We start from the raw sequence: 110,054 nt of genomic DNA on the forward strand, positions 1-110,054 counted from the left end.
CATACATCCGAACCTACCCGAGAAGACTGACAGTTGAGAGTTCTCGATCATTGTGGGCGACATCACCGCCGTGCGGGGTGGACGCCGGATCGCCCCGACGGCGATCCAGCTATCCCTGCCCTGCTCCGCAGGAGTCCGATACCTCCCCGGCCCTGAAGGCCAGGGCATCCTCGGATGAACCCGGTGAACAGCGGCAGGAGGGCGCCTCGGAACTCCCGGCCGACCGGTCCGGCGGTCTTCCCGATGTTGGTGCGGGCGGCGAAGACGGCCTGCATGCCGGTGCCGCTCTCGCGGACGTCGACCAACTGGCGGCTGCGACCTCCGCCCCGGCGCGCTCACCTGGGACTTCGAAACCGTCAGTCGTCACGGTGCGTCTCCGTCCCAGTCGAAGTGGCGGGGGTCGCCGGGGCGTGGGGCGTACATCGCCCGGCCGTCGGCACCGAACTGCCCCAGCTCGGTGGGGAGGGCAGCGCCGGTGCCGATCTCGGCCTCCGTCCAGCCGGTTATGTCGAGCAGGAGCCCGTCCAGCGGCCCGCCGACCAGTTCGGCGTACCGGCGTCCCGGCCGCGGGCCCGGATGGTCGTGGTCCTGACCGTAGACCCGGCCGCGCAGCAGTTGCTCATCGTTCCTGTCCATATGGCCAGCCTCGCAGCCACCACTGACATTGCCATGGGCCGGACTCGGAGGGGGAACGGCCGCCGACGCAGCTCCCCCCTTCCCCCGCCACGCCCCCGCACCTCGGCAACACAGCCCGCCGCGAAACCCACTGGCGCTCCCCCGTCCGGCAAGCATCGCCCAGAACTCGATGCGCAAAGTTAATGCGCACCAACCGTTGGTGACTCCTCCCCCTCATTGAGGGGGCTTCTCGCTAGGCCGGTGCGGCTTGGCGACGGGCCAGCCCGGCCCGTAGAACGTTCAGGGCTCCCACCGTGTCCGCGTGCGCGTGGTGGCCGCACGCCTGACAGTGGAACGTCTCCTGGGTGGGCCGGTTCTCCTTGGCGGTGTGCCCGCATGCGGGGCACCGCCGGGAGGTGTGGCGGGGTCCACCGACATCACCTCCCGTCCGGCCCTTCCGCCTTGGCGGTGAGTATCTGCAGGAACACCCCCCATCCGGAATCGGCGATCGAACGGTTGAGCCCAGCCTTCGCACCGGCCTCGTTGGACAGGAAGCTGCCCGGCTGAGGCCTGGGCGCCGGGGCCTTGCTCATGCTGCGGATCTGGAGGTCCTCGTGCGCGATGAAGTCATGCTCCCGCACGGGGCCGAGCGCGGTCTTGTGTGCGTGGTCCAGTCGCTGGCGGCGGACCTTTCGGTGCAGCCGGGCCACGTTTTCCCCGGCCTTGCGCCACCGGTTGCCGCCCCGCTTGCACCGGCTCGGCGCCTGCTGCGCGGCGTGCAACTTCGCTGCGGCCTTCGCCCCGTGCCGGGGGTTGGGCACGAAGCCGCCGCCCGAGTCGGCGAGGAAGTGGGCTATACCCACGTCGACACCGACCACGCTGCCACTCTGGGCAAGCGGATCGGGCCGGGCCTGCTCGGCAGTCAGGACGGCATACCAGCGCCGCCCTTCCCGCTTGACCGAGATCGTCTTGACCTTGCCCATGACCGGCCGGTGCCGGTGGACCCTGACGTGTCCGATGCCCTGGAGGCGGACGCGGGTGACGGGGTCGTGCGGGGTGGCATCCCACCGGCAGCCGTCGCCGTCCTTGGGGAAGTCCACCGTGTCGAACCGATGGCCCGATCTGAAACGCGGATAGCCCGGCTTCTCTCCGGCCCTGATGCGACGGAAGAACGCGGCGAACGCCTTGTCCAGGCGCCGCAAGGTCGCCTGCTGGCTGGAGAACGACCAGCGGCCCTGACGCTCCGGGTCGAACGCCCGGATCTCCTTCAGCTGCGCGGACTGCTGCCCGTACTGGATCGCCGTCCTCGAGGTGTGCCGGTAGGCGTCGCGGCGTTCCTGCAACGCCGAGTTGTAGAGCGAGCAGTGATCGCGCAGCATCCGGCGAGCGCGCCCTGCTGGCCCACGGTGGGACGCATCAGGAACTTGTTCGCACGGGTCACCCGGCCCGCCCCCCTCCAAGACCAAAGCCGGTGAGATCACGCTACCCGCCACCACCGACAACGAAGCAGACACCGGCGCTGCGCGCCTCGCGACAAGGATGCGTTCCCTCCCCGGCCGAAGCCGGGGACACCCACGCAAGACCAACGGATGGACGTCACCGGTCGGATTGCTGCACGATGACGCACAGGCAGCTGATCGGCATCACTCTGTCACTGACAGCCCCGCCGCCCCCAAGCGGACCCGTCCGGCGGGGCGGCCTCTGCAAGGGAGTGGCCCGTTGTGCTCCTCCGCCTTCCGCGCCGCTCCGGCCTCCGCCGATGTCGTGATCGTCGGTGGCGGCGTCATGGGTGCGAGCACCGCGTTCCACCTCGCCGAAGGCGGGGTGACGAACGTCGTCGTCGTGCCCGGCTTCCTGTACGCCACTCAGCGCCGGCCGGTTCCGCCGCGGCGCCGACATCCGCCCCGAAGCGCACGTGGTGTGAGCACCGATGGCTCACGTGGTGTGACCGACAATGCCTCACATGGCGCGCGCATACCGACGACTCACTCGGTGTGACCACCGACCGAAAGGCCGAACCATGTCGACGATCAGTCAGTGGCAGCTGCGGGCCGCGTTCGCGGCTCGGCTGTCGGCGATGGACGGCCGGGAGGTTCCCGCCTACACCACGCTCGTGGACGTCTCGCGCGAGGTCAACGAGGACGTCCTGCGCGCGCGGGGAGCCGACGCCGAACGCCTCGGGTCCATCGGCCGGGTGACCGCCGAGCGGCACGGAGCCATCCGTGTCGGCACGCCGCGGGAACTGCAGCAGGTCGCCCGCGTCTTCGCCGCCCTCGGCATGCACCCGGTCGGGTTCTACGACCTGCGGGAGGCCGCGGTCAGCGCCGTACCCGTCGTCTCCACCGCGTTCCGGCCGGTCGACGGCGAGGAACTGGCACGCAACCCCTTCCGGGTGTTCACCTCGATGCTCACCCCGGCCGACCCCCGTTTCTTCGACACCGACCTGCGCACACGCCTCGAAGCCTTCCTCGCCGGACGCGAACTGTTTCCCCCGGAGTTGCTCGCGCTCGCCGACCGTGCCGCCGCGGAGCGGGAACTTCCCGAGGCGGAGGCCGAACACTTCCTCCAACTGTCGGTGCGGGCCTTCGAGTTGTCCCCCAAGCCAGTCGACAAGGCATGGTACGAGACCCTGGAGCGGATCTCCGCCGTCGCCGCGGACATCGGCGGCGTACGCAGCACGCACATCAACCACCTCACCCCGCGCGTCCTGGACATCGACGAGCTGTACCGGCGCATGACCGAGCGCGGCGTCGAGATGATCGACACGATCCAGGGCCCGCCCGCCTGGAAGGGTCCCGATGTGCTGTTGCGGCAGACCTCCTTCCGGGCCATGGCCGAACCCCGCGCGATGCGCACCCCGGACGGCAGCGTCGTCAGCGGCGCCCTGCGGGTCCGCTTCGGCGAGGTCGAGGCCCGCGGCATCGCCCTGACGCGCGAGGGCCGGGTTCTGTACGACGAACTCCTCGGCCGCGTCGACGAGCAGGGGTCCTGAGGGAGAGGCCCCGGAGGGCAACGGGGAGATACGGATCCCGGGCGAGCCCGGCATCGCCTACGCCGCCCCGTTCCTCATCTCCCACTACGTCACCGCCCACGGCTACCGGCCGCCGCAGGTCTTCATCGATGCCGTCCTCGCCGTCGGCCTCGAGGCATGGGCCGCCGCACGATGGCCCGACGTGCCCTTTCCCTGGGTTCCGGCTGACGCGGAACGCATGCTGGAGTAGGGGGACAGCCGGTGGCGGGCACAATGGCGGCGTGGATACGCGCGACCAGATCATCGTCGCCCTGGACTGCGACGCCCGGGCCACCGCCGAACGCATCGTCGAACAGCTGGGCGACGAGTGCCGTTTCTACAAGGTCGGCCTGGAACTGCTCACCGCGGCCGGCCCCGACTTCGTCGAGCGCCTCGTCGCGCAGGGCAAGGAGGTCTTCCTGGACCTCAAGCTCTTCGAGATCCCCAACTCGGTCGCCGGAGCGGTCCGCGCCGCGGGCGCGCTGGGCGTCTCCATGGTGACGGTGCACAGCATGGGCGGCCTGGGCATCATGACTGCCGCTGTCGACGCCGCCCGCGCCTTCCCCGGACTGCGGATTCTCGCGCTCACCGTGGTCACCAGCATGACCGACGAGGACCTCACCGACATCGGGATCGCGGGCTCGGCCGAGGAGCAGGTGCTCAGACTGGCCCGGCTGGCGGGGAGGGCCGGCTGTCACGGTCTGATCGCCTCGCCTCAGGACGTCGCGGCCCTGCGGAACGCACTGGGGTCCGATCCCCTGATCGTCACTCCGGGAGTCACCCTGCCCGGTGACTCTCCGGCCGAGCACGCCCGCCCCGGAACGCCGCGCGCCGCCATCGCCGCCGGCGCCTCGCACGTCGTCGTGGGGCGGACGGTCACACGTGCCGCGGACCCGGCGGCAGCGTTCCGTCTCGTCCGCACCAGTCTCGTCCAGTAGGCCGACACACCGCGGGGCAGCACATTCTGCTGTGGGCCGAGGTTGTCGCACTTCGGACGGCGTGTGGGGCAGCATCGTCACATGCTGCCCGTCTTCGTTCTCCTGCACAGTCCGTCCGTCGGCCCCTCGACCTGGCACCCCGTGGCCGAACACCTGTCAGCGGCGGGACACCCGGTACGGGTGCCGTCCCTCCTGCACATCGGTGCGGGTGCTCCGCCGTTCTGGCCCCGGATCGCCGAGGCGGTCCGCGACGACCTTCGGCAGGTCCCGGCCGACCACCCCGTGACGCTCGTGGCCCACAGCAACGCGGGGTTGTTTCTTCCCACGATTCGCTCGGGTCTCGACCATCGGGTGACCGCCTCGATCTTCGTCGACGCCGCACTGCCGGCGCGCACCGGGCCCACTCCTGTCGCCTCGCCCGAGGTACTGGAGTTCCTCCGCCCGATGGCCGTGCACGGCAGGCTGCCACGCTGGACCGACTGGTGGGACGAGGCGGACGTCGCACCCATGTTCCCGGATCCGGAGATGCGACGGACGGTCGTCGAGGAGCAGCCCACCCTGCCACTCTCCTACTACGAGCAGCGCATCCCGGTCCCCGACGGCTGGGACGACCACCCCTGCGCCTACGTGCTGTTCGGCCCTCCGTACGACGACCTGGCCGCCGAGGCGCGCGCACGCGGCTGGCGTGTGGCCCACCTGCCCGGCGCGCACCTCCACCAGATCGTCGACCCTGCCGGCACGGCCCGCCACCTCGTCCGACTGGCCAGCGCGTCGTGATGCCACGTCAGTTGGGATTGTCACCGTCGGTGAGGGTCTCCCACGCCACGAAGAGGTTGTTGGTGCCGGCCGGGCGGTTCTGCTCGGTCAGCGTCTGGGTGTTGGTCATGGCGATGCCCATGCGATTGTGCAGGGCGTTGTAGCCGACCTCCGTGATGGGACCGAGCCCTCGCTTGACGGATCCGCCGCACAACCAGCTTGGGACCGCGGCGCCGAGCTCGTACTTGGACTGGAAGCCGAGCGCCTGCCGCAGCCGTTCACCGACGTCGGTGCCGTAGAGATCCTGCCCCTGGATCCGGCTGGTTTCGGCGACGTGCGAGATGGCGGAGATGCCGTATCCGGTGTGCACGAAGTCGCGGCAGGTCTCCTGGGTGAGGCCGGTCACGAAGGTGGACTGCCCCTGCCAGTAGGAGACGATCTTGTCCCGGGTGTTCAGGTTCTGGCTCGGTACGGTCTTGGGCAGGTCGCCGTCGGAGGAGAGGTAGACGTAGGCGGCGGTGCGGGTGCGGAAGCGTGCCATGGCCGAGTCGTATGAGGCCTTGTCCTCGAGGAAGACGGAGATGCCGACCGCGGCCTCCATCATCGTCAGTTCCCAGTTCCCGTTGGAATTGGAGCCGTTGACGACTTTGGGCAGGTAGACGTTGCGGAGCAGGGTGGCGAACCGGCCGGCGTCGGCCCAGGTGCCGGTGTAGGTGTACTTGATGAGCTCGGCGGCCTTGGCCCAGGAGGCTCCCGCCCAGGCGGTCTGCAGCGGCGCGTTGCTGTTGGTGTGGTCCGTGAGCGTTGCGGACCAGGCGTCCATGAGTTCGATCGCTTTTCTCGCGTACCGCTCGTCGCGGGTGACGTACCAGGCGAGCGCGTCGGTGTACGCCGCGAGGGCGTCCTCACGTTCGTCCGTGCAGCCGTAGTTGGGGTTGGAATACGGGCCACACTCGACGACGGCGCGGGGTTTGGGGGTCCGGTTGAGGCTTGCGTACGGGCTCGCCATCATCTGGTCGTACGCCGCCTTCCAGGGCTGAGCGCCGGCGAGGACCTTGCCGCGCGCGAAGTCGAGTTGGGCGCGGGAGACGGTGACACCCGGGTGGACGAAGGCGGCGGGTGCGGCCTGCGCCCGCTGGGTGCCGGGCCAGGAGAGAAGTCCGGTGGTCAGCAGGGCGGCTGCTGCGGTGAGCGTGAGAGCGGAGCATGGGGACTTGCGACGACGTGGAGCGGGTGTTCCCTGCATAGGACACGTCCTCATATGTGAATGGAATGCGCCCCCTTGAACGAAGCGCTGACCGATGACCATAGGTACGGACCAACGACCCGTCAAGCACCCGAGAGACATGGGGAGTTCATTGCGGTGCGGGTGGACCTCCGGAAGGCTGACGGACACGCCCGATGACAAGAACTTTGTGCGCATGCCCGACTACGCTATGTGTTCATGGGAGCTGGGTCGGTCCTCACCCGAGGCAGCCGCTCCGTGCCGCGGGCCGGAGCGGTGGTCGTCGTGTTGCTGGCCACGCTCCTGCATGTGCTCGGCTGCTCGCACGGTCCCACGGCAACCGACACCCTGCGCATCGCCGCCCTGGCGCAGGCGGCGCCCGTCAGCTGCGGACAGCAGCCCGGTGACAGACACCGGGAGACCACGGCCGGGCAGAGCACGCCCGCGCACGACGAGGGAGCTCACTGCTGCGCCCTGGACGAGCCGACCGTACAGCCGCCGCGCCACCCCGGTCCGGCCGGACCGCCCCTCCCTGACGTCCTGCCGTCCGAGCCTCCCGGGCCCGCGCCTGCCGTGCCACCGTCGGCACATCACCACTCCCCCACGACCCCTGCCGCGTTCTCCGCAGGACATGCGCAGTCTCTTCTTGGCGTGTGGCGGACCTGATCGGCCACCTCGCCGTGCTCGGCACCACGCGAGCCCACGGCGACCGATCGGCTCCGCCCCTCTTCCCACCCATCGGCCGGCTGCCGGACACGGCGCGGGCCGCAGGAGAAGCACGCCATGAACCACCCCACCCGTACCGCCCAGTCGATGCCTCTCGCCCATGCGTCCGCCGAGGCCAAACTTCCTCCGCACACCCCCGCCGGCCTCGTCGGCGACACCCCCGTCCTGTGGATCGGCGAACCCTTCACCGCCGCCGGTTGCGGCTTCTGGGCCAAGCTCGAGGGCCACAACCCGGGCGGCATCAAAGACCGCAGCGCCCTGTACATGGTCCATGTCGCCCGTGAGGGAGGCCGGCTGCGGCCCGGTTCCCGCATCGTCGAATCGACCTCGGGCACCCTCGGCCTCGGCCTGGCCCTGGCCGGAGCGACGTACGGCCATCCGGTCACCGTCGTCACCGACCCCGGCATCGAGCCGTTGATGACGGGCCTGCTCTCCGCGTACGGAGCGCGGGTCGATGTCGTCACCACGCCCCATCCACAAGGCGGCTGGCAGCAGGCCCGCCGACAGCGCGTCGAGGAGCTGCTCGCCGTCCATCCGGACGCATGGTGCCCGGACCAGTACAACAACCCGGACAACGTCGCCGCCTACGCCGCGCTCGCCCACGAACTCGTCGCCCAGCTCGGTCACATTCACGCCCTGGTCGTCTCCGTCGGCACCGGCGGCCACTCGGCCGGCATCGGTTCCGTGCTGCGCGGCTTCTTCCCCCGCCTGCGGATCGTCGGGGTCGACGCCACCGGGTCGACGATCTTCGGCCAGCCCGCCGGATCCCGCCTCATGCGCGGCCTGGGCTCCAGCATCCACCCCCGCAACGTCGACTACGGCCTCTTCGACGAGGTGCACTGGGTCGCCGCCCCCGAAGCCGTGTGGGCCGCCCGGCGCCTGGCCCGCGAACACTACGCCAGCGGTGGCTGGAGCGTCGGAGCCGTCGCCCTCGTCGCCCGCTGGCTGGCCCGCACCCTGCCCCCGGAGAACCGGATCGCCGCCGTCTTCCCCGACGGGCCGCAACGCTACGTGGGCACGGTCTTCGACGACACCTACTGCCGCCGCCACGATCTCCTAGGCGCCCTGCCGGCCGACGACCCCGACGAGATCGCCGACACCCGGGAGCGCACCGTCACCCGCTGGACCCGCTGCACCCACATCACCGACCCCCTCGCCGGTCCCGGACAGCACGATCTCGTGGGAGCCACCCGATGAACCAGGTGTGGCAGCAGACCCGTTCCTTCCCGCCCGCGGCGCGGCTGCTGATGGCCAACCAGTTCGGCATCAACCTCGCCTTCTACATGCTCATGCCCTACCTCGCCACCCACCTGGCCGACGGACTCGGCCTCGCCGCCTGGGCCGTCGGCCTCGTACTCGGCGTCCGCAACTTCACCCAGCAGGGCATGTTCCTCATCGGCGGCACCCTCGCCGACCGCCTCGGCTACAAGGCCCCGATCATGGCGGGCTGCCTGCTGCGCACCCTGGGTTTCGGCCTGCTCGGCTGGGTCGGCGACCTGCCCACACTCGTCGCGGCCTCCGCCGCGACGGGCTTCGCCGGCGCCCTGTTCAACCCGGCCGTCCGCGCCTACCTCGCCGCCGAGGCGGGCGAACGGCGCGTGGACGCCTTCGCCACCTTCAACGTCTACTACCAGGCGGGCATGCTGCTCGGCCCGTTGGTCGGACTCGCCCTGCTGGCCGCCGACTTCCGGCTCGTGTGCACGGTCGCCGCCGCGGTCTTCGCCGTCCTCACCCTGCTGCAATGGCGCGCGCTGCCGGCATGTCATCACCGGCAACCCAGGGGCGGCCGGCAGGACGGTGTGCTCGCGCAGTGGCGAGGCGTCGTGGCCAACCGGCCGTTCCTTCTCTTCTCCACCGCGATGATCGGCTCGTACATCCTGACCTTCCAGGTCTACCTCGCGCTGCCGCTCGCCGCGTCCGACGCTCTCGGCGCCGAGGGGACCGCGGTCACCAGCGGGCTGTTCGTCGTCTCGGCCGCGGTCGCCGTCGTGGGCCAACTGCGGCTCACCGGCTGGGCCAAGGCCCGCTGGCAGCCCGGTCAGGCGCTGGTGCGCGGGCTGACGACCATGGGGGTCGCGTTCGTACCGCTCGCCCTCAGCCCGCGCGGATCCTCGGCGGCCGTCCTCGTGTCCCTGGTCGTGGCCGTGATGCTGCTGGCGGCCGGATCCGCGATCGTCTACCCCTTCGAGATGGACACGGTCGTCGCCCTGTCCGGCAACCGCCTGGTCGCCACGCACTACGGTCTCTACAACACCGTCTCCGGACTCGGCATCACTCTGGGCAACCTCGGGACCGGGGCCCTCTGGGACTTCGCAGGGCGCCATGACACCACCTGGCTGACCTGGGCGGCTCTCACGGCGACCGGCACGGCCTGCGCCGCGGCGGTCGCGACGCTCGCCCGAACGGGACGCCTCACCACACCACAACCCCAGCCCGCCCCAGCGTGAGGCTCCCCCTCGCACCTGCACCAACCGGAGAGCGTGCCGTCCGTCCGGCGGCACGCTCTCTCGGTGTCGCCGACACCCCGGACCCGGTCCCATGGCGCGGCAGCGGCCGGAGGGCCGCCGGGAGACAATGGCCGCATGACCGACAAGAAGGCGTCGACGCTGTCACGCAAGACCTATGAAGCCGAACTGCTGCGGCTGCAGATCGAGTTGGTCAAGCTGCAGGAGTGGGTGCGAGCCGAGGGTGCCCGACTGATCGTCGTCTTCGAAGGGCGGGACGCGGCCGGCAAGGGCGGCACCATCCAGCGGGTCACCCAGTATCTCAACCCCCGTGTCGCCCGGATCGTGGCGCTGCCCAAGCCGACGGAGCGCGAGCGCACCCAGTGGTACTTCCAGCGGTACGTCGGGCACCTGCCGGCCGCCGGGGAGATCGTGCTCTTCGACCGGTCCTGGTACAACCGGGCCGGCGTCGAGCGCGTGATGGGCTTCTGCACCAGGGAGGAGTACCAGTTGTTCCTGCGCCAGTGCCCGATCTTCGAGCGGATGCTGGTCGAGGACGGGATCCTGCTGCGCAAGTACTGGTTCTCGGTGAGCGACGCGGTGCAGCAGGAGCGCTTCCACCACCGGCTGGAGGATCCGCTGCGGCGCTGGAAGCTGTCGCCGATGGACCTGGAGTCGATCACCCGCTGGGAGGCGTACTCCCGGGCGAAGGACGAGATGATGGTGCACACCGACATCGCCGAGGCGCCCTGGTACGTCGTGGAGAGCGACGACAAGCGGCGCGCCCGGCTGAACATGATGGCCCACCTGCTGTCGTCCGTCCCGTACCGCGAGGTGCCGCCACCGGTGCTGGAGCTGCCGGAGCGGCCGCCGTCCACCGGCTACGAACGGCCGCCACGTGATCTGCAGACCTACGTCCCCGACCACACCGCGCAGCTGTGACACCCCCACCGTCCGGGGAGGGCTCGACCGGGGGCCCGGGCGTTCAGCCCTCCCACGACCAGTCGGCCACCTCGGGCATGTCCATGCCGTGCTCGCGGATCCAGTCGTGGTGGCGCTGCCGGGCGTCAGCCATGCGCTGGCGCAGGGCAGCCGACCGTACCGCCAGACCGGGGACGCGGTCGATGACGTCCATGACGAGGCGGTAGCGGTCCAGGTCATTGCGCACGACCATGTCGAAGGGGGTGGTCGTGGTGCCGATCTCCTTGTAGCCGCGCACGTGCAGGTGCTTGTGGCCGGTACGCCGGTAGGCGAGGCGGTGGATCAGCCACGGGTAGCCGTGGTACGCGAAGATGACCGGCTTGTCGGTGGTGAAGAGGCCGTCGTACTCGAAGTCGGTCATACCGTGCGGATGGTCCTCGCTCGGCAGCAGGCGGGCGATGTCGACGACGTTCACCACGCGCACCGCCAGCTCGGGCAGCTCGCGGCGCAGCAACTGGGCCGCCGCCAGCACCTCCTGTGTGGGCACGTCGCCCGCGCAGCCCAGTACGACGTCGGGCTCGCGGGTGCCGTCCTCGGTGCCGGCCCAGTCCCAGATTCCGGCGCCGCGCGCGCAGTGGGCCGTCGCCTGCTCCATCGACAGCCAGTCGAAGCAGGGCTGCTTGCCGGCCACGATCACGTTGACGTAGTCGCGGCTGCGCAGCACGTGGTCGGCCATCGACAGCAGGGTGTTGGTGTCCGGCGGGAAGTAGACCCGTACCGCCTCGGGGCTCTTGTTGAGGATGTGGTCGACGAAACCTGGGTCCTGGTGGGAGAAGCCGTTGTGGTCCTGGCGCCACACGTGGGAGGTGAGCAGGTAGTTGAGGGAGGCGATGGGCGCGCGCCAGGGCAGGCGCCGGGTGGTGCGCAGCCACTTGATGTGCTGGTTGACCATGGAGTCGACGATGTGCGCGAATGCCTCGTAGCAGGAGAACAGGCCGTGCCGGCCGGTGAGGAGGTAGCCCTCCAGCCAGCCCTGGCAGGTGTGTTCGGAGAGAATCTCCATGACCCGGCCGTGCCGGTCGAGGTGTTCGTCGACGGACAGGGTCGCGGCCTGCCAGGCCTTGCCGCTGGCGCGGTAGACGGCCTGCAGCCGGTTGGAGGCCGTCTCGTCGGGGCCGACCAGGCGGAAGTCACGGCGGTCGGCGGTGGCGGCCATGACGTCCTGGAGCATGTCGCCGAGGACCCTGGTCGGTTCGTGCAGGGTGGCGCCGGGCTTGTCGACCGCCACGGCGTACTTCTCCAGCGGCGGCAGGGGCAGCTCGCGCAGCAGGAGCCCGCCGTTGGCGTGCGGGTTGGCCCCGAGCCTCCGGGATCCCTCGGGAATACAGGCGAGGACGTCCGGGCGCGGCGCGCCGTGCTCGTCGAACAGCTCCTCGGGGCGGTACGACCGCAGCCACTGCTCCAGTTGGCGCAGGTGCTCGGGGTTGTCCCGGACCGCGGCGAGCGGCACCTGGTGGGAACGCCAGGTGCCCTCGACCGGCAGCCCGTCGACCTCGGCCGGGCCGGTCCAGCCCTTCGGCGTGCGCAGCACGATCACGGGCCAGCGGGGCCGGTCCGTGGCCCCGTCCTCGCGGGCGGCCCGCTGCAGGGCGGTGATGCGGTGGACGGCGATGTCCATGGCCTCGGCCATCGCGCGGTGTACGGCCGCCGGATCGTCGCCGGTGACATGGATCGGATCGTGGCCGTAGCCCCGGAGCAGGTCGTCGAGTTCGGCCTCGGGGAGCCGGGCCAGTACTGTCGGATTGGCGATCTTGTAGCCGTTGAGGTGCAGGATCGGCAGGACGGCGCCGTCGTCGACCGGGTCGAGGAACTTGTTGGAGTGCCAGGAGGCGGCCAGCGGTCCGGTCTCCGCCTCGCCGTCGCCGATCACACAGGCGACCAGCAGGTCCGGATTGTCCAGAGCGGCGCCGTAGGCATGGGAGAGGGAGTATCCCAGCTCGCCCCCTTCGTGGATCGAGCCCGGGGTCTCCGGCGCGACATGGCTGGGCACTCCGCCGGGGAAGGAGAACTGCTTGAACAGCCGGGCCATGCCCGCCGCGTCCCGGGTGATGTCCGGATAGGTCTCGGAGTACGACCCCTCCAGCCAGGAGTTGGCCAGGACGGCGGGACCACCGTGGCCAGGTCCCCAGATGCACAGGGCGTTCAGGCCGCGGGCCTTGATGAGGCGGTTGAGGTGGGTGTGCACGAGGTTGAGGCCGGGTGACGTGCCCCAGTGACCCAGCAGCCGCGGTTTGACGTGCTCCGGGCGCAGCCGTTCGGTCAGCAGGGGGTTGGCCATGAGGTAGATCTGGCCGACGGAGAGGTAGTTCGCGGCGCGCCAGTGGGCGTCCAGCGTGGCGAGCTCCTCGTCCGTGAGCCCGGCGGGCGCCTGCTGCGTGTCGACGGGCATCGGGATTCCTTCCGGATCGGACGGCGGTCGGGGCGTGACGCATGCCCGGGCGGGCACGGCACCCACCCTGCGGCGGATCGCCGGGTACCCGACAGGGCCGGTCGGTCCACGGCCGCCGGCAAGGCGGCCCCTTCGGGCCGCCTCAGGGCTGAGGTCCACCCCGTACAGCCTGCGCCCACCGCCGGGCGCCGGCCCGATGACAAGCTCCGACCGGAGGTGCAGGACCACTCTCGGGGGACGGCGTCCACAGCGCGCACCGGTACCCGACGGCCTCGACCCCTCAGTGCAGCGGCCCTCGCAGGGGTGCGCGGGGTGCCCGGCGGGGAGCCGTCCAGGCGTTGAGTTCGATCAGCCGGACGACCCGGTAGCGGTGTGGCCTGAAGGGCTCGTAGAACTCCTCGATCTCGTCGTCCGCCAGCGGCCGGCCGAGCAGGGCCATCCCGGTCATACGGCCGAGGTGGTAATCGCCGAGCGGCAGCGCGTCGGCGTCGCCGAGAGCGCGGTGACCGACCTGGGCGGCCGTCCAGGTACCGACGCCGGGCAGCTTCGCCATCAGCTCGTAGGCCCGGGCAGGGTCACCGGCGGCCCGGTCGAGCCGTCCGGCGTGGCGGGCGGTCAGGATGACGGTGCGGGAGCGCTGCAGGTCGACGCCGGCCTGGCGCCATTCCCAGCTCGGGAGGGTCCGCCAGACCTCGGGTGAGGGCGGAACCCGCATGCCCACGGGCGCGGGACCGGGCGCCGGCTCCCCATGGGCCCGGACCAGGCGGGTGAAGGACGCGGCGGCGTCCAAGCCGATCACACGCTGTTCGATGATCGCCGGGACGATCGCTTCGAAGAGGCGCCCGGTGCACGGCACACGCAGGCCCGGCATACGCCGGCAGGCGGCGCGGAGCACCGGATGCCCGGGCCGGAACAGGTCGGGCCGGTCGCCCGCGCCCAGCTCGGTGCGGATGTGGTCGACGAGTTCGGCGGCCCCGGCTCCCCAGGCGTCGATGCGGAGATCGTCCAGGCGCTGCTGCCGGATGCGGTACGTCACCGGTCCGGAGCCTGTGAGCGCCGTACGCCACAGGGCGCCGTCGGCCTCGACGTGGTGCGTGGGGTCGTCGAATCCGCGGCGCAGACTCTCCAGGGTCAGCCGCGCGTCCAGGGCGAAACCGGGCTGCCAGTGCAGGGACCGGTCGGGGGCTGGTGCATGTGTTGCCTGCGTGCGTGAGCGGGAACCGGTCACGCAGACCATCCTGACGCCAATGGCGCGTGGGCTCGAATCGGCATCCCGGGACCGGTCACAGAGCGGCCTGGCGTGTGCTGGTGGGCAGACCGATCACTTCGAGGAGGAGGTCGTCGCCGGAGCCCCCGGCGCCGTGCGGTCGGGGGGTTCCCGCATCCGGAGGAAGCGGCCGTGCCATGTGTGATACCAGACCGTGCCGGTGGTCGCGTTGACGGAGAGCATGCCGACGACATGGCGATCACGCAGGGTGTGCAGGGTGTAGTAGCCGGGGAACCGATCGGCTTCGGCGGCGTGCAGCCCGGTGTGGTGCTCGCCCAGCCACTGGTCGGCGATCCGTACCGCCTGGCCGGGCCCGACTGCCGGTCCGGCGGGATGCGGGCATCATTCCGTAGACCGTGTTCCACATCATGGCCGGGCCGTACTCCAGGTGCACTGTGCCGCTCCCGGGGTCGATGAGGACTTCGGTGGCAGGACGGCCGTCGTGGTCGAGGAGTTCGGCGTAGTAGCCGTTGCTGAACCGCATGACCTCACCGACACGCAGGCCCCACCGCTCGGCGAAGCGCCCGGCGGCACGGTCCGCATCGGCCATGCCGCGGACGGTGCCCGCGCGGGAAACGGCGCCCGTCATCACGCCGGGGCCCGGACGCCACGGCCCGGAACCGACGCCCATGACCCACATGAGCGAGGCGACGAGCGCGGCCACCGCGGCGACCAACACCGCCAGGAAGAGCCACCGGCGCGCCAGCCCGGTCATCGGGGCCCTGGCTTGTGCGCGGCGAGGCGTTGGCGCGCCTCGGTGTAGGTGTCCGCGTCGATCTCGCCCGTGGCGAAGCGCCGGTCGAGGATCTCCTCCGGAGTCTCTCGCGGTTCCGGAGCCCGGTGGGTGCTGTCGCCGTGCGTGGTGGGGTGGTGGGCGAAGCGGATCCCCGCCCACACGGCGAGAGCGATCAGCGCGATCCACAGCAACGGCATGAAGGCCATCCACGCCCAGCCGCCGCCAGCCCAGTACATCATCGCAGCTCACCTGCCCATGAGGGTTCTGCTCCCACTGTCCCCGGGAGCGGAGAACGGCGGCAGGGGCCCTTCGGCCTCACCGGAGGACCTGTCGGGCACCTCTGTGCCCGGTCCAGGTGAGTGATGGCGCGGCTCGCGCTGCGCGGGGGGCCGAGTCGTCGTTGCTCGTGGGCTCCCGACCTCTCAAAAATACCCCCGGGGGTACTCGTGCTACCGTCGACATATACCCCGGGGGGTAATTCACCGGAAGGGAGTCCCCGTGTTCTTCGTCGACACGATCGAGGTGGCCGGGCTCGGCAACCGCAGCTATCTGGCGGGCGGCGAGCGGACGGCCGTGGTGGTCGATCCGCCCCGTGACATCGACCAGGTGATCGCCGCCGCCGCACGACGCGGGGTGCGGATATCCCACGTCGTCGAGACGCACCTCCACAACGACTACGTCACCGGCGGACTGGAGCTGGCCCGGGTCACGGGCGCCGGCTACCTCGTCCCCGCCGCGGCCCGGGTCTCCTACGAGCGCGTAGCGGTGCGCGACGGCGATCGCCACGAGATCGACGCCGGCGCCGGACTGGTGCTGCGCGCGATCGCGACGCCCGGCCACACCCCGCACCACACCTCGTACGCACTGGAGGAGAACGGCACGGCCGTCGCCGTGTTCACCGGTGGCTCACTGCTGATCGGCACCGTCGGCCGGCCCGACCTGGTCGAACCACGGCTGACGGAAGACCTCGCCCGGGCCCAGCACGCCTCCGCACACCGTCTGGCCACCGAACTGCCGGACGACGCCACCGTGCTGCCCACGCACGGCTTCGGCAGCTTCTGCTCGGCCGGCCAGGCGGGGGTCACGTCCACCACGATCGGCAAGGAGAAGGCTTCCAACACGGCCCTGACCCGGGATGTGGACGGTTTCGTCGCCGAGTTGCTCACCGGTCTGGACGACGTTCCCGCGTACTACGCCCACATGGGCCCGGCCAACGCCGCGGGGCCCGCGCCGCTCGACCTGACCCCGCCCGCCCTCGCGGATGCCGACGAGATCGCCGGCCGGCTCGCCGCCGGGGAGTGGGTGGTCGACCTGCGCAACCGGGTCGCCTTCGCCGCAGGGCATGTCGCCGGCTCGCTCAACTTCGAGGCCGAGGGACAGCTCGCCACCTACCTGGCGTGGCTGATCCCGTGGGGCAAGCCGGTGACCCTGCTCGCCGAGTCCGCCGACCAACTCGCCGCCGCCCAACGCGAGTTGGTCCGGGTCGGCGTCGACCGCCCGGCCGCCGCGGCCGCGGGAGACCCGGCGCGCTGGACACGGGAGGGCGAAGCCCTCGCCACCTTCCCGCGGGCCACGTTCGCCGACCTCGCGGAGCACCCCGGAGACGGCATCGTCGTCCTGGACGTCCGCCGGGACGCGGAGCGTGCGTCGGGCCATGTGCGGGGATCGGTCCACATCCCCGTCCACGCCCTGCACCGCCGCCTCGACGAGGTCCCCGACGGGCAGGTGTGGGTGCACTGCGCCGGCGGTATGCGCGCCGCCATCGCCGCCTCCCTGCTGGACGCCGCGGGCCGTGACGTCGTCGCGGTCGACGACCGCTTCGACTCGGCCGAGCAGGCCGGGCTCACCGCCCGCACCCCGTGACGGCGTCCGCCGCAGAGCACCGCACCGAGAAGACGAACTGGAGCGAGAACACGATGAGCCTCTTCGGACGCGGCCGGGGCGGCCCGGCGCGGGTGACCGTGCGGGAAGCCGCCGCCCGCACAGAGCATGCGCAGGCGGCAGGAACCGGCGGGGCCTCCCTGTTGCTCGACGTGCGCGAAGCCGACGAGTGGCAGGCCGGCCGCGCCCCCGGCGCCGTACACGTGCCCCTCACGGCGCTGGCCGCAGGCGCGGGGCTCCCCGCCGAGGCGCTGGAGCGGCCGCTCGTCGTGGTCTGCCGTTCGGGCCGCCGCTCTCTGCGGGCCGTCGAACTGCTGCGGGCCAGGGGCGTCGAGGCCGTCGACGTCATCGGCGGCATGCGGGAGTGGGCCGCGGCGGGACTGCCGGTCGTGGACGCGCGGGGCGGGAACGGGACCGTCGTGTGAGCGCTGTGATACTCGCGCTGATCGCCGGGGCCGTCATCGGCCTGGCGCTCGGCGCCCTGGGCGGCGGCGGCAGTGTGCTGGCCGTGCCCGCCCTGATCTATCTGCTCGGTTTCACCCCGGTCGCGGCCACCACGGCCAGTCTGGTCATCGTCACCGTCACCTCCGCCACCGCCCTGTCGGCGCACGCCCGCGACGGGCACGTCCGCTGGCGTACGGGGCTGCTGTTCGCGGCGGCCGGGATCGGCCCGGCCGTGCTGGGCGGCGCGCTCGCCGGACGCCTGCCGGCGGCCGTGCTGACCATGGCCTTCGCCGTGGTCGCGGCCGTCGCCGCGGTGCGCATGCTCAGGCCGCGCTCCGACTCGGACGGCACGGTCCACGTGCGGCCCGGCCGGGCGGCGGCCTCCGGTGCCGGACTGGGCGCGGTCACCGGCGTGCTCGGCGTGGGAGGCGGCTTCCTCGCCGTGCCCGCCCTGGTCGGCGTCCTCGGCATGCGGATGCGAGCGGCCGTGGGCACCAGCCTGCTCGTCATCACCGTCAACTCTCTTGCGGCGCTGGCGATGCGCGCCGGTACGGCCGACGCCCTGGACTGGTCCGTCATCGGGCCGTTCGCCGGGGCGGCGATCCTGGGCGCCTGGGACGGCAAGCGTCTGTCGGCGAAGCTGGCCGGGCACACCCTGCAGCGGGTCTTCGCCCTCGTCCTGCTGACGGTGGCGGGGTTCATGCTGGTCGATGCGGTGGTGGGATGACCACGCGACCGCGATCGCCCACGCCGGCGAGATCGCCTACGCCAGCGAAAGGAACAGCTTCTCCAGCCGCGCGCGCATCGCCTCGGTGTCCTCACCGTTCTTGCGGCCCGATTCGATGTCGGCCACGCACTGCTGCAGGCCGGTGGCGATGATCGCGAAGCCGGCCCGGTCGAGGGCCCGCGAGGCGGCGGCCAGCTGCGTGATGACGTCCTCGCAGTCCCGCCCCTCCTCGATCATCCGGATCACGCCGGAGATCTGGCCCTGCGCACGCCGCAGCCGGTTCAGCACGGCCCTCAGGGACGCGCCCTCAAGCTCCAGTTCCACGATCACTCCTCGAAAATACCCCTAGGGGTACTGTACGTCCCGGTTCGGGACGGCGGCGACCGTCAAGGATCACCTCTGCCATGACCACCACCCCCCTCACTCTCGACACCTACCAGGCCCGCGCCCGGCTGGACGAACTCACCGTCATCGACGTGCGCACGCCCGGCGAGTACGCCTCCGGCCACCTGCCCGGTGCCCTCAACATCCCCCTGGACCAGATCCGGCGCGCGCTGCCCGAGATACGGCGCGCCACGGGACGCGGCGACGTCCTCGTGGTCTGCGCCTCGGGAGCCCGCTCGGAGAGCGCGTGCAGGCTGCTGGCCGAGGAGGGCATCCCGACGGCCACCCTCACCGGCGGCACCAGCGCCTGGGCCGGCGCCGGACTCGACCTGCACCGGCCGGCCGCGTGCGACACCCGGGCCGGCTGGAGCATGGAGCGCCAGGTGCGCTTCACCGCGGGCACGGTCGTACTGCTGGGCCTGCTCCTCGGTCTGCTGGTGCATCCGGCCTTCCAGATCCTCTCGGCCGGCATCGCGGGCGGCCTCGTCTTCTCCGCGCTCACCGACACCTGCGGCATGGCCGTCGTGCTCGGCAAGCTGCCCCACAACCGCCCCCGCCCGGCGGACCTCGCAGCGACGCTCGCCGCGCTGCGCCGCGACTGACCGCCGACGCCCTGACGGACGAAGGCCGACTCCCTCGTCAGGAACCGCTGTTCTGCGGCCGGGCATCGGCGGGCTGCTCGGCCGCACCGACCCGCTGAAGGAGCAGGCGGGCCAGACCGCGTGCCTCGTCCGGGGTGAGCGCCGCCCAGGCTCCCGGTATGCCGCCCTGGTCCGCCCCCACATCCAGGGCTATCCGGCTGACGGGCCGGTCCGGGTGTCCGAGGAGCAGGGACCGCACCTCGATCCTGCGTCCGCACCTCGTCACCAGAAGGGTCTCCTCGGTACCGCTCTCCTCGGTCCTGGAGAGCCGGTCCTCTGCTGCCGTCCTCATCGGTGTCACACTCCTCCGCCGCTCGCTTCCGTCCCCAGCGGTCGCCACCGCTGCGGCCGTTCATACCGGGTGGGGTATGAGGAACAGCGCTTCGTGGGCGGAAGTTGTTCCCGCTCGGTCCTTGGTCGTTCAGCCCGCGCCGCCCGTACATCCGACCGTCACTGACGCAGCATCGGCCCGAAAGGCCTCAGTCAGAGCCGAAGGGCCCTCGTGAACCGCCCGGGGCGGATGCAACCGTGAAATCGGCCCCGTGTGCTGCCGCACGACCTGACGGTAGGCCCATGAAAGGCGGTGGGGACGATGTCACTCCCTCTGGTTGTGGGCGTCGACGGATCGGACTCGTGTCTGCTCGCGGTCGACTGGGCCGTGGACGAGGCCGTACGGCACGGCGTTCCCCTGCGGCTGGTCTACGGCTCCCTCTGGGAGCGTTACGAGGGCGCGCTGCCGGGGACCGGGAGCGGTCGTCCCTCCGAGCAGGTGCTCGCCGAGCACATCGTGGCCTGCGCGGCCGAACGCGCCGAGCGGCACAACCCCGAGGTGAAGGTCACCACCGACATCCTCCCGGAGGACGCCGCGACCGCCCTCGTGCGCGAGGGCGACGCCGCGTTCGCCGTCGTGACAGGCTCACGCGGGCGAGGCCGGCTCAAGGGACTGCTTCTCGGCTCGGTCGGTCTGGCCGTCGTGGCCCGGGCGCACTGCCCCGTGATCGTGGTCCGAGGTGACCGGGCGGGTCTGACCGGTACGCACGGACGGGTCCTGCTCGGCCTCGGGGACGCCGACACCGGCTCCGAGGCCCTTCGGTTCGCCTTCCGCGAGGCCGACGTCCGGGGCTGCACCCTGGACGTCGTACGTGCCTGGCGCCGCCCGGCCCACGAGGTGAGCGGTGATCGGACGGGAGCGGACCAGCCGGCCGATGCGGCGGCCTCGGCGCTGATGGATGCGTCGCTCCGTGACCTGATCGCCGAGTATCCGCAGGTCCGGACCCACCGTTCGGCGCTTGAAGGGCCGGCGAGCAAGGTCCTGGTGAACCGGTCGGCGGCCGCGGATCTCGTCGTCATCGGTGCGCGCCGCAGGACGGGCCCCTTCGGCCTCCAGCTCGGCCGGGTGGGCCACACGCTGCTGCATCACGCTCAGTGCCCGGTCGTGGTCGTGCCCCAGCAGTCGTAGCACCGGTCCAGCCGGGGAGGTCGAGCCGCCTCACCCTGCCTCAGTGGCCGTTCGCGGTGCCCCGGCTTCGGCCGGGGCAAGGACGGGGCTCTCAGCCGAACAGACTGCGCACCCTGATCGTCTCGACGTGCCGCCACGAGCCGCCGGGCAGCAGCAGCCAGTCACCCTTCGTCGACGCGGCCCGGCGTACGACGGCGGTCCGCGACGCCCTGCGCGTCGGCAGCCGGGACCCACAGCCCTGTGCCTCGGCCTGCGGCCGGGCGAGCGCCACCTTGCTCATGGCTCCTCCCGCGAAATAAAGCGCGCTAAGTCACCCGCGTTCGCCTGCATGAGCACCCTCAAACATCATCGTCCTTTTCTCAGAGGATCGCCCTCGGACGCGTTGCCCTGGCGAGATCGCGGCACCGCGTGCAGCGTGGAAACGAACGTGGCCGTTCGACGGGGTGGGAGAGCCGTAGGAGAGGTGGGACACATGGACAGGGATGCCTCCGAGCCCCGGGTGGTCGTCGGTGTCGACGGATCGCCGTCCTCGTACGACGCCCTCCGCTGGGCCGTCCGGTACGCGGGCCTCATCGGCGCCACCGTGGACGCGGTCGCGGTGTGGGAGCTGCCAGGACTCTACGGCTGGTCGGCGCCCGCCGTGGACAAGGACTTCGACGAGGACGAGACCCGGCAGCGAGTGCGGAAAGAGCTGACCGACGTGCTCGGCGCGGACGCGGCCGACTCGGTCCGCACCCATGTGGTGCACGGCAACCCCGCTGACGTGCTGCTGCGGGCCGCCGAGGGAGCCGAGGTCCTGGTCGTCGGCGGCCGGGGCAAGGGCGGGTTCGCCGCCGCCCTGCTCGGCTCGGTCAGCCATCATGTGTCACAGCACGCGAGCTGCCCGGTCGTGATCGTGCGTCCTCACAAGCAGTGACCTGCGCCGGCAGGCAGTGCCCAGGTGCCCGGGGCCTGCGTCGAGTCCCGGCCCGGCTGCTGGATGGCCGCGTGGATCTGCTGCTCCTTCGCCTCCTGCAGCACGAGCGGGAGTTCTTCGCCCGCACCCGCTGCCCGGCCCGTTCAGGGCGCATGCGAGGGCGGTCCCGGTGGTTCCCGCAGCACGCTCCAGGCGATCGGGCCCAGCAGGTCGGCCAGCCGCCGGAAGACGTCCAGCAGGAGGTCGTCGATCGTCACCACGCCCACCGGGCGGCGTCCGTCCAGCACCGGCAGGCGGCGCACGCCGATACGACGGAAGGTGCGATAGGCCGTCTGGACGTCGTCCGCGGCGTCCACCGTGACCACCTCCGCCGACATCACCGCTTCGACCGCCGTGGTCGAGGGCAGTCCGGCGCCCAGCCCGCGCACCGCTATGTCGCGGTCGGTGACGATGCCGCGCAGCGTCCCGTCCTCGACGACGAGGACGGAGCCCACGCCGGACTCGGACATCCTCCGGGTCACCTGGGTCAGGGAGACGTGCGGTGGGACGGCCACCGCGGGGGCGGTCATCACCTCGGACACCTTCACGCGGCTTCTCCCTCCGGGGTGGCGCGGCGTCGCGGCCCGGGCGCGTGGCGCGCACGGCTCGGGCAGGCGGATGCTCAGGCCCGCGTCGGCGGCACGACGAGGACGGGGCAGCGGGCGTAGTGCAGCACTCCCTGGCTGACCGAGCCCAGCAGCATCCCGGTGAAGCCCCCGTGCCCTCGCGTGCCCACCACCAGGCCCAGTGCGTGGGCGGAGGCGTCGGTGAGGGCCTGCACCGGATGCCCGACGGCCAGCTCGTGCCGCAGATCCACGTCGGGATAGCGGGCATGGCGGCCGGCCACGGTCTCCGAGAGCAGCCGCCGGCACTCCTGCTGGGCTCCGAACTCGTCGAAGACCCTCAGCAGTCCGGGCTGCCAGACATACAGTGCCCGCACCTCGGCACCGCGCAGAGAAGCCTCCTGGAACGCCAGGTCCACGGCGGCGGCCGAGTGCTCGCTGCCGTCGACGCCGACGACATAGAACGCGGGCTCCTGGGAGACGTACTCGGCCGCTTCCGGGACGATGACCACCGGGCAGTGCGACCGGGCCATCAGGGGCAGGGCCACCGAAGCGGAGCCGAACGCCTCCTGGGCCCGGCTGAGGTGCTGCGAGCCCAGCACGACGGCCGTGGCGGTGCGGCTCTCCTCGCCCAGCACCCACGCGGGGTCGCCTTCGGCGAGTACGGCGTCCACCTCGACCTCGGGATGCCGCAGCGCAATGAAGTCAACGGCCTCGGCGAGGACTTGCTTTCCCCTCCGGTGGAGCCCCTCGTTCCACGCCTCCCAGGACGGCGGAACCTCCGGCCCCCGTTCCCCCCTGGTCGGCACGCCCTCGGCGCGGACCGGTCGCAGCGGCACCCGCCGGCGCGCCGCCTCGTCGGCCGCCCAGGCCAGCGCCGTCCGCCGGGCGGGATCGGTCTCCACACCGACCACGATCGGCCGGCGTTCACTCGGCGCGGACATGATCGCCTCCAGCTGGGAAGTACAGCGTTCCTCGTCCGTCGTCGGACCAGCGCACGTCGTGGGGCGGGCTGCCGTCGGGACGGTGAACGCCGACGGCCTCGTCGACACGGGTCACGTGGCCGGCCGTGGCGCCGCGTACGACGATCTCGTCGCCGACGCGGGCCTGCATGAGTAGGCCGCTCGCACCGGGGCGTGTCGTCGGCGCGACCCGGTCGCTTCGCTGTGGCGGTGCGGGCGTGGTCATGGTCTTCGCCTCCTTGCCGCGGTGGCGCGGTCCGTGCCACCGCAGGCCCGTTCCGCGGTCTTGCCGCGGCGATCCCGTCCCATGCAAGTCGCGCACCGTGCGAGGTGCCAGGGGCCGTTGGTCCCTGTCTCGGGCAGATCGGCCTCATCGGCTGCCGGGGTCAGCCGGCGGCCCGGGCCGCCGGATCCGGCGAGCGGATCCGGGACTCGATGTCCGCGCGCACCTTCATGGTCAGCTCCTCCAGCGCCCGCGAGTGGGTCGCCCGGACCGGTTCGGGGTCGTCGATCCGGCGGGCGGACTCCGGCAGACCGGCGATGTCCTCGCGGAGGCGCTCGCGCGCGTCCTGCCAGCGGTCCGGCGCTCCCGTCCGCCGCCCGCCGCGCATCACCGTGTGCAGCAGCGGCCGCGCCGAGTCCGGCGGCTCCTCCCCTGCCAGGGCGATCACGTCCGGGTGCCCGGCGCGCCGGTGGACCTGCTTGCGGCCGGGGGCCGTGACCTTCGCCGAGGACAGCTTCATCATGGGCCGGCCGTCGTACTCCACGAGTTTGTACGCCGCGTCGAGGTAGGAGGCGTCCGCGGACACCCCGACGCGCGTGCCCACGGCGTACACGTCGATCGGGGCGCCGGCGCGCACCAGCCGGGCCACACCGTACTCGTCGAGTCCGCCGCTGGCCACGATCCGCACGTCGGTCAGCCCGGCGGCGTCCAGGACGGCCCGCGACCGGCGCGCGAGGGCGTCGAGGTCGCCGCTGTCCAGCCGGATCGCACAGCCCGGTCCGCGTCGCAGGTCGTTCAGGACCCGGGCGGCGATGCGGACGCCGGCCTCGGTGTCGTACGTGTCGACGAGGAAGGTGACGGGCCCGGGATGGCAGCGCGCGAAGGCCCGGAAGGCCTCCTCCTCGTCGGGGAACGTCTCGATGTAGGAGTGCGCCATGGTGCCCGAGGCCGGGATGCCCAGGGCCGTCGCCGCGGCGACGTTGCTCGTGCCGGCGAACCCCACCAGCGCGCCCATGCGGGCCGCCTGCAGGCCGGCCCACGGGCCGTGCGTGCGGCGCAGGGAGAAGTCCACCACCGGGCGCCCGGCCGCGGCCAGCACACAGCGTGCCGCCTTCGACGCCACCACCGTCTGATGACACACCAGGTTCAGCAGGTACGTCTCGACGAGCTGGGCCTGCGGCAGCGGTGCGGTCACCTCCAGCAACGGCTCACCGGCGAACACCGTGTGCCCCTCGGGAACGGCGCGCACCTCGCCCTCGAAGGCCAGGCCGAGAAGCGGTTCGAGGTCCCGCACCGGGCGGTGCAGGGCCGCCGCGAACTCCTCGGCGTCCTCCCGTTCGACGCGGAAACCGGCCAGGAAGTCCAGGGCCGGCTCCAGGCCGGCGGCGACCAGGAAGCCCCGGCCGGGCGGAAGATCACGGACGAACAGGCTGAAGGTGGCCGGTTCCCGCATGTCCTCCCGCAGATAGGACAGAGCCATGGTCACTTCGTAGAGGTCGGTGGTCGTGACGTCGGACATGGTGATCGCCGCCGAGTGTGGTCGTTCCCTCGTCACCAGTGTGATCTCGCCCGGAACGGGCAAATAGGACTTTGAGGACCCATGACAAGGGCTGTTCGGCCTCAACACGGGAACGCCGGGCGGGCTGCACTGGAATCAGGCGAAGACCGAGGAGGTACGGCCATGGGCACACTCACCCGCATGCAGAGGATCCCCTTCCCGGACATGCCGGACTGGTTCGAGACCATTCCGAGCAGGTTCGCGATGTCCACCGTCCGCATCGAGGACTACACGGAGAACGACCGTTACGTCATGCGTGCCGAGCTTCCGGGCATGTCTGCCGAGGACATCGACGTCGTCATCGGCGACGGGGTGCTCACGGTGAAGGCGGAGCGCGCCGAACGGGACGTGGACAAGAACCACAGCGAGATCCGGTACGGCGCGATGAGCCGCAGCGTGACGCTGCCGCCGGGCGCCGACGAGGACGACGTCACGGCCGAGTACACCGACGGCATGCTGACCGTGAGCGTGGGCCTGGGCTTCGAGAAGGCGGAGGCCAGGCACGTCGAGATCAGGCACGGCAGCTGACCCGTCCGCTCACGCACCGGCGGGCTCCGTGCGGGCACGCCGGTGCATGGCGCTGAGCGGGAATCTCACCTGCCGGGAATCTCAACTGCGTGGGTGCCGAACGGGAATCTCAGCGGTCCGGGCTTTCCCCGGAGTTGTGCGGCTCCAGGTGGGATGCGAGGACCGCCGCCTGGACCCGGCGCTGGACTCCCAGCTTCGCCAGCATCCGCGAGATGTGGTTCTTGACAGTCTTCTCCGACAGGTACAGCCGCTTGCCGATCTCTCGGTTGGTGAGACCGTCGCCGATCAGGGCGAGGATGTCCCGTTCGCGCGGCGACAGGCTCGCCAACTCGGCCGGCACCGACGGGGTCTGCGCCGGGTCGGTACGCAGGGAGCGCATCAGCCGGGCCGTGGTCGCCGGGTCGAGCATGGACTGTCCCGAGGCGACGGTACGCACGGCGGAGACGAGGTCGGAGCCCTTGATCTGCTTCAGCACATAGCCGGATGCGCCGGCCATGATGGCGTCCAGCAGGGCGTCCTCGTCGTCGAACGAGGTCAGCATCAGACACGCCAGCTCCGGCATCCGGCTGCGCAGCTCCCGGCACACCGAGATGCCGTCCCCGTCCGGAAGCCGCACGTCGAGCACGGCGACGTGCGGGTACAGCGCGGGCCCGCGGGTGAGCGCGTGCTCGGCGGTGTCCGCGTCACCGACCACGGAGATGTCCGGTTCGGCGTCGAGCAGGTCGGCCAGGCCGCGGCGTACGACCTCGTGGTCGTCCAGCAGGAACACCCGGATGGGATTCTGCTCCGTGAAGGTGTGTGTCTCGGTCATGACGACCTCTCGTTCCCCGGGGGAAGGACCGACTGCGGGCTGCCCACGAGGCCGATCATCCATCCAGCGGCGCCGTACGGACTAGGGCCGAGCGGCCCCAGTCACCCCGTGGTCGCCGTGTGCGAGGTCGAACTGCACGTCCACCACGCCTTCCACGGCCCGCACCAGGCGCGCGGCCACCGGGACCAGGGCGCTGTCGCGGATCCGGCCCGTCAGCGTGACGACCGCGTCGTGCACCTCCACCTGGATCGCCGAGGCCGGCGGCGGGAAGAGGTACGACACGATCTCGCGCCGGACCTCCTCGGCGATGTCGTCGTCGTCGCGCATGAAGACCTTGAGCAGGTCGGCGCGGCTGACGATGCCCGCCAGCAGACCGGCCGCGTCCACCACGGGCAGCCTCTTGACCCCCTCGCGCGCCATGGTGCGCGCGGCTTCGGCGAGGGTGGCGTTCGCCCGGACCGTGACGGCGGGCGACGACATGAGGTGGTCCGCGGTCAGGGCGCCCGCCTTCGCCATGTCGACCGGCTGGCGCAACTGGAGGTAGCCGGTCTGCGGGTCGTCCCGCAGTTCCTCCGTGGGCAGCAGGTCGGCCTCGGAGACCACGCCGACCACCCGGCCCTCGCCCTCGATCACGGGCAGGGCGCTGACCTGCCAGTCCTGCATCAGCTGCACGATCTCCTTGAAGGGGGCGTGGCGTCCCACGGCGGCGACCGTGTGGGTCATGACATCGCTGACGATGTGCGGGGTGCCGTACATGGTGACCTCCGTGTGGCCGTGGCGGCCGGTCCGTTTCCCAGCATGTGCCGGTGCCGGACACCCGGCCAGGGGCCACCGGTCCCCGAGGTGGGCCGTTCGGCTCCCGGCCCGCCCGGAACCATGCGGTGCTGCCGACCTCTGCGGGCAAGTCGGTCCTGCAGAGGGACCTGCGGCCTCTCACCCCGCGAGCGCGGTGGCGCCATGCTGGACAGTGGATGCGTCGTGCCGGGAGGTGGAGACGATGACTCGAACGGTCACGGTTGGTCTCGACGGGTCGCCCGAGAGCCGGGCCGCGGCCGAATGGGCGGCGCGCGAAGCAGTGTTGCGCGAGCTGCCGCTGAAGATCGTCCATGTCTGGGAGCCGGTGCCGGAGCCCGTGGCCCAGGCCCCGCTGCTCGGTGGCGAGACCCGGCAGCACTGGACCGAGGAGGTCTCCCGTGAGGCCGCCGAAGGGCTGCGGCTGCGCCATCCCGGTGCCGAGGTGATCACCGACCGGCTCACCGGGAGTCCGGTCGACGCCCTGACCGAGGCGGCGGACTCCGCCGAGCTGATGGTGCTGGGCTCGCGCGGCTTCGGCGGGATCGGGGGCTTCATGGTCGGTTCGGTCAGCCTGGCCGTCCTCGCCCACGCCGAACGTCCTGTGGTGCTGGTCCGGGCCGGAGAGCAGGCCGCCGACGAGCACAAGGCGGATCCGGCGGGCGTACCGTCCGCCGCGACCCCCTTCCGGCCCGTCGTCCTCGGCCTCGACATCGGCGCCCCCGACGAGACGCTGCTCGGGTTCGCCTTCGACGCAGCCGCCTGCCGAGGCGCGTCCCTCCGGGTCGTGCACGGCTGGAGCGAGTCACCCACCTCCTTCCACCGCTTCCACGGTGACGCCGAGCTCCACGACGATCTCGCCCGCGGGCAGGCCAAGGCCCTGACCGAGCTGCTGCGCTCCTGGCGGCAGAAGTTCCCGGACGTGGAAGTGATCGAGGCGAGCCGGTGCGGCAGCGCCGCGCAGGTTCTCGTCGACGCCTCCCGCGAGGCCTCCCTGGTCGTCGTGGGCCGGCGCGTCCGCACCAGCCCGCTCGGCGCCCACATCGGCCACGTCACGCATGCCGTACTGCACCACGTCGTGGCCCCGGTCGCCGTGGTTCCGCACGACTGATTCCCCGAGGAGCGGTGAGCACGATGGACCTTCCGATCGTCGTCGGCATCGACGGTTCCGAGCCGAGCCTGCGGGCTGTCGGCTGGGCGGCCGACGAGGCCGCCCTGCGCGGGGCCCCGCTCCGGCTGGTGTACGCCTCCCTCTGGGACCGCTACGAAGGCGCCCTGCTCGCGCAGGAACTCGACAAGCCGCTGGAGGAGGTGATGGCCCGGGATGTCGTCGCTACGGCGGAGGAGCGCGCCCGGCGCCGCCGGCCGGAGTTGAAGATCACCACCGATGTGCTGCCCGAGGACCCGGAGTACGGACTCGTACGGGAAAGCGGCACCGCCCTCGCCGTGGTGCTGGGGTGTCGTGGCCGCAGCGGTATGGCCGAGGCGCTGCTGGGTTCTGTCAGCCTCTCGGTCGCCGCGCACGCGCACTGCCCGGCGATCGTGCTGCGCGACGGCGACGACAACCAAGTCCGCACCGGGATCCGGGGGCGGATCGCGCTGGGTGTGGGCCGGAACCCGACCGGCTCGACCGGCTCGGCCGCCGTCCGGTTCGCCGTCGAGGAGGCGTCCTTGCGCGGGGCTTCCCTGGCAGCCGTACGGGCGTGGCGGCGCCCGGGGCACGCGACCACTGGTCACCGTTCCCGCGACGTCGTCCAAGGGGACGCCCAGCTCGCAGGCGAGCCGGCACAGCTGCAGGCCGTCGAGGTGCTGGAGGAGGCCCTGCGCGACGCACCGGCTGCGCTGCAGGTGGACCGCCGCACCGTCGAGGGCCACGCCCGCGACGCCCTGATCGCCGCCTCCCGCGAGGCGGATCTGCTCGTCGTCGGCGCCCGGCGCGGGCACGCTCACTTCGGCCTCCAACTCGGCCGCGTCGCCCACGGGGTGCTGCACCACGCGGCCTGCCCGGTGGCCGTCGTGCCGGAACCCGCCTGACCTTCCCGGCCCACACACCGCCGCCGGTCCCGGGCGGCACCGGGGGTCTGCGGAGCCACGTCCACGCACCGCGGGGAGCACGCCGGTCGGGTTGTGACGCCGGTCCGTGTCAGCCCTTCCTGCGGCCCCAGCTGGGCTCCACCAGGTCCCGCTCCCGGTCCCAGCGGGCCATGCGCCGCCGGTCGAGCCAGGCGCGTCCGAGGGCTCCTGCCCCGAACACCGGGGCGGCGAGCAGGGCGGCCGCTGTGCCGAAGAGGCCGGCCTCGGTCGCGCCTCCGGTGGGGTTCGTCGGCTTCGCGGGGGTGAGGCCGTCCTGGTCGTCCTGCCGGACCACCACCCGGGCGCCGGCCCTCAGATCACTGTCGACGAGCGTGGCACCGGTACGGGGAGTGCCGTCCGGTGCGGTCCAGCGCACCGTCGCCCGGACCAGGCCGTCCACCGGCCAGGCGGCCGTGGTGTCATGTGGTGCGTCGGCGAGCAGTACGGCACGGACGGGATGCCGGTGGGCATGCTGCGCCGCGAACACATCCCCGGCAGCGTGTGCGGTCAGCACCCCCGGCGACGGCCCCGCCGACCACGGCCACGATCCAGACGGCGAGGACGAGCCAGGCCTCCACGGTGTCCTCGCGTCGCCAGCGGATTGCTCCGCCGACGCCACGGCCCCGACTTCGCGTTCATCACGCCGCTCAGGCCTGGGACCCCGGCAGCGGCCGAGGGAGTCGTGTGTGCACCTCGAAGACGTCCCCCAGCCCCGTGACCCGCAGCATTCGCCGCAAGCTCGCACTCTCCGTGATCAGCCGCAGCCGGCCCTGCCGGGCCAGCGTCCGGTTGCGGGCGCGGCACAGGACTCCGAGTCCGGCGCAGTCGATGAACGTGACGGGCCGCAGGTCGAGTACCAGGTCGAGCTCGGGGCGGGTGGTGAGCGCGTCGAGCCGCAGCGACAGCGCGGGGGCGGTCAGCACATCCATCACGCCGTGCAGGGACACGACGGTTGCTCCGCCGGTCACGCGATGGGCCACATGCACTTCCTGTGCGGTGTGGCGCTCTGCCACGTAAGCCGGGTCGTTCTCGGACATGACACGAGCGAACCGGGCGTTCCAGGCGGAGCGGTAGGGTCATCCGGCCCTGACTGCGGGTCCGTACGGTGCACTGCCCGGCCACGCGAAGGCCGCGGGCCCCGATGGGCACCGTCCGGCCGCGGGCGAGGGCCGGACGGCCCAAGCGGCACCGCTGCCCCGCTGGCGAAGCTGAAGGCGCGGGCCGGTTCCGGCATCGTGCGCCCGAAACGCGTTCCCGCGGCGGACCGACGACGAGGCGACGAGGAGCTGCCATGAAGGGCTTCGTGTTCCACGGTCCGGGGCAGGCGTCCTGGCAGGACGTCCCGGACCCCGCCATCAAGGAACCCACCGACGCCATCGTGCAGGTCGGCGCCGTGACCATCTGCGGGACGGATCTGCACATCCTCAAGGGCGACGTGCCCGAGGTCCGCTCCGGCACGGTACTCGGGCACGAGGCGGTCGGCGAGATCGTCGAGGTCGGCGGCGACGTGCGCACCGTACGCCCCGGGGACCGGGTGCTGATCTCCTGCATCACCTCGTGCGGCCGGTGCCGGTTCTGCCGGGACGGCTCTTACGGCCAGTGCAGGGGCGGCGGAGGCTGGGTCCTCGGCCACCTGATCGACGGCACCCAGGCCGAGTACGTCCGTGTCCCCTACGCCGACCTGTCCGTACATCCGCTGCCCGCCACCGTGCCCAGCGAGGACGCCGTCCTGCTCGCGGACATCTTCCCGACCTCCTACGAGGTCGGTGTCCTCAACGGGCACGTGCGTCCCGGCGACACCGTCGCCATCGTCGGCGCCGGACCCATCGGACTCGCGGCCGTCGCGACGGCGCACCTGTTCGCCCCGGAACGGATCATCTCGGTCGACCTGGCTCCGGCCCGGCTGGAGGCCGCCCGGCGGCTCGGTGCCGACGCCGTCGCCGACGTCCGCGAGGAACCCGGCCAGCTGGTCGCCGATCTGACCGACGGGCTGGGCGCGGACGTGGTCATGGAGGCGGTGGGTGTCCCGGAGAGCTTCGAGCTGTGCACCCGCATGGTCCGCCCCGGCGGGCACGTGGCCAACATCGGGGTGCACGGCAAGCCCGCGACGCTGCACCTCGAAGACCTCTGGATCAAGAACGTGACCATCACGACCGGCCTGGTGGACACCTACTCCACGCCCACCCTGCTGCGGATGGCCGCCGCCGGCCGGCTGCCGACCCGGCAACTGGTCACCCACACCTTCCCGCTGGACCACATGGAGGAGGCCTACGACGTCTTCTCCCAGGCCGCCGAGACCGCTGCCCTCAAGATCGTGCTCGGCGGCGAGCAGCACGCGGAAGTGGCCGTTCCCGTGGCCTGACGGAGAAGCAGCGTGACGGCCGTGGCCGAACGGACGAACGCGGGCGCGGCGGCCGAGGCGCCGCCGGGCGATCCGGGCCGGCTCGTGCAGCAGAGGCTCACCGAGCAGGCGCACAGCGCTCCTTGGGCGGGCGGAGAGCGTGATGTGTGGGTGGGCCCCGCACAGTGACCGGGCGTCGGATCAGGGTCTGAGAGCGGCCGGGTCCCCTGCGCCGGGTGGCACCAACCACGCATTGGTTCACGCGAGTTCGCCGGTCCGGTGACCAGGCGGGCGCAGCCGGTGATCACCGCGCTCCGGCTCTCTTCTCAGCGAGGGGCACGGCGTCGCGGGGCGTTCCGGAGCGCACGGACAGCAGCAGGGGATCATCCAGCAGGCCCAGGCGGGTCGTCCCGGCAAGGTCGGCGCTCCTGCCGCCCAGCAGGTCGGTCAGGTCGCGGTCGTGGAAGCCCGACGGGACCGAGGCGTGGCCGGCGCGTGCCGGGCAATCGGTTGCCGGATCGGCTCTCCGCCCGGGCCGGGAGGGGATACCGTGTGAGAAACCCATCGGTTCGGCGCCAGGTGCTGATGGGAACTGGAGGACCTGGTGGACGGTACGGAGGAACCCCGCGTACGCCTGCCGCAGCTGAAGCTCGACGAGCTGCTGGAGGAGCTGCAGGCCCGGGTCAACGCGGTGCGGGGCACGCAGAACCGTGTGCACAGTCTGCTGGAGGCCGTTCTCTCCGTCGGCCGGGAGCTGGACGTGGAGCAGGTCCTGCACTCCATCGTGGAGGCGGCCGCGGTGCTCGTGGACGCCGAGTACGCCGCCCTCGGCGTCATCGGACCGGACGGGACCAGGTTGTCCGCCTTCCACACGGTGGGGGTCACCGAGGAGCAGATCGCCGCGATCGGCCCCTTTCCGGAGGGCCACGGCATCCTCGGCGAGCTGATCCGGCACCCGCAGCCGCTGCGGATCCCGAAGATCTCCGACCACCGCGCCTCGTACGGCTTTCCGCCGGGCCACCCGCCGATGAAAAGCTTCCTCGGTGTCCCGATCCGAGTCCGCGACCAGGTCTTCGGCAACCTCTACCTGACCGAGAAGCGCGGCGGCGTGGAGTTCGACGAGGAGGACGAGTCGGTGCTGTCCACGCTGGCCGTGGCCGCCGGCGTGGCGATCGACAACGCGCGCCTGTACGAGGACGCCCGGCTGCGCGAGCGCTGGCAGCGGGCGAACTCGGAGATCAGCCACAGCCTGATGTCCGGCACCGAACGGGCCGAGTCCCTGGGCCTGATCGCCGAGCGGGCCCGGGAGATCTCGGACTCGGCCCTGGCGGCGGTCGCCATGCCCATGGAGGGCACCAAGTCGCTCACCGTGGAGATCGCCGTCGGAGTGGACGCGGAGGCACACCGGGGACTGGTGCTGCCCATGGGCGAAAGCCTCATGGGGCTGGCCTACACCGCAACCGCCCCGGTCACCAGCGGCGACGTCGTCCACGACGCGCGGATCACCCCGGAGCCGCCCCGCTTCGAGGGGCTCGGCCCCGCCGTGGCCGTCCCGATCGGCACGGGTGAGAGCGGGGTGCGTGGCGTGGTCCTGGTGGCCCGTGAAGCCGGCAGGTCGGTCTTCCTCCAGAAGGAGACCGAGTTGCTTCAGGGGTTCGCCGCCCAGGCCGCGATCGCGATGGAGCTGGCCGACCGCAGGCAGGACGCCCAGCAGATCGCACTGCTGGAGGACCGCGACCGCATCGCCCGGGACCTGCACGACCTCGCCATCCAGCGGCTGTTCGCGACCGGGATGACCCTGCAGAGCGCGGGCCGTTTCATCGAGCATCCCGAGGCCTGCGAGCGGGTGCTGCGGGCCGTGGACGACCTCGACGAGACCATCAAGATCATCAGGTCGACGATCTTCGGGCTGCGGGCCCGCACCGGCACGGTCGCCAGCGGCCTGCGGGCGAGGGTCGTCCGCGCGACCGGCGAGGCCACCCCCGTGCTGGGCTTCGCCCCCAGCGTGCGCGTGGAAGGCCTGGTCGACACCGATGTGCCGCCCGAGATCGCCGAGCACGTCGTGGCCGTGCTGACCGAGGCCCTCACCAACATCGCCCGGCACGCCCACGCCGACCGGGCCCAGGTGGTCCTGACGACCGACGGCCGCGAGGTGCGCCTGAGGGTCTCGGACAACGGCGTGGGCATCCCCTCCGGCGGCCGGCGCAGTGGACTGCTCAACATGGCCGAACGGGCGGAGGACCTCGGCGGACGGTTCGAGGTGACCAGCCCCGAGGGAGGCGGTGCCGCACTCGACTGGCACGTCCCGCTGCCCGACGCCGAGTAGGGCGCGTCCGTCCCCGGTCCCTCGCCGCGGTGCGCACAGGGCCGACGGGCCCGGGATCGGGACCACTCGGCCCATGTCCCGAACGGATCCGCCGCCGCAGCCTGAAAGTGTCCGACGACGGCACCCACGCCTCTGGAGGACGCCATGAACGGCACTCCGGCCCTCGTGAACGACGTGATGACGCACCGGGTCGTCGCCCTGCGCGCTGGGGCGGCCTTCAAGGACATCGTGAAGGTCATGCGCGAGTGGCAGGTCAGCGCCCTGCCGGTGCTGGACGACGCCGGCCGTGTCGTCGGCGTGGTCTCCGAGGGCGATCTGCTCGCCAAGGAGGAGTACCAGGACGGTGGCATCGGCCGGTACGGACAGGTTCGGTACCCCGCCGACGTCCGTAAGGCGGACGCCGTGACCGCGGCCGAGCTGATGACCTCCCCGGCCGTCACCGTGGCACCCGACGCCACGCCGGCGCACGCCGCGCGCCTCATGGCCCGCGCCAGGGTCAAGCGGCTGCCGGTCGTCGGCCGTGACGGCAGACTCCGTGGCATCGTCAGCCGCTCCGACCTGCTGAAGGTGTTTCTGCGGGACGACGAGGACATCGCCGAGGAGGTCCGGCGCGAGGTCGTCGTACGCCTCTTCGGCCCGCGCGCGCCGACCGTCCGGGTGGAGGTGCGCGACGGTGTCGTCACGCTGGCCGGCGGGGTCCGTGAGACGGCTCTGATTCCGCTCGCGACGCGGCTCGCACGGGCCGTGGCGGGTGTGGTGGACGTGCGGTGCGCACTGGCCGGGCCGCCCCGCCGTCCGGCCCTCGACCCCGATCTCCCCGAGGCCCACAGGGCGCACACGCCCTGACGGACGGCGTCGGGCGCACCACACCGGAGGCGGTGACGATGATGCGGAGACCTCCCACGACGGCCACCCGGGTACGACTCTGGCGCTGGCGCCGCAATCCGCTCAGGCGGCGCAGCGACGTCGTCGAGGGCTGCATCGTGCTCGTCGCCTGGCTGCTCGCCCTGGTCGGCGGAGCCCTCGCGGGCATCGTGGCGGCCCAGGTCACCGACTCGGCGTTCGCGACGCGGGCGGCCCGGGTGCATGCCGTCACCGCCGTGCTCGCCGCCGACGCGACGAAGACCCCGGTCGGCGTCGGCGGATACGACGACGGCCGGGTGTGGGCCACGGTGCGCTGGACGGACCCGGACGGCTCCGTGCACACGGGACGGGCACATATCTTTCCGGGAGCCCCGGCGGGCACCCCGGTGATCGTGTGGGCGGATCGCGCCGGCCATCTGGTGTCGGCACCCGTCACCGGTACGGTGGCGACGCTGCAGGCGGCCCTGACGGGCGCCCTCGTCGCCGTACCGACCGGTGCCGCGGTCTGGACCGTGGGCTGGGTGGTCCGCTGCCGGCTCGTGCGGCGGCGCATGGCCGAATGGGACGAGGAGTGGCGGCAGATCGGGCCACGGTGGGGGAACCTGAACGGCGGGCGTGGCTGAACGCGCCCAGCTGATGCGGCCGTTGACCGACGGCCACATCTCTCACTCGTCCTCGTCACTCACTCGGCGCCTGCAGTGGTGAGCCGGCAGTCCACGCCTACGACACCCTCCACGGCGCGCGCCATGCGTGCGGCGAGCGGAATCCGCGCGCCGTCCTGGACCCGCCCGGTCAGGGTCACGACGCCTTCGGTGACCATGACGTGCACCGGTTCGACCGGGGCCGGGAAGAGCGGGTCGACGACATCGCGCCGGATCTCGCCGGCCAGGTCGTTGTCCGTCCGAAGGAACACCTTCAGCAGGTCCCCGCGGCTGACCACGCCTTCCAGGACGCCCTCTGCGTTCACGACGGGCAGCCGCTTGACATGCCGCAGCGCCATGATGCGTGCGGCCTCGGCCAGCGTGGCGTCGGCGTGCACGGTGACGGCCGGGGTGCTCATCAGCTCGTCGGCGCACACGGCCCCCGCCTTGGCGAGGTCCGGCAGCCGGCGCAGCTGGGTGAACCGGTCCGGATCGCTGTCCCGGAACGCCTCCTTGGGCAGCAGATCGGCCTCGGAGACCACGCCGATCACCCGGCCGTCGCCCTCCAGCACGGGCAGGGCACTGACCTGCCACTGCTCCATGCGCTCGACGACGTCCTTGAACAGAGCCTTGCGGCCCACGGCGACGACGGCTCGCGTCATCACGTCACTCACCCGGTGCGGGCTGCTGTCCATGGCGTTCTCCTCACCGGAGCGGGGTCAGGTCAGACCACCGCTGCCGTAGGGGGCGTAGAGGTCGAGCAACCGGACCCGGGAGGCATGCAGCCGCTGGGCGACCACGCGCCCGACCCAGACGGCGATCGCCCGGCCGAACTCGGGGTCCGCGGTGCACGTCGCCCACACGGCCCCGGCGTCGAACTCCCAGGCACGCACCGGGCTCAGGGCCTCGGCGCCCAGGTGCCACACGTACGGCGGGAAGTGCCAGGACCAGCCGACCAGTTCGCCGTACCCGAGAGTCTCTATGACGGCGGGCCGGCGGCCCGGAATGTGCAGGTCGAGGGCGATGGTGCCGGTGCGCACGATCCAGAACCGGTCGGCGCGCCGGCCCTCCTCGAACAGACGGGACCCGGCCTCGAAGGAGACCTCATGCGCCAGGCGCATCAGCCGTTCGCGGTAGACGGGCTCAAGAGCCGCACTCATGGTGGTGGTGGAGGTCATCGCCGCGACTCCCTTCGTGGCTTCTGCTCCCAGCGTGCGCGCGCCCGGCCGAGGCCGCCACGGGCCACTCGGGCCGGGCCTGGGGTCCTTCGGCCCCGAGCCGGACGCCCAGCGGGAGGCCGTCCACAGCGGGGCCACCGCCTGCGCCGCCTTCCACTGGTGCACGGCGAGCCGACGCGGCCGCCGCGCTCCGGAAAGGGACCGGATGGACCGGGCCGCTACCCGGGCCGCCCCAGCCATGCCCGGAAACCATCCGGCCCCACCGGAGGCAAGACCTCTCGGCGGGGCCGGGCTGAGCGGGTGGGCACCGGATCAGTCGTCGTGGCCCTTCGACCCCGTCGCCGTCTTCGAGTAGGCGTCGTGCCAGGCGGCTTTCGCTCCGGAGTCGCCGATCCGGTAGACGTCCACGACCGCTCCCACCGCGACGGCCAGCGAGAGCACGCCGACGACGATCCGTACCGGCAGGCCGGACCAGCGCATGCCGCCATCCTGGCCGGGCTCCGCAGGAGCGCGCCGCCCCGCCCACCACACGACCGCCGCCAGCACGAACAGGCCCAAGGCCCACGGCAGCAGTCCGTCGCCCAGCTCGGTGTGCCGGCGTACCAGGGCGTCATCGCCCACGTGCCGTTCGAGCCACTCGCCGGCCTGCGTGGTCAACGGCACGCTGGCCAGAGCGACGAAGGCGAGCACCGGGAGCAGGACGCCCAGCCGGCGGGCGGCGCGCGGCCAGAGCGCGGCCGTCACCAGGGCGAGTGCGGTGAGGGGTATCAGCACGACGACCACATGGACGAGCAGGACATGGGCGGGCAGACCGTTGATCAGAGTCATCCAGGGGCTCCTGAGGGGGGATGTGGGCGCGCGCCAGCCTGGCACAGCCACCTCTGAGTTGGCTCTCAGCCTCTTGAGCCACAGGAAGTCCGATCCCTCACGCGCGGCTCAGCCGGTGGTCGGTGATGACGGCGTTCGTGGAGCGCCGCCGCGTACACGTCCGCCGTCGTCGCTGCGGCCGTGTCCCAGCCGAAGCGACGGGCGTACCGGGCGGCGGCCGCGCCCATCCGGGCGGAGAGTGACGGGTCGTCGGCGAAGGCGCACAGCGCCCGCGCGTAGTCCACGGGATCGTGGCCGCGTACGAGAACGCCGCTCACGCCGTTTCTCACCGCCACCGGCAGACCGCCCACCTCGGCGGCGATCACCGGCGTGCCGCAGGCCTGTGCCTCGACGGCGACGAGGCCGAAGGACTCGCTGTAGGACGGCATGACCAGAACGGACGCCGCCCGGTACCAGTCGCCGAGCCGATCCTGGCCGACCGGCGGGCGGAACAGGACGACGTCGGAGATGCCGAGCCCGGCCGCGAGCTTCTGCAGTCCTTCCGGCTTGGCCAGACCGCTGCCGCTCGGCCCGCCCACCACGGGCACCCTGATCCGCTCGCGTAGCCGCGGCCGGTCCGCGAGCAGCCTGGCCACCGAGCGCAGCAGGATGTCGGGCGCCTTCAGCGGTTGTACACGGCCCGCGAAGAGAGGGATCAGGGCGTCCTGCGGGAGGCCGAGGCGGGCCCGGGCCGCGGCCCGGCCGGCCGCGATACCGGCCGTGTCGGGCCGGAACCGCTCCAGGTTGACGCCCGGGTGGACGACGGCGACCCGGCCGGTGTCGGCGTCGTAGTGGCGCACGAGCTCCTCCGCCTCCCTCTCGGTGTTCGCTATCAACCGGTCGGCCGCCCGTACGACTTGTGTCTCGCCGGTCACGCGGTGCGCGGGCTCGGGGGTGTCTCCCTCGGCGAGGGAGGCGTTCTTGACCTTGGCCATGGTGTGCATGGCGTGCACCAGCGGGACGCCCCAGCGTTCGGCGGCGAGGCGGCCGACGTGGCCGGAGAGCCAGTAGTGCGAGTGGAGCAGGTCGTAGTGACCGGGGCGGTGGTCGGCCCAGGCCTGCGTCACGCCGTGCGTGAAGGCGCAGAGTTGAGCGGGCAGGTCCTCCTTGGCCAGCCCCTCGTAGGGTCCGGCGGTGACGTGCCGTACCAGGACTCCGGGTGCCAGTTCGACGCTGGGCGGGAGTGCGGCGGAGGTGGCCCGCGTGAAGATCTCCACCTCGATGCCGATGGCGGCGAGGCGCCTGGCGAGCTCGACGATGTAGACGTTCATCCCGCCGGCGTCGCCGGTGCCCGGCTGGTGCAGCGGTGAAGTGTGCACGCTGAGCATCGCGACGCGCCGGGGGCGGCTGCGGGCGCCGGACGACCGCGGCCCGGGCAGGTCGATGCGCGGCACACTTCCTCCCTCGATGACCCGTCCCATCGCCTCACTCCCGGTTCCGTAGCTCCTGGTTGCCGAACTCGTGACGTCCCGGGGCGTCAGCCGGGTGCTCCGCGCGGATCGGACTCCGACCGCGCGAGAAGGCCTCCTTCAGCACTCGATGACGTTGACGGCGAGTCCGCCGCGGGCGGTCTCCTTGTACTTGACCTTCATGTCGGCGCCGGTCTCCTTCATGGTCTTGATGACCTTGTCGAGGGAGACGTGGTGGCGGCCGTCGCCACGCAGGGCCATCCGGGCGGCGGTCACGGCCTTGACCGCGGCCATGCCGTTGCGCTCGATGCAGGGGATCTGGACCAGGCCGCCGACCGGGTCGCAGGTCAGGCCGAGGTTGTGCTCCATGCCGATCTCGGCGGCGTTCTCCACTTGTTCCGGGCTGCCGCCCAGCACCTCGGCGAGGCCGCCCGCGGCCATCGAGCAGGCGGAGCCGACCTCGCCCTGGCAGCCGACCTCGGCGCCGGAGATGGAGGCGTTCTCCTTGAAGAGCATGCCGATGGCGCCGGCGGCGAGGAGGAAGCGGACGATGCCGTCCTCGTCGGCGCCGGGGACGAAGTTCAGGTAGTAGTGCAGGACCGCCGGGATGATGCCGGCCGCGCCGTTCGTCGGGGCGGTCACCACCCGGCCGCCGGCGGCGTTCTCCTCGTTCACCGCCATGGCGTAGAGCGTCACCCACTCCATCGCCCGGCTCGCCGGGTCGCCCTCGCTGCGCAGCGCCCGGGCCGCCGCCGCGGCCCGCCGGCGGACCTTCAGGCCGCCGGGGAGGATGCCCTCGCGGGACAGGCCGCGGCAGACGCAGCCTTCCATCACCCGCCAGATCTCCAGCAGACCCGCGCGGATCTCGTCCTCGCCGCGCCAGGCCTTCTCGTTCTCCAGCATCAGCGCGGAGATGGACAGACCCGTGTCGCGGGCGAGTCGGAGCAGTTCGTCGCCGGTGCGGAACGGATGGGCCAATTCGGTGTCGTCGGGCTTGATCCGGTCCGCCCCTACGGCGTCCTCGTCGACCACGAAACCGCCGCCGACCGAGTAGTACGTCTTCTCCAGCAGCGGCAGGCCGTCGGCGTCGTACGCGAACAGGGTCATGCCGTTGGCGTGGTACGGCAGTGCGCGCCGGCGGTGCAGGATCAGCTGGGTCGAGGCGTCGAAGTCGATCTCGTGGGCGGAGCCGATCTCGGCACCGAGGAGGCGGATACGCCCGGTGCTGCGGATCCGCTCCACGTCCAGGTCGGCCCGGGTGACGTCGACCGTGTGCGGTTCGTTGCCCTCCAGGCCGAGCAGGACGGCCTTGGGGGTGCCGTGGCCGTGGCCGGTGGCGCCGAGGGAGCCGAAGAGTTCCGTTCGTACCGCGGCGGTCTGGGCCAGTACGCCGTCCTTCTTCAGGCGGGCGGCGAACAGGGCGGCGGCGCGCATCGGGCCGACGGTGTGCGAGCTGGACGGGCCGATGCCGATGGAGAACAGGTCGAAGACGCTGATTGCCACGCCATACTCCGTGGGGTGGGCGGGGTGCGCCGGGCATGTCCCGGACGCCCCGGTGGGAGGGTTGTCGGTTACCGGCCTGGGGAGAGCGGGTGCTTCGCGGCGCGGGCGGCGGCGCGGGCCGTCAGGGCCTCGGTGTCGCGCTGCGGCGGCCGGGGCAGCCCTCGGCGAATGTGTCGCAGGGTCATCGGCACTCTCCTCGGGAGTGGGCGCAGTGGGCGGCGTACGCGTCGGCGGACAGCGCGCCGGCGATGTTCTCCACCCGCAGCCTGAACAGCCAACCGCCGCTTTAGGGCGAGGAGTTGACGACTGCGGGATCGTCGGCCAGCGCGGGGTTGACTTCCAGGACCCGGCCGGTGGTGGGGGCGTACCAAGGCACCCGCGCCGGTCGACGAGGTGACCTCCCCGCAGATCTCCCCGGCCTCGACCCAGGTGCCGACGTCGGGCAGCCGGAGGTGGACGACCTCGCCGAGGACCTCGGCGGCGAACGCCGTGATGCCGACAGTGGCGTTGCCCTCGTCCACGACGAGCCACTCGAGGTCCCAGGTGTACCTCAGGTGCCGCGGAATCCTCATGACGGTCTCCCGGTCGGGCTGGTGGGGGAGTTGACGCGCGGGGGTCATGAGGTGACGGGCACGGAGGCGGGAGCGAGGGAGCGACGGAGCCGGTTGAACAGCTTCGGCTGGTTCAGGGAGAGCACCGCGACCGGCGTGTCCTCGCGACGGTAGACGGCAGTGAAGGAACGGCTGTTCAGGTCTCCGTCGACGACCTGGGGCTCGGCGCCGGGAGCGACGTGTCCGGCGAGCTGGATGCGCACCTGGTACTGGTCGGACCAGAAGTACGGCGCGGCGACCGGGGCAGGGGCCGACACACCCGAGAGCAGCGTGCGGGCGGCGGTCCTCGCCTGCTCCGTCGCGTTGCTCCAGTGCTCGATGCGGGCGTGCCGCCCGGTGAAGGGGTTGGGGCAGCGAGCGACGTCTCCGACGGCGACCACGCCCGGGACGCTGGTGGCGCAGCCGGCGTCGCACACCACCCCGTCGTCCACGTGTACGCCGGAACCGGCGAGCCAGTCGGTGGCGGGCCGTACGCCCACCCCGACCACGACGATGTCGGCGGGCAGCACGCGCCCGTCCGTCAGCCGTACGCCGGTCACACGGCCGTTGCCGGTGAGTCCCGCCACACCGGTTCCGCACAGCAGGCCGACCCCGTGATCACTGTGGAGCGAGGAGCACACCAGCCCCATCTCGCGGCCCAGTTGGCGTTCCAGCGGCACGTTCAGAGCTTCGACGACGGTGACGTGCAGACCGAGCCGGTGGGCGGTGGAGGCCACCTCGGCGCCGATGAAGCCGGCGCCGATGACGACGACTCGGGGCAGGCCGTTCAACAGCTCGGTGCGCAGGGCCTGGGCGTCGTCCAGGGTGCGCAGGGTGTGGACGCCGGCCAGTCCGTCCGCGCCGGGGAGCGTCCGGGGAGCGGCGCCGGTGGCGACGACGACGCCTTCGGTGCGCACATGCCGCCCTCCGGCCAGAGTGAGGGTCCGGGCGGCGGGATCGAGCGCCACCGCGCGCTCGCCGAGCAGCCACTGCACGTCCAGGTCCGCGTATTCGTCCGCGTCGCCGAGCGCGAGCGCGTCGGCTTCGAGGTCGCCCTTGAGGAAGTCCTTGGACAGCGGCGGACGGTCGTAGGGGGCGTGCCGCTCCTCGCCGACGACGACGATCTCGCCGTCGTAGCCCTCTGCGCGCAGCGCGCGGACCGTGCTCAGGCCGGCCAGCGACGCGCCGACGACGGTGATGCTCCTCATGCGGGCCCCCGGGAAACGTGTCTCGAATGGCACAACGACCATCGCTATACGCAACATGCTTTCCGTCGCTTCGGACCACTGTCAAGGGGACGGGATGCGCCAGTCCCCTACGGCGATGAAAATTGCGCAATGCGCAACAGACGGGAAGCAGGCGAGGGCCCGATGTCAGAGGGCGGACTCGTCCCACTGGTCCAGCAGGGCGGCAGCCCGGCGCAGAGGCCGAGCGGCGGTGAGACAGGAACGTCGGGGAACGTGACCGTGCCGTCCGGGCTGACGAGGGCGGGTCCGGGATGACCGGCCCGGGCGAGGAAGCAGCGGCCGGAGACGGAATCGTAGACCGCGAACAGGCAGGTGGCACCGGTGATGCCGGCGCCCTCGCCCTCGGCGGTCTCGGTCTCGTCGATCTGCGCGACCAGTTCGTCCAGGTGGCTCAGGAGTCCGTCGGGAGGCAGATCGAGGGCACAGAAATTGTGGACCACGGTGCGCAGGCGGCCCATGGTCGCGGCGGCGTGCAGTCCGTAGCCGACGACATCGCCGACGACGAGCGCGACCCGGGTCCCGGGCAGGGGGATGACGTCGAACCAGTCCCCGCTCACCTTCGCCCGGGCGGGGAGGTAGCGGTAGGCCACGTCCAGGGCCGACTGCTCGGGCAGGGCACGGGGCAGCAGGCTGCGCTGCAGGGCGGCCGCCATGGTGTGCTCACGGGTGTAGCGGCGGGCGTTGTCGATCGCGACCGCCGCCCGGGCCGCCAGTTCCTCGGCGACGGCAAGATCCTCCTCGGTGAAGACATCCTGTTCCGAGCGCCAGAAGTCGGCCGCTCCCAACGCGATGCCGCGGGCCTGCAGCGGCACGCTGACCAGCGAGCGGATACCGAAGTCCAGCATGCGCCGCGCCCGCTCGGGATCCTGCGTCCGCCAGCTTCGCGTCGCACGCAGATCGCACGGTGACGTCCGTCCAGCCGCGCGGTCAGTTCACGCTCGTTGCGCATGGCGCATCTTCTCGCGCCTTTGAGGACAAGCCTCTTGACCGGTCGCCGTTCGCACCGGACGATGTTGCGTATCACTCTCATGGTTGCGTATTACGCATTAATGGAGGATGTCATGCTCCCCAGCCCGCAGCCCGGCCGCGAGTTCGTCCTCACCCTCTCGTGCCCCGACCGGGCCGGCCTCGTCCACGCCGTCACCAGCTTTCTCGTGAGCCACTCAGGCAACATCCTGGAGAGCCAGCAGTTCGACGACCGTCTGCAGGACCGCTTCTTCATGCGGGTGCACTTCGAGGTCTCGCATCCGGCCACGCCCCTGGAGCAGCTGCGCACCGACTTCGGCCCGGTCGCCGAGGCCTACCGGATCACCTGGCAGCTGCACGACGCCTCGACCCCGACCCGCACGCTGATCATGGTGTCGAAGTTCGGCCACTGCCTGAACGACCTGCTCTTCCGCCAGTCCACGGGCTCGCTCAACATCGAGATCCCGGCGATCGTCTCCAACCACCGCGACTTCGAGCCGCTGGCCCGCAACTACGGCATCCCCTTCCACCACATCCCGGTGACCCGGGAGACCAAGGCCGAGGCCGAGGCCCGGCTGCTGGAGCTCGTCGGCGAGCTCGGCATCGACCTGGTGGTGCTCGCCCGCTACATGCAGATCCTCTCCGACGACCTGTGCAAGCGGCTCGACGGCCGGGCCATCAACATCCACCACTCCTTCCTGCCGAGCTTCAAGGGCGCCCGCCCGTACGAGCAGGCGCACCAGCGCGGAGTCAAGCTCGTCGGAGCCACGGCGCACTACGTCACCCCCGACCTCGACGAGGGCCCGATCATCGAGCAGGACGTCGTCCGCGTGAATCACTCCCACGCCCCGGACCAGCTGGTCGCCATGGGCCGCGACGTCGAGGCCCGGGTCCTGTCGCGCGCCGTGCAGTGGCACAGCGAGAGCCGAGTGCTGGTCAACGGCAACTGCACGGTCGTCTTCCGCTGACACCGCCGTTGGCGCGGCCCGCGAGAACCACCGGCGACGACGGCTCCCCTGCCCGAGGAGCCGTCGTATACCCTCCCTCTGCGAGCCTCGGGGCCCAGCGGCCGACCAAGCGTATAGTTGCGCTATGAGCAACTACACCGCAGATGGCGAAACTGCAGCTCCGGCGGTGAGCGGGGTGCAGTCCGTCGACCGCGCCGTCAGCGTCCTGGAGATCCTCGCCCAGCGCGGGGAGGCGGGGGTCAGCGAGGTCGCCGCCGAGATCGACGTCCACAAGTCGACCGCGTTCCGGCTGCTCGGGGCGCTGGAGGCGCGCGGTCTGGTCGAGCAGGCGACCGAGCGCGGAAAGTACCGGCTCGGCTTCGGGATCGTGCGCCTGGCCGGCGCGGTCACGGGGCGCCTCGACATCACTCAGCAGGGCCGGGAGGTGTGCGAGCGGCTCAGCGAGGAGATCGGCGAGACCGTCAACATCGCCGTCCTGCAGGAGCACTACGCCGTCAACCTCTACCAGGTGCGCGGCCCGGGCGCCGTCGGCACCCACAACTGGGTCGGCCAGCTCACCCCGGTGCACGCCACGTCCAGCGGCAAGATCCTGCTCGCGCATCTCCCGGCGAAGGAGCGCGCCGAGGTGCTCGCGGCCTCCGGGCTGCGGAAGCTCACGCCGCGCACCCTGACCGCGAGGGCGAAGCTGGAGAAGAACCTCACCGAGGCGCGGGAACGCGGATACGCGGTGACCCTGGAGGAGCTCGAGATCGGACTGCACGCCATGGCGGCCCCGATCCGCTCGCACCACGGCGAGGTCGTCGCCGCCCTCAGCGCCTCCGGTCCCGCGTACCGCTTCACCGAGCAGCGCATGCACGAGCTGGCACCCCTGCTGCTCAAGGGCGCGCAGGAGATCAGCCACCGGATGGGGTACGTGGGCTGAGTCCCGCTCAGGTCCGATCCGCGGCACGGGCGTCACGCCGCTTGGGGCGTAGGACGCGTTCCGGCCGCACGACGACACTGCGGCCGTGCCGCGCTGGTCGGCATGCGGAGGAACTGCTGTCACGCGCCCACGTGTTGCAGGTGCAGCGGCGCCGTGGCCGCCGACTCGACGCCCCAGCGGGCCGTCACCCGTACCGCGTCGAGGGTGGAGCCCACGTCGTGCACCCGCAGGCACCAGACGCCCTGCGCGGCCGCGAGGACGGACACCGCGGTGGTCGCGGCGTCCCGCAACGACGCCGGGCGCGGTCGGCCCGTCGTCGGATCGGCCAGCACCTGCCCCAGGAACGACTTGCGCGACGCGCCCACGAGGACGGGACGGCCCAGCGCGCGCACCTCCCCCAGCCGGGCCAGCAGCTCCCAGTTGTGCCCGGCCGTCTTGGCGAAGCCCAGCCCCGGGTCGACGATCAGGCGGCCGGGCGGGACTCCCGCCTCCACCGCGGCGTCGATCCGCAGCCGCAGCTCGTCGACCACGTCGGTGACGACGTCGTCGTAGCGGGCGTTCGCCTGCATGCCGGCGGAGTGGCCGCGCCAGTGCATCAGCACGTACGGCGCGTCCGCCCGGGCCATCAGCGGCAGCATCGCCGGGTCGGCGAGCCCGCCCGAGACGTCGTTGACCATCCGGGCACCGGCGTCAAGGGCGCGGGCGGCCACCTCGGCCCGCATGGTGTCGACGCTGACGGTCGCGCCCGCCGCGGCGAGTTCCCGGACGACGGGCAGGACGCGCCGCAGCTCCTCCTCGGCCGGCGGGCGCGCCGCGCCGGGGCGGGTCGACTCGCCGCCCACGTCCACGATGTCGGCTCCCTGTTCCAGCAGGGCGAGTCCGTGCGCGACGGCAGCGTCCGGGGCGAACGACCGCCCGCCGTCGGAGAAGGAGTCCGGCGTCACGTTCACGACGCCCATGACCAGCGTCCGGCCGGGCTGCGGCAGCCCGTACGGATGAACTTCCGGCGCGCCAGGGCGGGTTGAGGTGGAGTAGGCCCCGGCGGCGGTCACGGGGACCCCGTCCTCCTCGCCGCCGGCTCGGGTGCGACGAGCCGTCCGCCGTGGCCCTGGACGCGCGGCGTGCGGGCGGCCGGCGACCCGGCGTGCGCGGCGCCGACGACCGCCAGGGTCCTCACGCGCCGCCTCCGGTGACCGCGACGCCTCCGAGCCGGGCGGCGGCGCAGGAGGGCGGGAGGTTCGGCGGGGCGTCGGAGAACTTGACGTAGATCATGCCGTCCTCGACGAGGACCTGGTGGGTGCGCACGGGGAGCCGGGCCGGCGGCGCGTCCACACCGCCGGTGCGCAGGTCGAACTTCGAAGCGTGCAGCGGGCATTCGACCTCGCACCCCTCCAGCCAGCCGTCGGCCAGCGAGGCGTCCTGGTGGGTGCAGGTGTCGTCGATCGCGTAGACCTCACCGTCCTCGGTGTGGAACACGGCGACGGGCGGGTCGTTCTCCAGCCGGAACGCCTCGCCTCGGGGCAGATCGGCGAGAGGGCACACGGGAATCATCAGGACCACCTCGGTGCGTATTACGAAACTTAACGCGCTGAGCGCAACGTCAGTCTGGGGTCGGCCCCCACCGTTGTCAAGAAGTCGCCAGGGCATTCACGGGAGTTCGCCGCCCGGCCGCCACTGGAACGGCGGTGCCGGGCCGACCGTCCGGGTCGGCCCGGCACCGCCGGGTCATCTCCGCCGCCCTGCCGGGCAGGTCATCTGTGTTCGACGGCCGCGTCCAGCAGCCAGTCCGCCAGGTAGCCGGCGAAGGAGGAGCGCACCAGGACCCAGAAACCGGCCCTGGGTTCGTCGCGGGCCACCAGGACGACCTGGGTGCGGGCCAGCGTCGCCTGGGCGCAGCGGCCGGGGCCGAAGGCACGCGGGTGCAGGTCCAGCGAGCAGCCGTGGGCCAGCAGGTCGCGCGCGCGGGGGCCGCCGACCAGGAGGGTGGTGCGCTGGGCTGAGACGTCGGTGACGGAGAGGGGTTCGTCCCCGGCCGCCGAGCGGATCCGGCTCTCCAGGTCCCGCTCGGTGCCGCGCAGGCCCACCAAGAGCCATTCGTCGGGGCCGAGCCACATCGCGGTCACGTCTCCCGCGTGCACGACGGTGTTGGGTTCCAGGGGCAGTTGGAGCCCGAGGGCCAGTCCGACGGCTTCCGCGGCCGGGCTCTTGGCGTCGAGGCGGACGTTCACCTGGGCCAGGAAGGGGAGTTCGGCCAGCCGGATCGCGCCCCGGGAGGAGCGCGTCGCGGCGGCCAGGCGGTGGACGGCGTCGCCCAGGGGGCTGCGCTGCCGTGCGGTCAGGGCGGTGTCAGCCATCGCGGCGGGCTCCCTCGGGGTCGTAGAGGACGGGGCTTGCGACGGTCACCGGGACCAGCCGGTCGCCGACGGGTGCGAAGAGACGGTCACCGATGCGGTCCCGGCCGCCCTTGATCAGGGCGAGCGCGAAGGTCCGGCCGAGTGCCGCGCTGCGGTAGCTGGAGGTGACATGACCGAGCATCGGCACCGGTGGGGCGGGCAGTTCGCGGTCGTCGACCAGGTGTGTGCCCTCCGGGAGGAAGGCGGCCGGGTCTTCGGGAAGGAGCCCGACGAGGTGCTTGCGGTCGGGGCGGACGGTGTCTGTGCGGGCGTAGGAGCGCTTGCCGATGAAGTCGGGCTTCTTCTTGGACACCGCCCAGCCCATGCCGAGGTCCTGCGGGGTGACCGTGCCGTCGGTGTCCTGGCCGACGATCGGGTAGCCCTTCTCGGCACGCAGCACGTGCATGGTCTCGGTGCCGTACGGGGTGATGCCGTACGGGGCGCCGGCCTCGTACAGCGCCTCCCAGAGGGCGAGGGCGTCCCACGGCGACACGTTGATCTCGTAGGCGAGTTCGCCGGAGAAGCTGATCCGGCACACGCGCGCGTCGATGCCGGCGACGGTCGTCTCCCGCCACGCCATGAACGGGAAGTCGTCGTTGCCGACGGCCAGTTGGGGCGCGAGCGAGCCGAGGACCTGGCGGGACTCCGGGCCGACCAGGGCCACCGTGGCCCACTGCTCGGTGACCGAGGTGCAGTGGACCCGCAGTTCGGGCCACTCGGTCTGCAGCCACTCCTCCATCCAGTCCAGGACGGCCGCCGCGTTACCGGTCGTGGTGGTGACCAGGAACCGGTCCTGGGCGAGCCGGATGACCGTGCCGTCGTCGAAGACCATGCCGTCCGGGCGGCACATCACGCCGTAGCGGATCATGCCGACCTTCAGGGTGCTCATCATGTTGGTGTAGAGCCGGTCGAGGAAGAGCGCCGCGTCCGGGCCCTGCACGTCGATCTTGCCGAGGGTCGAGGCGTCCATGAAGGCCACGCCCTCGCGGGCGGCATGGCACTCGCGCAGCACGGCGGTCTCCATGTCCTCGCCGTCCTGCGGGTAGTACCAGGGCCGCTTCCACTGGCCGACGTTCTCGAACAGCGCCCCGTGCGCCACATGCCACGCGTGCAGGGCCGTCGTACGGACCGGGTCGCTCAGCGCGCCGCGGTCGCGCCCCGCGAGAGCGGCGAAGGAGACCGGGGTGTACGGCGGCCGGAAGGTCGGCAGGCCGAGCGCCGAGATGTCCACGCCGAGGAGTTCGGCGACCACTCCGCTCGCCAGGACGCCGGCCGTCCTGCCCTGGTCGCCCCCGGTTCCGGCGGTGGTGTAGCGCTTGGTGTGCTCCACCGAGCGCAGACCCGCCCCCGTCGCCCGCGCCAGGTCGTCGACCGTGACGTCACGCTGGAGGTCGACGAACCGGGGGGCGCCGGCGTCGGTGGGGATGGTGAAGACCTGCATGGGCGGGGTGTACGGCCGTGCGGCCGCGGCCGGGAGGGCGGGCGCCTCGGCGGTGTAGCCCTCCGCCTCGACCGCACGGACGCCGGCCGCCGCGCCCTGCGCGAGGACCGTGGCCAGGTCGAAGGCGCCGTTCGCGCTGCCCGCGACCGCCACCGCCTGACGGCCGTGGTCGGGCACGAACGTGCCGAGCACGTCGTCGTGGCGGAGCTTGCCGCCGGCCTGGCTGAACAGGTGCGCCACCGGGTTCCAGCCGCCGGAGACCAGGAGCAGGTCGGCGGCGAAGTCCCGCTGCCCGGTGGTCTCCCGCTGTCCGGCGGTCTCCCCGTACGGGGCGACCGCCACGGCGGTGAGCCGGTCCGTGCCCTGAGTGCCGGTGACCGCGTGCCCGGCGAGCACCTCGATCCCGGCCGACCGGGCACGCCCGGCCCACTCCCCCGGCTCGGGCCGGGTGTCGACGATCGCGGCGATGTCCACGCCCGCCGCCGCCAGGTCGAGCGCGGCGGCGTAGGCGCTGTCGTTGGTGGTGAACACGACCGCGTGCCGGCCGGGCAGCACGCCGTACCGGTGGAGGTACGTCCGGGCCGAGGCGGCCAGCATCACGCCGGGCCGGTCGTTGTCGCCGAACGCCAGCGAACGCTCGTGGGCTCCGGTGGCGAGTACGACGTGGCGGGCGCGGATCCGCCAGACACGCTCGCGGGAGACGTTCGCCGGGGCCTGGGCGCCGAGGTGGTTGGTGCGGCGCTCGACGGCGAGGAGGTGGTTGTCGTCGTAGTGGCCGAAGACGGTGGTGCGGCGCAGGACGCGTACCTCGGGCGCCGCTTCGAGCCGCGCGCGCGTCGCCTCGACCCAGTCGAGGTGCTCGCCGGTGCCGAGCAGGCTGCCGCCGATTTCCGGCTGGTCGTCGGCGAGGATGACGCGGGCGCCGGTGCTCGCCGCCGCCGCTGCCGCCGCGAGGCCGGCCGGGCCCGCGCCGACGATCAGCAGGTCGCAGTGGGCGTGTACGGCGTCGTAGCGGGCGGGGTCCGGTTCGGTGGCGAGGCGTCCCTGGCCCGGGAGGCTGCTCGCGACCAGGCCCTCGTACAGCTCGACGGTCGTGGCGGGGAGCATCGGCTCGGGGAAGGGTGCCTCGATCTGGACGACCGCGTTGGGTTCCTCCACTCCGGCCGAGAAGATGCCTCGCGGGCGGCCGAACTTGATGCTGGTGCCGGCCTGGATGACGCCGTTGGCGAGGAGGGCGGAGGCCAGGGTGTCGCCCCGGTGTCCCTGGTACTCGTTGCCGTCGAAGGTGAAGGTGAGGGGTGTGTCGCGGTCGATTCGGCCGCCGGCGGGGGTGCGGAGTGTTTCGCCCCCGCCGCCCCTACCCGCCCCGTCCTCCAGGGGCTCCGCCCCTTCGACCCCACCAGGGGGCTCCGCCCCCTGGACCCCCGCCGGCCCTGAACGGGCCTTGTCCTCGAACTCCCCCAGAGGGGGTACCCCCGGACGGGCTGACGGTGCCGACCGTGGCTGAGATGTGACCGCAGGTCGCTCCACCGTCTCCGGACGCGACTCCCCCACCTTGTACACGGCGAGGATCTCGTTCGTCGCCGTGTCCCGCACCGCGTTGAACCACTTGCGGCAGCCCGCCGCATGGCTCCACCGCTCGGCGAACGGGCCCTTGGGGTTGTCGCGGAAGAACAGGTACCGCGCCCACTCCTCGTCGGTGAGGGCGGCGGGGTCCTCGGGGTAGGGCACGTGGGCCTGGCCACCGTAGTGGAACTCGGCCTCGTCACGGGGCCCGCACCACGGGCAGGGGATGAGCAGCATGGTTCGGCTCCCTAGTGGGCCACCGCGGCCGCGCCGTGCTCGTCGACGAGCGCGCCGGTGGTGAAACGGTCGAGCGAGAAGGGGGCGTTCAGGGCGTGCGGGGTGTCGTGGGCGATGGTGTGGGCGTAGACCCAGCCGACGCCCGGGGTGGCCTTGAAACCGCCTGTCCCCCAGCCGCAGTTGAGGTAGAGGTTGCCGACCGGGCTGAGGCCGACGATGGGCGAGGCGTCCGGGCTGACGTCGACGATGCCGCCCCAGGTCCGCAGCACATGGGCGCGGGCGAAGACCGGGAAGAGCTCCAGGGCCGCCGACATCTGCTCTTCGATGATGTGGAACGCGCCGCGCTGGGTGTAGGAGTTGTAGGCGTCGATGCCCGCGCCCATCACCAGTTCACCCTTGTGCGCCTGGCTGACGTACACGTGGACGGCGTTGGACATCACCACGGTCGGGTGCACCGGCTCCAGCAGTTCGGAGACGAGTGCCTGCAACGGGTGGCTCTGGACGGGCAGTTCGATGCCCGCCATGGCGGCGAGGACCGAGGTGTGACCGGCCGAGCACAGGGCCACCTTGCCGGCGGCGATCGGGCCGAGCGTGGTCTGTACGCCGACCACCCGGCCGCCGACCACGTCCAGTCCGGTGACCTCGCAGTTCTGGATGATGTCGATGCCGGCGGCGTCCGCGGAGCGGGCGAAGCCCCAGGCCACGTAGTCGTGCTTGGCGATGCCGGCACGCGGCTGGTAGGTGCCGCCGAGGACCGGGTAGCGCACGTCGGGTGAGGTGTTGACGATCGGGCAGACCTCTTTGACCTGCTCGGCGTCGAGCCATTCGGCGTCGACGCCGTTGAGCCGGTTGGCCTCGACCCGGCGGACGCTGTCGCGGACGTCCTGCAGGCTGTGGGCGAGGTTCAGCACACCGCGCTGGGAGAAGAGGATCGGGTAGTCGAGCTCCTCCTCCAGCCCCTCCCACAGCTTGAGTGCGTGCTCGTAGATACCCGCGCTCTCGTCCCACAGGTAGTTGGAGCGGATGATCGTGGTGTTGCGGGCCATGTTGCCGCCGGCGAGCCAGCCCTTCTCCAGGACCGCGACGTTGGTGATGCCGTGGTTCTTCGCCAGATAGTGGGCGGTGGCCAGGCCGTGGCCGCCGCCGCCCACGATCACCACGTCGTACGACCGCTTGGGCTCGGGGGTGCGCCAGAGCCGGTCCGGGTGGTCGGGCAGGTCGGCGCCGGGGGTGCGGGGGCTCATCGGGCGTCTCCGTCGTGCGAGAGGTGCGGGTAGAGCGGGTGCCTGGCGGCCAGCGCCTCGGTGCGGGCGCGCAGCGCGGCCACCTCCGGCTCGGGCTGGAGGGCCAGCGCGATCACGTCGGCGACTTCGGCGAAGTCCGCCTCGGTGAAGCCCCGGGTGGCGAGCGCCGGGGTGCCGATACGCAGGCCGGAGGTGACCATGGGCGGGCGCGGGTCGAAGGGGACGGCGTTTCGGTTGACGGTGATGCCGATCTGGTGCAGCAGGTCTTCGGCCCGCTTGCCGTCGAGTGCGGAGTCCCGCAGGTCGACGAGGACGAGGTGGACGTCCGTGCCGCCCGTCAGCACCTTCACTCCGGCCGCGGCCGCGTCGGGCCGGGTGAGGCGTTCGGCGAGGATGCGGGCGCCGGCCAGGGTGCGGGCCTGGCGTTCGGCGAACTCGGGCGACGCCGCGACCTTGAAGGAGACCGCCTTGGCCGCGATGACGTGCTCCAGCGGGCCGCCCTGCATGCCCGGGAAGACCGCCGAGTTGATCTTCTTGGCGAGGTCGGCGTCGTTGGTGAGGATCACCCCGCCGCGGGGACCGCCGAGCGTCTTGTGCGTGGTGGTGGTGACCACGTGCGCGTGCGGGACGGGGCTCGGGTGCAGCCCGGCGGCGACCAGGCCCGCGAAGTGCGCCATGTCGACCATGAGGAGGGCACCGACCTCGTCGGCGATACGGCGGAAGGCCGCGAAGTCCAGCTGCCTGGGGTACGCCGACCAGCCCGCAATGATCATCTTGGGGCGGTGCTCCTTGGCGAGCCGCTCCACCTCGTCCATGTCGACGAGGTTGTCCGCCTCGGAGACGTGGTACGGCACGGCGCCAAGCATCTTGCCGCTGTAGTTGATGCGCATGCCGTGGGTGAGGTGGCCGCCGTGCGCGAGGTCCAGGCCGAGGACGGTGTCGCCGGGCTGGAGCAGGGCGAAGAACACGGCGGTGTTCGCCTGGGCGCCCGAGTGCGGCTGGACGTTGGCGTAGCCGGCGCCGAACAGGGACTTGACGCGCTCGATCGCCAGCCGCTCGGTGACGTCGACGTGTTCGCAGCCGCCGTAGTAGCGGCGGCCGGGATAGCCCTCGGCGTACTTGTTGGTCGCGACCGAGCCCTGCGCCTCCATCACGGCGGTGGGCGCGAAGTTCTCGGAGGCGATCATCTCCAGGGTGGACTGCTGGCGGTGCAGCTCGGCGCGGAGGGCTTCGTGGACCTCGGGGTCCAGCTCCGCCAGGGGCGTGTTCAGCGCGTTCATACGGTGGTCGCGTTCCTCTCGGCGGCCTCGACGACGTTGGCGAGCAGCATGGCTCGGGTCATGGGTCCCACTCCCCCGGGCATCGGCGCGAGCCATCCGGCGACCTCGGCGGCCTCCGGGTGGACGTCGCCGACGAGCCCGTGCCCGGTGCGGGTGATGCCGACGTCCAGGACGGCCGCGCCGGGGCGCAGCATGTCCTTGGTGATCAGTCCGGGCGAGCCGGCAGCCGCGACGACGATGTCCGCCTCGCGTACGTGCCAGGCCAGGCCCTTGGTTCCGGTGTGGCACAGGGTGACGGTGGCGTTCTCGGACCTGCGGGTGAGCAGGAGTCCGATGGGCCGTCCGACCGTGATGCCCCGGCCGACGACGCACACCCGCGCTCCGGCGAGCGGGACGTCGTGGCGGCGGAGCAGTTCGACGATGCCGCGCGGGGTGCACGGCAGTGGTGCCTCTACACCGAGGACGAGCCGGCCGAGGTTGACCGGGTGCAGCCCGTCGGCGTCCTTGGCGGGGTCCATGCGCTCCAGGACGGCGTTGGCGTCCAGATGGCGCGGCAGCGGGAGCTGCACGATGTAGCCGGTGCAGGCCGGGTCGGCGTTGAGTTCGTCGATGACGTCCTCGACCTGCCGCCGGGTGGCGTCGGCGGGCAGCTCGCGGCGGAGGGAGGCGACGCCGACCTGCGCGCAGTCGCGGTGCTTGCCGGAGACGTAGGCGTGGCTGCCCGGGTCGTCGCCGACGAGTACGGTACCGAGGCCGGGCGGGCGGCCCGTCAGCGCGGTCAATTTGGCCACGCGTTCGGCGAGTTCACGACGGATGGCGGCGGCGGTCGCCCTGCCGTCAAGGAGTTGTGCGGTCACCGGCGGTTCTCCTTCCCCGCGGCTAGCCACGGAGGCGGGACATGGTCGGATCGAACAGGGGCTCCTCGGCCACCACCGCTTCCACGCGCTGGTCGAAGTAGCCGATGTGCACGGTCGTACCGGGCTGGGCCAGTTCCGCCGGGAGCCAGGCGTAGGCGATGCCCTTGCCGATGGTGTAGCCGTACGCGGCGCTGGTGACGTAGCCGACGGCACGGTCGCCGTCGTACACCGGCTCCTTGCCCATGACGACCGCCCGCGGGTCGTCGATGGTGAGGCAGCTCAGCCTGCGCCGTACGTCGGTCTTGCGCCGCTCCAACGCGGCCTTGCCGATGAAGTCGCCCTTGTCGAGCTTGACGGCGAAGCCGACGCCGGCCTCGTAGGGGTCGTGCTCGTAGGTCATGTCGGTACCGAAGGAGCGGTAACCCTTCTCCAGCCGGAGGCTGTTGAAGGCGCCCCGGCCGGCGATGATGCCGCCCAGCGGCTCGGCCGCCGCCCAGAGGGTGTCCCAGAGCTTCTGGCCCAGGTCGGCTGTGGTGTACAGCTCCCAGCCCAGTTCACCGACGTAACTCAGCCGCATCGCCGTCACCGGGACGCTGCCGATGTGGGCGCGCTTGGCGCGGAAGTACTTCAGGCCGTCGCCCGAGAAGTCCGCGTCGGTGAGCGGCTGCAGCACCTCGCGGGCCAGCGGGCCCCACAGGCCGATGCAGCAGGTGCCGGCGGTGATGTCGCGGACCTGGACCCTGCCGTCGGCGGGCAGATGGCGGGTGAACCAGTCGAGGTCCAGGTTGCCGTTGGCGCCGACCTGGAAGAGGTCGCGGGCGAGGCGGGCCACGGTGATGTCACTGCGGATGCCGCCGTCGTGGTCCAGGAGGAGCGTGTATGTGACCGAGCCGACGGACTTGGCGACCTTGCCGGTGACCAGGCCCTCCAGGAAATCGGCGGCTCCGGGGCCGCTGACCTCCAGGCGCTTGAGGGCTGTCATGTCGTACATCGCGACCCTCTCGCGGGTGACCTGGGCCTCGGCGCCGACGACGGGCGACCAGTAGCGGGCGGCCCAGTCGTTGGGGGTGGGGATCGAACGGCCCTCGACCAGTGCCGCGTTGGCCTCGTACCACTGGGGGCGCTCCCAGCCGTTCGCCTCCAGGAAGAACGCGCCGTGTTCCTGCTGGCGGACGTAGAAGGGGCTGGTGCGGATCGGGCGCGGCTTCCCGGCCGGCTGGAGGGGGTGGAGGATGTCGTAGACCTCGACGAAGTTCTGGCAGTCGCGGGCCAGGACGTACTCCGGGGAGAGCTGGTGCGGCTCGAAGCGGTTGACGTCGCACTCGTGCAGGTCGAAGGAGGAGCAGTAGCCGTCGACCAGCCACTCGGCGACGGCCCGGCCGACGCCCGCGGAGTGGGTGACCCACACGGCCTCGGCGACCCAGAAGCCCTTGACGTCCGGGGACTCGCCGAGCAGCGGGTAGCCGTCGGTGGTGAAGGAGAACAGGCCGTTGATGCCCTCCTCGACCTTGGCCTCCTTGGTCGCCGGGAGCAGGGACTGCGTCTCGGTCCAAGCGGGCTCGAAGTCCTCCTCGGTGAACTTCAGGACCGAGGGCATCTCCTCGGCCTCGGCCACGGAGAGGATGTCGTCGGCGGAGACCGGCATGGGGCGGTGGCCGTAGTAGCCGATGCCGAGGCCGTCGAAGCGGTCGCGGTAGTAGAGGTCGGCGTCCTGGTGGCGCAGGATCGGGCGGACCGCCTCCTCGGTCTGGCCGGCGAGGGCGGGGACCGGACCGGTCCAGGCGAGCTGGTGGGCGAGCGGGGTGAGCGGCAGGTTCATGCCGACCATGCGGGCGATCTTCGGGCCCCAGATACCGGCGCAGCACACGACGATGTCGGCGGGGATCTCGCCCTGGTCCGTCACCACGGCGGTGACGCGGCCCTCGTTCTGCTTGACGTCGAGGACTTCATGCCGGGCGAGGAAGCGCACGCCGCGCTCGGTGGCCCGGCGGATCTGCGCCTCGACGGCCAGGACGGCCTTGGCGAGGCCGTCGGTGGGGACCAGGAGGCCGCCGAGGACCTTGCCGCGGTCGACCAGCGGGTGCTTCTCCACGCACTCGTCCGGGGTCAGCAGGCGCGCCTCGATGCCCCAGGCGCTGATCCAGCCGTGGCGCCGCCGGAGCTCGGCGAGGCGCTCCGGGCTGGTCGCCACCTCGAGGCCGCCGACCTGGAGGAAGCAGGGCTTGCCGTCCACCTCGAGGGAGCAGAACTTCTCGACCGTGTACCGGGCCAGCTCCGTCATGGTCTTCGAGGCGTTCGTCTGGAAGACCAGGCCCGGGGCGTGCGAGCTGGAGCCCCCGGTGGCCGGGAGGGGGCCCTGGTCGACGACGGTCACCTCGGTCCAGCCGCGTGCGGAGATCTCGTCCGCCAGGGCGGCTCCCACGACGCCCGCTCCGATGATGACCACTCGGGGTCCCGCCATCGCCCAACCTCCGAACTTGAGACCGGTTCAGTTGCTTGTTGCGCAACGTGATTCAGGTTGCGCAACTCAATGTGCCTGTCGCCATGGAGGGTGTCAAGGGGTCGGTGACGTCGGAAAACGGCCCGGAACACGGCGATGCCCGGCGGGCGGTGCGCACAGGTGCACACCGCCCGCCGGGCGCCTTCAGCCGGCCTTTTCCGACGTGCTACTTCAGCCAGGCGTCGACCTTGTCGCGGTTCGCCTCGACCCACTTCTTGGCCGCCGCGTCGTCCGACATCTTGTCCACGGCGATGTACTTGGCCACGGTGTTCTGGTCGTCGTTCGTCCAGTGGAAGTTCTTCACCAGCTTGTACGCCGGGCCGCCCGACTTGGCGAACTGCGCACTGACGATCTTGTCCAGGTCGTAGACGGGATAATCGCAGGCCACCTTCGCCGCGTCGGCGTCGCAGCCCGTCGTGTACGTGGGCAGGTTGACCTTCACCAGCGGCACTTCCGACATGAACCACTGGGGTTCGTAGAAGTAGCCGATCACCCATTGCTTGTTCTTCTCGGCGGTCCGGTAGGCCTGGATGAGCGCGGTCTCGCTGCCCGCGTACACCACCTTGAAGTTCAGCTTCAGGTTCTTGACCAGGGCGGCGTCGTTGGTGACGTACGACGGGTCCCCGTCGAGCAGCTGGCCCTTGCCGCCCGACTCGGAGGTCTTGAATTTGTCGGCGTACTTGTCGAGGTTCTTCCAGTCGGTGATGTCCGGGTGGGCCTTGGCCAGCCACGGCGGCACGAACCAGCCGATGACACCCTTGTTGCCGGTCGAACCCGCCTCCACGGCGGTCTTCTGCTCGGTGATGTACTTCTTCTTCAGATCGTCGTGGCCCCAGTTCTCCAGGACGGCGTCGACCTCACCGGTCCCGAAGCCCTGCCAGGCGATCTCCTCCTTCAGGTCCTTCTTGTTGACCGTGCAGCCGAGGTCGTGCTGCGCCACGTACGCGACGACCGCCGCGTCCGCCTCGTAGCCGACCCACGGGTTGACGGCCAGGTTGAAGGCGCCGCACTTGCCGCCCGAGGACTTCGCGCCGGCGGAGGTGCTGTCGCCGACCTTCGCTCCCGAGCAGGCCGTGAGGGTGAGGCCGAGGACGGCCAGGCCGGCCGCTCCGGCTCGCCAGTGTCTTGCCATGGTGTCGTGCTCCTTATGCCCTGGTGCGTCGCGCCGCAGCCTGAGTGATCCGGTCGAACATGACTCCCAGCAGTACGATGGCGAGCCCTGCCGCCAGCCCCTTGCCGTACAGCTGTCCCTGCGAGAATCCGGCCACGACGTCGTAGCCGAGGGCGCCTGCCCCTACCAGGCCGCCCACCACAACCATCGACAGCACGTAGATCAGACCCTGGTTGGTCGCCAGGGTCAGGGCACTGCGTGCCATCGGCAGCTGGACCTTGGTGATGATCTGCCAGGTGTTGCACCCGGCGGAGGTGGCCGCCTCCACGGTGGACTCGGACACGTTCCGCACTCCGTCCGCGATGATCTTGATCGCGACGGGCGCCGCGTAGACGACGGCCGCGACGATCGCGGTGAACCGGGTGGCGCCGAAGAGGGCCAGGAACGGCACGAGATAGACGAACGGCGGCATGACCTGTGCGGCGTCCAGGCTGGGCCGCACGATCCGGTCCACCAGTTGACTGCGCCCCATCCACACACCGAAGACGACGCCGGACAGCATCACCAGCACCGTGGCCACGGCGGTCGAGGCGAGGGTCGTCATGCTGTCCGACCACAGGCCGGTGCCCACGAGCAGCCCGACGCACACGGCGGCTGTCGCCGCGGCGCGCCAGCCGCCGAGCACCGCGCCGAGCGCGACCAGGGTGATGCCGACGAGCCACCACGGGGAGTCCGTGAGCAGCGTCTGGAACGGGTTCAGCAGACCGTTGGTGATGACGTCCCGGACACCGTTGGTCAGTCCCGAGAGGTGGTCCTGCAGCCAGGTGGTCGTCGTGTCGGCCGCGCTCGCGATGTGGCTGCCGGTGCTGCCGTTGCCGGGGAACTCGGCCGCCCAGACGTAGGTGTGGGACAGATAGACCAGGACGGCGGCCGCGATCCCGCCCGCCACCAGCAGCGGACGGCGCCATTTGAGGAAGGGCCCGCCCGTGCGGCGGGCCTCGGTGCGTGCGGCCGCCGCGGTCGTGACCCGGTCGAGCACGATGGCCATGACGACGATGGCCAGACCGGCGTTGAAGGCCGTACCGACGTCGAGCGACTGCAGGGCCTGTACGACGGTCTTGCCGAGGCCGGGCGCGTCGATCAGGGCGGCGATGGTCACCATGGCCAGGGCGGCCATGATGGTCTGGTTGACCCCCATGACCACGGTCCGCTTCGACATCGGCAGCAGCACTTTCAGCAGTTGCTGCGACCGTGTGGTGCCGAGCGAGTCGGCCGCCTCGACGGTGGTCTCGGGCACGGAGCGGATGGCGTGCGCGGTGATGCGGATGGCGGGCGGTGCCGCGTAGATCACCGTGGTGATCACGGCGGAGGCCCCGCCGATGAGGAAGATCAGGGTCAGCGGGGCGAGGTAGACGAAGGTCGGCATCGTCTGCATGAAGTCCAGGAAGGGCGTCATGATCCGGTTGAACCGGTCCGAGAGACCAGCCCACACGCCGAGTGGGATGCCGATGAGCAGGGCCACGAGGACGGCCGACAGGGTCAGCGCCAGCGTGTCCATGCTCTCCTGCCACAGACCCTGCAGCCCGAAGAAGGTGAAGCCCGCGACCGCCAGCAGCGCGACCCGCCAGTTGCCCACGGCCCAGGAGACATAGCCGGTGAGCCCGACGACGCCCAGCCAGCCGATCTGCGGGACCGGGCGGGTGCCGGTGGGCTGGGAGATCAGGGACTGGACGAAGGTCACCAGATTGTCGATGGCCAGCCGGATCTCGTTGAAGAAGTACAGGAAGAGCGGGTTGGAGTTGCGGTTGGCCCCGATGCTGTCGTTGAGGTCGTTCAGCCGGCGGTGCAGACCGGTGAGGTCGGCCGCCGCGAGGGTCAGCGTCTGCCGGCCGCGCAGCACGGCGAAGAGCACCAGCCAGGCGAGCAGGATCGCCGCCACCACCATGGGGCGGCTGACCTTCTTGCGCATCGTCGCGACCGGTGCGGTCGCATCGGCGGCGACGGCCATCACGCACCGCCTTCCTGTCCGGCGACGACGGAGAGGATCTCCTCGTCGCCGACGATGCCGAGCAGCTTGCCGTTCTCGACGACCTTGACCGGCCTGTGGGCGGCCAGCACGGTACGAGTGGCCTCGCGCACCACGACGTCCGGCCCCAACTCGGGACCGTCGAGGGTGTCTTCGGGTTCGGCGGGCCGCATGATCCAGCGCAGGGTGAGGACATCCCCGCGCGGCACGTCCTTGACGAAGTCGCGTACGTAGTCGTCGGCGGGGGCGCCGACCAGTTCGTCGCCGCTGCCGCACTGGACCGTCTTGCCGTCGCGCATGATCAGGATGCGGTCGCCGAGCTTCAGGGCCTCGGAGAGGTCGTGGGTGATGAACACCATGGTCTTGCCGACCTCGTGGTGCAGACGGATGACCTCGCTCTGCATGTCACGGCGGATCAGCGGGTCGAGCGCGGAGAACGGCTCGTCGAAGAAGAGGACGTCGGGGTCGCCGGCGAGGGCGCGGGCGAGACCGACACGCTGCTGCATACCGCCGGAGAGCTGGTCGGGGTAGGAGTTCTCGTAGCCGGCCAGGCCCACCAGTTCGACGACCTCCAGGGCCTTCTTGGTGCGCTCGGCCCTGCCCATGCCGCGGATCTCCAGGCCGAACGCCACGTTGTCGACGACCCTGCGGTGCGGCAGCAGACCGAAGTGCTGGAAGACCATGGAGAACTTGCTGCGCCGCAGTTCGCGCAGCCGGCGGGCGTCGGCGCCCCGGATGTCCTCGCCCTCGAAGACGACCTCTCCGGCGGTGGGTTCGATCAGCCGGGTCAGACATCGCACCAGGGTGGACTTGCCGGAGCCGGACAGGCCCATGACGACGAAGACCTCGCCCGGCGACACCTCGAAGTCGACGTCACGTACGGCGGCGGTGCACCCGGTGCGGTCCATGAGCTCGCGGCGGGTGAGTCCGCACAACTCCTCGGAACCCGGCACCTCGTCGGCCTTCGGCCCGAACACCTTCCACAGCCGGCGCACGGAGATGACCGGGGTGCGGTCCTTGGGATCCTGGGACGTGTCGCGCGGCTGCGACACCTCGGTCTGTGCTGGGGTCATGATCGACCTCTTTCGGCGTTCAGCCGCGGAACCAGTGCTGCGGCCGGGGTTGGATGTTCTGCCAGACGTGCTTGGGCTCTCGGTACTCGTCGAGGCCGGTCGGTCCCAGCTCACGGCCCACGCCCGAGTGCCCGAAACCGCCCCATTCCGCTTGCGGCACATAGGGGTGGTAGTCGTTGATCCACACGGTGCCGTGGCGCAGCGCGCGGGCCACCCGCTGGGCCTTGCCGGCGTCCTGCGTCCAGACGGCCCCGGCGAGGCCGTACTCCGTGTCGTTGGCGATGCGGACGGCGTCGTCCTCGTCGTGGAAGCGCTCGACGGTGAGCACGGGTCCGAAGGACTCCTCGTGCACCACGCGCATGTCCTGCCGGCACTCGTCGAGGACGGTGGGCGGGTAGTAGAAGCCGCGTCCGAGCGCGGGGTCGTCGGGGCGTGCGCCGCCGCAGCGCAGTACGGCGCCCTCGGCCAGTCCCGCGGCGACGTACGCCTCGACCTTCTCGCGGTGCTGTGCGGAGATCAGCGGACCGGTCTCGGCGTCGGGGTCGAAGGGTCCGCCGAGGCGGATGAGCCGGGCCCGGCGTACGACCTCGTCGACGAAGGAGTCGTGGATCGAGTCCTCGACGATCAGGCGGGCACCGGCCGAACAGACCTGCCCGGAGTGCAGGAAGACGGCGGTGAGCGCGAAGTCGAGGGCGGTCTCGAAATCGGCGTCGGCGAAGACCACGTTCGGGTTCTTGCCGCCGAGTTCCAGCGCGACCTTCTTCACCGTCACCGCGGCGGTGGCCATGATGTGCCGCCCGGTCTGCAGACCTCCGGTGAACGACACCATGTCCACGGCCGGGTGCTCGGCGAGCGGCGCGCCCGCCTCGGCTCCGGCGCCCAGCACCAGATTGGCGGCGCCGGCCGGGAGTCCTGCCTCCTGAAGGGCCTTCATCAGCAGGACGGAGGTGGAGGGCGTCAGCTCGCTGGGCTTGAGGACGACGGTGTTGCCCGCGAGAAGAGCCGGGGCGACCTTCCAACTGGCCTGCAGCAGCGGATAGTTCCACGGTGTGATCAGTCCGCAGACTCCGACGGGCTCGTACGTGACCCGGCTCAACGCGTCGTCGCGTCCGGTGTCGACCACCCGTCCTGCGCTGGTGCCGGCGATGCCGCCGTAGTAGCGGAAGCAGGAGACGACGTCGGCGACGTCGTACTCGCTCTCGACCAGGCGCTTGCCGGTGTCGAGGGATTCGGCGCGGGCGAACTCCTTGGCGTCGCGCTCGATGATGTCGGCGGTGCGCAGCAGCAGCGCGCCGCGCTCACGTTCGGGGGTTCGGGGCCAGGGGCCCTCGTCGAAGGCGCGCCGGGCGGCGGCGATCGCCGCCTCGGTGTCGGGGCGGGTCGCCTCCGCGACCGTCGCGACCGGCGTGCCATCCGCCGGACAGCGGATCTCCCGGTGGCCGCCGGCCACCGCGCCGCGCCATTCTCCGTCCACATACAGATCTGCCACGGCCGCGCCCTTCGCATCAATTCGTTGCGCATTGTGCATTGAATTGCTTGTGGTGGAACACCCTGGCCGAATCGGCCGAGACCCGTCAAGGGGTCGGTGTATCTCGATTTGGCCGCCGCCGCGCCGCTCCCCGCGCGCGTCAGCCGCCCAGCCGGTCCAGTGCCGCACGGCGCCAGCGCTCCGTCTCGGCGATCTGGTTGAAGGTGAACAGGTGCAGGCCGGCCACCGCGGCCGCGGGCCCGGAGAACGCCTCCGCCGAGCGGCTGAGCAGCCGCTCGGGGGCGTATCCGCCGGGTGCCGCGAACCGCAGGAACCAGGAGGGGTGCCGGGTGAGAAAGCGCGTCGACTCCCCCACCCCGATCTTCGTCGCCATCGCCATCAGCTTCGCCCGCTGAACGGGCCCGGCGACGCCCACGTACACGGGCAGCGCGATGGCGCGGCGCCGGATCCTGGTGATCCAGTCGCCCAGCACGCGCGCATCGAAGCACAGGTTGCTGACGATGTACGTGGCGTGCGTCCGCTTGTCCCACATCGACTGGATGGTGATGTCGTCGTGGATGAGCGGATGGCTCTCCGGATAGCCGGTGATGCCCAGGTCGGCGAAGGGACTGCCCAGGTCGCTCAGCCCGCGCAGCACCGGCAGCGCTCCGTCGTACGGCCCGGCCGGCGGATCGGCGTCACCGGCCGGCACGAAGACGTCGTCGACACCTGTCGCGCGCAGCCGTTCGGCCACGTCCTTCAGGTGGGCGTCGTCCCGCAGCAGCCGTGCGGGCACATGCGGGACGACGCGGTAGCCGTGCGCCGCGAGCCGCTCGGTGAGGCCGAGCGTGGGCTCCAGCCCCTTGACCGGCGACGCCGTGACCGTGACCACGACGTCGCGGGGCACATGGGCGAGGACCTTCTCCTCGGTCGCCTTCGCCGGCAGCACCTCGTAGCGGACGCGGCCGAGCAGCGCGCGCAGGGCCTCGGCGCCCATGGCTCACCCGGCCTGATTCTGGGCGTCGCGGTGCCGGTAGTACGCGGCCTTGGAGGGCTCCAGCGGCTCCTTGCCGAGGATGAGGTCGGCCGCCTTCTCGGCGACCATCATCACCGGCGCGTAGATGTTGCCGTTGGTGACGTACGGCATCACCGAGGCGTCCACCACCCGCAGCCCGTCCAGCCCGTGCACCCGCATGGTCAGCGGTTCGACGACGGACATCTCGTCGGTGCCCATCTTGCAGGTGCAGGAGGGGTGCAGGGCGGTCTCGCCCTCCTTGGCGACCCAGGCGAGGATCTCCTCGTCGGTCTCGACGGAGGGTCCGGGCGAGATCTCGCCGTCGTTGTAGGGGGCGAGGGCGGGCTGGTCGAGGATCCTGCGGGCGACGCGGATCGCCTCGACCCACTCCCGGCGATCCTGCTCGGTGGAGAGGTAGTTGAAGCGCAGCGCGGGCTTGACCCGCGGATCCCTGCTCTTGATCTTCACCGATCCGATGGCGTCCGAGTACATGGGCCCGACGTGCACCTGGTACCCGTGGCCCCCGGACGGCGAGGAGCCGTCGTAGCGGACGGCGACCGGCAGGAAGTGGAACATCAGGTTGGGGTAGTCCACGTCCTCGTTGCTGCGGGCGAAGCCGCCCGCCTCGAAGTGGTTGGTGGCCGCGGGACCCTTGCGGAACAGCCACTGCAGTCCGATGAAGGGGGCGCGCCACTTCGCCATGTACGGCTGCATGGAGACGGGCTGCCTGCAGGCGTACTGGACGTACACCTCCAGGTGGTCCTGCATGTTCTCGCCGACGCCCGGCAGGTCGTGGACCACGTCGATGCCGAGGGCGGACAGTTCGGCGGCGTTGCCGACGCCGGAGAGCTGCAGCAGCTGCGGGGAGTTGATCGCACCGCCGCACAGGATGACCTCGCCGGCGCGGACCTGCTGGGGAGCGCCCTTGCCGCGCCGGTACTCGACGCCGACGGCCCGCTTGCCCTCGAAGAGCACCCGGGTGACGAGGGCACGTGTCTTCACCGTGAGGTTCGGCCGCTTCATCGCGGGCTTGAGGTAGGCCTTCGAGGCCGACAGCCGGCGCCCGCGGTGGACGTTGCGGTCGAACTTGGCGAATCCTTCCTGCCGGTAGCCGTTGACATCGTCCGTCGGCGCGTAGCCCGCCTCCTGGGTGGCCTTGAGGAAGGCGGTGAAGAGCGGGTTGGTCGCGGGGCCGCGTTCGAGGACGAGGGGGCCGTCATGGCCGCGGAACTCGTCGTCCGGGTCGGCCGCGAGACAGTTCTCCATCCGGCGGAAGTACGGCAGGCAGTGGGCGTAGTCCCAGGTCTCCATGCCGGGATCGGCCGCCCAGCGCTCGTAGTCCATGGGGTTGCCGCGCTGGAAGATCATGCCGTTGATGCTGCTGGAGCCGCCGAGCACCTTGCCGCGGGCGTGGTAGATGCGCCGGCCGCCCATGTGCGGCTCGGGCTCGGACTCGTACTTCCAGTCGTAGAAGCGGCTGCCGATGGGGTAGGTCAGCGCCGCGGGCATGTGGATGAAGACGTCCCAGGGGTAGTCGGAGCGGCCGGCCTCCAGGACGAGCACCCGGTTGCCGGGGTCGGCCGAGAGCCGGTTCGCCAGTGCGCTGCCGGCTGACCCACCGCCGACGATGACGAAGTCGTACTGCAAGGGAGCCATGGTGCCTCGTCTCGCTCGGGCCGTTGATGTGCGGGCATGCTAGTACGGGTATCGCTATACGCACCAGGTTGCGGAACGCGCAACTTGTAAGATCTTTGTTCACACCGCGTTGCTTGCATGTGTGTTGTTTACTGCGCGTATAGTTCCGCTATGAGCAACTACAGTCCGGATACCGAAACAAACGGATCACCGCCCGGCGGGGTGCAGTCCGTCGACCGCGCCATCAGCGTCCTGGAGATTCTGGCCCAGCGCGGCGAGGCGGGCGTGAGTGAGGTGGCCGCCGAGATCGATGTGCACAAGTCGACCGCGTTCCGGCTGCTCGGCGCCCTGGAGGCGCGCGGCCTCGTGGAGCAGTCGGGCGAGCGCGGAAAGTACCGGCTCGGCTTCGGCATCGTACGCCTGGCGGGCGCCATCACGGGACGCATCGACATCACCCAGCAGGGGCGTCCGGTGTGCGAGCGCCTGGCCGAGGAGATCGGCGAGACGGTCAACATCGCCGTGATGCAGGAGCGCTACGCGATCAACCTCTACCAGGTGCGCGGCCAGTCCGCCGTCACCGCCCACAACTGGGTCGGCCAGCTGACCCCGCTGCACGCCACCTCCAGCGGCAAGATCATGCTGGCCCACCTGCCCGCCAAGGAACGCGCCGCGCTGCTGACCGAGACCGGCCTGAAGAAGCTGACTCCGCACACGATCTCCGCGAAGGCGAAGCTGGAGAAGAACCTCGCCGAGGCCCGGGAGCGCGGATACGCCTGGACGCTGGAGGAGCTGGAGATCGGACTGCACGCCATGGCCGCTCCGATCCGCGACCGGGAGGGCCAGGTGATCGCGTCGATCAGCGCCTCCGGCCCCTCCTACCGGTTCACCGAGGAGCGCATGCACGAGCTGGCACCGGTGCTGGTAAAGGGCGCGGAGGAGATCAGCCACCGGATGGGGCACCTCGGCTGAGCGCACGGAGCACCACCGCCGTACGGCCCGCGTACGCCCCCCGCGCGGGCCACGGGCGCTCCTCCTGCACGGCACGTACCGCCTCCGCGTCACTCCGGCCGCAGCGTGCCGAGACGCTCGTTCACCCAGTCGTGGAAGGCACCGATGTGGTGCTCACTGGGCACCAGCACCCCGCCCTTGGCATACAGCCGTGAGCTCATCCCCGGCTGGGTGCGTTCGCAGGCGTCGAAGTCCTGGCGGTTGACCCGGTCGAAGAGCTCCACGGACCGGCTGACGTCCTTGTCGCTCTCCACGACGTGCGGGAGGTAGAGCCAGTCGCACTCGACGATCGTGCGGTCGACGGCCACCGGGTACATCCGGTGGAAGATCACGTGGTCGGGCACGAGGTTGATGAAGACCTGCGGCTTGACGGTGATCGCGTAGTACCGGCGGTCCTGCTCCTCGGACACTCCCGGAATGCGGTCCAGGCCCTCGGAGCCGTCGACGGTGAAGCCCTGGACGTCCGCGCCGAACTCGGCGCCGTGGCCGACGTAGGACTGGGCGGCGTAGCCGTCGGCGAACTCGGGCAGCACCTCGGTGAGTTCGGGGTGGATCGTGGCGCAGTGGTAGCACTCCATGAAGTTCTCGATGATGAGCTTCCAGTTCGCCTTGACGTCGTAGACGATCCGCCTGCCCACCGAGAGGCTCGCGATGTCGTAGCGCTCGATGGACTCCACGTCGCCGAGGCGTTCGACGACCGCGCCGACGACGTCCTCCTCGAAGGAGGGCGGGTTCTCCGCCAGGCAGACCCAGACATAGCCGAGCCACTCGCGGACGGCCACGCTCACCAGTCCGTACTCGGTGCGGCCGACATCGGGCATCTTGGTCAGGTTGGGCGCCGCGACGAGCTTGCCGTTCAGGTCGTAGGTCCAGGCGTGGTACGGGCACTGGAAGGCCCGCTTGACCTCGCCGGTCTCCTCGGTGCAGAGCTTGGCTCCGCGGTGCCGGCAGACGTTGAAGTAGGCGCGGATCGAGTTGTCCCGGGCCCGGGTGACGAGGATGCTCTCGCGGCCCACGTCCACGGTGCGGAAGGCACCGGGCCTGGCCAGGTCGGACGAGCGCGCGACGCAGAACCACATCGCTTCGAAGATGCGCTCCTGTTCCTGGGCGAAGATGCCGGGATCCGTGTAGGCGGAGCCGGGAAGAGTGGCGATCAGGCTGTCCGGCAGGCTGGTCGAGGTCACGGTGCACTCCTCGGGAGACGTCGTGGATCGGTGGGTCACGCGCCGGGAAGAGCAACTTCGGGCGGCGTTGTGTATGGAGCAACACTGCGTTTCATGTGCAACGCAGAATGGGTCGCCGCAGGGGTGGTGTCAAGATGCGGCGGAGGCGAACTGCTTGCGCCGGCGGGTGAACAGCCGCGGCTGGTTCATGCCGAGCACGGCGACCGGCCGATCGCCCCTGCGGTAAACGGCCAGAAAGCTGCGGTCGTCGGTCGAGCCCTCCTCGACCGTCACGCTGTCGGCCCCGGCGGCGTGGCCGACGAACTGGATCTTCACGCCGTACTGATCGGACCAGAAGTACGGCGGCCGGGGCGCACCCGGCCGCGTCGCACCGTGGGCGAGCAGCACGGCGACGGCGGCGTCCGGCCGTTCCAGCGCGCCGGTCCAGTGCTCGACCCTGCGGTGGGCCCCGGTGTGCGGGTCGTACCAGTTGGCGCAGTCGCCCACGGCGACCACCCCGGCGACACTCGTGCGGCCGTCGGCGCCGCACTTCACACCGTTGTCGAGTGCGACGCCGGAGCCCTCCAGCCACTCGACACAGGGGCGCGCCCCCACACCGACGACGACCGTGTCGGCGGGGATGCTGCGACCGTCCTCCAGCAGCACGGCGTCGACCCTGCGCTCCCCGCTCAGCCCCTTGACCCCGACCCCGCACAACAGCCGTACACCGTGGTCGGAGTGGAGAGCGGAGACGATCTTGCCCATGGCCTCGCCGAGCGGTCCGGCCAGCGGCGTCGGAGCCGCTTCGACCACGGTCACGTCGAGACCGAGGGCGTACGCCGTGGAGGCGACCTCGGCGCCGACGAAGCCGCCGCCGATCACCACCAGCCGTCCGCCCCGGGCCAGGTCGTCCCTCAGGGCGCGGGCGTCGTCGAGCGTGCGCAGCACGTGGACGCCGGCGAGACCCTCGGTGCCGGGCAGGGTGCGGGCGGCGGCGCCGGTCGCGATGACCACGCCGTCGGCGCGTATCTCCCGGCCGTCGGCGAGTCGGATCGCCCGCTCGGTGCGGTCGAGTCCGGTGGCGCGGGCGCCGAGCACCCACTCCGCCCGGAGTTCCTCGCCGTCCCTCTCCAGTGCCAGTTCCGCTTCGCCGATGGCACCGGCCAGGAACTCCTTGGACAACGGCGGCCTGTCGTACGGGCGGTGGAGCTCGTCGCCGACGACGACCAGCCGGCCGTCGTACCCCCGCTTCCGCAGCGAGCGCGCGGCCGACAGACCGGCCAGCGAGGCGCCCACCACGGCGACGGTCCTCACGCGAGGCCCCCGGCCAGGCGGGCGGCGACGCACGGCGGCAGATTGGGCGCCTCGGTGGACAGCCGCACGTAGACCGTGCCGTCCTCGACGACGACCTCGTGGGTACGGACCGGGAGCTTGGCCGGCGGCGCGTCCACGGCTCCGGTCCTCAGGTCGAACTTGGAGGCGTGCAGGGGACATTCGACCTCACAGCCCTCCAGCCAGCCGTCTGCGAGCGACGCGTCCTGGTGGGTGCAGGTGTCGTCGATGGCGAAGAGCTCGCCGTCGTCGGTGTGGAACACCGAGACCGGCGGGTCGATGTCGAGCCGGTGGGCCTCGCCTCGCGGCAGATCCGCGAGTCGGCACGCGGGAATCATCATGACACCTCGGTGCGTATAGCGAAACGGATTGCAATTAGCGCAACGTCAGTCTGCTGGCCGCCCTGAAGGCTTGTCAAGGCATCGCAAGGGCCCTTCGCGCGGTGTCCGGCGACCGGTTTCCGGGCATGCCGGAGCGACCTCGAAAGCGCAGGTCAGCAGGAGGATCAGGGTGGCGAGCAGGTGCGACGACGGCCCTGCCGCCGGTGCCGTCCACGTCGGTTGGCCACCGGGGCAGGGCCGCTGTTCGCCGAGCGGTCAGAAGCCGCGCTCTATCCACTCCTGAAGATGCGGCGCCTCAGCGCCGATGGTCGTGGTGTCACCGTGACCGGTGTGCACGACGGTGTCGTCCGGCAGGTCGAGGAGGCGTTGCCTGATCGACCGGATGATGGTCGGGAAGTCGCTGTACGACCGTCCCGTGGCCCCCGGCCCGCCGGCGAACAGCGTGTCGCCGCTGAACAGCGCGGACAGGTGCGGGGCGTACAGACAGACGGCGCCCGGGGCATGTCCCGGGGTGTGCAGTACGGCCAGCTCGACTCCGGCGACGGTGAGGCGCTGGCCGTCGGTGAGCTCGCCGTCGGGCGCCCGGTCGGGATGGGTCTGTTTCCACAGCGGCAGATCGTCGGCGTGCAGCAGGACCGGGGCGCCGGTCCGGGCGGCGAGGTCGGGTGCGGCGTCGATGTGGTCGTTGTGCGCGTGGGTGCACACGATCGCCCGCAGGGTCCGACCGCCGAGGGCCCGGACGATGGCATCGGCGTCATGGGCGGCATCGATCACGACCGCCTCGGTGTCGTCGCCCACGATCCACACGTTGTTGTCGACGTCCCAGGTGCCGCCGTCCAGCGAGAACGTCCCCGACGTGACGAGACGTTCGATGCGGGCGCCCGCCATCACAGGAGCACCACCGAACGCAGCACGTCGCCGCCGTGCATCCGCTCGAAGGCCTTCTCGACCTCGTCCAGCGCGATGGTCTCGGTGACGAAGGCGTCCAGGTCGAGGCGGCCCTGCAGATAGAGGTCGATGAGCATCGGGAAGTCACGGGAGGGCAGACAGTCGCCGTACCAGGACGACTTGAGGGCACCGCCGCGGCCGAAGACGTCCAGCAGGGGCAGTTCGAGCTTCATCTCGGGGGTGGGGACGCCGACGAGGACGACGGTGCCGGCGAGGTCGCGGGCGTAGAAGGCCTGCCGGTACGTCTCCGGGCGGCCGACGGCCTCGATGACGACGTCGGCGCCGAAGCCGCCGGTCAGCTCGCGCACCGCGTCGACCGCGTCGGCCTCCTTGGAGTTGACCGTGTGGGTGGCGCCCAGCTTCCTGGCGGTGTCCAGCTTGCGGTCGTCGATGTCCACGGCGATGATCCTCGCCGCGCCCGCCAGCTTCGATCCGACGACCGCCGCGGCACCCACACCGCCGCACCCGATGACGGCGACGGTGTCCCCGCGGCCGACGTTCCCCGTGTTGATGGCCGCGCCGATGCCGGCCATCACGCCGCAGCCGAGCAGCCCGGCGGCAGCGGGCGAGGCGGCCCGGTCGACCTTGGTGCACTGGCCGGCCGCGACGAGGGTCTTCTCGGCGAACGCGCCGATACCCAGCGCCGGCGAGAGCTCCGTACCGTCGGTCAGGGTCATCTTCTGCTTCGCGTTGTGCGTGTTGAAGCAGTACCAGGGCCGCCCGCGCAGACAGGCCCGGCACTGCCCGCACACGGCACGCCAGTTGAGGATCACGAAGTCACCGGGAGCCACGTCCGTGACCCCCGCACCGACCGCCTCGACCACACCGGCGGCCTCGTGCCCCAGCAGGAAGGGGAAGTCGTCGCTGATACCGCCCTCGCGGTAGTGCAGATCGGTGTGGCAGACCCCGCAGGCCTCGATCTTGACCAGCGCCTCGCTGGGGCCGGGGTCGGGAACGACGATGGTTTCCAGACTGACAGGGGCGCCCTTGCTCCGCGCGACGACACCACGGACCTGCTGAGACATGGCCACTCCTCGGCTCACAGAGATCGAGGTGTTGCCTATTACGGCACACCTCTCACGTTTCGCAACACAGCATCGCGGAGGCCGAAGCAGCGGTCAAGGATCCGTCAGCGTCAAAGGTTTCGCCGACGACTCGGCCGGCCGGCTCCTGGGGACAGGAGTCGGCGCTCGCGGCCGAATCGCCGGCGATGGGGTGTTGAGTCTCTTACGTGATCAGGCGGGGGCGTACACCCGGTGGACGAACTCCACGAGTTGGTCGTCGGCGAGATTCCTGGCGATGTCGGTCTCGCTGATCATCCCGACCATGCGCTTGTTCTCGACCACCGGGAGGCGCTTGATCTGGTGGCCCTCCATCTCCTGCAGGGCCTCCCTGATGTCGGCAGCGGCATCGATCCAGCGCGGTGTGCCCTCGCACAGGTCACCGCACGTCATCCGCGCGGGGTCGCGACCTGCGGCGATGCACTTCACCACGATGTCGCGGTCGGTGATGATGCCGCACATGCGGTCACCGTTGTCGGGGTCGCTGACCGGAAGCGCACCCAACTTGTGGTCCCGCATCATCTGCGCGGCCCGGTCCAGCGTCTCGTGCCGGGGTATCCACTGGGCGCCCGGGCTCATGATGTCCTTGGCAGTCGTCATCGCTCGTCCCTTCACGGCTGTGCCCGTGCGAGCAGTCAGCCCGCACGGGAGTCCTGGGTCGTCGGAGTGGAGCGACGCGACCGCCGGCCGACGGAGGCCGCCCGTATCCGCCCGTTCCGCTCCCTCAGGTAAGTGACCAGGTCGGTGCACAGGTAGCGTCGGGCGGCGTCGGCCGCCTCCCGCGGGTTGCGCTCGCCCATCAGCACGCACAGCGTGTAGCCCGAGTCCTCGAAGGCGGCACGCGACGCGAGATCGGCGGGTGCCGCGACTGTGGCGCGCTCGCACACCCGGTAGCGTCGCAGCAGGCGGCGTACTTCGGATTTCGCCGGTAGCAGCATGGTGAGTTCACCATCCCAGGGGCTCGGCGGACTTCCGGTGATGGCGCCGATGCCGCGGCGCACGAACACATGCATTGCCCGAACAAGGCCTTCAGCCATCGTGCCCGAGGCACGTGGCGCTGTCTTGTTGGCCTTTCAATCGGCGCCGGATGCACCGTAGAAGGCTATGGAACCTCGGTGCGACCCCGCAGAGGGCCACGGAAGCCTCGGTGGGACCTGCGCGGAGGGACATGGAAGCCTCGGCGCGACCCGCGCCGCTGAATCCCCCGGCAGTCAGGCCCGCGCCCCCGGTCCTGCCGGCCCGGTCATCCTGCCCAGCGTGGTGTCCTGCTCCTGCGCCCACAGGGAACGCGGTGGCGGCGGTGACGGTGGCGGCGGGTGCCACCCGCGGCCATCATCGCCAGACCCAGGCAGAAGATGAGCGCCGGCGCGAGACCCGAGCTGAACAGCGCGAGGCCGTTCATCGTGGCGATGTCGTGGTCGAGGACGGAAACGGTGTACTCGGGCCCGCCGGACAGGTTGCCGACGATCGCCAGGGCCGTGAAGGCACCCGTGCCCGCGAGCAGGAGCAGTCCGAGGAACAGCATCCGAGTCATCTCCTCAGGAAACGTCTGCCCACGTCGGGTACCCGCGACTCTCCGGATCACCCTCGCTGCACCGCGTGACGTCCGGTGCCCTGTGCATCAACGGCCCCCGCCCGTAAGCCCCTCCGCGACACTGAGCGTGCCGTCGGCCTCCGTGCCGATGTGCAGGCCGTGACAGATCCGGTCGAGGGTCGAGCGCAGCCATGAGCGGTCCTGGTCCCCGGCGGGCTCCAGCCGCATACGCCGCGCCTGCCAGGGGACCATCCGCATGCAGGTCGGGCGCCCGGTGTCCGCCTCCACCGAGACGAAGTAGCCGAGCCGGAGGTCGTCGCGGTACTCCTCGTAGCCGGAGATGCCCTCGTAGTCGTCGATGAAGTCGCCGCAGCCGTAGAGGATCAACCGGTCCCGGTACACCTCGACGGGGCGGGGGTGGTGCGAGGAGTGCCCGTGGACGATGTCGACGCCTCCGTCGACCAGGGCGCGGGCGAAACGGGTCTGCTCGCGGGGGACGAGGTAGCCCCAGTTGGAGCCCCAGTGCACCGACACGACCACGGTGTCACCCGGCCGCTTGTCCCGCCGCACCCGCTGGACGGCCGCCTCGGCCGCCGCCGCTGACGGCTCGCGGGCGTAGGCGACGCCGGAACGGTCCGTGGTCGCGGCCCAGTCGGGCGGGATGCCGCTGGACAGTGTCCCCAGGGCGAAGACCAGGACGCGGCGGCCGGGACCGACAGGGACGGCCGCGGGCGCGTAGGCCTCGTCGGCGTCGCGCCCCGCGCCCACGGCCCGCAGGCCCGCACCGGCGAGTGAGTCCAGGGTTTCCTCCAGGCCCGGCCGGCCGAAGTCCAGCACGTGGTTGTTGGCCAGGACGCACACATCGGGCCGGGCCACCGTCAGGGCGGGCAGGTTGGCCGGGTGCATCCGGTAGTGCACCGCCTTGCCCGGCCAGAACGCGTCGCTGCGCGTGACCGACGTCTCCAGATTCACGATCCGGGCGTCCGGCGCGACCTCCTCCAGCAGCCGCAGCGCCTCGCCCCACGGCCAGGCGGGATGAACCGGTGCGGGGATCGGACCGCTGGCCGCCTCGACCAGTTCCACGTACGTCCGGGCATCCGTGACATAACCCTCGCGCAGCACCGGGTCTCCGGGGTGCGGGAGGATCTGGTCGACGCCGCGTCCGAGCATCACGTCACCGCACAGAAACAGCGTCACCACGCCGCCGCCCATACACCCACCCTAGGCGGCGTCTCCCTGCCATGGTCCGCCCAGCGCCCGTGTGAACAGGCGGGCCATGAACACAAGGCGCTGACCGGTGGGACTCACTCCGCATGGGATGAACTTGTCCAGACATCTTTTCTCCATGAGGTGATCGGACGAAGTTCCCTCAGCCGTAGCGGCAAGCACCCTAGAGTCACGCTGTCATGTACGCGACCGAACAATCGGTCGCGGCCCGGGGACTACCCACCTCACCAGGAGAGCGCATGGTCTCGCGTCGTACAGCTACCGCCCTCACCTCCGCAGCGGCAGCTCTGCTGCTCGGCTTCAGCAGCTACGCGGCCCCCACCGCGAGCGCGGGCACTGGCACCGGCCTCTCGGTGTTCGCGTGGAACGTCGACCTCGGCACCGCGATCGTCGACAGCACCCAGAACGAGAAGGCGGCGCAACGCACCCCGACCATCGAGTCGATCATCCGCAAGCACAGCGCGGACGTGGTGGTGCTGGACGAGGACTTCAACAACAGCTCGACCGCCGACATCATCGGCAAGCTCGCCGATCTCTACCCGTACCACACCCTCGTCGTCGGCCAGACCTGTTCCGGCGGCGGCTGGACGGGCATCAGCGGCGACTGTTCCAACTCGTGGTTCGTCATCAACGGCGGCACCATGATCCTCTCCAAGTATCCGATCACCGCCGATTACGCCCACGTCTTCAGCAACTCCACCTACGGCACCTGGGACTACCACGCCAACAAGGGCGCGGCGCTGGTGCAGATCGAGAAGGACGGTGTGAGGAGCTGGGTGGTCGGCACCCACCTGCAGGCCGACGAGTCCGACACCTCCACGGACACCACACAGTCCACCCGGCTCGCGCAGCTCGGCGAGATCCGCACCTGGGTGGACGGCATCGTCGGCTCGACGGCGCCGGTGCTGATCGGCGGAGACCTGAACGTGGAGTACTACGGCGGCCGGGCGCGCGGTGACTACGCAGGCGCCCAGACCGCGGTGAACGGCGTGCTCGGCACCCCGGCCACCGACTCCGGCCAGACCCTGAGGACCATGGACTGCCCGGTCTCCGCCTGGTGCCAGTACATGTCCGGCATCGAGTCCTTCCCGAAGGACTACCGGGACGACCTCGACTACATCGGCTATCTCAACGCGCCGGGCCGCCCGACGCCGGCCGCGATGTCCACCGTCAAGGTCGACTTCGACCCCCAGTCCGGCTGGACCACGGGCCAGATCGACACCAACGCTCCCAGCGACCACTACCCGGTCGAGGCGACGTTCCAGCTCGGCTGACACCGCACGAGCCCGACCGGCCGGACAGCGGAGAGCTCCCGGGACACCATGTCCCGGGGGGTCCCTCTTGCACCTGGACAAGGTGAGAGCGAGTCTGCCGGCCGGGAAGGTACACGCCGGCGGCGAAGACCGTACAGGAACGGTCGGGCAACCCCACGGCACCGTCCGGCAGGGAGTAACCCGAACTCATAGGCGAAAGGCGAGCGTTCGGACGTAGGTTGTGCGGTGAGTGATCCACGCCTTGACACGCCTTCACGAAAGACGGACACGACTCATGACCGACCCCGCGACGACGCCCGAGACGGCGATGGGCCAGAAGATCGACACGTCGGTGCCGCACTCCGCCCGTATCTGGAACTACTGGCTCGGCGGCAAGGACAACTACCCCGTCGACGAGGAGGCCGGCGACGCGTACACCGCGGTCTTCCCCGGCATCGTCACCATCGCCCGCAGCAGCCGTGCCTTCCTGCGCCGCAACATCACCTATCTGGTCCACGAGGCGGGCATCCGGCAGTTCCTGGACGTCGGCACCGGACTGCCGACCGCCGAGAACACCCATGAGGTCGCCCAACGGCTCGCCCCCGAGGCCCGGATCGTCTACGTCGACAACGACCCGATGGTCCTGGCGCACGCCCGCGCCCTGCTCTACTCCTCCGCCGAGGGCGCGACCGCCTACATCGACGCCGACGTGACCGCCCCGGAACGGATCCTCGAAGCCGCCGCCGGGACACTGGACTTCGGCCGCCCCGTCGCGCTGATCCTCAGCAACATCCTGGGACACGTCGCCGACTACGATCAGGCCCGCTCCATCGCGAACCGGCTGATGGACGCCCTGCCGTCGGGCAGTTACCTCTCCGTCAACGACGGCTCACGCGGCATCGACCCGGTCTTCGAGCAGGCCCAGGACGCCTACAACGACAGTGGCGCCGTCCCGTACAACCTGCGTACCGTCGACCAGATCACCGCCTTCTTCGACGGCTTGGAACTCATCGAGCCCGGCGTCGTCTCGGTCACGCAGTGGCGTCCGGAGCCCGGTTCGCCCACCCCGGAGGTCATCGCCGAGCACGGCGGGCTCGCCCGGAAGCCGTAGCCGAAACAACATGCCGGTGTCAGAGCCTTGTTGGGCAGTCCGTGGCATGCCAGGCCACGGACTGTCACCGAGGTGCTGGTCGGTCTCTCCGAACACCCCGGCCCGCGGGCCGACGCGGCACTCCTGGCCTACGTCGGCCATCCCGACCCCCGGCCACGACGCGCGGTGGCCTCCGGTTTCGCGTCGGGGCCGCTGGGCTTCCCCGCCGCCGTCCGGAAGGCGTTGGTGGACCTCATGGCCGATCCGGACGCAGAGGTGCGCGAGTCCGCCTGCCGCACGGTCGCCGAGGGCAGGGACCGCGATCCCGTCCTCGCCGACGCCATGGCGGCCCTGCTGGACGACCCGGTGCGCCGCGTCCGGGTGGCCGCCGTGTACGGCCTCGCCCGGCACGACGACGAGCGGTGCGTGGAAGGGGCACGCCGCCTTCCTCCGGCTCCACCCGGCACACCGGACGCGTACGACCTCTTCGAGGTGGGTCGGTACGAGGCACGCCGCGACAGCCGCTGACACTTCCCGCACCAGACCCCAACTCGCCGCCGTCCACGGCTCTGGGCGGTCCAGACGGCCGTCACCGTGTTCGCCGACACGATCGACGAGCCCGGCGCCTCGGGACTCGTCTACGCCGAGTTCGGCATCGGCAGTGCTCTGGCCGGCGCCGCCTGTGCCTGGCTCCCGCAGCGGTTCTCCCTGCGCGCCCGGTACGTGTCATTCGCCGCGGTGCTCTGCACCGGCATGCTGGCACTGTTCGTCGGCGCCCGGCTCGTGTCCGTGCCCGTGGGCATCGCGCCGGCGAGTTTCACCGTCGCGCCCTGCATGATCAGCCTCTACGCCCTGACCGAACGGCTCGCCCCCGCTGAACGCGCCGCGATCGCCATGACCGTCCTGTGCGCCGGCGGCCCCCTCGGGACGGCCGCCGGACAGGCCGCGTCGGGAAGCCTCGCGGAGACTCACGGCGTCACAGGACCTCTCCTGGTGGCTCTCGTCGTCGCGTCCTGCGCGCTGCTGCTGGCGGTTTCGGCCTTCCTCGCCGATCGGGGACGCAACGTCTGGATCACCGACCTCGTGCCTCGGGCGCGGCGACGATGAAGTCCGTTCATGCAAGGAGGCGGGGCAGGGGTGGCTGTTCAGAACAGTGGCGGGCCCGCCTCGATGCGGCGCAGCACCGGTGTCAGACGGTCCAGGTCGGGGCCGGTCTGCACCTGTCGCTCGTCCCACCAGGTGGCGCCGGCGTCGTACAGCGGACCGATCACGTCCCTGGCCTTGGCCGGATCCGGGGGCGTGGCACCGCCGAGCACGAACTCGAAGGGGTGCTCGGGTCCGGCCGTACGCTGCTTGCGCACATAGCCGACCAGTTCCCGTACCTCCGCCGCATCCGGCACATGCCCGTGCCGGGCCGTCTCGAAGAGCGGCACCGCGCCGTCCCACCGGGCCGCTCGGCGCATGGGCGGGCGGCGCGGCCAGAACCCGCCGATCCACACCGGCGGACCGGGCCGCTGCACGGTGGCGGGCACCAGCGTCACGTCCCGCACCTCGTAGTGCGGGCCGTGGTGGTTCACCGGCTCGCCGGACCAGAACCGCCGCAACAGCTGCAGTCCCTCGTCCAGCCGCTCGGCGAGGAGGCGCGGATCGGTGGTGTCGCCGAAGCTGCCGTATTCGTCCTCGACCGGGCCTCCCAGGCCCGCGGCGAAGATCACCCGGCCGCCGCTGAGGTGATCCAAGGTCGCCACCTGGCGGGCGAGTTGCTGCGGACGGTAGCGCGGGACCGGCGTCAGCAGGGTGCCCAGCCGGATCCGGGAGGTCGCCAGCGCGGCGGCGGTCAGCAGCATCCAGGGGTCCCCGAAGGGACGACCCTGGTGCTGCCGGTGCAGCACGTGATCCCAGACGAACAGTCCGTCCCAGCCCGCCTCTTCGGCGGCAGCGGCCACGGTCGCGACGTTACGGGGATCGGCGAAGTCGCCGAAGTTGGGGATGTTGACGGAAAAGCGCATCCCAGCAGGATGCGCACCCGGGGGCGGAGGGGCAACCGCATTTACGTCCGGGCGACTCGGGGACCGGGCGGCTCGGCGTACGGCAGCGGCACGCCGAGCAAGTCATCTGCATGTGCTCAGAGTTGAGGGACGGTGGAGCCGCCGCCCGCCTTGACCGCCTCCACCGCGGCCTGATGCAGTTGCCGGCTGTGCACCTCGGAACGGCAGGGCACGGGGCTTCCGGTGAGGGTGAACCATTCGGAGGTGCCCGTGTACTGGACCGCCACGTCGGCCTCGTTGCCGTCCCAGGTGGTGTGGACGGTCAGGTCGCCGACGACGATCCCCGCCTCGTTGGTTCGTGCGCCACCCCGGCCGGTGAAGACCCCGGGAGTGGTCCATGATGCCCAGACCATGACGTCAGCCTTCCTTTCTGAGTGAGCGGGCCCATGAGCGGCCCGGTGAGCGGAACCGCTACGGAATGGGGATTCCGCGTGCCTGTGGTGCGTGGCGAGGCGGCAGCCCGTCCAGGGTGGCCCGTGCGGGACTCCGGCTGACCGTCTCGGCGCGGGTGCGCAGGCCCGCGGCCTCGGCCACGTAGTCCCGGGCCGTGAGCAGGCCGACCAGCCGTCCGCGTGGATCCGTGACCGGCAGGGCGTCGAGGTGTTCCTCGGTCATCACGGCCGCCGCTCGGAGAATCGATTCCTCGGGGTGGACCGTGACGGTCCGGCGGGCGTGCACGAGCTCACGCACCGTGCGCCGGGACAGCGTCGCAGCCGCGGCTGCGCAGGCCACTGCGAGTTCGGTGCGGTCCAGGACACCGGCGCAGCAGCCGTCCCCACGGACCACCGGGAGCTGACGCTGCCCGGACCTCTCCATGACCTCCCAGGCCATCAGCACGCTCTCGTCCTCACCGATCGAGTACGGGGCGGCATCCATCAGACTCCGCACCGCGAGTCGCTCGTCCACGGTTGCCTCCTCGTACCGGGCGTCCGGCCCCGGTCATGCCTCTCGGGCGGCGCAGGTGTGGCGCCCGGTGCTCTTTCAAGCTCGCCGGACATGCCGTCCCTGTCATGGGGCCGCATGGCCCTTCCACGGGCCATTGGCCCCAGCCGCCTCCTCGCCGGTGCCTTCAGGGTCCTCCTTCTCGCAGTGGCGGGTCAGCTGTGTGCGACGACCGCGACGGGGGCGGTGATGTGGTGGATGGCGGCGTGCGTGACATGCCCGATGCGGTCACCGAACAAGCCGGTGCGGATGCGCCGGCCGACGACGGCCAGCGAGGCGTCGCGGGACTCCTCTACGACATTCTGTGCGGCACTGCCGCACCGGCTCGACTCGATCACCTCGACGTCCGGGAACTTCTGCCGCCAGGGTCGCAGCACCTTGCTCAGCAGCTCGGCCTGTCCCCGCGCGAGCGAGTCGTAGAGCTCGACGTCGCCGGCGAAGCGGTAGAAGGAGGTCGGTGGCTCGGGCCAGCTGTGGACGGCCCGCAGGGGGGCTTTCCGGCGTACGGCGGCCTCGAAGGCGAACTCCAGCAGGGTGTCGTCCGGATCATCGATGTCGAGACCGAGCACGACGGGCCGGAAGGGCGCCGCGGCGGACGGCACGCCCGCGGGATCCGTCCTGTGCTCGTCCGCGGCCTGCTCGGCCGCCCGTACCAGCACCACCGGACGCTCGGCGCGGGCCACGACGGCCAGACTCACCGAGCCGGCCAGGAACCCGCCGACCCCACCGAGGCCCCGTGAGCCCAGCACCAGCAGTTCGGCGGGCCCCGCCGCTTCGCAGAGGATGTCGGCCACGGTTCCGGTGAGCTGCTCGGTCACCACCGTGAGGCCGGGGTGACGCGCCCGGATGCCCTCCGCGGCTTCCTGCACCGTCTGCTCGGCCCAGTGCCGGTAGGCCTCGGGGTCCAGCAGCGGGTTCTGGGCCAGGCGCCTGGGCACCGGCTCCCTGACGTACACGATCTTCAGCTGCAGGCCGCGCAGCAGCGCCTCGCGCGCCGCCCACTCGGCCGCCGCCCTGCTCTCGGGTGAGCCGTCGATGCCTGCCGTGACGGTTCCGGACATGGTCTCCGCCTCTCCTGACCGACCTCCTTCAGCACCGCGGACGGCACCGGAGGCCTCGCCGGCCTTTCAGGCCACGGTCGCAGCATTTCCGGTGCGGCCGCGCGTCGACAGAGCCATGCGGCCAGTCACGCTGGGCCGATCGGTCCCTTGGCCACAGCCGGGCGGGCGCTGACACCCCGGGGCTGCCGGGGAGGGCGGATCCACGACGATCAGCACGTTCGGTGGGGTGTGGACAGGACGTACGTACGGCCCTCACGGCCCCACTCCCCGTAATCGGGGGTCAGACCGGCGTCCATGGCCCGGAGGCAGGGGCGGCCGATGTGCGCGTAGACCAGGCGTCCGACCCGGTTCCGGGCCGCTTCGCCGCCGACGTCCCGTACGGGGGCGTGCCCGCCCACCCCGCCGCGGAAGCGGATGGGGCGGTCCCAGCACGAGGCCTCGGCGAACATCAGGTCCACGTCTGTGGCCCAGGCCGGGAAGGTCCAGAACTCCGGTGCCCACACCACCGCCCCCGGCTCTCCCTCGATGCGGTAACCGCAGGTGGGATGGGAGGTGTGCGCGACCGGCAGCGCACGGATGCGCAGCTCGCCGAAGTCCGCGTCCGTCATGCGCGGCACCAGGCCGCGCTCGGCGGCGAGACGCCGCAGGGCGGAACGCAGTTCGGCGTGCTCGTCGGTCACGAGCCAGGCGTCCAGCCGGCCCTCGGGCGGCTCGGCGCCGGGCCCGCCGTCGAACGCGACGCGATGGCGGCCGTAGGCGACCAGCAGGCCGGCCGGGGCGAAACGCGGGGACGCCATGGCGCCCACGCCCAGCAGCGTGAGCCGGAACCGACGCGGCATACCCGTCACCTCCCGGGAAGGTGCCCGTTCATCGTCTCAGGCGGGCGGCGGCCGTGAACCCGAGCGACGCAGCCGGCCCGAGCGGGCGTCCGGTCGGTCTCACAAGGCCGGACGTCGGTCTGCCGGGGCCGGACGTCGGTCTCCCAGGGACGTTCGGCCCTGGGCCCGAGGGCCACCACCGGACGATGGTGGGACGGAGAGGGGAAACCGACCAGCGGCTCGCCGGAGGCCGGACGATGTGCCAGTCGTCGGGCCGAGACGAGGAGGAACGTCATGTCGCACACGACGCAGTGGCAGGTCCGCCTCCACCTCTTCGAGGACGACGACGGAACGACGAAGGCACATGTGGTGCTGCACACCGGCACCACCGCTCTCTCCGCCGACGGAAGAGCGCGCTGCCATCCGGCGGACGCGAACGTGCCGGAGATCGGCGACGAACTGGCGGCGGGGCGGGCCATGGTCGACCTCGCCCATCAGCTGCTCAGCGCCGCCGAACGCGACATGCAGGGAGTGGAGGCGCCCCGGCAGAGCACCCGTCAGCCCTCTGCACGGCCCGTGTGAACCTGTGCTGCGCAGCAGGGCCCCGGAGTCTCTGGGGGCACGGGGCTCGCGCCCCGTGCGGCGATGTGTCCCGCGTGGCACGTTGGTTGATGTGTCCCGCGTGGCACGTTGGTTAGAGCACGATTCTGAGGAGAGGGCGGCGATCATGCGAGCTCACCTCGGCGACCAGCTCATCGTGGAAAGTCCGGCGACAGGTGCCACCAGGCGCGACGGCGAGATCGTCGGACTCCGCCACGAGGACGGAACACCTCCCTACGAGGTGCGCTGGTCGGACACGGACGAAGTGACCCTTGTGTTCCCGGGACCCGACGCACACATCCGTCCTCTGCACCGCGAGCAGGCCGCGCCCACGCACGGGCCACGGCAGGACACGGGTGAAGCGACCACCGTGCCCCCCGCCGCCCCACCGCGAGGAGCTGCCGACCCCGGGGACGTCGGACGGCGCGTGGCCCGCGAACGCCAGAGGCAGGGCCTCAGCCGCGAGGAGACGGCCGGCCGCGCCAGGATGTCGCCCGACTATCTGGCGTACCTCGAGGAACGGCCCGCCGACCCGACCCTGACGACGCTCGTCAGACTGGCCGACGCACTGGGCACCACGGTCGCCGCACTGCGCGGCGGAGGCATCGATCTTCCACCCGGTCAGGGCTACGCACTGATCCATCCAGAGCTGCGCGACCTCTCCCCGGAGGAATGCCGCACGCTGCTCTCCGCGTACGGCGTGGGACGCGTCTCGGTGACTACGTCCGACGGCCGCCCGGCCGTCATACCGGTCAACTACGACGTCGTCGACGACGCCATCGTCTACCGGACCGCGCCCGATTCCGTGGCCGCCTCGGCCGCCGAACAGGAGGTCGCCTTCGAGGTCGATCACCTGGACGATGCTCTTGGCCAGGGCTGGAGCGTCCTCGCCGTCGGGCCGGCGACCGTCGTGACGGACCCGGACACCGTCCGGAGCCTCACCCGGCAGGCCCACACCCCGCCATTCGCCGGTGGTGAGCGCGAGATGTGGGTGTCGATCCGGCCCACGAGCCTCACGGGCCGCCGGATCGTTCCGGCCAAGCGGTAGACGCCGTCGGCCGCAGGCCGGTACGACCGGCGGCGGCGCCCACCTGGGAGCCATCGCCGATCGCCTCGCTCACGTCGGCTCGGCCGCGGCCACGGGCATCTCGGCCAGGCGCCATTCGAGCATGCCGTCGTCGAGGCGGATGGCCCGTCGCCCGCGGCCGGTGAGGAGCCGGACCGCGTCGTAGGCGAGGACGCAGTACTCGCCACGGCAGTAGACGACGATCTCGGTGTCCTCGGGCAACTCGTTGATGCGGTCAGCCAGTTCGCCGACCGGGATGGAGATCGCGCCGGGGATGTGCCCGGCCCGGTACTCCTCCACCGGCCGCACATCGAGCGCCACCACATCCCCCGCTGCCACACGGGCGTGGAGTTCCTCGCGGCTGACCTCCACGGCGCCGTCGTCACCGAGGTAGGCGTCGCGGGCGGCCGGCACGGCGGCCTGGTGTTTCTCGGCGACCTTGCGCAGCAGCGCGAACAGCCGGGCCACGTCGTCGCCGGCGAGCCGGTAGTGGATGCGTACGCCCTCCCGGCGGGTGGCGACGAATCCGGCCTGCTTGAGCGTCTGCAGGTGCGCCGACGCGGTCGTCAGGTTGAGCCCGGCCGCTTTCGCGAGGGCGTCGACGGTGCGCTCGCCCTGGGCCAGCAGATCGAGCAGTTCCAGACGTTTTCCGCTGGCCAGCGCCTTGCCGCTGGCCGCGAACGCGTCGTAGAGCTCCGCCTTCGAACCGGTTGCCGTGGTCTCCTCCATGCGCATCCTCCATAAATCCATGGAATATCGTAGAGGATGCAGGGGTGACAGGAGTACCGGATGTTGGAGGGACGGCCATGGGCTTCGCAGAGGACCATCTGATTCCGCTGGTGGACGAGGGACTGGGCAACAGCGCCTACCTCGTCGACCTGGGCGACGGCCGTGCCCTGGCCGTCGACGCGAGCCGCGATCTGCGGGCCCTGCACGCAGCCGCCGACCGGCGCGGGCTGCGCGTCGCGTTCGCGGCCGACACCCATCTGCACGCCGACTTCCTCTCCGGTGCCGTCCAGCTCGGACACGACCACGGCGCCGCCGTGCTCGCTTCCGCCGCCGGCCGCCGCGCCTTCCCGCACCAGGGCCTCGCGGACGGCGACGAGGTCGACCTGGGCGGCCTGACGCTGCAGGCCGTGGCCACCCCCGGGCACACCGACGAGCACCTGTCCTTCCTGCTGCTGGACGGCGGCCGCCCGCTCGGGGTGTTCACCGGCGGCTCGCTGATCGTGAACTCCGCAGCGCGCACCGACCTGCTCGGCGCCGGACGCACCGAGGAGCTGGCCCGCGCGCAGTACCGCTCCCTGCGGCGGCTGACCCGGCTGCCGGACGAGACCGCGGTGTGGCCCACCCACGGAGCCGGCTCGTTCTGCTCGGCCCCGCCCGGGACCGAACGCACCACCACCATCGGCGCCGAGAAGCGGGCCAACCCGCTGCTCGCCGCGCCCGACGAGAACACCTTCGTGTCCCGGCTGATCGCGAGCCTCGGCAGCTACCCCGCCTACTTCGAGCGGCTCGCCGAGCTCAACCGGCGCGGCCCCGCCGTCCTGACCGCCACACCGACGCTCCCCGCCCTGGACACCGAGCAGGTGCGCGCGCTGTTCGCCGACGGCGGCCATGTGGTCGACGTCCGTCCCGCTGCCCGGTACGCCGCCGCCCACATACCGGGGTCTATCTCCATCCCGCTGCGTGGCACGTTCGCCACCTGGCTGGGCTGGCTGCTGCCCGGAGGGGATCCCATCGCCTTCGTCACCGAAGAGGACCAGGACCTGTCGGAGATCGTCTGGCAGGCGTACAAGATCGGTTACGAGCGGCTCGCCGGCCTTCTCTCCGGAGGCATGACCGCCTGGCAGATGGCCGGCCTCCCCACCTCGGCCACCGCGTTCGTCACCCCCGACCAGGCGCCGGCCGCCCCGTACCTCGACGTCCGGCAGACGGCCGAGTACACCGCCGGACACGTCCCCGGCGCCGTCCACCTCGAACTCGGTGCCCTCGCCGCCCACGCCGCCGAGGTCCCCGGGGGCGCGGTCGTGGCCTGCGGGCACGGGGAGCGGGCCATGACCGCCGCCAGTGTCCTGGAGCGCGCCGGCCACACCGACCTGACCGTACTGAACGGCAGCCCCCGAGACTACGCCGCCGCCCACGGCCACCGGCTCACCGTGGGCGCCGCCCGGTGAGCGCGACCATCGACTCCGAGGCCACGCCTGTTCGGCTGGGACTGCGCGAGAACTGGGTGCAGTTCACGCTCCTCGTCATCGTGAACGTCTGCGTGGGCGGCCTCGTCGGCCTGGAACGCACGACCGTCCCGCTCATCGGCGCCCGCACCTTCGGCCTGACCAATGACCTGGCCGTCTTCTCCTTCATCATCGCCTTCGGCCTCACCAAGGCCCTCACCAACCTCGCCGCGGGCGCGCTGACGGCCCGCTTCCGCCGCAAGCAGCTGCTGGTGACGGGCTGGCTCATCGGCATCCCCGTGCCGTTCGCCCTCGCCTGGGCACCGTCCTGGGGGTGGATCGTCGCCGCGAACGTACTGCTCGGCCTCAACCAGGGCCTGACCTGGTCGATGACGGTCAACATGAAGATCGACCTGGTCGGACCCGCCCGGCGCGGACTGGCCACCGGCCTGAACGAGGCGGCCGGCTACACCGCCGTCGGCACCACCGCCCTGGTCACCGGCTATCTCGCCACCGCGTACGGCCTGCGTCCGGTTCCGGAACTCATCGGTGTGGTCTTCGTCGCCGCCGGGCTCGGCCTCGCCCTGGTCGTGCGGGACACCGCCGCGCACGTCGCCCTCGAACTCGCCCAGCACACCAGGCCCCTGCCGTCCGGCGAGAGCACCGCCCTGGCCGCCACCTTCGCCCGGACCTCCTGGCACCACCGTTCCCTGCGCGGCGCCAGCCAGGCCGGCCTGGTCAACAACCTCAACGACGGCCTGACCTGGGGCGTCTTCCCCCTGCTCTTCACCGACCACGGTCTCGGCCTCGCCGCGGTCGGCCTCATCAAGGGCCTGTACCCCATCCTCTGGGGCCTCGGCCAGATCCCCACCGGCCACCTCTCCGACCGGGTCGGCCGCAAACCGCTCATCGTCGTCGGCATGCTGACCCAGGCCGCCGGATTCGTCGTGGCCCTCGTCCTGTTGGACACCCCGCTCCTGGCGGGCGTCCTCTCGGCCGTCGCGCTCGGGCTCGGCACCGCCATGGTCTACCCGGCCCTGATCGCCTCGGTCTCCGACCACGCGCACCCCGCGTGGCGGACGGGCGCACTGGGCACCTACCGGTTCTGGCGCGACATCGGCTACGCGGTGGGCGCCCTCGTCGCGGGCATCCTCGCCGACGCCCTCGGCCTGAACGCCACCGTCGTCGCCGCCGCCGCGCTCACCGCCGGCTCCGGCCTGCTCGCCGCCCGCTGGATCAGCGAACACGACACCGACCGCTGACGCGGCACACGGTGTGCGCGCCCGTCAGTCCGGGGCCGGTGGGATGTTCTGGTTGGCGTGGAACAGGTTGTCCGGGTCGTAGGCGCGCTTGACCGCGGCCAGGCGGTCGTAGTGGCCGCGGTAGGTGGTGCGGACCCGTTCCTGACTCTCCCCGGGGCCGATGAAGTTGACGTAGGAGCCGCCCATGGAGTGCGGGTGCAGGTCGGTCCAGTAGTCGACGCACCACTGCCGGATCGCCTCGGCGTTGGCGGGGTCCGGGTCGATGCCGGCGACGATGCCCGACCAGACGGCGTCCCGGTAGGCCCAGGCCGTGCCGTCCGCGTCATCGACCTGGTGGGCCGCCCCGTCCACCGGGTACAGGTGCATGGTCGACAGGCCGGTCGGAATGTTCTGGCCGTACTTGTGGTGAACGTCGATCGCGGCGTCGGAGATGGTCTCGAAGAAGTCGCCGCGCCAGTACCACTGCAGTCCCTCGGGAAGCAGCCCGTCGAACATGGTCTGCAAGGCGGGGTAGGGCATCGGGGCGGCGAAGTGGAAGGCCGGCGGCGCCGGCTCGTTCACCACGGCGAACGTCTCCGCCAGGTGCTCGTCGGAGAGGTCCCCCGTGTAGCACCAGATCACACCGCACATCTTCTGGCCATGAACCGGCTCGGGGAAGGGCGGGCCGGGCGGTACGACGAGGAGGACGAAGAACCCGTAGAGCTCGTCCGGCGCGGCCGGCAGGAACTCCCGGTACCAGCGCAGCACTTCGGGCGTGCGGTCGACCGGCCACACCGTCACGGCGACCCCGACCGTGGACGCCGGGTGCAGCTCGAAGGTGAACGACGACACCACGCCGAAGTTGCCGCCGCCACCGCGCAGCGCCCAGAACAGGTCCGGGTGGCTGTCCGCCGACGCGGTGACATAGCTGCCGTCGGCGAGGACGACGTCGGCCGACAACAGGCTGTCGATCGTCAGGCCGTACCTGCGGGTGAGATAACCGTGGCCGCCGCCCAGGGTGAGACCGCCGACGCCCGTGGTCGACACGATCCCGGCCGGCACGGCGCGCCCGAAGGCGTGTGTCGCATGGTCGAGGTCACCGAGTTGGCTGCCTCCGCCCACCTGGACGGTGTCCGTCTCCGGGTCCACCCTGACCCAGCGTATCGGCGTGAGGTCGAGGACGAGTCCGTCGTCGACCAGGCACAGACCCGGGCCGCTGTGGCCGCCGCCGCGCACGGCGAGCTCCACTCCGGTGTCCCGGGCGAAGGAGATCACCGCCTGCACGTCGGCCACGTCCACGCACTGGGCGAAGGCGGCCGGCCGCCGGTCGATCATGGCGTTGTAGATGCTGCGGGCCGCGTCGTAGCCGGGGTCCTGCGGTGTGATCAGGGATCCCCGCAGTGCCTCGCGCAGAACGCCGGCAGCCGTTTCGTCGATGGTGCTCATGGCCGAGTGCCTTCTCCGAGGTACGAGTCCTGTAGACCGTGCGGACAGCTTCGGTGCCGGGGCACCAGTGGGCTGCTCAGCGCTTGGTCGCCACGTAATAGACGTTGATCGGGTCACCCTCCACGGACTTGACGTCTATGGTCCCGAACCCCGCCTCCCCGAGCATCCGCACGGCCGTCTCCTGGCCCCACGCCGTGCCCAGACCGGCACCGCCCGTGCTGAGCGAGGTCGTCATGCAGTAGAAGACAGAGAAGCCGTAGAGCGCGGGGGCGAAGGGACGGCCGATGTTCTGCTCCAGCCTGCTGGAGGCGGCGATGTCACCCATGAGGAACGTGCCCGCGGGGCGCAGGGCGCGGGCGATCGCCTCGAGGGTCTCGGCCGGCCGGGCCAGGTCGTGGATGACGTCGAAGGCGGTGATGAGGTCGTATTCGCTGGTGATCCGGGTCGCATCGGCGACGGCGTAGTCCAGGTTGTGCAGACCGGCGACGGCTGCCTCGGCCCGGGCGGTCGCGATGGCGGTTTCCGACTGGTCCAGGCCGTGGAAGCGGCTCGCGGGAAACGCCTTCGCCAGCACGAGCGGGGCGTGGCCCTGCCCCGTGCCCACGTCGAGAACCTCGATGCCGGCCCGGAGCCGCTCGGGCAGCCCCGGCACCAGCGGCACGATCACATCCACCAGCGCGAGGTCGTAGACCCGGGCGGTCTCCTCGGCCCGCAGGGCCTGGAAGCGGGGATACGCCGAGTACGGCACTCCGCCGCCCCTGCGGAAGCACCGCACGACCTGTTGCTCGACCTCGCCCATGAGCGCGACGTACGGCATCATGGCCGCCACGTTGTCCGGGCCCGCCGCCTTGGTCAGCGATGCGGCGTGCTCCGCCGGCAACACGTACGTGTCCCGCGCCGGGTCGTACTCGACGAGTCCGCCGACGACCATGCCGCCCAGCCACTCCCGCACATACCGTTCGTCGAGATCCGCCGCCTCGGCTATGCCGGCGCTGGACGACGGGGGCAGGCCGGCCAGGGTGTCGAACAGGCCGCACTGGTGGCCGACGCTGGTGAGCAGGGCCAGTGCCGCCTTGTTGAGGACGTCTACCATCTCGGCGGCGAACGCTTCCTGCCTGGCGGGATCCGGTGGTGCCTGCCGCTCCTGGGAAACCGACATGTCTCCTCCCTCGCCGGTGAGCTGCGGCGGGCTTCACCGGGAGTGCGGTGAGACACGGCCGGCGAAACCACCCATTTGCCAGGCTATGCCCGAATGAGATCTCCGCACCTCACGAAGGCGGAACGCCTGCCGCGTCGACGTGCAGCAGGCATTCGGGCCGCACACCGCCCAGGAGCCGGCGGAGACGATCCGCGGAAGCGATGTGCGGCTGGTCCTCTGCGGCCACTTCCACCTCCAGCTGCTCGGCCGTCTGGACCAGGCCACCGTCTGGGTCACGCCCGGCGTCGTCAGCCGTGTCGACCTGACCGCCCGCCCCGGCACCGACCGCGCCGTGCACGGCCCCTCCGCGTCCCTCGTCCGGCTCGGCACGCCGCACGGCCCTCTCGTTCACACCCTGCACGCCCGGGACCCTCGCGTGGGCGCGACCGTCTACGAAGCCGACGTGGACGAGATGCGCGAGGTCATCGAGAGGCTCGGGCCGGCTCGGGAGCCGGTGCGGGGTTCCTCGCGCGGGGCGTGACGCGCCGGAACGCCGAGGACCCCTGGCAGGCGCGCAGCCGGCCAGGGGTCCTCGACGAATCAGCCTGCGTCAGCCGTCGGACTCCGACGACGGGATGTAGGCTCCGGGCACGTCGTTCGGTGCGTAGATCTTCTTCTCACCGGGGTACGGCGTGCTCCAGTTGTGCGTCTGATACCACGTGAAGTGGTTCATCTGCGCGGGGTTGGCGAAGTCGGGCACGGCGTGCGACCCGGTCAGCCGCTGCTTCGACTTCCAGCTGTCCCACTCGGCGGCGAGCTTCTGCATGTCCGCCGGGACCTTGGCCGCCGGGACGGCCGCCGCCTTCGGGTCCTGCGCCGCCGGGGTGTCGACGCCACAGGAGGGCGGGGTCTTCAGGCCGTCGGTCAGCGAGGTCCGGTTGGGCACCGCCTTGAACGGCGTGTAGTCCGGGCGCTGGGTGAACGCCCCGCGCATCGGGCTCGCCGCACTGTCCTTCTGGTTCATCGGGTGGATCCCGAGGATCTGCTCGATGGTGCGGATCATCGTGATCTGGGAGTAGTAGTGGCTGTCTACGGTGCCGTGCTGGGCCCAGGGGCTGATGACCTGGATCGGGGCACGGTGGCCGTCGACGTGGTCGAGGCCTGCCTGGGAGTCGTCCTCGACGACGAAGATCGCCGAGTCCTTCCAGTACTTGCTGTGCGAGATCTCGTCGACCATCTTGCCGACCGCGAGGTCGTTGTCCGCCACCTGAGCCGCCGGGCTCGCCGGACCACCGGTGTGGTCGTTGGAGAGCCAGAACATGTTCAGGTTCGCGGGACCGTTCTTCTCGAAGTCCTGCTTCCAGATCTGGTACTTGTAGACGTCCGGGACGTCGAGGTCGAACATCGGGAAGCCGGGCACCGACACGGAGTTGAGCGACGGGATCGCCGAGCCCGTCTGTATCGGGTAGGCAGTCGGCTGGCCGGTCGCGTCCATGTTCTTGGCGTCGCAGTACAGGTTCTGCCAGGTCGCGCCGGACGGCTTGCTCTCGACCGACTGGAACTCACCGAAGTCCCGCACGGTCTTCCCGGCCGCCTGCGCGCCGCTCCAGATGAAGCCGGACTTCTGGTGGCCGAGCGCGTCGTTCTCGGTGTCGTAGCTGCGCTGGTACTCACCGGCCGAGGACTCGGTGTACTCCGGGTCGTCGGCCTGCATCAGCCAGTTGTGGCCCTCGGCGGAGTTCGTGCCGACGTCGTACGTGTTGTCGTACAGGCCGAACTGCTTGGCCAGCGCGTGCTGGTTCGGCGTCACGTTCTCGCCGAACTGCGTCACCGACGGGTCGCCGTTGCCCTGCGGCATGTCACCGAAGACCTGGTCGTAGGTCCGGTTCTCCTTGACGATCATGAAGACGTGCTTGATCGTCGAGGGGTCGCCGAGCCGGGCGGGGACCGCCACCGGCCGCATCGTGCCGCCGCCCTTGGCCATCGAGACCGAACCGGGGGTCCAGCCGTTCTGCTGGAAGACCTTGGCCGTCTCGGACCGGATGACGCTGTCGTCCGGCAGAGTGAAGCGCTGCAGGCTGGACGTCGTGTCGTGGGTGCCGTGCCCGGCGGGGTTGTTCGGGCGGCGGGCGTCGATACCACGGGTGTTGGAGACCAGCACCTGGTTCCCGACGGTCGTGATCTCCGCGGGGAAGTAGTCCGTCGGGAGCAGGCCGACGTAACTCACCGGCTCCAGCGGGCTCTTGAACCGGTAGACGGCGACCGCGTTGGCACGGCCGAGGGTCACCAGCAGGCGGCCGTCGTCGGTGAGCGTCACCGCGTTGGGCTCGTAGCCGACCGACGCCTCCGGCCACGGCTGGGTGTCGATGGTCTGCACGACCTTGTTCTTGTCGGTGTCGATGACCGACACGTTGTTGCTGGCCGTGTTGGTGACGAACAGCGCCTTGCCCTTGGCGTACAGGGCGGTCGGGTGCAGACCGACGTCGATGCTCGACGGGTCCGCGGCCGGGTTCGCCAGGTCGATGACGCTGACGGTGCCGGTGGTGGTGGCACCGGTCTTCGGGTCGGCCGGCACCTGGGTGCCATACGAGTTGATGGTGGTGTCGCCGGCCTTGGCCGGACGGCCGCCCTCGTTGCTGATGTAGAGCTTGTCGCCGACCTGGACCATGTCACGCGGCGCGTTGCCCACGTTCCAGCTCTGCTTGACGGCGCCGGTCGCCGCGTCGATGGCGACCACCCGGTTCTGGCCGTTGACCGCGGAGTACACGGTGGAGCCGTCGGCGGAGAACACCGCCTCGCCGACCAGGGCGTGCTTGGCCCCGTCCGCCGGGATCTTGATGGAGGTCGGGTTGGCGACCGTGCCGTCCGGGTTGACCGTGAACTTCGTGTAGCCGTCGGTTTGGCCCAGCCACAGCTGCTTGCCGTCGGGCGAGTACGTGGGGCCCTCCTGGCCCACGGAGTTGCTGCTCAGACGCGGGGTCGACGAGGCGGCGGTGCCGACGACCTGCTGCACCTTCCAGTTCTTCACGTCGACGATGGCCAGCGCGCTCCCACCGTCGGTGACCGAGGCCGCGATGTGGGTGCCGTCCGGGCTGGGCGAGGACGACATGATCTTGCCGTTGTTGATGACCAGGCGGTCGCCGTACGGCGCGATGTACTGGTCGCTGGAGATCACCTGGCCGCGGTCGGTCGTCTGGCCGACCTGGTCGGTGCCGAACTGGTGGGTCTGGGCGTAACCGACGCCGGCGGTGACGGCCAGGACCACCGCGGTGGCGCCTGCCGTGAGGGCGCTGCGGCGCCCGATTCGTCTACCGCGAAACTCCGTCTCCACAGGCCTGCGATGGCGTGTTACCTGCATGGAGAGTCATCCCTTCGTGGTGCTGAGAAGTTCGACGTTGCCGTCGAACTGCCAAAGTGGGTTCGGTGCGTCGCCGGTCTGGGTCCGCACCAGGAAGTAGCCGTTCACTTCCTTCGGTCCGTCGCCGTCGGCGACGAACCGCCCGTCTGAGGTGACGTCGAGTTGGTAGATGGCCGTCCCGGTGGCCTCGACGCCCGGAAGGTGCCAGGACACGACGCAGCGCCAGTCGTTGCCGGGTCCCTCGGCGGCGACCCTGACGCTGCCCTTGTCACACGTCGCCGTGGCCTTCAGCTGCGCTTCGGTGACGTCGGGACGGTTGAGCTGCTTGGTCTGCGTGCGATAGAGGTGGGCGAACTCCGTGGCGAGGGAGCGCTGCACCTTGTCCTGAGAGATCCCGGAGCCCGTGGCCCCGGTCGCCGTGGCGACGACCGCGACGCTCGCGCCGGCCAGTCCGACGAGCGGCAGAAGACCGACGGCGAGCGCGCGGCGCCCCGAGCCGTCGGCGGTGAGATTCGTGAAGTCTCGCCGCAGGAACAGCAGGTACGCCAACGTTGTCGCGATCAGGGCCCACACCAGGCTGACCACGACGCCGATCAGCAGCGGGCCGAGCTGTGCCGGGCTGGTGAACAGGCCGTTCCAGGCGATGAAGGCGTAGCCGGGCAGGGCGATGCGCACAAAGACCGGGAGCGGGAGCGTCTGGGCGAGTTGCATCGCGAGCGCGACGACCGCGGGCAGCAGCAGCCCCATCGGGGACCGCCCCAGCACGACGGAACCGAGGAGTCCGATCGCGGCGAGGGCCAGGGTCGGGGCGAGTGCGCACACCCAGGCCAGGGCGACCTGGCCGGCCGCGTCCGATGGCGTCAGCTGGTGGCCGTCGAGGCCGACCAGCGGCCGGTTGCCGACGGTCACGAGGCCACCGACCGCGCTGGAGCAGGCCAGCCCGGCCACGAGCAGCAGGATGACGGTGAGGCTGGCCAGCGCCTTCGCCGCGAAGATCCGCCGGGGCGACCGGACCGCCACCAGCAGGTGCCGCCAGGTGCCGAGCCGGTCCTCGGAGGCGAACACGTCACCGGCGACCACCGAGGTCAGCAGCGGCAGCGCCCAGGTGCCCGCGAAACCGAGCATCACCAGTGGTCCGGCCCACCCCGTGGCGAGCATCCAGCGACCGAAGAGGGTGTCGGAGGGGAGTGTGCTCTGCTGGCTCACCGCCGCGACGAAGAGCGCCGGGGCGATCCAGCAGGCGAGCACCAGCAGGCGGATCCGCCATTGCGAGACCAGCTTGACCAGTTCGAAGCGGTAGCCGCGGGCCACCGAGACGCGGCCGGCGCCGGTGGACCGGTCGGGGGCGAGGGCGGTCGCGGTGGCGGTCATCGGCCGGCCTCCTGCTGCTCGGCGTGGGTGTCCTGCGGCTGGGCGCCGGCTTCTTGTTGCTGCTCGGCGCCGGCTTCCTGCTGTTCGATGACGGACTCCGGCCGGCTCTTGCCGGACTCGGGCTGCTCGGCGAGGCCTTCCGTCCCTTCCCCACCGGCCCCCTGATGTTCGGTCAGGGCGAGGAACGCGGCCTCCAACGGGGAGAGCACAGGGGCGAGTTCACGCGGGGCGATGCCCGACCGCACGAGCCGCACCACGAGTTCGTCGAGGGCCGGCACCTGGGCGCGTACGACGAGCACCTCGTCGCTGCCGGGACGTCCGTCGTCGACGAGGTGGATCCCGGGCGTGTCGGCAGCGAGCCGGCGGGCGGTCCGCGGATCGGAGGCGATCAGCCGGTAGTCGAGTTCACGGTGCTCGGCGGCCAGTTTGCGCAACGGACCGGAGAAGACGACGCGTCCGGTGGCGAGGATGGTGACCTCGGAGCACAGTGCCTCGAGGTCGTCCATGCGGTGGCTCGACAGCACGACGCTGGTTCCCTCCGCCGCGAGCCGGGAGAGGACGCCGTGGACGTGCTTCTTGCCGGCCGGGTCGAGTCCGTTGGACGGCTCGTCCAGCACGAGCAGCCGGGGCTTGGTGAGCAAGGCGGCGGCCAGCCCGAGCCGTTGCCGCATGCCCAGGGAGAAGCCGCGGATCCGGTCGTCGGCGACGTCGGTGAGTCCGACTTGGTCGATGACGTCGCCTATGCCCGCCGTGCGCGCGTCCTGGCCGCGCAGAGCGGCGAGCGCGGCGAGGTTCTGCCTGGCGGTGAGCGACGGGTAGAGGCCAGGACCGTCCACGAACCCGGCGACACCGTCCGGAGCGGCGAACGTCCTGCCCACCGGCGTACCGAGGATCTCCAGACTGCCGCTGTCGGCCACGGCCAGCCCGAGCAGGAGTCCGAGGAGTGTCGTCTTGCCGGCGCCGTTAGGGCCGACCAGTCCGTGGATCTGTCCCTGCGCGACGTCGAGGTCGATGCCGTCGAGTGCGACGACATCTCCGAAACACTTGACGATCCCGCGAGCCCGGATCGCGAGGAGTGAGTCCATGAGCCCCTTCTTTCGAAAGCCTCATGGACCCTAGGGAGGGCACACCGTACGCACAGGAATCGCCAGTTAAACGCTCAAGGAACGGAAGCCGACAGCCGTACGCCGCGTCCACAGCCGCAAGATCGCGCCAGCGCCCTTGCCGTCCAGCTCGGCTGACGTTCCGTCAGTGACGCGTGTCAGAACACCGCCCGCACCTCCCCCACCTCCTCACCCCGACCCAGCACCGGCATACGACCGATGCGGACCACGACCGGCGCCTTGACCCCCGTCAGGCGCAACGCACGGGCCAGAACGGGGCCGAGGGCCCGGACTCCACCGTCCTCGATCTTGAGGGCCAGGGCGCGGCCGTCGGGCAGGGCGAGGGCCTGTACGGCTTCCGCGCCCACCTTCGACAGGACGCCCGGCATCTCCTTCATGAGCCAGGTGTCGTGGCGGTGGGTGCCGGCGACGTACTCGGGGTGGGCGCGCATGGCGTCGGCGACCCGCCGTTCGGGGGTGCCGGGTGCGGCGAGGACGAAGGACCGGAAGGCACGGGCGAGGCCGGTCAGGCTGATCGCCATCAGCGGCGCCCCGCAGCCGTCCACGCCGACAGCGGCCACCGGTTCACCGGCCGCCTCCTCCACGACCGTGCGGATGAGGCGCTGAAGCGGATGGTCCGGGTCGAGGTAGGACTCCTGCGGCCAGCCCCGGAGCGCGGCGGCGGCCAGCATCGCCGTGTGTTTGCCGGAGCAGTTCATGGCCACGCGGTCGCGCCGGCCGCCGGCCGCCAGATAGGCCTCCTGCTCCTCCTGGTCCAGCGGGAGGGCGGGCGGGCACTGAAGGTGTTCCGGGGTCAGCCCGTGCTCGTCGAGCATCGCTCGCACCAGGTCGCGGTGGAACGGCTCGCCGGAGTGGCTCGCGGCGGCCAGGGCGAGCCGCTCTCCCCGGAGGTCGAGGCCGGCCCGCAGCATGCCCGCCGCCTGCATCGGCTTGTTGGAGGATCGCGGAAAGACGGGGGACGTCACATCGCCGATCGCCCACTCCACTGAGCCGTCCGCGGCCAGGAGCACCACGCTGCCCCGGTGCCGTCCTTCGACGAATCCGGAGCGGACGACCTCGGCGAGGACCGGGGCACTCGGCGCGCTCGCGACGGGAGTGGTGATGGCGGGCTGGGACATCGGCGGTCACCTTCCGGATGGGAATCGGGTTCGCCCCGCCCGGCCGTCCCCGGGATCTCCGGATACGCCGGCCGGATGAGCGGGTCGCTCCGCACCGTACCCGCGCCGGAGTTGCGCACCGCGGGCAGGCTCCACACCAATTCACATACATGAATCTCGCCCAAGTGGGTGTACGTGAAGACCGCTGCCGTGCCAGACTCCCTCAACACCCCTGCCACATTGCCTACTTGGAGGCCCGTCCATGAGCGTTTCCCGGCGCACCGTGCTCGCCGTGGCAGCCGGAGCCACGGCAACCGCCGTCTCACCCGCCGACGCCGCGAGGGTGTCCGGGGAGCAGAGCCCGGCCTCGGCTGCGCGGGCGCTCCGCGCGGCGGCCGACTACGCGGTGGGGAAACTGCACACCGTCGCGCCCGGCGTGACCGGCTTTCCCGTCGGCACGAAGTTCGAGAAGTGGACCTACTCCCAGAACGGTGACTGGGTCGGCGGGTTCTGGCCGGGGACGCTGTGGATGGCGTATCTCCACAGTGGAGACGACGTGTTCCGCACGCTGGCGCTCGACTCCGCCCGCAAACTCGCTCCGCGCCGGCACGACACCACCACCCACGACCTCGGCTTCCTCTTCTACCCGTCCTGGGTCACCGCCTGGCGACTGACCGGCGACGACAGTTGGCGCACGGGCGCGATCGAGGCGGCCGAGTCGCTCATCCAGCGCTACAACCCACGCGGCCGCTTCATCCGGGCCTGGGGAGCACTGAACGACCCGAACAACGCGGGCCGGGTCATCATGGACACGATCATGAACCTCGACCTGCTGGCCTTTGCCGGCCGGCAGACGGGCGACGGCAAATACCTCGACATCGCCGTGGAGCACGCCAAGACGGCACAACGGGTCTTTCCCCGCCCGGATGGCTCCACCCCCCACGTTTACGACTTCGACCCCGAAACCGGCGCCCCGATCGGCCCGAACACCGTCCAGGGCTACAGCCCGGCCTCCTGCTGGTCCCGCGGGCAGGCCTGGGGCATCTACGGGTTCACCACGATGTACCGCCGGACCGGAGATCAGGAGTTTCTTTCCACGGCACGCAGACTCGCCGACTTCGCCGTGGGAGCGCTGAGTCCGGATCACGTTCCGGTGTGGGACTACAAGGCACCGCAAGCGCCGTACGACATCAAGGACGCCTCGGCCGGTGCGGTCATGGCATGCGGACTGCTCGACCTGTCCGCCGCGGCCGACCGGCGCGACTACCGGCAGATCGCCCTGCGGATCCTCACCGCGCTGTCGGAGTCGTGCCTGACGAAGAACTCCGCCCGCGCGGAGGCGATAGTCGCCCGCTGCACCCGCAACCGGCCGGCCGAGGACGGAATCGAGGTCTCCCTCCCCTACGCCGACTACTACCTGCTCGAAGGCATCCTGCGCGTGCTCCAGCCGCAGGACGTCGACCGGGCCATCGACCTGTCGACAGTCTGAAGCGATCGCGCGGGTCACACCCTTGCTCGTGCGGGCAGGCCATAGGTTGGGGCCATGAGTGACGACTGGCGCATGGACCGGATCGGAGCTGCTCTGCGGGGTGAGAACCCGACCGTGCTACGGCGGCTTCGGGCGGGGTTCGCGGTGATCGGCGACGTGCAGTTCCTGCCGGGCTACTCGGTCCTCCTGGTGGACGAGCCGGGCGTTCAGCGGCTGTCCGACCTGCCGAGGGCCAAGCGGCTGGCGTTCCTGTCCGACATGGACCGGCTCGGAGAGGCCGTGGAACGGGCCTGCCGGCGGCTGGATCCCGCCTTCCGCAGGGTGAACCTGGAGATCCTCGGCAACACGGACCCGTTCCTGCATGCGCACGTCTGGCCCCGGTTCGCGTGGGAGTCGCCCGAGGTGGTGGGGAAGCCCGTGTGGCTGTATCCGCCGGACCGGTGGCGGGACGCGCGGTTCCGTCTCGGTCCGCAGCACGACGCGCTGCGGGATGCGATCGGCAGTGAGCTGGACCTGCCGGCGTCCATGTCCTGACCGTGGGCGGGCACGCGCCGGTGAGTCCGAGGCCGGCCCTATCGCGGGCCTGGAGAGAGGTAATCCGGTGGTCGGTGCCGTTGCACCCGTACCTGCCTCGTCACCGGGCTGTGTTACGCCCCTGTGACACCGAACTGACAGTTCCAAGATCAGGCCCTGCCAAACTCGGCTTCACCGAATGACCTGACCTGTGCATTCTGGGGGAAATCGCATGACCACCCGCACCCGCACCATGGCGGCCGCCATCGCCGTGGCCGCAGCCGTCACCGGCACGGCGCTGCTGGGCGTCTCCGGCGCCGCGTCGGCCGCCGCCGGCACCTCGCACGGCACCCTGACCATCAGCAACGGCACCAAGTACGTGCTGATCAACGGTCACAAAGTGAACTTCGGAGTACCGGTGCGGGACCTCGCCTGGTCCCCGGACGGCGCCAAGGCGGCCTTCGTCGACGGCTCCGGCAACCTGGACATCGCCAACCCCGACGGCAGCGGGCGTGTGGTCGTGGCCAAGAATCCCGGCAACCAGAACTGGTCCCACCCGACCTGGCAGGTGACCGCGAGGGACACCCGGTACAACATCCCCGCCAAGGACAACCTCATCTTCGCGGCGCGCACGGGCGGTGTGTCCCGGCTGAAGTACGTCTCCGCCAAGGCCGTCCACGGCACGCCCAAGACCTTGTCCCTGAACGCCGACCCGGGTCCGGGCGGGGCGCTGCCGCAGACCGGCAACGTCTGGCCGAACGCGGCCGGACACTACGGCACCTCGGTCTACGCCAACGTCGGCAACGGCGCCGTGTACATCCGTGACGACTACCTGCGCCAGCAGGGCGGCAAGCTCACCCAGGGCTCCCAGCCGGCGCTGTCCCCGAACGAGGAGGAGGTCGTCTTCGTGCGCTCGGTCGCCGGTCACGACCACGTGCTCGTCGAGGACTTCATGCACGGCAACCACATCAAGGACCTCACGCCGCACGCCACGACCGACTACACCGAGCCGGCCTGGTCCCCCGACGGCAAGACCCTCGCGGCGCGCACCCCGTCCGGCACGGTGACCCTGCCGGCCGACGGCTCGGGTCATCCGGTCAAGGTCACCTCGACGGCCGGCCTGGCGGCGTACCGCCCCTGACGTCGTACAAGTCGTACATGGTGACGGGCCGGGCGCGTCCGGGGCGCGGAGTGCGGGTCACTTCGCGGTCCGGGCGAGCTCGGCCCGCAGTTCGTCCAGGTGTGCGTCGGCGGTGTCGTGCGGCAGGAACTCGACGACGTCGAGGAACCGGAAGAGCACCCGGCTGCCGGTGACGGCGTACTCGTACTCGGCGAACCCCACCACCGCGCCCATCGCGCCCCGGACGGCGCCCCGCACCACATGGGAGGTCATGTCGTCCGGCTCCGCCGCCGACATGTCGCGCCGGGCGTTGGGCCGGGCGAGATAGGGGCACACCATCGAGGCGTACAGCATGCAGGCACGGTGGCCCGGTCCTTCGAGGGTCGGCGCTAGATTGCGATAGGGCCGTCCGGCGGCCAGTGCCTCCCCGATCGCCGCGCTCTCCGCGGGTCCCACCACACGCCACACCGGTCCCTGCGGCATGCCCTGGTCGCACACCGAGCACAGACGCTTGCGCGCACATGCGGCGCTGCGTTCGTAGTCGGTCAGCGCGAACTGCGGCTCCTCCCCCTCCCAGGGGGTGATCGCAGGCACCGGATACCCACGGGCGTCACGGGGCCGTGCCTCGACCGCGGCCGGCATGGGAACACTCTGGAATCGCACAGGCCATGACTACCAGGGCCAACGGCTTTCGGCCAAGGCCGCACAGCCGGCCACCTGTCGCAGGGGAGATCGGCAAGGATCAGTGCATGAACGAGATCGTACTCATGTCGGATCCAAGGGTCGCGGCCGTCCCCGTGACCGACTGCGGTGAACCGCTCGCCGACGTCCGGCTGCGGGACTCCCTCGCCGTGGACGCGCGCAGGGCCGAACCGTCGGGGGCCTTCGCGCATCTGCGGGAAGGGGTGCTGATCCGTCTCCTCAGGGCCCAGCAACTGCTCCCGGACGGCCTGCGTCTGCTGTTCGTCGAGGGGTACCGGCCGCCCGCGCTGCAGCGGCAGTACTTCGAGCAGTACTCCGGCACGCTGCGGGCCGCGCACCCGCACTGGCCGGCAGAGCGGGTGCGCGAGGCCGCGAGCCGGTATGTGTCGCCGCCGGAGATCGCGCCGCACAGCGCCGGTGCCGCGGTGGACCTCACGCTCGCCGACGCCGAGGGCCGGGAATTCGACATGGGGACGCGGGTGAAACGCCAGCCCGGAGGAGAGCGACGGCGCTTGTTACACGGACGCCGCCACGATCGGCCCCCAAGCGCGGGCCAACCGGCGTGTACTCGGTACGGCGCTCAGTGCCGTAGGCCTGGTCAACTACCCGACCGAATGGTGTTCCCAGTCAAGTTCTTATGTCCAGACTTGAGGCCTCAGTAGGCGGCGCCCGGTCGTCTTCGCCTGGTGAGAAGTTCACGAATTTCAACAGCGCCAAGTTCGGTGCCGGTAGGGCTGTCGAGTTGCGGATCCGCGCTGTAGATCACGAACTCAATGGGACTGAGTGATCGGGGACCGCACGCCGAGCCACTGTTCGGCGTCCCAGGCATGGAACCGCTCTACCTCGGTGAACCCCAGCTTTGCCGCGAGGCGCATCGAGCCGACGTTGGCGGTCTGGGTGTGGAGCACCACCGGCTCGCCGGGAAGGACGCCGTCGAACCAGTCGAGTGCCGCCGCGCACGCCTCGGCGGCATACCCGAATCCCCACGCTCGAGGCAGGAACATGTAGCCGAGATCGACCTTCCCCGCGGCAGCCGGGCGACTATGCTCCGGTGCTCGCCTGAGCAGGATCTGGCCGATCATCGCTCCGTCGAGATCAACGACGAAGCTCCCGGGCCACCGCTCGGGTATCCCGGGCATCTCGCGCTCAAGCTCGTCACGCGGGCGGGGGCCGCCGAGGTAGGTGTGCACCTCCGGCGAGGCAAGCAGCTCGATGAACGCCGCACGGTCCCGGGCCTCGGGCTCACGAAGCACGAGCCTCTCGGTCCTGATCGGGGCAGGTGGCCAGGCGACAGGTCCAAGATCAGTCATGTCGCCAGCTAATCAACAGGCCCGGCAGCGATCAAGACTCGCCGACCGATCAAGCCACCGGCCCCGGGCCCCTCACCAACGCAGCCTGGCCCGACCAGCCACGTCTGCCAGGGGCGGGATACCTCCCGCTCTCGTGAACATCGGCTTCGGCATGATGGTGCCCCGAAGGGAGAGTGGGTACCGCTGTGGATGGCCATCCGGCAGGCAGATTAGGGCAGGTGGTCACCCGCCCGTCGTATGGAGGGGAACGACATTGTCCAGCACCTCTTCCGGGGGCTTCCCTGCCCCCCTGCCTTGATGGGTGAGGACGGCGTTCGCGAGTGCGAGTTGAGTGACTTGGTGCCGGAGCGCCGTGATTTCGGCCTTCTGCGCGGCAACGGTTTCCTTCAGGTCGGACACGGTCTTGCGGAGTCGCTTTTCCGATTCCGGGGGTTGCTTCGTCTCGGTGCGGACGCGTTCGTAGAACTCGGCCTTCAGGTCCGCATGGCGCTTCTGGAGGGCCATGCGGTGAACACCGGCTTCGGCCGCGAGAGCGACGACGGTCAGTGCGCCGTCGGAGACTGTGGGCTGGCCGGTGAGTAGCCGGTCCATGGCGGCACGGATGCGTGTCCGCTCGTCGGTGGATTGCTCGGTCACGACAGGTCCTCGGCGGATTGGGCGGTGGAGTGGTGAGTGTCGGCGGTGGCGCGGTATTGCTCGGCGGCGATGCGGAGGCGCCTGGCCGGCGGCTGAGGGGAGAGGGCCGCGAGTTTGTCGATGCGGTCGGTCGCTTCCAGCAGTTCGGTCGCGTGGCTGTCAAGGCGGACGGCGTTCCCGCAGCCGGGGCGGCAGTCGAACTGGTTCGGGGCGGTTGCGTCGGGGCCTGGTTCGCAGAGCGCGTTGTCGCGCTTGAAGACGCAGATCAGCGAAGCGTCCGGGTTGTCGAAGAGGACCAGGCCGTCGCGGGCCAGGTAGTCGGCGGCCTGTTTGGCGAACTTCTGGGTGACGGTACGGCCCTCGAATCGTGGCGCCTGGACGGCGGCGGTGAGGGCTCGTCGGGCGGAGGGCCCGGAAATCTTCTCGCCGGCGGCGAGGCAGTCCCGCAGCCGTGCGGCGGTGTCGGCAGCGGCCAGGGCGGTCTCGACGTCGAGGACGCTGTGGATGCCGCGGCGGCTTCGGCTGCCGTAGCCGCTGGAGGTACGGGCGTCGAGGACGGTGCGCATGTGGCCGTACTGGATCGCGAGCGCGACGAGTCCGCCAGGTCTGCGGGCGATGTGCCACGCCAGGGTCCGGCGGAACCGCCCGAGCCCGATGGCGCCGTGAGGGTCCTGGGGGACGCCTTGGCCCTGCAACCCATGGGATTCGGTCTCCCGGTTGATCCAGGCGATGAAGTCCTCGATCCGCCGGTTCATGCTAAGTCGGTCGACGGCAGGACCGCCCGACGCCCGCGGCGGCTCATCGGCCGGCCACCGGCAGCCGGTCGACGATGACGTCGATGTCCTGGATCCCGGCCGACTCCTTCGCGAGCCGCGCGAATACACCGTCGATGTCCTCGACCTCGCGGTCGGGCCCGTCGGCCTCGGCCGTCGCCAGGATCGACTCGAGCTGCAGGTGCGCGACGGGAGCCAGGTAATGACGCTTGGTCGTCTCGACGTTCGAGTGCCCGAGGAGGGTCTTGACCAGCCACCAGGGATCACCGAACAGCATCGAGAAATCCCGGCGGTCCTGCGCGGTCAATCCGAAGCGGGCTTCCATCAGCTGGTTCAGCACGATGAGCATGTACAGCGCGAAGGAGTGACGCGTGGAGTGCGGGGTCGCGTACGGAGTCCGGCCCCGGACTTCTGCGGCTCGGAGGTTCCGGCCCACTTCCCGCTCGGCGGGGGTCAACAGAACCTCTTCGCAGCGCAGGTTCGCCGTGGTGAACACCGTGTTCCAACGGTCGGGAAGCATCGGCAAGCCCTGCTCGGTCAGCCACAGCCACGCAGGTTCCGGCCCCTCCGGGCCTTCGAGGAACAGCCACTGCCGTTCCCGCCAGCCCAGATGGGTCAAGTACTGATGGCCCTCGACACCATTTCGGTCCACCCAGAAGACTCTCGGTGCCCGGCCGCGGGTCACCTTCGTGACCAGGCGCATCTGCGCAACCCGCTCGTAGCGGCCCATCTGCTGAGCGCGCTTCACCGCCCAAGCCCGCTCCGACTGCACATAGGTTTCGACCTGCCGCAGGGCATCCAGCGAGGTGTAGAAGGTACGGCCGTTCTTCGATCGGGTCACCGCCCCGGCGAGCTGGCCGTGCTGGTAGCGCCCGTGCTGCAACCGCTGAGCGGGCAGCTCGAACGTCAAAAGCGACCCGCCTTCCTGTCGCCGAAGCCCCGAGCTCAAGATGAACTGCACAAACGAGGTGTTACGGGCCTCGGTCCGCGCATCCCATCCCCAACTCGGCACCCCGTCGCGGCCGTGACCGCGCAGCCCGACGTCCGACCACAAGCCCCACGTACGCGGTGTCAGCCACGACACCCGGGCACTGTCCGAGTCAGCCGCGCGGTCCTCCCGCCCGGACGCGTCCACCGGCCGCGGGCTCACCCGCGCCCACTTGAACAGGCGGGTGAAGGCGGCGGCCTCACGGTTCCATTTCGACCCGCCGATCCGCTCGGGATTCTGTGGAGCATCACAGCGCCAAGTCCTGTAGTTCAGCAGGTCCTGCTCGGAGGCCCGGCGCCAGTCGATCCCGCGCGAAGACAGGAAGGTCAGGAGGATCCGAATGTCCGTGGCGTAGTTCCGCTTCGTCTCCCGTGCAAGGAAGCGGAAGTGCTTCGAGAGAACGAACTGCAACAGGTCGGAGTCAATGGTGAAATCTGGAGCGATGAAGACAGGATCACCCGGCATCAAGCCGATCCGCTCGACCGCCCTCGGTAGGTCCTCGACCCCCAGCACTCCCGCTTCAGGAAGCGTCCCCCACCGGCCCGGGTCGGGCACCCACACCACATGCCACTCACTCACACTCGTCCCTTCCCTGATGCTTGAACACATTCAATCATCAGGGAAATGGTGGCATTGGTCCTACGGCGACCGTTACTGGGCGCTGTCCACCGAAGCCGGGAGTGCGCTGTACGGGCCACGGGAACTCGGATGAGCCGTGATGCGGCCCGCCCCGATGGCCCATGCCCGGCGTGCGATGGACTGGGCCGCATGGACGTCGCTGATGACATGCCCTGCGCACCCAGCCCTGTCTCGACGGCTGGGGACGCACCCCCGCTCGACCCCGAACTGGCCATCGCGCTGGGGGGTTTGGGGCGTGATGTGACGGAGCCGTTCACCCCGGAGAACCTGGCGGCCCGGCAGGAGCGGGATGCCGCCGGGCGTCCCAGGCCGACGACGGCGGATCTCCGGGCCGACGGCCGCTTCGAGGTGGAGGAACTGCGGGTGCCGGGGCCGCCGGGCGAGCCGGACGTCACGCTGGTGAGCGCACGGCCCTCGGGGATCGCCGCACCCCTGCCCCTGCTGTACTACATGCACGGCGGCGGAATGATCACGGGCAATGCATGGTCCGTGCTGCCGCGGCTCCTTCGTGAGTGGGCCGCCACCCTGGAGTTGGCCGTCGTCTCCGTCGAGTACCGGCTGGCACCCGAGGCGCGGTATCCCGCCGCGGCGGAGGACTGTTACGCGGGGCTGGTCTGGGTGGCCGCGCACGCGGCGGCACTGGGCATCGACGCCGGCCGTGTCGTCGTCGGGGGGAAGAGCGCCGGCGGCGGACTCGCCGCGGCGCTCGCCCTGCTCACCCGTGACCGCGGCGGCCCCGGCCCGGTCGGGCAACTGCTCCTGTGCCCGATGCTCGACGACCGCAACGACACGTTCTCCAGCCATCAGATGTCCGGCATCGACACCTGGGACCGGACCTCCAACGCGACCGCGTGGCAGGCGGTGCTGGGCGACCGGTACGGTGCCACGGACCTGCCGCCCTACGCGGCTCCCGCCCGCGCGACCGATCTCTCCGAGCTGCCCCCGGCCTACATCGAGGTCGGGTCGGCCGAGACCTTGCGGGACGAGGCCATGGCCTACGCGCAGGCGATGTGGCGGGCCGGAGGCCAGGCCGAACTGCACGTCTGGCCCGGCGCCTGCCACGGATTCGACACCTTCGCACCACGGGCGGCGCTCAGCCAGGACGCCCGCGAGGCCCGTACCCGCTGGCTGCGGCGTGTTCTCACGCAGACGCGACGAGCCCGTAGGTGACCAGGCCGTAGACGAGGTGCGGGATCGCGTCCGAGGTCCAGTCGGTGGGTGACCATGTGCGCGGGTCGCTGATGTCCAGGCCGGCCATGGGCGCGTCGGCCAGCGTCATCGCCAGGGCTCCGGTCAGCACGGCGCCCAGCCAGGCCTGCGACCGCAGACCGGCGCGGTGGAGGAGTGACACCAGGGCGCCCGTGCCGACTCCGACGGCGATGCCCGACAGCGCCCCCAGTCCGGAGAGCCGGTTGTCCCGTCCCTCCCCGTCGGGGACCGGGTGTCCCGCCTTGGTGGTGATCTTCTCCACGACGACCTCGGGAATGCTGCTCGAAGGCCGACCGCGCAGCGCCATGTCCAGGTAGCTCACGGCGTTCAACGCGGTGGTGCCGGCTGCCCCGGCGGCACAGCCACGCGCGATGGTTCGGAACATGTCGCTCCGGGTCCCCCGCCGTGACGTGGACCAAACGACGCCGCCCTCGGCCGGATCCGGCGGGCGCGGTCACCGCGCGGGTGCGCCTGGTCCGGGTTCCGCGCTGCCATGTGCGATCCGTGTCAGGTCGGTCATCAGCGAGTCGAGCCACGACACCGTCGCGTAGTACTGGCGCGGTGCGCCGGGCGGCTCGGTCACGAACCCGACGAGCCCCGGATCGCTCAGTGGAATCGGCCCGGTCGGGGTGTCCGCTCCGGGATCCAGAGCCGCCGAGACCAGCAGCATCCGTCCGGTCACCTGGTCCCCCAGCCCGCTGACGGACGCGGCCGCCACGGAGCCGAGGCCGGTCAGCGGAGGCGCCAGCAGCCGTTCGGAGCCCCACAGGGTGTGGTGCCCGGCCATCAGCGTGGCCTGCCAGTCCACGGTGCGCGCGGCGGGCCGACGCGCCGCGCCGCCGAACGGTGTCGGCTCGCTCTGGAACTGCGCGTACGCGGACTCGGCGAGGACGACGGCGCTCTGCAACGACCGGCGTCCGGACGCCCCGGACGGTGCGGCCACCGCGGCGCCGCCCGCCACCGAGGCTGCGGTCGCCACCACGATCTCGGCGGCCCGGCGCAGGAGTTCCGCCGCCGCGTAGCGCAGCTCGTCATGGGCGCCGCGCGGCCAGGCCAGCAGTCCGAAGACGGCGCCGATCGCGCTGCCGACCAGCACGTCCAGCGCCCTGACCTCCGCCAGCCGCCAGGTCGGCGGGGTCAGCTGGGCGAACACCAGGGCCACGAGCACGGTGAACAGACCCTGTGCCCAGCCGATGCCCTTGACCGGCCCCACCGTGAAGGCGAACAGCATCCACGCCGGCAGGACGACGGCGTAGACGGTGGTGTCGGTCCCGGCCAGGGTCAGTGCCCCGGCGGTGACGAGGGTCCCGGCCAGGGTGCCCGCGAGCGCCAGACGGATGGTGTGCCAGGTCTCGTCCATGGTGGTCCGGGTGAGGGTGAGCGTCGCCAGCATGGCTCAGAAGCCATGGGGCAGGGTGTCCACCCCGGCCACGAGCCGGGCCGCGGTCAGCGCCAGGGCGATGCGGACCGCGTTCTGGAAGCACACCGACCGGCGCCCGGCGTGGCCGCGCAGCCGGTGCCACCACAGGATCGGCGCCCACGTCCCGGCGTACCAGAAGCGGCCTTGCGCGGTCTCCACCGCGGCATGCCGTCCGCGTACGGCGAGATCGGCCGCCTGATTCCCGGCGGGGGCCGGCCCCGCGGACAAGGCCGACAGGTGCGCGCGTGCCCTGACCAGGTCCTCGTACGGGGCGACCGGCGACGGCCCGGTCCCCAGGCAGTCCGCGGTCGCGGTGGCCAGCCGGGCGACGGCCTGCAATGCGGCGGTCACCTCGGGGCCCGGCCGCCCGCCCGGCGGCCCGGGGAGTTGCGCCAGGCGGCTGAGGAGGGTGCGCGTGGCCAGACCGGTGTGGGCCAGGGCGCGGTCGCGCAGGCCTGCCCCGGCCGGACGTTCCGCCTCCGGCACGGTCAGGGACCGCAGGGACCGACTGGACTCCCAGGCCGCCCGGATGTCGGGGTCGGTCAGGGCGTACGGCGGTGCGGCGAGGAGGGTCGCGTCGTGGGCGGCGGTGCGCACGGCGTGGGCGGCCCGTTCCCGGTACGACGGCGGGCCGGGCTCGGGCAGGATCAGCGCCTCGGCGACGATGAAGAGGACCAGTCCGGTGCTGGTTCCGATCAGGCGCTCGCCGAGCGTGCCGGGGGCGTACGGGGGGAACGACGGAAGGATGTAGAGGAGTTGCAGGCCTGGCGCCGCCCCTGCCGGGCGTGGACCGCCCACGGCGGCGAAGGCCAGCGCGAATCCGACCGCGAGCATGCCGACGACGGCGCTCCAGGTCCGTACGGACAGATACGTGCCGACGGCGACCAGCAGCCAGCACACCGGGAGCAAGCGGAGCACCGTCGCGGCCCGCTGCCGGCCGGTGCCCGGGATCTTGGCGAGTCCGCCCAGTGCCACGGCCGCGAACAGGGCATAGATGGCCGCCACGGGACGGTCGAGGCCGTAGCGGAAGAGGTAGAAACCGGCCGCGGCGACCAGCGTCACGCGTACCGCCCGGCGGCCCGAGACGGCGTAGTCCGCCCTGGTCCGACGGGCTGGGACACCATCCACCCCTACAGGATCACCCACCGCCGAAGGCCCGGCACGCCGCCGCCGGGTGCGGCGGAGGGCGGGTCACCCGAGGGTGAAGCGGACCGGCGTACCGGCCGCGGCCTGCGCGGCAGCCGCCAGGGCGGCCTCTGCGACGACGCCGATCACCGGGTAGCCGCCGGTGGTCGGATGATCGTGCAGGAACACCACAGGGCAGCCGTCCGGGGGCACCTGGACGGCGCCGAGGACCATGCCCTCGCTCGGCAGCTCACCGGTCGACACGCGCTCCAGCGCCGGTCCTTCGGTGCGCAGGCCGATCCGGTTGCTGTGCTGCGACACGCGGAACGTCGCCGAGGTGAGGGTGCGCAGCGCGCCGGCGGTGAACCAGTCGGCGCGTGGGCCGAGCCGCAGCGGCAGGGTCAGTTCGGTCGGCGGCGCCGGCCATGGGGCGCTGTCGGGGAGCGCCGGTTGCCGTGCGGGGGCGCCCAGCGGGAGGACGTCCCCGTCCCGCACAGGCGCCGGGCCGAGTCCGGAGAGCAGGTCCGTCGAACGGCTGCCGAGGACGGGCTCGACGGCGATGCCGCCGGCGACGGCGACGTACGAGCGCACGCCCGCGGTGACCCCGCCCACGTCGAGTACGGCGCCCGGGGGCACCCGTACGGGCACGCCCCAGGCCACCGGCCGACCGTCGACCGTCACCGGACAGGGCGCACCGCCGACCACGACCGTCACGCCGCGGTCGGGACGCAGGGCGCAGCCGGTCAGGGTCGTCTCCAGGACGGCGGCGCCGGGGGCGTTGCCGAGCAGCAGATTGGCCAGCCTCAGGGCGGCGGCGTCGAGGGCGCCGGAGCGGGGAACGCCCAGGTGGGCGTGGCCACGACGACCGCTGTCCTGGACTGTGGTGAGGGCACCGGAGCGCACGACGGTGAGCGTCACGGTCACGGCGTGCCTTCCTCTGCCACGAACCGCACCCGCGTCCCCGGCGCGAGCAGGGCCGGTTCCTCCCGGCCGAGATCCCACAGCGGTGTCGGGTCCGGCATGGTCCCGATGAGCTGCCAGCCGCCGGGGGTGGCGCGCGGGTACACCGCGCTGTAGGGGCCGGCGAGCGCGACCGCGCCGGCCGGGACCCGGGTGCGGGGTGTGTCGCGGCGCGGCACGTGCAGCTCCGCGGGCAGGCCCGTGAGGTAGCCGAAGCCGGGGGCGAAGCCACAGAAGGCGACGCGGAAGGTGCAGGAGGTGTGCCGGGCGGCGACCTCGTGCACGGCGACGCCCCACAGGGCGGCCACATGGGCCAGGTCGGGTCCGTCGTAGCGTACGGGGATCTCCACGACTCCCCTGTCGTCGGCGGCCCGGGTCGGCACGTCCCAGTGGGAGATGTGGCGGGCCAGTTCCTCCGGGTGTGTGACGCCGTCCAGGAGCACGGTCCGCGCGCCCGGCACGATTTCCGCGACGGGCGGCAGGGTGCCCGCCGCGCGCCGCCGCAGGAGTTCGGCGTGGAACGCTCCGGTGTGCTCGGCGTCCGGCAGCTCGACGAGCACCGCGTGCCGCCCGGCGAGGCGCACCTGCAGAGACCGGCTCTCCGTCATGCGAACGCCCCGACCTCGATCCCGGCCGCCTCCAGAGCCGCGCGCACCCGCGCCGCGATCCGGGCGGCGCCCGGGGTGTCGCCGTGGACGCACAGGGAGCGGGCGGTCACCACGACCGTCGTACCGTCCACGGCCTCGACCGCGCCGTCCACCGCGAACGCCAGGGCGCGCCGGACCACCACGTCCTCGTCGGTCACGACGGCGTTCGTCTCGCGCCGCGACACGAGCGTGCCCGCGGAGGTGTAGGCGCGGTCCGCGAACGCCTCCGGTACGGCGGTGAGACCCGCCTCCCCGGCCGCGGCGAGCAGCTCCGACCCCGGCAGGCCGAGCACCGACAGCGCGCCGCCGGCCAGTTTCACGCCCTCGACCACGGCCGCGGCCTGCTCGGCGTCGTGCACGGTGCGGTTGTAGAGCGCGCCGTGCGGCTTGACGTAGGCCACCTCGGCCCCGGCGGCCTGCGCGAAGACCCGCAGTGCCCCGATCTGGTACGCCGTCTCGGCCGCCAGTTCGTCGGCCGGTACGTCCATGGCCCGGCGGCCGAAGCCGGCCAGGTCCCGGTAGGACACCTGTGCCCCGATCCGGACGCCGCGTTCGGCGGCGAGGTCGCAGACGCGACGCATCACCGCGGGGTCGCCCGCGTGAAAGCTGCAGGCGACGTTGGCGCTGGTCACGACGGAGAGCAGGGCGTCGTCGTCGGTGAGGGTCCAGCGGCCGAAGCCTTCACCGAGGTCTGCGTTGAGGTCGATCACGGTCCGAAGCTAATCGATTGTTGAACGATCCGACAAGAGATGGATTTACTGAACGCCCCCTTGTTCGATCGTTGAACGATCCCCTAGGGTCCGTGCATCCCTCACGGATCCGGACCCCGGATCCGCGCCGCTCGGGCGTCCCGCTCGCTACCCCTAAGGCCACCGCATGATCGTTCTTCTCGGCGTCGTCGTGGTGATCCTCGGATTCGTCACGCGCCGCAATCCCGTCCTCGTGGTGGGCGTCGCCGGTATCGCCACCGGGCTGCTCGGAAAGATGAGCCCGACGGAGGTCCTCGCGGCCTTCGGCCGGTCCTTCGCCGACAGCCGCTCGGTCACCGTCTTCGCCATCGTCCTCCCCGTGATCGGCCTCCTGGAGCGCTACGGCCTGCGCGAACAGGCGCGCAGGCTCATCAGCCGGCTCGGCGGTCTCAGCGCCGGCCGGTTCCTCACCGTCTACCTGCTGGTCCGCCAGGTCACCGCGGCGTTCGGCCTGAACAGCATCGGCGGTCCCGCGCAGACGGTGCGGCCCCTCGTCGCGCCCATGGCCGAGGCCGCCGCCGAACGCTCGACCGGTTCCGCACTGTCCGAGCGCCTGCGGGAGAAGGTGCGCTCCTAC

At 71.4% G+C, this 110,054-nt stretch carries 109 protein-coding genes and 6 pseudogenes (1 of these 115 running past the window's edge); 41 read left to right on the forward strand and 74 right to left on the reverse strand.

Annotation, left to right across the window (positions count from 1 at the left end; genetic code table 11):
* Positions 1–363: 363 nt before the first annotated feature.
* From AB0M27_RS21815 to AB0M27_RS21825, 3 genes are all read right to left on the reverse strand, one after another.
* Complete coding sequence (locus tag AB0M27_RS21815) at positions 364–636, reverse strand: hypothetical protein (protein ID WP_365723512.1); 273 nt, start codon at positions 634–636, stop codon at positions 364–366.
* A 232-nt stretch (positions 637–868) separates the two neighbouring features.
* The gene (locus tag AB0M27_RS21820; protein WP_365723513.1) at positions 869–1,150 is read right to left on the reverse strand and encodes a zinc ribbon domain-containing protein; all 282 of its coding nucleotides are present in this window, start codon (positions 1,148–1,150) and stop codon (positions 869–871) included.
* Positions 1,053–1,994: a transposase gene (locus tag AB0M27_RS21825; protein WP_365723514.1), complete on the reverse strand. Its 942-nt coding sequence runs from the start codon at positions 1,992–1,994 to the stop codon at positions 1,053–1,055. Before AB0M27_RS21825 ends, AB0M27_RS21820 begins: the two co-directional genes overlap by 98 nt.
* A 160-nt stretch (positions 1,995–2,154) precedes the next feature.
* Between AB0M27_RS21825 and AB0M27_RS21830 the strand changes: the two genes are divergently transcribed.
* From AB0M27_RS21830 to AB0M27_RS21845, 4 genes and pseudogenes are all read left to right on the forward strand, one after another.
* The gene (locus AB0M27_RS21830) at positions 2,155–2,613 is read left to right on the forward strand and encodes an FAD-dependent oxidoreductase (RefSeq protein WP_365723515.1); all 459 of its coding nucleotides are present in this window, start codon (positions 2,155–2,157) and stop codon (positions 2,611–2,613) included.
* Between the two features lie 22 nt (positions 2,614–2,635).
* Positions 2,636–3,598, forward strand: a pseudogene (locus tag AB0M27_RS21835) (VOC family protein); the annotation flags it as partial.
* A 269-nt stretch (positions 3,599–3,867) separates the two neighbouring features.
* Positions 3,868–4,563 carry an orotidine-5'-phosphate decarboxylase gene (gene pyrF / locus AB0M27_RS21840; protein ID WP_365723516.1) on the forward strand — a complete coding sequence of 232 codons (696 nt, stop codon included), beginning with the start codon at positions 3,868–3,870 and terminating at the stop codon, positions 4,561–4,563.
* An 81-nt stretch (positions 4,564–4,644) separates the two neighbouring features.
* Positions 4,645–5,340 (forward strand): alpha/beta hydrolase, encoded by a 696-nt coding sequence (locus tag AB0M27_RS21845; RefSeq protein ID WP_365723517.1) that lies wholly within the window; start codon positions 4,645–4,647, stop codon positions 5,338–5,340.
* A gap of 7 nt (positions 5,341–5,347) precedes the next feature.
* On the opposite strand, the gene AB0M27_RS21850 is transcribed toward AB0M27_RS21845, so the two are convergent.
* Positions 5,348–6,565 (reverse strand): alginate lyase family protein, encoded by a 1,218-nt coding sequence (locus AB0M27_RS21850; RefSeq protein WP_365723518.1) that lies wholly within the window; start codon positions 6,563–6,565, stop codon positions 5,348–5,350.
* A 198-nt stretch (positions 6,566–6,763) separates the two neighbouring features.
* Here AB0M27_RS21850 and AB0M27_RS21855 point away from each other — a divergent pair, with 198 nt between their 5' ends.
* From AB0M27_RS21855 to ppk2, 4 genes are all read left to right on the forward strand, one after another.
* Positions 6,764–7,210 (forward strand): hypothetical protein, encoded by a 447-nt coding sequence (locus AB0M27_RS21855; RefSeq protein ID WP_365723519.1) that lies wholly within the window; start codon positions 6,764–6,766, stop codon positions 7,208–7,210.
* 117 nt (positions 7,211–7,327) lie between these two features.
* Complete coding sequence (locus tag AB0M27_RS21860; protein ID WP_365723520.1) at positions 7,328–8,467, forward strand: PLP-dependent cysteine synthase family protein; 1,140 nt, start codon at positions 7,328–7,330, stop codon at positions 8,465–8,467.
* Positions 8,464–9,717: an MFS transporter gene (locus tag AB0M27_RS21865; protein WP_365723521.1), complete on the forward strand. Its 1,254-nt coding sequence runs from the start codon at positions 8,464–8,466 to the stop codon at positions 9,715–9,717. The genes AB0M27_RS21860 and AB0M27_RS21865 overlap by 4 nt, the downstream gene beginning before the upstream one ends.
* A 135-nt stretch (positions 9,718–9,852) precedes the next feature.
* Entirely contained in the window at positions 9,853–10,656 is an 804-nt protein-coding gene (gene ppk2, locus AB0M27_RS21870) for a polyphosphate kinase 2 (RefSeq protein WP_365723522.1), read from the forward strand.
* A gap of 43 nt (positions 10,657–10,699) precedes the next feature.
* Here the strand turns inward: ppk2 and AB0M27_RS21875 are convergent, their stop codons facing one another.
* The 4 genes from AB0M27_RS21875 to AB0M27_RS21890 form a co-directional block, all read right to left on the reverse strand.
* Complete coding sequence (locus AB0M27_RS21875; RefSeq protein ID WP_365723523.1) at positions 10,700–13,084, reverse strand: phosphoketolase family protein; 2,385 nt, start codon at positions 13,082–13,084, stop codon at positions 10,700–10,702.
* Positions 13,085–13,364: 280 nt separating this feature from the next.
* Positions 13,365–14,312, reverse strand: a complete 948-nt coding sequence (locus AB0M27_RS21880; RefSeq protein WP_365723524.1) for a DNA-3-methyladenine glycosylase 2 family protein — start codon at positions 14,310–14,312, stop codon at positions 13,365–13,367.
* Positions 14,313–14,550: 238 nt separating this feature from the next.
* Positions 14,551–15,066, reverse strand: coding sequence for a hypothetical protein (locus AB0M27_RS21885; RefSeq protein ID WP_365723525.1), 516 nt, complete (start codon positions 15,064–15,066; stop codon positions 14,551–14,553).
* Positions 15,063–15,326 carry an SHOCT domain-containing protein gene (locus AB0M27_RS21890; RefSeq protein WP_365723526.1) on the reverse strand — a complete coding sequence of 88 codons (264 nt, stop codon included), beginning with the start codon at positions 15,324–15,326 and terminating at the stop codon, positions 15,063–15,065. The genes AB0M27_RS21885 and AB0M27_RS21890 overlap by 4 nt, the downstream gene beginning before the upstream one ends.
* Before the next feature lie 259 nt (positions 15,327–15,585).
* Here AB0M27_RS21890 and AB0M27_RS21895 point away from each other — a divergent pair, with 259 nt between their 5' ends.
* The 3 genes from AB0M27_RS21895 to AB0M27_RS21905 are packed head-to-tail and all read left to right on the forward strand — an operon-like array spanning position 15,586 to position 18,139.
* The gene (locus tag AB0M27_RS21895; RefSeq protein ID WP_365723527.1) at positions 15,586–16,950 is read left to right on the forward strand and encodes an MBL fold metallo-hydrolase; all 1,365 of its coding nucleotides are present in this window, start codon (positions 15,586–15,588) and stop codon (positions 16,948–16,950) included.
* Positions 16,951–17,003: 53 nt separating this feature from the next.
* Positions 17,004–17,393, forward strand: coding sequence for a rhodanese-like domain-containing protein (locus AB0M27_RS21900; protein ID WP_365723528.1), 390 nt, complete (start codon positions 17,004–17,006; stop codon positions 17,391–17,393).
* Positions 17,390–18,139: a sulfite exporter TauE/SafE family protein gene (locus AB0M27_RS21905; protein WP_365723529.1), complete on the forward strand. Its 750-nt coding sequence runs from the start codon at positions 17,390–17,392 to the stop codon at positions 18,137–18,139. Before AB0M27_RS21900 ends, AB0M27_RS21905 begins: the two co-directional genes overlap by 4 nt.
* Before the next feature lie 36 nt (positions 18,140–18,175).
* On the opposite strand, the gene AB0M27_RS21910 is transcribed toward AB0M27_RS21905, so the two are convergent.
* Entirely contained in the window at positions 18,176–18,463 is a 288-nt protein-coding gene (locus tag AB0M27_RS21910; protein ID WP_323376122.1) for a metal-sensitive transcriptional regulator, read from the reverse strand.
* An 80-nt stretch (positions 18,464–18,543) separates the two neighbouring features.
* Here AB0M27_RS21910 and AB0M27_RS21915 point away from each other — a divergent pair, with 80 nt between their 5' ends.
* On the forward strand, positions 18,544–19,125 hold the full coding sequence (locus tag AB0M27_RS21915; protein WP_365723530.1) for a rhodanese-like domain-containing protein: 582 nt from the start codon (positions 18,544–18,546) through the stop codon (positions 19,123–19,125).
* A gap of 37 nt (positions 19,126–19,162) precedes the next feature.
* Here AB0M27_RS21915 and AB0M27_RS21920 read toward each other — a convergent pair whose 3' ends face one another.
* Entirely contained in the window at positions 19,163–19,456 is a 294-nt protein-coding gene (locus AB0M27_RS21920) for a hypothetical protein (RefSeq protein WP_365723531.1), read from the reverse strand.
* Positions 19,457–19,756: 300 nt separating this feature from the next.
* Here AB0M27_RS21920 and AB0M27_RS21925 point away from each other — a divergent pair, with 300 nt between their 5' ends.
* On the forward strand, positions 19,757–20,623 hold the full coding sequence (locus tag AB0M27_RS21925; protein ID WP_365723532.1) for a universal stress protein: 867 nt from the start codon (positions 19,757–19,759) through the stop codon (positions 20,621–20,623).
* 91 nt (positions 20,624–20,714) lie between these two features.
* Here AB0M27_RS21925 and AB0M27_RS21930 read toward each other — a convergent pair whose 3' ends face one another.
* Positions 20,715–20,903, reverse strand: coding sequence for a hypothetical protein (locus AB0M27_RS21930; RefSeq protein ID WP_365723533.1), 189 nt, complete (start codon positions 20,901–20,903; stop codon positions 20,715–20,717).
* Between the two features lie 192 nt (positions 20,904–21,095).
* On the opposite strand from AB0M27_RS21930, the gene AB0M27_RS21935 reads away from it, so the two are divergent.
* A complete protein-coding gene (locus AB0M27_RS21935) occupies positions 21,096–21,539 on the forward strand; it encodes a universal stress protein (protein WP_365723534.1) in 444 nt (147 codons plus the stop codon).
* A 143-nt stretch (positions 21,540–21,682) separates the two neighbouring features.
* Here AB0M27_RS21935 and AB0M27_RS21940 read toward each other — a convergent pair whose 3' ends face one another.
* From AB0M27_RS21940 to AB0M27_RS21955, 4 genes are all read right to left on the reverse strand, one after another.
* Positions 21,683–22,126 carry a CBS domain-containing protein gene (locus AB0M27_RS21940; protein ID WP_365723535.1) on the reverse strand — a complete coding sequence of 148 codons (444 nt, stop codon included), beginning with the start codon at positions 22,124–22,126 and terminating at the stop codon, positions 21,683–21,685.
* A 74-nt stretch (positions 22,127–22,200) separates the two neighbouring features.
* The gene (locus AB0M27_RS21945; protein WP_365723536.1) at positions 22,201–23,085 is read right to left on the reverse strand and encodes a universal stress protein; all 885 of its coding nucleotides are present in this window, start codon (positions 23,083–23,085) and stop codon (positions 22,201–22,203) included.
* On the reverse strand, positions 23,069–23,329 hold the full coding sequence (locus AB0M27_RS21950) for a DUF1918 domain-containing protein (RefSeq protein ID WP_365723537.1): 261 nt from the start codon (positions 23,327–23,329) through the stop codon (positions 23,069–23,071). The genes AB0M27_RS21945 and AB0M27_RS21950 overlap by 17 nt, the downstream gene beginning before the upstream one ends.
* 160 nt (positions 23,330–23,489) lie before the next feature.
* Positions 23,490–24,845: a nicotinate phosphoribosyltransferase gene (locus AB0M27_RS21955; RefSeq protein WP_365723538.1), complete on the reverse strand. Its 1,356-nt coding sequence runs from the start codon at positions 24,843–24,845 to the stop codon at positions 23,490–23,492.
* Positions 24,846–25,007: 162 nt separating this feature from the next.
* On the opposite strand from AB0M27_RS21955, the gene AB0M27_RS21960 reads away from it, so the two are divergent.
* Positions 25,008–25,412: an Hsp20/alpha crystallin family protein gene (locus tag AB0M27_RS21960; RefSeq protein ID WP_365723539.1), complete on the forward strand. Its 405-nt coding sequence runs from the start codon at positions 25,008–25,010 to the stop codon at positions 25,410–25,412.
* Between the two features lie 109 nt (positions 25,413–25,521).
* Here AB0M27_RS21960 and AB0M27_RS21965 read toward each other — a convergent pair whose 3' ends face one another.
* Both AB0M27_RS21965 and AB0M27_RS21970 read right to left on the reverse strand, forming a co-directional pair.
* Entirely contained in the window at positions 25,522–26,223 is a 702-nt protein-coding gene (locus AB0M27_RS21965) for a response regulator transcription factor (protein WP_365723540.1), read from the reverse strand.
* Positions 26,224–26,304: 81 nt separating this feature from the next.
* The gene (locus AB0M27_RS21970; RefSeq protein ID WP_365723541.1) at positions 26,305–26,979 is read right to left on the reverse strand and encodes a CBS domain-containing protein; all 675 of its coding nucleotides are present in this window, start codon (positions 26,977–26,979) and stop codon (positions 26,305–26,307) included.
* A gap of 241 nt (positions 26,980–27,220) precedes the next feature.
* On the opposite strand from AB0M27_RS21970, the gene AB0M27_RS21975 reads away from it, so the two are divergent.
* Positions 27,221–28,126, forward strand: coding sequence for a universal stress protein (locus tag AB0M27_RS21975; RefSeq protein WP_365723542.1), 906 nt, complete (start codon positions 27,221–27,223; stop codon positions 28,124–28,126).
* A gap of 23 nt (positions 28,127–28,149) precedes the next feature.
* Positions 28,150–29,049, forward strand: coding sequence for a universal stress protein (locus AB0M27_RS21980; RefSeq protein WP_365723543.1), 900 nt, complete (start codon positions 28,150–28,152; stop codon positions 29,047–29,049).
* Between the two features lie 109 nt (positions 29,050–29,158).
* Here AB0M27_RS21980 and AB0M27_RS21985 read toward each other — a convergent pair whose 3' ends face one another.
* On the reverse strand, positions 29,159–29,602 hold the full coding sequence (locus AB0M27_RS21985) for a hypothetical protein (RefSeq protein WP_365723544.1): 444 nt from the start codon (positions 29,600–29,602) through the stop codon (positions 29,159–29,161).
* 133 nt (positions 29,603–29,735) lie between these two features.
* On the reverse strand, positions 29,736–30,125 hold the full coding sequence (locus AB0M27_RS21990; protein WP_365723545.1) for an STAS domain-containing protein: 390 nt from the start codon (positions 30,123–30,125) through the stop codon (positions 29,736–29,738).
* 254 nt (positions 30,126–30,379) lie between these two features.
* Here AB0M27_RS21990 and AB0M27_RS21995 point away from each other — a divergent pair, with 254 nt between their 5' ends.
* The 5 genes from AB0M27_RS21995 to AB0M27_RS22015 all read left to right on the forward strand — a co-directional run bounded on the left by AB0M27_RS21995 (position 30,380) and on the right by AB0M27_RS22015 (position 35,242).
* Complete coding sequence (locus tag AB0M27_RS21995) at positions 30,380–31,450, forward strand: zinc-dependent alcohol dehydrogenase family protein (RefSeq protein ID WP_365723546.1); 1,071 nt, start codon at positions 30,380–30,382, stop codon at positions 31,448–31,450.
* Between the two features lie 21 nt (positions 31,451–31,471).
* A complete protein-coding gene (locus AB0M27_RS22000; protein ID WP_365723547.1) occupies positions 31,472–31,618 on the forward strand; it encodes a hypothetical protein in 147 nt (48 codons plus the stop codon).
* 415 nt (positions 31,619–32,033) lie between these two features.
* Positions 32,034–33,755, forward strand: a complete 1,722-nt coding sequence (locus AB0M27_RS22005; protein ID WP_365723548.1) for a GAF domain-containing sensor histidine kinase — start codon at positions 32,034–32,036, stop codon at positions 33,753–33,755.
* Positions 33,756–33,899: 144 nt separating this feature from the next.
* Positions 33,900–34,601, forward strand: a complete 702-nt coding sequence (locus AB0M27_RS22010; protein WP_365723549.1) for a CBS domain-containing protein — start codon at positions 33,900–33,902, stop codon at positions 34,599–34,601.
* Between the two features lie 38 nt (positions 34,602–34,639).
* Complete coding sequence (locus AB0M27_RS22015) at positions 34,640–35,242, forward strand: hypothetical protein (RefSeq protein WP_365723550.1); 603 nt, start codon at positions 34,640–34,642, stop codon at positions 35,240–35,242.
* A 59-nt stretch (positions 35,243–35,301) separates the two neighbouring features.
* Here the strand turns inward: AB0M27_RS22015 and AB0M27_RS22020 are convergent, their stop codons facing one another.
* The 9 genes and pseudogenes from AB0M27_RS22020 to AB0M27_RS22060 form a co-directional block, all read right to left on the reverse strand.
* Complete coding sequence (locus AB0M27_RS22020; RefSeq protein ID WP_365723551.1) at positions 35,302–35,955, reverse strand: CBS domain-containing protein; 654 nt, start codon at positions 35,953–35,955, stop codon at positions 35,302–35,304.
* Between the two features lie 24 nt (positions 35,956–35,979).
* A complete protein-coding gene (locus AB0M27_RS22025; protein ID WP_365723552.1) occupies positions 35,980–36,438 on the reverse strand; it encodes a cyclic nucleotide-binding domain-containing protein in 459 nt (152 codons plus the stop codon).
* Positions 36,439–36,750: 312 nt separating this feature from the next.
* A complete protein-coding gene (locus tag AB0M27_RS22030) occupies positions 36,751–37,266 on the reverse strand; it encodes a DUF2231 domain-containing protein (RefSeq protein WP_365723553.1) in 516 nt (171 codons plus the stop codon).
* Positions 37,267–37,331: 65 nt separating this feature from the next.
* The gene (gene mshA, locus AB0M27_RS22035) at positions 37,332–38,726 is read right to left on the reverse strand and encodes a D-inositol-3-phosphate glycosyltransferase (RefSeq protein ID WP_365723554.1); all 1,395 of its coding nucleotides are present in this window, start codon (positions 38,724–38,726) and stop codon (positions 37,332–37,334) included.
* Positions 38,727–38,834: 108 nt separating this feature from the next.
* A complete protein-coding gene (locus tag AB0M27_RS22040; protein ID WP_365723555.1) occupies positions 38,835–40,217 on the reverse strand; it encodes an L-serine ammonia-lyase in 1,383 nt (460 codons plus the stop codon).
* A gap of 286 nt (positions 40,218–40,503) precedes the next feature.
* A complete protein-coding gene (locus AB0M27_RS22045; RefSeq protein ID WP_365723638.1) occupies positions 40,504–40,593 on the reverse strand; it encodes a hypothetical protein in 90 nt (29 codons plus the stop codon).
* A 46-nt stretch (positions 40,594–40,639) separates the two neighbouring features.
* A pseudogene (locus tag AB0M27_RS22050) lies at positions 40,640–40,837 on the reverse strand (glycine cleavage system protein H); the annotation flags it as partial.
* On the reverse strand, positions 40,834–42,015 hold the full coding sequence (locus tag AB0M27_RS22055) for an FAD-dependent oxidoreductase (protein WP_365723556.1): 1,182 nt from the start codon (positions 42,013–42,015) through the stop codon (positions 40,834–40,836). The pseudogene AB0M27_RS22050 and the gene AB0M27_RS22055, both read right to left, overlap by 4 nt.
* A gap of 200 nt (positions 42,016–42,215) precedes the next feature.
* A pseudogene (locus AB0M27_RS22060) lies at positions 42,216–42,953 on the reverse strand (SpoIIE family protein phosphatase); the annotation flags it as partial.
* 162 nt (positions 42,954–43,115) lie between these two features.
* Here AB0M27_RS22060 and purU point away from each other — a divergent pair.
* On the forward strand, positions 43,116–43,988 hold the full coding sequence (gene purU, locus AB0M27_RS22065) for a formyltetrahydrofolate deformylase (protein WP_365723557.1): 873 nt from the start codon (positions 43,116–43,118) through the stop codon (positions 43,986–43,988).
* A 124-nt stretch (positions 43,989–44,112) separates the two neighbouring features.
* Positions 44,113–44,910, forward strand: coding sequence for an IclR family transcriptional regulator (locus AB0M27_RS22070; RefSeq protein WP_365723558.1), 798 nt, complete (start codon positions 44,113–44,115; stop codon positions 44,908–44,910).
* Positions 44,911–45,029: 119 nt separating this feature from the next.
* On the opposite strand, the gene folP is transcribed toward AB0M27_RS22070, so the two are convergent.
* From folP to betA, 14 genes are all read right to left on the reverse strand, one after another.
* Entirely contained in the window at positions 45,030–45,869 is an 840-nt protein-coding gene (folP, locus tag AB0M27_RS22075) for a dihydropteroate synthase (protein ID WP_365723639.1), read from the reverse strand.
* Between the two features lie 214 nt (positions 45,870–46,083).
* Positions 46,084–46,464 carry a bifunctional 3-phenylpropionate/cinnamic acid dioxygenase ferredoxin subunit gene (locus AB0M27_RS22080; protein ID WP_365723640.1) on the reverse strand — a complete coding sequence of 127 codons (381 nt, stop codon included), beginning with the start codon at positions 46,462–46,464 and terminating at the stop codon, positions 46,084–46,086.
* 197 nt (positions 46,465–46,661) lie between these two features.
* Positions 46,662–47,264 (reverse strand): sarcosine oxidase subunit gamma family protein, encoded by a 603-nt coding sequence (locus AB0M27_RS22085; protein ID WP_365723559.1) that lies wholly within the window; start codon positions 47,262–47,264, stop codon positions 46,662–46,664.
* Positions 47,257–50,547, reverse strand: coding sequence for a sarcosine oxidase subunit delta family protein (locus AB0M27_RS22090; protein WP_365723560.1), 3,291 nt, complete (start codon positions 50,545–50,547; stop codon positions 47,257–47,259). Before AB0M27_RS22090 ends, AB0M27_RS22085 begins: the two co-directional genes overlap by 8 nt.
* A gap of 11 nt (positions 50,548–50,558) precedes the next feature.
* A complete protein-coding gene (locus AB0M27_RS22095) occupies positions 50,559–51,791 on the reverse strand; it encodes a sarcosine oxidase subunit beta family protein (RefSeq protein ID WP_365723561.1) in 1,233 nt (410 codons plus the stop codon).
* Positions 51,788–53,071, reverse strand: a complete 1,284-nt coding sequence (gene glyA / locus AB0M27_RS22100; protein ID WP_365723562.1) for a serine hydroxymethyltransferase — start codon at positions 53,069–53,071, stop codon at positions 51,788–51,790. The genes AB0M27_RS22095 and glyA overlap by 4 nt, the downstream gene beginning before the upstream one ends.
* Entirely contained in the window at positions 53,068–53,928 is an 861-nt protein-coding gene (locus tag AB0M27_RS22105) for a bifunctional methylenetetrahydrofolate dehydrogenase/methenyltetrahydrofolate cyclohydrolase (protein WP_365723563.1), read from the reverse strand. Before AB0M27_RS22105 ends, glyA begins: the two co-directional genes overlap by 4 nt.
* A gap of 22 nt (positions 53,929–53,950) precedes the next feature.
* A complete protein-coding gene (locus tag AB0M27_RS22110; protein WP_365723564.1) occupies positions 53,951–56,389 on the reverse strand; it encodes an FAD-dependent oxidoreductase in 2,439 nt (812 codons plus the stop codon).
* 205 nt (positions 56,390–56,594) lie between these two features.
* A complete protein-coding gene (locus tag AB0M27_RS22115; protein WP_365723565.1) occupies positions 56,595–57,560 on the reverse strand; it encodes an ABC transporter substrate-binding protein in 966 nt (321 codons plus the stop codon).
* Between the two features lie 13 nt (positions 57,561–57,573).
* Complete coding sequence (locus AB0M27_RS22120; RefSeq protein WP_365723566.1) at positions 57,574–59,547, reverse strand: ABC transporter permease subunit; 1,974 nt, start codon at positions 59,545–59,547, stop codon at positions 57,574–57,576.
* Positions 59,547–60,638 carry a glycine betaine/L-proline ABC transporter ATP-binding protein gene (locus tag AB0M27_RS22125; protein WP_365723567.1) on the reverse strand — a complete coding sequence of 364 codons (1,092 nt, stop codon included), beginning with the start codon at positions 60,636–60,638 and terminating at the stop codon, positions 59,547–59,549. Before AB0M27_RS22125 ends, AB0M27_RS22120 begins: the two co-directional genes overlap by 1 nt.
* A gap of 19 nt (positions 60,639–60,657) precedes the next feature.
* Positions 60,658–62,127, reverse strand: coding sequence for an aldehyde dehydrogenase family protein (locus AB0M27_RS22130; RefSeq protein ID WP_365723568.1), 1,470 nt, complete (start codon positions 62,125–62,127; stop codon positions 60,658–60,660).
* 139 nt (positions 62,128–62,266) lie between these two features.
* A complete protein-coding gene (locus AB0M27_RS22135; protein ID WP_365723569.1) occupies positions 62,267–63,103 on the reverse strand; it encodes a 5,10-methylenetetrahydrofolate reductase in 837 nt (278 codons plus the stop codon).
* A 3-nt stretch (positions 63,104–63,106) separates the two neighbouring features.
* Complete coding sequence (gene betA, locus AB0M27_RS22140) at positions 63,107–64,777, reverse strand: choline dehydrogenase (protein WP_365723570.1); 1,671 nt, start codon at positions 64,775–64,777, stop codon at positions 63,107–63,109.
* A 150-nt stretch (positions 64,778–64,927) separates the two neighbouring features.
* On the opposite strand from betA, the gene AB0M27_RS22145 reads away from it, so the two are divergent.
* Positions 64,928–65,725, forward strand: a complete 798-nt coding sequence (locus AB0M27_RS22145; protein WP_365723571.1) for an IclR family transcriptional regulator — start codon at positions 64,928–64,930, stop codon at positions 65,723–65,725.
* Positions 65,726–65,814: 89 nt separating this feature from the next.
* On the opposite strand, the gene AB0M27_RS22150 is transcribed toward AB0M27_RS22145, so the two are convergent.
* From AB0M27_RS22150 to AB0M27_RS22190, 9 genes are all read right to left on the reverse strand, one after another.
* Entirely contained in the window at positions 65,815–66,948 is a 1,134-nt protein-coding gene (locus AB0M27_RS22150) for an aromatic ring-hydroxylating dioxygenase subunit alpha (protein ID WP_365723572.1), read from the reverse strand.
* Between the two features lie 129 nt (positions 66,949–67,077).
* Positions 67,078–68,241, reverse strand: a complete 1,164-nt coding sequence (locus AB0M27_RS22155; RefSeq protein ID WP_365723573.1) for an FAD-dependent oxidoreductase — start codon at positions 68,239–68,241, stop codon at positions 67,078–67,080.
* Positions 68,238–68,600 carry a bifunctional 3-phenylpropionate/cinnamic acid dioxygenase ferredoxin subunit gene (locus tag AB0M27_RS22160; protein WP_365723574.1) on the reverse strand — a complete coding sequence of 121 codons (363 nt, stop codon included), beginning with the start codon at positions 68,598–68,600 and terminating at the stop codon, positions 68,238–68,240. The genes AB0M27_RS22155 and AB0M27_RS22160 overlap by 4 nt, the downstream gene beginning before the upstream one ends.
* A 255-nt stretch (positions 68,601–68,855) precedes the next feature.
* Positions 68,856–69,488 carry an MBL fold metallo-hydrolase gene (locus AB0M27_RS22165; protein ID WP_365723575.1) on the reverse strand — a complete coding sequence of 211 codons (633 nt, stop codon included), beginning with the start codon at positions 69,486–69,488 and terminating at the stop codon, positions 68,856–68,858.
* On the reverse strand, positions 69,488–70,573 hold the full coding sequence (locus AB0M27_RS22170; protein WP_365723576.1) for an S-(hydroxymethyl)mycothiol dehydrogenase: 1,086 nt from the start codon (positions 70,571–70,573) through the stop codon (positions 69,488–69,490). The genes AB0M27_RS22165 and AB0M27_RS22170 overlap by 1 nt, the downstream gene beginning before the upstream one ends.
* Before the next feature lie 210 nt (positions 70,574–70,783).
* Positions 70,784–71,209 carry a CBS domain-containing protein gene (locus AB0M27_RS22175; RefSeq protein ID WP_365723577.1) on the reverse strand — a complete coding sequence of 142 codons (426 nt, stop codon included), beginning with the start codon at positions 71,207–71,209 and terminating at the stop codon, positions 70,784–70,786.
* 35 nt (positions 71,210–71,244) lie between these two features.
* Positions 71,245–71,547 (reverse strand): DUF5133 domain-containing protein, encoded by a 303-nt coding sequence (locus AB0M27_RS22180; protein ID WP_365723579.1) that lies wholly within the window; start codon positions 71,545–71,547, stop codon positions 71,245–71,247.
* Between the two features lie 305 nt (positions 71,548–71,852).
* Positions 71,853–72,143 carry a hypothetical protein gene (locus tag AB0M27_RS22185; protein ID WP_365723580.1) on the reverse strand — a complete coding sequence of 97 codons (291 nt, stop codon included), beginning with the start codon at positions 72,141–72,143 and terminating at the stop codon, positions 71,853–71,855.
* Positions 72,144–72,230: 87 nt separating this feature from the next.
* Positions 72,231–73,355: a CapA family protein gene (locus AB0M27_RS22190; protein WP_365723581.1), complete on the reverse strand. Its 1,125-nt coding sequence runs from the start codon at positions 73,353–73,355 to the stop codon at positions 72,231–72,233.
* Between the two features lie 254 nt (positions 73,356–73,609).
* On the opposite strand from AB0M27_RS22190, the gene AB0M27_RS22195 reads away from it, so the two are divergent.
* The 4 genes from AB0M27_RS22195 to AB0M27_RS22210 all read left to right on the forward strand — a co-directional run bounded on the left by AB0M27_RS22195 (position 73,610) and on the right by AB0M27_RS22210 (position 76,820).
* Positions 73,610–74,644, forward strand: coding sequence for a sphingomyelin phosphodiesterase (locus tag AB0M27_RS22195; RefSeq protein ID WP_365723583.1), 1,035 nt, complete (start codon positions 73,610–73,612; stop codon positions 74,642–74,644).
* Positions 74,645–74,918: 274 nt separating this feature from the next.
* Positions 74,919–75,734, forward strand: coding sequence for an SAM-dependent methyltransferase (locus tag AB0M27_RS22200; RefSeq protein ID WP_365723584.1), 816 nt, complete (start codon positions 74,919–74,921; stop codon positions 75,732–75,734).
* 72 nt (positions 75,735–75,806) lie between these two features.
* The gene (locus AB0M27_RS22205; protein ID WP_365723585.1) at positions 75,807–76,241 is read left to right on the forward strand and encodes a HEAT repeat domain-containing protein; all 435 of its coding nucleotides are present in this window, start codon (positions 75,807–75,809) and stop codon (positions 76,239–76,241) included.
* Between the two features lie 66 nt (positions 76,242–76,307).
* Positions 76,308–76,820: a hypothetical protein gene (locus AB0M27_RS22210; protein ID WP_365723586.1), complete on the forward strand. Its 513-nt coding sequence runs from the start codon at positions 76,308–76,310 to the stop codon at positions 76,818–76,820.
* Between the two features lie 38 nt (positions 76,821–76,858).
* On the opposite strand, the gene AB0M27_RS22215 is transcribed toward AB0M27_RS22210, so the two are convergent.
* The 5 genes from AB0M27_RS22215 to AB0M27_RS22235 all read right to left on the reverse strand — a co-directional run bounded on the left by AB0M27_RS22215 (position 76,859) and on the right by AB0M27_RS22235 (position 80,603).
* Positions 76,859–77,722 (reverse strand): LLM class flavin-dependent oxidoreductase, encoded by an 864-nt coding sequence (locus AB0M27_RS22215; protein ID WP_365723587.1) that lies wholly within the window; start codon positions 77,720–77,722, stop codon positions 76,859–76,861.
* 116 nt (positions 77,723–77,838) lie between these two features.
* Positions 77,839–78,114, reverse strand: coding sequence for a hypothetical protein (locus AB0M27_RS22220; RefSeq protein ID WP_365723588.1), 276 nt, complete (start codon positions 78,112–78,114; stop codon positions 77,839–77,841).
* Positions 78,115–78,172: 58 nt separating this feature from the next.
* Positions 78,173–78,667, reverse strand: a complete 495-nt coding sequence (locus tag AB0M27_RS22225; RefSeq protein ID WP_365723589.1) for a CBS domain-containing protein — start codon at positions 78,665–78,667, stop codon at positions 78,173–78,175.
* Between the two features lie 191 nt (positions 78,668–78,858).
* Positions 78,859–79,764, reverse strand: a complete 906-nt coding sequence (locus tag AB0M27_RS22230) for a universal stress protein (protein ID WP_365723590.1) — start codon at positions 79,762–79,764, stop codon at positions 78,859–78,861.
* Positions 79,765–79,973: 209 nt separating this feature from the next.
* Positions 79,974–80,603 carry a hypothetical protein gene (locus AB0M27_RS22235; protein WP_365723591.1) on the reverse strand — a complete coding sequence of 210 codons (630 nt, stop codon included), beginning with the start codon at positions 80,601–80,603 and terminating at the stop codon, positions 79,974–79,976.
* 273 nt (positions 80,604–80,876) lie between these two features.
* Here AB0M27_RS22235 and AB0M27_RS22240 point away from each other — a divergent pair, with 273 nt between their 5' ends.
* Both AB0M27_RS22240 and AB0M27_RS22245 read left to right on the forward strand, forming a co-directional pair.
* Positions 80,877–81,164, forward strand: coding sequence for a DUF1876 domain-containing protein (locus AB0M27_RS22240; RefSeq protein WP_365723592.1), 288 nt, complete (start codon positions 80,877–80,879; stop codon positions 81,162–81,164).
* A gap of 145 nt (positions 81,165–81,309) precedes the next feature.
* On the forward strand, positions 81,310–82,230 hold the full coding sequence (locus tag AB0M27_RS22245) for a DUF1918 domain-containing protein (RefSeq protein WP_365723593.1): 921 nt from the start codon (positions 81,310–81,312) through the stop codon (positions 82,228–82,230).
* A 69-nt stretch (positions 82,231–82,299) separates the two neighbouring features.
* Here the strand turns inward: AB0M27_RS22245 and AB0M27_RS22250 are convergent, their stop codons facing one another.
* Positions 82,300–82,977, reverse strand: coding sequence for a metalloregulator ArsR/SmtB family transcription factor (locus AB0M27_RS22250; RefSeq protein WP_365723594.1), 678 nt, complete (start codon positions 82,975–82,977; stop codon positions 82,300–82,302).
* Positions 82,978–83,054: 77 nt separating this feature from the next.
* On the opposite strand from AB0M27_RS22250, the gene AB0M27_RS22255 reads away from it, so the two are divergent.
* Both AB0M27_RS22255 and AB0M27_RS22260 read left to right on the forward strand, forming a co-directional pair.
* Positions 83,055–84,425, forward strand: a complete 1,371-nt coding sequence (locus AB0M27_RS22255; protein WP_365723595.1) for an MBL fold metallo-hydrolase — start codon at positions 83,055–83,057, stop codon at positions 84,423–84,425.
* Entirely contained in the window at positions 84,422–85,684 is a 1,263-nt protein-coding gene (locus AB0M27_RS22260; protein WP_365723596.1) for an MFS transporter, read from the forward strand. Before AB0M27_RS22255 ends, AB0M27_RS22260 begins: the two co-directional genes overlap by 4 nt.
* A gap of 24 nt (positions 85,685–85,708) precedes the next feature.
* On the opposite strand, the gene AB0M27_RS22265 is transcribed toward AB0M27_RS22260, so the two are convergent.
* Entirely contained in the window at positions 85,709–87,109 is a 1,401-nt protein-coding gene (locus AB0M27_RS22265; protein ID WP_365723597.1) for an FAD-binding oxidoreductase, read from the reverse strand.
* Positions 87,110–87,185: 76 nt separating this feature from the next.
* Positions 87,186–88,268, reverse strand: a complete 1,083-nt coding sequence (locus AB0M27_RS22270) for a methyltransferase domain-containing protein (protein ID WP_365723598.1) — start codon at positions 88,266–88,268, stop codon at positions 87,186–87,188.
* A 139-nt stretch (positions 88,269–88,407) separates the two neighbouring features.
* On the opposite strand from AB0M27_RS22270, the gene AB0M27_RS22275 reads away from it, so the two are divergent.
* On the forward strand, positions 88,408–88,788 hold the full coding sequence (locus AB0M27_RS22275) for a hypothetical protein (protein ID WP_365723599.1): 381 nt from the start codon (positions 88,408–88,410) through the stop codon (positions 88,786–88,788).
* Between the two features lie 69 nt (positions 88,789–88,857).
* Here the strand turns inward: AB0M27_RS22275 and AB0M27_RS22280 are convergent, their stop codons facing one another.
* The 4 genes and pseudogenes from AB0M27_RS22280 to AB0M27_RS22295 form a co-directional block, all read right to left on the reverse strand.
* Positions 88,858–91,605, reverse strand: a complete 2,748-nt coding sequence (locus tag AB0M27_RS22280; protein WP_365723600.1) for an alkaline phosphatase family protein — start codon at positions 91,603–91,605, stop codon at positions 88,858–88,860.
* A 6-nt stretch (positions 91,606–91,611) separates the two neighbouring features.
* Positions 91,612–92,976: an ABC transporter permease gene (locus AB0M27_RS22285; protein ID WP_365723601.1), complete on the reverse strand. Its 1,365-nt coding sequence runs from the start codon at positions 92,974–92,976 to the stop codon at positions 91,612–91,614.
* A gap of 161 nt (positions 92,977–93,137) precedes the next feature.
* Positions 93,138–94,061 (reverse strand): annotated as a pseudogene (locus tag AB0M27_RS22290) (ABC transporter ATP-binding protein); the annotation flags it as partial.
* 176 nt (positions 94,062–94,237) lie between these two features.
* A complete protein-coding gene (locus tag AB0M27_RS22295; RefSeq protein WP_365723602.1) occupies positions 94,238–95,218 on the reverse strand; it encodes an asparaginase in 981 nt (326 codons plus the stop codon).
* Between the two features lie 241 nt (positions 95,219–95,459).
* Between AB0M27_RS22295 and AB0M27_RS22300 the strand changes: the two genes are divergently transcribed.
* From AB0M27_RS22300 to AB0M27_RS22310, 3 genes are all read left to right on the forward strand, one after another.
* On the forward strand, positions 95,460–96,686 hold the full coding sequence (locus tag AB0M27_RS22300; protein WP_365723603.1) for a glycoside hydrolase family 88 protein: 1,227 nt from the start codon (positions 95,460–95,462) through the stop codon (positions 96,684–96,686).
* Between the two features lie 54 nt (positions 96,687–96,740).
* Positions 96,741–97,220, forward strand: a complete 480-nt coding sequence (locus AB0M27_RS22305; RefSeq protein WP_365723604.1) for a diadenosine tetraphosphate hydrolase — start codon at positions 96,741–96,743, stop codon at positions 97,218–97,220.
* A gap of 211 nt (positions 97,221–97,431) precedes the next feature.
* On the forward strand, positions 97,432–98,340 hold the full coding sequence (locus tag AB0M27_RS22310; protein ID WP_365723605.1) for a hypothetical protein: 909 nt from the start codon (positions 97,432–97,434) through the stop codon (positions 98,338–98,340).
* Positions 98,341–98,397: 57 nt separating this feature from the next.
* On the opposite strand, the gene AB0M27_RS22315 is transcribed toward AB0M27_RS22310, so the two are convergent.
* Complete coding sequence (locus AB0M27_RS22315; RefSeq protein ID WP_365723606.1) at positions 98,398–98,961, reverse strand: hypothetical protein; 564 nt, start codon at positions 98,959–98,961, stop codon at positions 98,398–98,400.
* Positions 98,962–99,068: 107 nt separating this feature from the next.
* Here AB0M27_RS22315 and AB0M27_RS22320 point away from each other — a divergent pair.
* Positions 99,069–99,639 (forward strand): annotated as a pseudogene (locus tag AB0M27_RS22320) (M15 family metallopeptidase); the annotation flags it as partial.
* 152 nt (positions 99,640–99,791) lie between these two features.
* On the opposite strand, the gene AB0M27_RS22325 reads toward AB0M27_RS22320, so the two are convergent.
* The 4 genes from AB0M27_RS22325 to AB0M27_RS22340 all read right to left on the reverse strand — a co-directional run bounded on the left by AB0M27_RS22325 (position 99,792) and on the right by AB0M27_RS22340 (position 103,307).
* Complete coding sequence (locus tag AB0M27_RS22325; RefSeq protein ID WP_365723607.1) at positions 99,792–100,331, reverse strand: GNAT family N-acetyltransferase; 540 nt, start codon at positions 100,329–100,331, stop codon at positions 99,792–99,794.
* A 222-nt stretch (positions 100,332–100,553) separates the two neighbouring features.
* On the reverse strand, positions 100,554–100,967 hold the full coding sequence (locus AB0M27_RS22330; RefSeq protein WP_365723608.1) for a hypothetical protein: 414 nt from the start codon (positions 100,965–100,967) through the stop codon (positions 100,554–100,556).
* Positions 100,964–101,722 (reverse strand): hypothetical protein, encoded by a 759-nt coding sequence (locus AB0M27_RS22335; protein ID WP_365723609.1) that lies wholly within the window; start codon positions 101,720–101,722, stop codon positions 100,964–100,966. The genes AB0M27_RS22330 and AB0M27_RS22335 overlap by 4 nt, the downstream gene beginning before the upstream one ends.
* Positions 101,723–101,765: 43 nt before the next feature.
* Complete coding sequence (locus AB0M27_RS22340) at positions 101,766–103,307, reverse strand: site-specific integrase (RefSeq protein ID WP_365723610.1); 1,542 nt, start codon at positions 103,305–103,307, stop codon at positions 101,766–101,768.
* A gap of 43 nt (positions 103,308–103,350) precedes the next feature.
* Here AB0M27_RS22340 and AB0M27_RS22345 point away from each other — a divergent pair.
* Positions 103,351–103,440 (forward strand): annotated as a pseudogene (locus AB0M27_RS22345) (dipeptidase); the annotation flags it as partial.
* A 56-nt stretch (positions 103,441–103,496) separates the two neighbouring features.
* The gene (locus AB0M27_RS22350; RefSeq protein WP_365723611.1) at positions 103,497–104,537 is read left to right on the forward strand and encodes an alpha/beta hydrolase; all 1,041 of its coding nucleotides are present in this window, start codon (positions 103,497–103,499) and stop codon (positions 104,535–104,537) included.
* On the opposite strand, the gene AB0M27_RS22355 is transcribed toward AB0M27_RS22350, so the two are convergent.
* The 6 genes from AB0M27_RS22355 to AB0M27_RS22380 form a co-directional block, all read right to left on the reverse strand.
* Entirely contained in the window at positions 104,509–104,961 is a 453-nt protein-coding gene (locus AB0M27_RS22355; protein WP_365723612.1) for a hypothetical protein, read from the reverse strand. The genes AB0M27_RS22350 and AB0M27_RS22355 overlap by 29 nt on opposite strands.
* A gap of 69 nt (positions 104,962–105,030) precedes the next feature.
* On the reverse strand, positions 105,031–105,969 hold the full coding sequence (locus AB0M27_RS22360) for an FUSC family protein (RefSeq protein WP_365723614.1): 939 nt from the start codon (positions 105,967–105,969) through the stop codon (positions 105,031–105,033).
* 3 nt (positions 105,970–105,972) lie between these two features.
* A complete protein-coding gene (locus AB0M27_RS22365; RefSeq protein ID WP_365723615.1) occupies positions 105,973–107,124 on the reverse strand; it encodes a hypothetical protein in 1,152 nt (383 codons plus the stop codon).
* 63 nt (positions 107,125–107,187) lie between these two features.
* Positions 107,188–108,045: a biotin-dependent carboxyltransferase family protein gene (locus AB0M27_RS22370; RefSeq protein WP_365723616.1), complete on the reverse strand. Its 858-nt coding sequence runs from the start codon at positions 108,043–108,045 to the stop codon at positions 107,188–107,190.
* Positions 108,042–108,689 carry an allophanate hydrolase subunit 1 gene (locus AB0M27_RS22375; RefSeq protein WP_365723617.1) on the reverse strand — a complete coding sequence of 216 codons (648 nt, stop codon included), beginning with the start codon at positions 108,687–108,689 and terminating at the stop codon, positions 108,042–108,044. The genes AB0M27_RS22370 and AB0M27_RS22375 overlap by 4 nt, the downstream gene beginning before the upstream one ends.
* Complete coding sequence (locus AB0M27_RS22380; RefSeq protein ID WP_365723618.1) at positions 108,686–109,438, reverse strand: 5-oxoprolinase subunit PxpA; 753 nt, start codon at positions 109,436–109,438, stop codon at positions 108,686–108,688. Before AB0M27_RS22380 ends, AB0M27_RS22375 begins: the two co-directional genes overlap by 4 nt.
* A 166-nt stretch (positions 109,439–109,604) precedes the next feature.
* Between AB0M27_RS22380 and AB0M27_RS22385 the strand changes: the two genes are divergently transcribed.
* Positions 109,605–110,054 carry the 5' portion of a DUF969 domain-containing protein gene (locus tag AB0M27_RS22385; RefSeq protein ID WP_365723619.1) on the forward strand. 270 nt of this gene lie beyond the right edge of the window, so 450 of the gene's 720 nt are visible here — the first part of the coding sequence; its start codon is at positions 109,605–109,607; its stop codon lies off the right edge, out of view.

It is taken from the genome of Streptomyces sp. NPDC052107 (genome assembly GCF_040680215.1).
GTDB lineage: Bacteria > Actinomycetota > Actinomycetes > Streptomycetales > Streptomycetaceae > Streptomyces.

Excerpts from the sequence above, each read along its gene's own strand:
- AB0M27_RS21815 (WP_365723512.1), bottom strand. The coding sequence starts at position 636 with ATGGACAGGAACGATGAGCAACTGCTGCGCGGCCGGGTCTACGGTCAG.
- AB0M27_RS21825 (WP_365723514.1), bottom strand. The coding sequence starts at position 1,994 with ATGCTGCGCGATCACTGCTCGCTCTACAACTCGGCGTTGCAGGAACGC.
- AB0M27_RS21830 (WP_365723515.1), top strand. The coding sequence starts at position 2,155 with ATGCGTTCCCTCCCCGGCCGAAGCCGGGGACACCCACGCAAGACCAAC.
- AB0M27_RS21845 (WP_365723517.1), top strand. The coding sequence starts at position 4,645 with ATGCTGCCCGTCTTCGTTCTCCTGCACAGTCCGTCCGTCGGCCCCTCG.
- AB0M27_RS21850 (WP_365723518.1), bottom strand. The coding sequence starts at position 6,565 with ATGCAGGGAACACCCGCTCCACGTCGTCGCAAGTCCCCATGCTCCGCT.
- AB0M27_RS21855 (WP_365723519.1), top strand. The coding sequence starts at position 6,764 with ATGGGAGCTGGGTCGGTCCTCACCCGAGGCAGCCGCTCCGTGCCGCGG.
- AB0M27_RS21860 (WP_365723520.1), top strand. The coding sequence starts at position 7,328 with ATGAACCACCCCACCCGTACCGCCCAGTCGATGCCTCTCGCCCATGCG.
- AB0M27_RS21865 (WP_365723521.1), top strand. The coding sequence starts at position 8,464 with ATGAACCAGGTGTGGCAGCAGACCCGTTCCTTCCCGCCCGCGGCGCGG.
- ppk2 (WP_365723522.1), top strand. The coding sequence starts at position 9,853 with ATGACCGACAAGAAGGCGTCGACGCTGTCACGCAAGACCTATGAAGCC.
- AB0M27_RS21875 (WP_365723523.1), bottom strand. The coding sequence starts at position 13,084 with ATGCCCGTCGACACGCAGCAGGCGCCCGCCGGGCTCACGGACGAGGAG.
- AB0M27_RS21885 (WP_365723525.1), bottom strand. The coding sequence starts at position 15,066 with ATGACCGGGCTGGCGCGCCGGTGGCTCTTCCTGGCGGTGTTGGTCGCC.
- AB0M27_RS21890 (WP_365723526.1), bottom strand. The coding sequence starts at position 15,326 with ATGATGTACTGGGCTGGCGGCGGCTGGGCGTGGATGGCCTTCATGCCG.
- AB0M27_RS21900 (WP_365723528.1), top strand. The coding sequence starts at position 17,004 with ATGAGCCTCTTCGGACGCGGCCGGGGCGGCCCGGCGCGGGTGACCGTG.
- AB0M27_RS21915 (WP_365723530.1), top strand. The coding sequence starts at position 18,544 with ATGACCACCACCCCCCTCACTCTCGACACCTACCAGGCCCGCGCCCGG.
- AB0M27_RS21920 (WP_365723531.1), bottom strand. The coding sequence starts at position 19,456 with ATGAGGACGGCAGCAGAGGACCGGCTCTCCAGGACCGAGGAGAGCGGT.
- AB0M27_RS21925 (WP_365723532.1), top strand. The coding sequence starts at position 19,757 with ATGTCACTCCCTCTGGTTGTGGGCGTCGACGGATCGGACTCGTGTCTG.
- AB0M27_RS21930 (WP_365723533.1), bottom strand. The coding sequence starts at position 20,903 with ATGAGCAAGGTGGCGCTCGCCCGGCCGCAGGCCGAGGCACAGGGCTGT.
- AB0M27_RS21935 (WP_365723534.1), top strand. The coding sequence starts at position 21,096 with ATGGACAGGGATGCCTCCGAGCCCCGGGTGGTCGTCGGTGTCGACGGA.
- AB0M27_RS21945 (WP_365723536.1), bottom strand. The coding sequence starts at position 23,085 with ATGTCCGCGCCGAGTGAACGCCGGCCGATCGTGGTCGGTGTGGAGACC.
- AB0M27_RS21950 (WP_365723537.1), bottom strand. The coding sequence starts at position 23,329 with ATGACCACGCCCGCACCGCCACAGCGAAGCGACCGGGTCGCGCCGACG.
- AB0M27_RS21955 (WP_365723538.1), bottom strand. The coding sequence starts at position 24,845 with ATGTCCGACGTCACGACCACCGACCTCTACGAAGTGACCATGGCTCTG.
- AB0M27_RS21960 (WP_365723539.1), top strand. The coding sequence starts at position 25,008 with ATGGGCACACTCACCCGCATGCAGAGGATCCCCTTCCCGGACATGCCG.
- AB0M27_RS21965 (WP_365723540.1), bottom strand. The coding sequence starts at position 26,223 with ATGACCGAGACACACACCTTCACGGAGCAGAATCCCATCCGGGTGTTC.
- AB0M27_RS21970 (WP_365723541.1), bottom strand. The coding sequence starts at position 26,979 with ATGTACGGCACCCCGCACATCGTCAGCGATGTCATGACCCACACGGTC.
- AB0M27_RS21975 (WP_365723542.1), top strand. The coding sequence starts at position 27,221 with ATGACTCGAACGGTCACGGTTGGTCTCGACGGGTCGCCCGAGAGCCGG.
- AB0M27_RS21980 (WP_365723543.1), top strand. The coding sequence starts at position 28,150 with ATGGACCTTCCGATCGTCGTCGGCATCGACGGTTCCGAGCCGAGCCTG.
- AB0M27_RS21990 (WP_365723545.1), bottom strand. The coding sequence starts at position 30,125 with ATGTCCGAGAACGACCCGGCTTACGTGGCAGAGCGCCACACCGCACAG.
- AB0M27_RS21995 (WP_365723546.1), top strand. The coding sequence starts at position 30,380 with ATGAAGGGCTTCGTGTTCCACGGTCCGGGGCAGGCGTCCTGGCAGGAC.
- AB0M27_RS22010 (WP_365723549.1), top strand. The coding sequence starts at position 33,900 with ATGAACGGCACTCCGGCCCTCGTGAACGACGTGATGACGCACCGGGTC.
- AB0M27_RS22015 (WP_365723550.1), top strand. The coding sequence starts at position 34,640 with ATGATGCGGAGACCTCCCACGACGGCCACCCGGGTACGACTCTGGCGC.
- AB0M27_RS22020 (WP_365723551.1), bottom strand. The coding sequence starts at position 35,955 with ATGGACAGCAGCCCGCACCGGGTGAGTGACGTGATGACGCGAGCCGTC.
- AB0M27_RS22025 (WP_365723552.1), bottom strand. The coding sequence starts at position 36,438 with ATGACCTCCACCACCACCATGAGTGCGGCTCTTGAGCCCGTCTACCGC.
- AB0M27_RS22030 (WP_365723553.1), bottom strand. The coding sequence starts at position 37,266 with ATGACTCTGATCAACGGTCTGCCCGCCCATGTCCTGCTCGTCCATGTG.
- mshA (WP_365723554.1), bottom strand. The coding sequence starts at position 38,726 with ATGGGACGGGTCATCGAGGGAGGAAGTGTGCCGCGCATCGACCTGCCC.
- AB0M27_RS22055 (WP_365723556.1), bottom strand. The coding sequence starts at position 42,015 with ATGAGGAGCATCACCGTCGTCGGCGCGTCGCTGGCCGGCCTGAGCACG.
- purU (WP_365723557.1), top strand. The coding sequence starts at position 43,116 with ATGCTCCCCAGCCCGCAGCCCGGCCGCGAGTTCGTCCTCACCCTCTCG.
- AB0M27_RS22070 (WP_365723558.1), top strand. The coding sequence starts at position 44,113 with ATGAGCAACTACACCGCAGATGGCGAAACTGCAGCTCCGGCGGTGAGC.
- folP (WP_365723639.1), bottom strand. The coding sequence starts at position 45,869 with ATGGGCGTCGTGAACGTGACGCCGGACTCCTTCTCCGACGGCGGGCGG.
- AB0M27_RS22085 (WP_365723559.1), bottom strand. The coding sequence starts at position 47,264 with ATGGCTGACACCGCCCTGACCGCACGGCAGCGCAGCCCCCTGGGCGAC.
- AB0M27_RS22090 (WP_365723560.1), bottom strand. The coding sequence starts at position 50,547 with ATGCTGCTCATCCCCTGCCCGTGGTGCGGGCCCCGTGACGAGGCCGAG.
- AB0M27_RS22095 (WP_365723561.1), bottom strand. The coding sequence starts at position 51,791 with ATGAGCCCCCGCACCCCCGGCGCCGACCTGCCCGACCACCCGGACCGG.
- glyA (WP_365723562.1), bottom strand. The coding sequence starts at position 53,071 with ATGAACGCGCTGAACACGCCCCTGGCGGAGCTGGACCCCGAGGTCCAC.
- AB0M27_RS22110 (WP_365723564.1), bottom strand. The coding sequence starts at position 56,389 with ATGGCGGGACCCCGAGTGGTCATCATCGGAGCGGGCGTCGTGGGAGCC.
- AB0M27_RS22115 (WP_365723565.1), bottom strand. The coding sequence starts at position 57,560 with ATGGCAAGACACTGGCGAGCCGGAGCGGCCGGCCTGGCCGTCCTCGGC.
- AB0M27_RS22120 (WP_365723566.1), bottom strand. The coding sequence starts at position 59,547 with ATGGCCGTCGCCGCCGATGCGACCGCACCGGTCGCGACGATGCGCAAG.
- AB0M27_RS22125 (WP_365723567.1), bottom strand. The coding sequence starts at position 60,638 with ATGACCCCAGCACAGACCGAGGTGTCGCAGCCGCGCGACACGTCCCAG.
- AB0M27_RS22135 (WP_365723569.1), bottom strand. The coding sequence starts at position 63,103 with ATGGGCGCCGAGGCCCTGCGCGCGCTGCTCGGCCGCGTCCGCTACGAG.
- betA (WP_365723570.1), bottom strand. The coding sequence starts at position 64,777 with ATGGCTCCCTTGCAGTACGACTTCGTCATCGTCGGCGGTGGGTCAGCC.
- AB0M27_RS22145 (WP_365723571.1), top strand. The coding sequence starts at position 64,928 with ATGAGCAACTACAGTCCGGATACCGAAACAAACGGATCACCGCCCGGC.
- AB0M27_RS22160 (WP_365723574.1), bottom strand. The coding sequence starts at position 68,600 with ATGATGATTCCCGCGTGCCGACTCGCGGATCTGCCGCGAGGCGAGGCC.
- AB0M27_RS22165 (WP_365723575.1), bottom strand. The coding sequence starts at position 69,488 with ATGGCGGGCGCCCGCATCGAACGTCTCGTCACGTCGGGGACGTTCTCG.
- AB0M27_RS22170 (WP_365723576.1), bottom strand. The coding sequence starts at position 70,573 with ATGTCTCAGCAGGTCCGTGGTGTCGTCGCGCGGAGCAAGGGCGCCCCT.
- AB0M27_RS22175 (WP_365723577.1), bottom strand. The coding sequence starts at position 71,209 with ATGACGACTGCCAAGGACATCATGAGCCCGGGCGCCCAGTGGATACCC.
- AB0M27_RS22180 (WP_365723579.1), bottom strand. The coding sequence starts at position 71,547 with ATGCTGCTACCGGCGAAATCCGAAGTACGCCGCCTGCTGCGACGCTAC.
- AB0M27_RS22185 (WP_365723580.1), bottom strand. The coding sequence starts at position 72,143 with ATGACTCGGATGCTGTTCCTCGGACTGCTCCTGCTCGCGGGCACGGGT.
- AB0M27_RS22190 (WP_365723581.1), bottom strand. The coding sequence starts at position 73,355 with ATGGGCGGCGGCGTGGTGACGCTGTTTCTGTGCGGTGACGTGATGCTC.
- AB0M27_RS22195 (WP_365723583.1), top strand. The coding sequence starts at position 73,610 with ATGGTCTCGCGTCGTACAGCTACCGCCCTCACCTCCGCAGCGGCAGCT.
- AB0M27_RS22200 (WP_365723584.1), top strand. The coding sequence starts at position 74,919 with ATGACCGACCCCGCGACGACGCCCGAGACGGCGATGGGCCAGAAGATC.
- AB0M27_RS22215 (WP_365723587.1), bottom strand. The coding sequence starts at position 77,722 with ATGCGCTTTTCCGTCAACATCCCCAACTTCGGCGACTTCGCCGATCCC.
- AB0M27_RS22220 (WP_365723588.1), bottom strand. The coding sequence starts at position 78,114 with ATGGTCTGGGCATCATGGACCACTCCCGGGGTCTTCACCGGCCGGGGT.
- AB0M27_RS22230 (WP_365723590.1), bottom strand. The coding sequence starts at position 79,764 with ATGTCCGGAACCGTCACGGCAGGCATCGACGGCTCACCCGAGAGCAGG.
- AB0M27_RS22235 (WP_365723591.1), bottom strand. The coding sequence starts at position 80,603 with ATGCCGCGTCGGTTCCGGCTCACGCTGCTGGGCGTGGGCGCCATGGCG.
- AB0M27_RS22240 (WP_365723592.1), top strand. The coding sequence starts at position 80,877 with ATGTCGCACACGACGCAGTGGCAGGTCCGCCTCCACCTCTTCGAGGAC.
- AB0M27_RS22245 (WP_365723593.1), top strand. The coding sequence starts at position 81,310 with ATGCGAGCTCACCTCGGCGACCAGCTCATCGTGGAAAGTCCGGCGACA.
- AB0M27_RS22250 (WP_365723594.1), bottom strand. The coding sequence starts at position 82,977 with ATGGAGGAGACCACGGCAACCGGTTCGAAGGCGGAGCTCTACGACGCG.
- AB0M27_RS22255 (WP_365723595.1), top strand. The coding sequence starts at position 83,055 with ATGGGCTTCGCAGAGGACCATCTGATTCCGCTGGTGGACGAGGGACTG.
- AB0M27_RS22265 (WP_365723597.1), bottom strand. The coding sequence starts at position 87,109 with ATGAGCACCATCGACGAAACGGCTGCCGGCGTTCTGCGCGAGGCACTG.
- AB0M27_RS22270 (WP_365723598.1), bottom strand. The coding sequence starts at position 88,268 with ATGTCGGTTTCCCAGGAGCGGCAGGCACCACCGGATCCCGCCAGGCAG.
- AB0M27_RS22280 (WP_365723600.1), bottom strand. The coding sequence starts at position 91,605 with ATGCAGGTAACACGCCATCGCAGGCCTGTGGAGACGGAGTTTCGCGGT.
- AB0M27_RS22285 (WP_365723601.1), bottom strand. The coding sequence starts at position 92,976 with ATGACCGCCACCGCGACCGCCCTCGCCCCCGACCGGTCCACCGGCGCC.
- AB0M27_RS22295 (WP_365723602.1), bottom strand. The coding sequence starts at position 95,218 with ATGTCCCAGCCCGCCATCACCACTCCCGTCGCGAGCGCGCCGAGTGCC.
- AB0M27_RS22300 (WP_365723603.1), top strand. The coding sequence starts at position 95,460 with ATGAGCGTTTCCCGGCGCACCGTGCTCGCCGTGGCAGCCGGAGCCACG.
- AB0M27_RS22305 (WP_365723604.1), top strand. The coding sequence starts at position 96,741 with ATGAGTGACGACTGGCGCATGGACCGGATCGGAGCTGCTCTGCGGGGT.
- AB0M27_RS22310 (WP_365723605.1), top strand. The coding sequence starts at position 97,432 with ATGACCACCCGCACCCGCACCATGGCGGCCGCCATCGCCGTGGCCGCA.
- AB0M27_RS22315 (WP_365723606.1), bottom strand. The coding sequence starts at position 98,961 with ATGCCGGCCGCGGTCGAGGCACGGCCCCGTGACGCCCGTGGGTATCCG.
- AB0M27_RS22325 (WP_365723607.1), bottom strand. The coding sequence starts at position 100,331 with ATGACTGATCTTGGACCTGTCGCCTGGCCACCTGCCCCGATCAGGACC.
- AB0M27_RS22335 (WP_365723609.1), bottom strand. The coding sequence starts at position 101,722 with ATGAACCGGCGGATCGAGGACTTCATCGCCTGGATCAACCGGGAGACC.
- AB0M27_RS22350 (WP_365723611.1), top strand. The coding sequence starts at position 103,497 with ATGGACGTCGCTGATGACATGCCCTGCGCACCCAGCCCTGTCTCGACG.
- AB0M27_RS22355 (WP_365723612.1), bottom strand. The coding sequence starts at position 104,961 with ATGTTCCGAACCATCGCGCGTGGCTGTGCCGCCGGGGCAGCCGGCACC.
- AB0M27_RS22360 (WP_365723614.1), bottom strand. The coding sequence starts at position 105,969 with ATGCTGGCGACGCTCACCCTCACCCGGACCACCATGGACGAGACCTGG.
- AB0M27_RS22375 (WP_365723617.1), bottom strand. The coding sequence starts at position 108,689 with ATGACGGAGAGCCGGTCTCTGCAGGTGCGCCTCGCCGGGCGGCACGCG.